General features: G+C 68.1%; 109 protein-coding genes and 1 tRNA gene (2 of these 110 cut by a window edge). 69 read left to right on the top strand and 41 right to left on the bottom strand.

What is annotated here, in order from left to right; translation table 11 throughout:
• The 17 genes from JC881_RS02895 to JC881_RS02975 form a co-directional block, all read left to right on the top strand.
• Nucleotides 1–4023, top strand: the 3' portion of a protein-coding gene (locus tag JC881_RS02895) for a non-ribosomal peptide synthetase (RefSeq protein ID WP_198784196.1). It extends 1038 nt beyond the left edge of the window; the window shows 4023 of its 5061 coding nt (coding positions 1039–5061); its start codon lies beyond the left edge, outside the window; the stop codon is at nucleotides 4021–4023.
• A 4-nt stretch (nucleotides 4024–4027) separates the two neighbouring features.
• Nucleotides 4028–4885, top strand: coding sequence for a serine aminopeptidase domain-containing protein (locus tag JC881_RS02900; RefSeq protein ID WP_198784197.1), 858 nt, complete (start codon nucleotides 4028–4030; stop codon nucleotides 4883–4885).
• A complete protein-coding gene (locus tag JC881_RS02905; protein WP_233101498.1) occupies nucleotides 4878–5876 on the top strand; it encodes an alpha/beta fold hydrolase in 999 nt (332 codons plus the stop codon). Before JC881_RS02900 ends, JC881_RS02905 begins: the two co-directional genes overlap by 8 nt.
• Nucleotides 5877–5938: 62 nt before the next feature.
• A complete protein-coding gene (locus tag JC881_RS02910) occupies nucleotides 5939–7150 on the top strand; it encodes a polysaccharide biosynthesis/export family protein (RefSeq protein ID WP_198784198.1) in 1212 nt (403 codons plus the stop codon).
• 59 nt (nucleotides 7151–7209) lie between these two features.
• Nucleotides 7210–9513 (top strand): polysaccharide biosynthesis tyrosine autokinase, encoded by a 2304-nt coding sequence (locus JC881_RS02915; protein WP_198784199.1) that lies wholly within the window; start codon nucleotides 7210–7212, stop codon nucleotides 9511–9513.
• Nucleotides 9510–10217, top strand: coding sequence for a sugar transferase (locus tag JC881_RS02920; RefSeq protein ID WP_198784200.1), 708 nt, complete (start codon nucleotides 9510–9512; stop codon nucleotides 10215–10217). Before JC881_RS02915 ends, JC881_RS02920 begins: the two co-directional genes overlap by 4 nt.
• 58 nt (nucleotides 10218–10275) lie before the next feature.
• Complete coding sequence (locus JC881_RS02925; RefSeq protein WP_198784201.1) at nucleotides 10276–11256, top strand: GDP-L-fucose synthase family protein; 981 nt, start codon at nucleotides 10276–10278, stop codon at nucleotides 11254–11256.
• A 31-nt stretch (nucleotides 11257–11287) separates the two neighbouring features.
• Complete coding sequence (locus tag JC881_RS02930) at nucleotides 11288–12628, top strand: hypothetical protein (RefSeq protein ID WP_198784202.1); 1341 nt, start codon at nucleotides 11288–11290, stop codon at nucleotides 12626–12628.
• A 20-nt stretch (nucleotides 12629–12648) separates the two neighbouring features.
• Entirely contained in the window at nucleotides 12649–13740 is a 1092-nt protein-coding gene (locus JC881_RS02935; protein ID WP_198784203.1) for a glycosyltransferase, read from the top strand.
• Nucleotides 13737–14696 (top strand): hypothetical protein, encoded by a 960-nt coding sequence (locus JC881_RS02940; protein WP_198784204.1) that lies wholly within the window; start codon nucleotides 13737–13739, stop codon nucleotides 14694–14696. Before JC881_RS02935 ends, JC881_RS02940 begins: the two co-directional genes overlap by 4 nt.
• 41 nt (nucleotides 14697–14737) lie before the next feature.
• On the top strand, nucleotides 14738–15694 hold the full coding sequence (locus JC881_RS02945) for a hypothetical protein (protein ID WP_198784205.1): 957 nt from the start codon (nucleotides 14738–14740) through the stop codon (nucleotides 15692–15694).
• Nucleotides 15691–16947 carry a polysaccharide biosynthesis protein gene (locus JC881_RS02950; protein ID WP_198784206.1) on the top strand — a complete coding sequence of 419 codons (1257 nt, stop codon included), beginning with the start codon at nucleotides 15691–15693 and terminating at the stop codon, nucleotides 16945–16947. The genes JC881_RS02945 and JC881_RS02950 overlap by 4 nt, the downstream gene beginning before the upstream one ends.
• A gap of 10 nt (nucleotides 16948–16957) precedes the next feature.
• The gene (locus JC881_RS02955; protein ID WP_198784207.1) at nucleotides 16958–18253 is read left to right on the top strand and encodes a glycosyltransferase WbuB; all 1296 of its coding nucleotides are present in this window, start codon (nucleotides 16958–16960) and stop codon (nucleotides 18251–18253) included.
• The gene (galE, locus tag JC881_RS02960; protein WP_198784208.1) at nucleotides 18250–19326 is read left to right on the top strand and encodes a UDP-glucose 4-epimerase GalE; all 1077 of its coding nucleotides are present in this window, start codon (nucleotides 18250–18252) and stop codon (nucleotides 19324–19326) included. The genes JC881_RS02955 and galE overlap by 4 nt, the downstream gene beginning before the upstream one ends.
• A 217-nt stretch (nucleotides 19327–19543) precedes the next feature.
• Complete coding sequence (locus JC881_RS02965) at nucleotides 19544–20317, top strand: response regulator (protein ID WP_198784209.1); 774 nt, start codon at nucleotides 19544–19546, stop codon at nucleotides 20315–20317.
• Between the two features lie 47 nt (nucleotides 20318–20364).
• Nucleotides 20365–21099 carry a sensor histidine kinase gene (locus JC881_RS02970; RefSeq protein ID WP_198784210.1) on the top strand — a complete coding sequence of 245 codons (735 nt, stop codon included), beginning with the start codon at nucleotides 20365–20367 and terminating at the stop codon, nucleotides 21097–21099.
• Between the two features lie 39 nt (nucleotides 21100–21138).
• The gene (locus JC881_RS02975) at nucleotides 21139–22650 is read left to right on the top strand and encodes a mannose-1-phosphate guanylyltransferase/mannose-6-phosphate isomerase (RefSeq protein ID WP_233101499.1); all 1512 of its coding nucleotides are present in this window, start codon (nucleotides 21139–21141) and stop codon (nucleotides 22648–22650) included.
• On the opposite strand, the gene JC881_RS02980 is transcribed toward JC881_RS02975, so the two are convergent.
• Genes JC881_RS02980 through JC881_RS03005 form a run of 6 tightly spaced genes read right to left on the bottom strand, consistent with a single transcriptional unit; the run spans nucleotide 22599 to nucleotide 30443 of the window.
• Nucleotides 22599–24971, bottom strand: coding sequence for a molybdopterin-dependent oxidoreductase (locus JC881_RS02980; protein ID WP_198784211.1), 2373 nt, complete (start codon nucleotides 24969–24971; stop codon nucleotides 22599–22601). The two genes, JC881_RS02975 and JC881_RS02980, sit on opposite strands and share 52 nt — an antisense overlap.
• A gap of 23 nt (nucleotides 24972–24994) precedes the next feature.
• A complete protein-coding gene (locus JC881_RS02985) occupies nucleotides 24995–25801 on the bottom strand; it encodes a CoxG family protein (RefSeq protein ID WP_198784212.1) in 807 nt (268 codons plus the stop codon).
• Nucleotides 25791–26267: a (2Fe-2S)-binding protein gene (locus JC881_RS02990; RefSeq protein WP_198784213.1), complete on the bottom strand. Its 477-nt coding sequence runs from the start codon at nucleotides 26265–26267 to the stop codon at nucleotides 25791–25793. Before JC881_RS02990 ends, JC881_RS02985 begins: the two co-directional genes overlap by 11 nt.
• Nucleotides 26264–27145 carry an FAD binding domain-containing protein gene (locus JC881_RS02995; protein ID WP_198784214.1) on the bottom strand — a complete coding sequence of 294 codons (882 nt, stop codon included), beginning with the start codon at nucleotides 27143–27145 and terminating at the stop codon, nucleotides 26264–26266. Before JC881_RS02995 ends, JC881_RS02990 begins: the two co-directional genes overlap by 4 nt.
• Nucleotides 27138–29435, bottom strand: a complete 2298-nt coding sequence (locus tag JC881_RS03000) for a xanthine dehydrogenase family protein molybdopterin-binding subunit (protein ID WP_198784215.1) — start codon at nucleotides 29433–29435, stop codon at nucleotides 27138–27140. The genes JC881_RS02995 and JC881_RS03000 overlap by 8 nt, the downstream gene beginning before the upstream one ends.
• A gap of 15 nt (nucleotides 29436–29450) precedes the next feature.
• A complete protein-coding gene (locus tag JC881_RS03005; protein ID WP_198784216.1) occupies nucleotides 29451–30443 on the bottom strand; it encodes a Bug family tripartite tricarboxylate transporter substrate binding protein in 993 nt (330 codons plus the stop codon).
• A gap of 256 nt (nucleotides 30444–30699) precedes the next feature.
• On the opposite strand from JC881_RS03005, the gene JC881_RS03010 reads away from it, so the two are divergent.
• Nucleotides 30700–31251, top strand: a complete 552-nt coding sequence (locus JC881_RS03010) for a MarR family winged helix-turn-helix transcriptional regulator (protein ID WP_198784217.1) — start codon at nucleotides 30700–30702, stop codon at nucleotides 31249–31251.
• A 263-nt stretch (nucleotides 31252–31514) separates the two neighbouring features.
• Complete coding sequence (locus JC881_RS03015; RefSeq protein ID WP_198784218.1) at nucleotides 31515–32855, top strand: purine-cytosine permease family protein; 1341 nt, start codon at nucleotides 31515–31517, stop codon at nucleotides 32853–32855.
• On the opposite strand, the gene thiD is transcribed toward JC881_RS03015, so the two are convergent.
• Nucleotides 32800–33678, bottom strand: a complete 879-nt coding sequence (gene thiD / locus JC881_RS03020; protein ID WP_198784219.1) for a bifunctional hydroxymethylpyrimidine kinase/phosphomethylpyrimidine kinase — start codon at nucleotides 33676–33678, stop codon at nucleotides 32800–32802. The two genes, JC881_RS03015 and thiD, sit on opposite strands and share 56 nt — an antisense overlap.
• Nucleotides 33679–33722: 44 nt before the next feature.
• On the opposite strand from thiD, the gene JC881_RS03025 reads away from it, so the two are divergent.
• From JC881_RS03025 to JC881_RS03050, 6 genes are all read left to right on the top strand, one after another.
• Entirely contained in the window at nucleotides 33723–34823 is a 1101-nt protein-coding gene (locus tag JC881_RS03025; protein ID WP_198784220.1) for an FAD-dependent oxidoreductase, read from the top strand.
• Nucleotides 34820–35023, top strand: coding sequence for a sulfur carrier protein ThiS (gene thiS, locus JC881_RS03030; protein ID WP_198784221.1), 204 nt, complete (start codon nucleotides 34820–34822; stop codon nucleotides 35021–35023). The genes JC881_RS03025 and thiS overlap by 4 nt, the downstream gene beginning before the upstream one ends.
• A 24-nt stretch (nucleotides 35024–35047) precedes the next feature.
• Nucleotides 35048–35869 (top strand): thiazole synthase, encoded by an 822-nt coding sequence (locus JC881_RS03035; protein ID WP_198784222.1) that lies wholly within the window; start codon nucleotides 35048–35050, stop codon nucleotides 35867–35869.
• Nucleotides 35870–35883: 14 nt separating this feature from the next.
• A complete protein-coding gene (thiE, locus tag JC881_RS03040; protein ID WP_198784223.1) occupies nucleotides 35884–36837 on the top strand; it encodes a thiamine phosphate synthase in 954 nt (317 codons plus the stop codon).
• Between the two features lie 8 nt (nucleotides 36838–36845).
• On the top strand, nucleotides 36846–39008 hold the full coding sequence (locus tag JC881_RS03045; protein WP_198784224.1) for a TonB-dependent siderophore receptor: 2163 nt from the start codon (nucleotides 36846–36848) through the stop codon (nucleotides 39006–39008).
• An 83-nt stretch (nucleotides 39009–39091) separates the two neighbouring features.
• A tRNA-Asn gene (locus tag JC881_RS03050) sits at nucleotides 39092–39167 on the top strand.
• A gap of 152 nt (nucleotides 39168–39319) precedes the next feature.
• On the opposite strand, the gene JC881_RS03055 is transcribed toward JC881_RS03050, so the two are convergent.
• A complete protein-coding gene (locus tag JC881_RS03055) occupies nucleotides 39320–39577 on the bottom strand; it encodes an ATP-dependent DNA ligase (protein WP_198784225.1) in 258 nt (85 codons plus the stop codon).
• A 94-nt stretch (nucleotides 39578–39671) separates the two neighbouring features.
• Here JC881_RS03055 and JC881_RS03060 point away from each other — a divergent pair, with 94 nt between their 5' ends.
• From JC881_RS03060 to JC881_RS03090, 7 genes are all read left to right on the top strand, one after another.
• Complete coding sequence (locus JC881_RS03060; RefSeq protein WP_233101500.1) at nucleotides 39672–40583, top strand: methyltransferase domain-containing protein; 912 nt, start codon at nucleotides 39672–39674, stop codon at nucleotides 40581–40583.
• A 249-nt stretch (nucleotides 40584–40832) separates the two neighbouring features.
• Nucleotides 40833–41705, top strand: coding sequence for a glycosyltransferase (locus tag JC881_RS03065; RefSeq protein WP_198784226.1), 873 nt, complete (start codon nucleotides 40833–40835; stop codon nucleotides 41703–41705).
• Between the two features lie 376 nt (nucleotides 41706–42081).
• Nucleotides 42082–42264: a hypothetical protein gene (locus JC881_RS32290; RefSeq protein ID WP_233101501.1), complete on the top strand. Its 183-nt coding sequence runs from the start codon at nucleotides 42082–42084 to the stop codon at nucleotides 42262–42264.
• The gene (locus tag JC881_RS03075) at nucleotides 42254–43096 is read left to right on the top strand and encodes a hypothetical protein (protein WP_198784228.1); all 843 of its coding nucleotides are present in this window, start codon (nucleotides 42254–42256) and stop codon (nucleotides 43094–43096) included. The genes JC881_RS32290 and JC881_RS03075 overlap by 11 nt, the downstream gene beginning before the upstream one ends.
• A 98-nt stretch (nucleotides 43097–43194) precedes the next feature.
• Nucleotides 43195–43767 (top strand): hypothetical protein, encoded by a 573-nt coding sequence (locus JC881_RS03080; RefSeq protein WP_233101502.1) that lies wholly within the window; start codon nucleotides 43195–43197, stop codon nucleotides 43765–43767.
• A gap of 289 nt (nucleotides 43768–44056) precedes the next feature.
• On the top strand, nucleotides 44057–44329 hold the full coding sequence (locus JC881_RS03085; RefSeq protein ID WP_198784229.1) for a hypothetical protein: 273 nt from the start codon (nucleotides 44057–44059) through the stop codon (nucleotides 44327–44329).
• A gap of 1 nt (nucleotide 44330) precedes the next feature.
• Nucleotides 44331–45452: a site-specific integrase gene (locus JC881_RS03090; RefSeq protein ID WP_233101503.1), complete on the top strand. Its 1122-nt coding sequence runs from the start codon at nucleotides 44331–44333 to the stop codon at nucleotides 45450–45452.
• Between the two features lie 18 nt (nucleotides 45453–45470).
• Here the strand turns inward: JC881_RS03090 and JC881_RS03095 are convergent, their stop codons facing one another.
• Nucleotides 45471–45947, bottom strand: coding sequence for a hypothetical protein (locus JC881_RS03095; RefSeq protein WP_198784230.1), 477 nt, complete (start codon nucleotides 45945–45947; stop codon nucleotides 45471–45473).
• A gap of 441 nt (nucleotides 45948–46388) precedes the next feature.
• On the opposite strand from JC881_RS03095, the gene JC881_RS03100 reads away from it, so the two are divergent.
• The 6 genes from JC881_RS03100 to JC881_RS03125 all read left to right on the top strand — a co-directional run bounded on the left by JC881_RS03100 (nucleotide 46389) and on the right by JC881_RS03125 (nucleotide 49617).
• A complete protein-coding gene (locus JC881_RS03100) occupies nucleotides 46389–46676 on the top strand; it encodes a hypothetical protein (protein ID WP_198784231.1) in 288 nt (95 codons plus the stop codon).
• Between the two features lie 65 nt (nucleotides 46677–46741).
• Nucleotides 46742–46996 (top strand): hypothetical protein, encoded by a 255-nt coding sequence (locus JC881_RS03105; RefSeq protein WP_198784232.1) that lies wholly within the window; start codon nucleotides 46742–46744, stop codon nucleotides 46994–46996.
• 117 nt (nucleotides 46997–47113) lie between these two features.
• Complete coding sequence (locus JC881_RS03110; RefSeq protein ID WP_198784233.1) at nucleotides 47114–47773, top strand: GAF domain-containing protein; 660 nt, start codon at nucleotides 47114–47116, stop codon at nucleotides 47771–47773.
• 141 nt (nucleotides 47774–47914) lie between these two features.
• The gene (locus JC881_RS03115; protein WP_198784234.1) at nucleotides 47915–48565 is read left to right on the top strand and encodes a murein hydrolase activator EnvC family protein; all 651 of its coding nucleotides are present in this window, start codon (nucleotides 47915–47917) and stop codon (nucleotides 48563–48565) included.
• An 87-nt stretch (nucleotides 48566–48652) separates the two neighbouring features.
• Entirely contained in the window at nucleotides 48653–48958 is a 306-nt protein-coding gene (locus tag JC881_RS03120) for a polysaccharide deacetylase (RefSeq protein WP_198784235.1), read from the top strand.
• Nucleotides 48959–49215: 257 nt separating this feature from the next.
• Nucleotides 49216–49617: a GreA/GreB family elongation factor gene (locus tag JC881_RS03125; protein WP_198784236.1), complete on the top strand. Its 402-nt coding sequence runs from the start codon at nucleotides 49216–49218 to the stop codon at nucleotides 49615–49617.
• A gap of 39 nt (nucleotides 49618–49656) precedes the next feature.
• Here the strand turns inward: JC881_RS03125 and JC881_RS03130 are convergent, their stop codons facing one another.
• Nucleotides 49657–49875 carry a hypothetical protein gene (locus JC881_RS03130; protein ID WP_093432143.1) on the bottom strand — a complete coding sequence of 73 codons (219 nt, stop codon included), beginning with the start codon at nucleotides 49873–49875 and terminating at the stop codon, nucleotides 49657–49659.
• A gap of 317 nt (nucleotides 49876–50192) precedes the next feature.
• Here JC881_RS03130 and JC881_RS03135 point away from each other — a divergent pair, with 317 nt between their 5' ends.
• On the top strand, nucleotides 50193–51080 hold the full coding sequence (locus JC881_RS03135) for a CsgG/HfaB family protein (protein WP_198784237.1): 888 nt from the start codon (nucleotides 50193–50195) through the stop codon (nucleotides 51078–51080).
• Nucleotides 51081–51175: 95 nt separating this feature from the next.
• Complete coding sequence (locus JC881_RS03140) at nucleotides 51176–52246, top strand: MBL fold metallo-hydrolase (protein ID WP_198784238.1); 1071 nt, start codon at nucleotides 51176–51178, stop codon at nucleotides 52244–52246.
• Between the two features lie 4 nt (nucleotides 52247–52250).
• On the opposite strand, the gene JC881_RS03145 is transcribed toward JC881_RS03140, so the two are convergent.
• Genes JC881_RS03145 through JC881_RS03170 form a run of 6 tightly spaced genes read right to left on the bottom strand, consistent with a single transcriptional unit; the run spans nucleotide 52251 to nucleotide 57720 of the window.
• Nucleotides 52251–53039 (bottom strand): SDR family oxidoreductase, encoded by a 789-nt coding sequence (locus tag JC881_RS03145; protein WP_198784239.1) that lies wholly within the window; start codon nucleotides 53037–53039, stop codon nucleotides 52251–52253.
• Nucleotides 53036–53629, bottom strand: a complete 594-nt coding sequence (locus JC881_RS03150) for a cysteine hydrolase family protein (protein ID WP_198784240.1) — start codon at nucleotides 53627–53629, stop codon at nucleotides 53036–53038. The genes JC881_RS03145 and JC881_RS03150 overlap by 4 nt, the downstream gene beginning before the upstream one ends.
• Nucleotides 53626–54123: an aromatic-ring-hydroxylating dioxygenase subunit beta gene (locus JC881_RS03155; protein WP_198784241.1), complete on the bottom strand. Its 498-nt coding sequence runs from the start codon at nucleotides 54121–54123 to the stop codon at nucleotides 53626–53628. The genes JC881_RS03150 and JC881_RS03155 overlap by 4 nt, the downstream gene beginning before the upstream one ends.
• A complete protein-coding gene (locus tag JC881_RS03160; RefSeq protein ID WP_198784242.1) occupies nucleotides 54120–55478 on the bottom strand; it encodes an aromatic ring-hydroxylating dioxygenase subunit alpha in 1359 nt (452 codons plus the stop codon). The genes JC881_RS03155 and JC881_RS03160 overlap by 4 nt, the downstream gene beginning before the upstream one ends.
• Nucleotides 55479–55501: 23 nt before the next feature.
• Complete coding sequence (locus tag JC881_RS03165; RefSeq protein ID WP_198784243.1) at nucleotides 55502–56464, bottom strand: PDR/VanB family oxidoreductase; 963 nt, start codon at nucleotides 56462–56464, stop codon at nucleotides 55502–55504.
• Nucleotides 56461–57720 carry a dienelactone hydrolase family protein gene (locus tag JC881_RS03170; RefSeq protein ID WP_198784244.1) on the bottom strand — a complete coding sequence of 420 codons (1260 nt, stop codon included), beginning with the start codon at nucleotides 57718–57720 and terminating at the stop codon, nucleotides 56461–56463. The genes JC881_RS03165 and JC881_RS03170 overlap by 4 nt, the downstream gene beginning before the upstream one ends.
• Before the next feature lie 187 nt (nucleotides 57721–57907).
• On the opposite strand from JC881_RS03170, the gene JC881_RS03175 reads away from it, so the two are divergent.
• A complete protein-coding gene (locus tag JC881_RS03175) occupies nucleotides 57908–59089 on the top strand; it encodes an ABC transporter substrate-binding protein (protein ID WP_198784245.1) in 1182 nt (393 codons plus the stop codon).
• Here the strand turns inward: JC881_RS03175 and JC881_RS03180 are convergent.
• Nucleotides 59086–60090: an AraC family transcriptional regulator gene (locus JC881_RS03180; RefSeq protein ID WP_198784246.1), complete on the bottom strand. Its 1005-nt coding sequence runs from the start codon at nucleotides 60088–60090 to the stop codon at nucleotides 59086–59088. The two genes, JC881_RS03175 and JC881_RS03180, sit on opposite strands and share 4 nt — an antisense overlap.
• A gap of 144 nt (nucleotides 60091–60234) precedes the next feature.
• A complete protein-coding gene (locus JC881_RS03185; RefSeq protein ID WP_198784247.1) occupies nucleotides 60235–61248 on the bottom strand; it encodes a zinc-dependent alcohol dehydrogenase family protein in 1014 nt (337 codons plus the stop codon).
• A gap of 114 nt (nucleotides 61249–61362) precedes the next feature.
• Here JC881_RS03185 and JC881_RS03190 point away from each other — a divergent pair, with 114 nt between their 5' ends.
• The 3 genes from JC881_RS03190 to JC881_RS03200 are packed head-to-tail and all read left to right on the top strand — an operon-like array spanning nucleotide 61363 to nucleotide 63682.
• Nucleotides 61363–62265: a LysR family transcriptional regulator gene (locus JC881_RS03190; RefSeq protein WP_198784248.1), complete on the top strand. Its 903-nt coding sequence runs from the start codon at nucleotides 61363–61365 to the stop codon at nucleotides 62263–62265.
• Nucleotides 62266–62296: 31 nt separating this feature from the next.
• A complete protein-coding gene (locus JC881_RS03195; RefSeq protein ID WP_233101504.1) occupies nucleotides 62297–62917 on the top strand; it encodes an alpha/beta fold hydrolase in 621 nt (206 codons plus the stop codon).
• A 9-nt stretch (nucleotides 62918–62926) separates the two neighbouring features.
• Nucleotides 62927–63682, top strand: a complete 756-nt coding sequence (locus tag JC881_RS03200) for a substrate-binding domain-containing protein (protein WP_198784249.1) — start codon at nucleotides 62927–62929, stop codon at nucleotides 63680–63682.
• Nucleotides 63683–63715: 33 nt separating this feature from the next.
• Here JC881_RS03200 and JC881_RS03205 read toward each other — a convergent pair whose 3' ends face one another.
• Both JC881_RS03205 and JC881_RS03210 read right to left on the bottom strand, forming a co-directional pair.
• Entirely contained in the window at nucleotides 63716–64063 is a 348-nt protein-coding gene (locus JC881_RS03205) for a GFA family protein (RefSeq protein WP_198784250.1), read from the bottom strand.
• A 74-nt stretch (nucleotides 64064–64137) separates the two neighbouring features.
• Nucleotides 64138–65415, bottom strand: a complete 1278-nt coding sequence (locus tag JC881_RS03210; protein ID WP_198784251.1) for a LysR family transcriptional regulator — start codon at nucleotides 65413–65415, stop codon at nucleotides 64138–64140.
• A 130-nt stretch (nucleotides 65416–65545) separates the two neighbouring features.
• Between JC881_RS03210 and JC881_RS03215 the strand changes: the two genes are divergently transcribed.
• From JC881_RS03215 to JC881_RS03235, 5 genes are read left to right on the top strand one after another with little or no spacing between them, the layout of a single operon-like run.
• Nucleotides 65546–66574 (top strand): amidohydrolase family protein, encoded by a 1029-nt coding sequence (locus JC881_RS03215; RefSeq protein ID WP_198784252.1) that lies wholly within the window; start codon nucleotides 65546–65548, stop codon nucleotides 66572–66574.
• Nucleotides 66575–66576: 2 nt separating this feature from the next.
• Nucleotides 66577–67272 carry a 4-carboxy-4-hydroxy-2-oxoadipate aldolase/oxaloacetate decarboxylase gene (gene ligK, locus JC881_RS03220; RefSeq protein WP_198784253.1) on the top strand — a complete coding sequence of 232 codons (696 nt, stop codon included), beginning with the start codon at nucleotides 66577–66579 and terminating at the stop codon, nucleotides 67270–67272.
• A 12-nt stretch (nucleotides 67273–67284) separates the two neighbouring features.
• Nucleotides 67285–68595, top strand: coding sequence for a gallate dioxygenase (locus JC881_RS03225; protein ID WP_198784254.1), 1311 nt, complete (start codon nucleotides 67285–67287; stop codon nucleotides 68593–68595).
• Complete coding sequence (locus tag JC881_RS03230; RefSeq protein ID WP_198784255.1) at nucleotides 68592–69575, top strand: Bug family tripartite tricarboxylate transporter substrate binding protein; 984 nt, start codon at nucleotides 68592–68594, stop codon at nucleotides 69573–69575. Before JC881_RS03225 ends, JC881_RS03230 begins: the two co-directional genes overlap by 4 nt.
• A gap of 4 nt (nucleotides 69576–69579) precedes the next feature.
• A complete protein-coding gene (locus tag JC881_RS03235) occupies nucleotides 69580–70278 on the top strand; it encodes a substrate-binding domain-containing protein (protein ID WP_198784256.1) in 699 nt (232 codons plus the stop codon).
• Here the strand turns inward: JC881_RS03235 and JC881_RS03240 are convergent.
• Nucleotides 70269–70673 (bottom strand): GFA family protein, encoded by a 405-nt coding sequence (locus JC881_RS03240; RefSeq protein WP_198784257.1) that lies wholly within the window; start codon nucleotides 70671–70673, stop codon nucleotides 70269–70271. The two genes, JC881_RS03235 and JC881_RS03240, sit on opposite strands and share 10 nt — an antisense overlap.
• 89 nt (nucleotides 70674–70762) lie before the next feature.
• Here JC881_RS03240 and JC881_RS03245 point away from each other — a divergent pair, with 89 nt between their 5' ends.
• On the top strand, nucleotides 70763–71791 hold the full coding sequence (locus JC881_RS03245) for a helix-turn-helix transcriptional regulator (protein WP_233101505.1): 1029 nt from the start codon (nucleotides 70763–70765) through the stop codon (nucleotides 71789–71791).
• Here the strand turns inward: JC881_RS03245 and JC881_RS03250 are convergent.
• The 5 genes from JC881_RS03250 to JC881_RS03270 form a co-directional block, all read right to left on the bottom strand.
• Entirely contained in the window at nucleotides 71730–72032 is a 303-nt protein-coding gene (locus tag JC881_RS03250) for a hypothetical protein (protein ID WP_198784258.1), read from the bottom strand. The genes JC881_RS03245 and JC881_RS03250 overlap by 62 nt on opposite strands.
• Before the next feature lie 124 nt (nucleotides 72033–72156).
• Nucleotides 72157–73638: a DegQ family serine endoprotease gene (locus JC881_RS03255; RefSeq protein ID WP_198784259.1), complete on the bottom strand. Its 1482-nt coding sequence runs from the start codon at nucleotides 73636–73638 to the stop codon at nucleotides 72157–72159.
• A 101-nt stretch (nucleotides 73639–73739) separates the two neighbouring features.
• The gene (locus JC881_RS03260; RefSeq protein ID WP_198784260.1) at nucleotides 73740–75068 is read right to left on the bottom strand and encodes an ATP-binding protein; all 1329 of its coding nucleotides are present in this window, start codon (nucleotides 75066–75068) and stop codon (nucleotides 73740–73742) included.
• The gene (locus tag JC881_RS03265) at nucleotides 75065–75724 is read right to left on the bottom strand and encodes a response regulator (protein WP_176657107.1); all 660 of its coding nucleotides are present in this window, start codon (nucleotides 75722–75724) and stop codon (nucleotides 75065–75067) included. Before JC881_RS03265 ends, JC881_RS03260 begins: the two co-directional genes overlap by 4 nt.
• A gap of 59 nt (nucleotides 75725–75783) precedes the next feature.
• Nucleotides 75784–76554, bottom strand: a complete 771-nt coding sequence (locus JC881_RS03270) for an IclR family transcriptional regulator domain-containing protein (RefSeq protein ID WP_198784261.1) — start codon at nucleotides 76552–76554, stop codon at nucleotides 75784–75786.
• Nucleotides 76555–76686: 132 nt separating this feature from the next.
• On the opposite strand from JC881_RS03270, the gene pobA reads away from it, so the two are divergent.
• Nucleotides 76687–77868, top strand: coding sequence for a 4-hydroxybenzoate 3-monooxygenase (pobA, locus tag JC881_RS03275; RefSeq protein ID WP_198784262.1), 1182 nt, complete (start codon nucleotides 76687–76689; stop codon nucleotides 77866–77868).
• Here the strand turns inward: pobA and JC881_RS03280 are convergent.
• Genes JC881_RS03280 through JC881_RS03295 form a run of 4 tightly spaced genes read right to left on the bottom strand, consistent with a single transcriptional unit; the run spans nucleotide 77865 to nucleotide 81910 of the window.
• Complete coding sequence (locus JC881_RS03280) at nucleotides 77865–78269, bottom strand: SRPBCC family protein (protein ID WP_198784263.1); 405 nt, start codon at nucleotides 78267–78269, stop codon at nucleotides 77865–77867. The genes pobA and JC881_RS03280 overlap by 4 nt on opposite strands.
• 16 nt (nucleotides 78270–78285) lie before the next feature.
• A complete protein-coding gene (locus JC881_RS03285) occupies nucleotides 78286–78645 on the bottom strand; it encodes a VOC family protein (protein WP_198784264.1) in 360 nt (119 codons plus the stop codon).
• The gene (locus JC881_RS03290) at nucleotides 78624–79535 is read right to left on the bottom strand and encodes a helix-turn-helix domain-containing protein (protein WP_198784265.1); all 912 of its coding nucleotides are present in this window, start codon (nucleotides 79533–79535) and stop codon (nucleotides 78624–78626) included. Before JC881_RS03290 ends, JC881_RS03285 begins: the two co-directional genes overlap by 22 nt.
• A gap of 44 nt (nucleotides 79536–79579) precedes the next feature.
• On the bottom strand, nucleotides 79580–81910 hold the full coding sequence (locus JC881_RS03295; RefSeq protein ID WP_198784266.1) for a xanthine dehydrogenase family protein molybdopterin-binding subunit: 2331 nt from the start codon (nucleotides 81908–81910) through the stop codon (nucleotides 79580–79582).
• Nucleotides 81911–82131: 221 nt separating this feature from the next.
• On the opposite strand from JC881_RS03295, the gene aat reads away from it, so the two are divergent.
• From aat to JC881_RS03310, 3 genes are read left to right on the top strand one after another with little or no spacing between them, the layout of a single operon-like run.
• Nucleotides 82132–82887, top strand: coding sequence for a leucyl/phenylalanyl-tRNA--protein transferase (gene aat / locus JC881_RS03300; protein ID WP_198784267.1), 756 nt, complete (start codon nucleotides 82132–82134; stop codon nucleotides 82885–82887).
• Nucleotides 82884–83633 (top strand): arginyltransferase, encoded by a 750-nt coding sequence (locus JC881_RS03305; RefSeq protein ID WP_198784268.1) that lies wholly within the window; start codon nucleotides 82884–82886, stop codon nucleotides 83631–83633. The genes aat and JC881_RS03305 overlap by 4 nt, the downstream gene beginning before the upstream one ends.
• Before the next feature lie 30 nt (nucleotides 83634–83663).
• Nucleotides 83664–84494 carry an IclR family transcriptional regulator gene (locus JC881_RS03310; RefSeq protein ID WP_198784269.1) on the top strand — a complete coding sequence of 277 codons (831 nt, stop codon included), beginning with the start codon at nucleotides 83664–83666 and terminating at the stop codon, nucleotides 84492–84494.
• 99 nt (nucleotides 84495–84593) lie between these two features.
• Here JC881_RS03310 and JC881_RS03315 read toward each other — a convergent pair whose 3' ends face one another.
• The 8 genes from JC881_RS03315 to JC881_RS03350 all read right to left on the bottom strand — a co-directional run bounded on the left by JC881_RS03315 (nucleotide 84594) and on the right by JC881_RS03350 (nucleotide 94256).
• A complete protein-coding gene (locus JC881_RS03315; RefSeq protein ID WP_198784270.1) occupies nucleotides 84594–85808 on the bottom strand; it encodes a serine hydrolase in 1215 nt (404 codons plus the stop codon).
• Between the two features lie 117 nt (nucleotides 85809–85925).
• Nucleotides 85926–87464: a 2-isopropylmalate synthase gene (locus JC881_RS03320; RefSeq protein WP_198784882.1), complete on the bottom strand. Its 1539-nt coding sequence runs from the start codon at nucleotides 87462–87464 to the stop codon at nucleotides 85926–85928.
• Nucleotides 87465–87586: 122 nt separating this feature from the next.
• Nucleotides 87587–89290: a 2-isopropylmalate synthase gene (leuA, locus tag JC881_RS03325; protein ID WP_198784271.1), complete on the bottom strand. Its 1704-nt coding sequence runs from the start codon at nucleotides 89288–89290 to the stop codon at nucleotides 87587–87589.
• Between the two features lie 185 nt (nucleotides 89291–89475).
• A complete protein-coding gene (pssA, locus tag JC881_RS03330) occupies nucleotides 89476–90300 on the bottom strand; it encodes a CDP-diacylglycerol--serine O-phosphatidyltransferase (protein ID WP_093432073.1) in 825 nt (274 codons plus the stop codon).
• Nucleotides 90301–90484: 184 nt separating this feature from the next.
• Nucleotides 90485–91501, bottom strand: coding sequence for a ketol-acid reductoisomerase (gene ilvC, locus JC881_RS03335; protein WP_093122648.1), 1017 nt, complete (start codon nucleotides 91499–91501; stop codon nucleotides 90485–90487).
• 54 nt (nucleotides 91502–91555) lie between these two features.
• Nucleotides 91556–91819, bottom strand: coding sequence for a DUF4282 domain-containing protein (locus tag JC881_RS03340; RefSeq protein WP_042579951.1), 264 nt, complete (start codon nucleotides 91817–91819; stop codon nucleotides 91556–91558).
• Between the two features lie 55 nt (nucleotides 91820–91874).
• Nucleotides 91875–92366 (bottom strand): acetolactate synthase small subunit, encoded by a 492-nt coding sequence (gene ilvN / locus JC881_RS03345; protein ID WP_013540983.1) that lies wholly within the window; start codon nucleotides 92364–92366, stop codon nucleotides 91875–91877.
• Nucleotides 92367–92471: 105 nt separating this feature from the next.
• Nucleotides 92472–94256: an acetolactate synthase 3 catalytic subunit gene (locus JC881_RS03350; RefSeq protein WP_013540982.1), complete on the bottom strand. Its 1785-nt coding sequence runs from the start codon at nucleotides 94254–94256 to the stop codon at nucleotides 92472–92474.
• Nucleotides 94257–94541: 285 nt separating this feature from the next.
• Between JC881_RS03350 and JC881_RS03355 the strand changes: the two genes are divergently transcribed.
• From JC881_RS03355 to JC881_RS03380, 6 genes are read left to right on the top strand one after another with little or no spacing between them, the layout of a single operon-like run.
• Nucleotides 94542–95108, top strand: coding sequence for an RNA polymerase sigma factor (locus JC881_RS03355; protein ID WP_042579950.1), 567 nt, complete (start codon nucleotides 94542–94544; stop codon nucleotides 95106–95108).
• Nucleotides 95105–95527, top strand: a complete 423-nt coding sequence (locus tag JC881_RS03360; RefSeq protein WP_198784272.1) for a DUF3619 family protein — start codon at nucleotides 95105–95107, stop codon at nucleotides 95525–95527. Before JC881_RS03355 ends, JC881_RS03360 begins: the two co-directional genes overlap by 4 nt.
• Nucleotides 95528–95583: 56 nt before the next feature.
• Nucleotides 95584–96390 (top strand): DUF3106 domain-containing protein, encoded by an 807-nt coding sequence (locus JC881_RS03365; RefSeq protein WP_233101506.1) that lies wholly within the window; start codon nucleotides 95584–95586, stop codon nucleotides 96388–96390.
• Between the two features lie 13 nt (nucleotides 96391–96403).
• On the top strand, nucleotides 96404–96973 hold the full coding sequence (locus tag JC881_RS03370) for an RDD family protein (RefSeq protein ID WP_198784274.1): 570 nt from the start codon (nucleotides 96404–96406) through the stop codon (nucleotides 96971–96973).
• On the top strand, nucleotides 96970–97377 hold the full coding sequence (locus JC881_RS03375; RefSeq protein ID WP_042576733.1) for a diacylglycerol kinase: 408 nt from the start codon (nucleotides 96970–96972) through the stop codon (nucleotides 97375–97377). The genes JC881_RS03370 and JC881_RS03375 overlap by 4 nt, the downstream gene beginning before the upstream one ends.
• A 31-nt stretch (nucleotides 97378–97408) precedes the next feature.
• Nucleotides 97409–97999 (top strand): TIGR00730 family Rossman fold protein, encoded by a 591-nt coding sequence (locus JC881_RS03380; protein WP_198784275.1) that lies wholly within the window; start codon nucleotides 97409–97411, stop codon nucleotides 97997–97999.
• Nucleotides 98000–98045: 46 nt separating this feature from the next.
• Here JC881_RS03380 and JC881_RS03385 read toward each other — a convergent pair whose 3' ends face one another.
• Together JC881_RS03385 and JC881_RS03390 are read right to left on the bottom strand one after the other, a co-directional pair.
• Nucleotides 98046–98384, bottom strand: a complete 339-nt coding sequence (locus JC881_RS03385; RefSeq protein ID WP_013540975.1) for a P-II family nitrogen regulator — start codon at nucleotides 98382–98384, stop codon at nucleotides 98046–98048.
• Complete coding sequence (locus JC881_RS03390) at nucleotides 98381–100078, bottom strand: NAD+ synthase (RefSeq protein WP_198784276.1); 1698 nt, start codon at nucleotides 100076–100078, stop codon at nucleotides 98381–98383. Before JC881_RS03390 ends, JC881_RS03385 begins: the two co-directional genes overlap by 4 nt.
• Nucleotides 100079–100097: 19 nt before the next feature.
• Between JC881_RS03390 and JC881_RS03395 the strand changes: the two genes are divergently transcribed.
• The 3 genes from JC881_RS03395 (at nucleotide 100098) to JC881_RS03405 (ending at nucleotide 103584) form a co-directional block, all read left to right on the top strand.
• Nucleotides 100098–101297 carry a GNAT family N-acetyltransferase gene (locus tag JC881_RS03395; protein WP_198784277.1) on the top strand — a complete coding sequence of 400 codons (1200 nt, stop codon included), beginning with the start codon at nucleotides 100098–100100 and terminating at the stop codon, nucleotides 101295–101297.
• 123 nt (nucleotides 101298–101420) lie between these two features.
• On the top strand, nucleotides 101421–102059 hold the full coding sequence (locus JC881_RS03400) for a lysozyme inhibitor LprI family protein (RefSeq protein WP_198784278.1): 639 nt from the start codon (nucleotides 101421–101423) through the stop codon (nucleotides 102057–102059).
• 277 nt (nucleotides 102060–102336) lie between these two features.
• The gene (locus JC881_RS03405) at nucleotides 102337–103584 is read left to right on the top strand and encodes a pyridoxal-phosphate-dependent aminotransferase family protein (RefSeq protein WP_198784279.1); all 1248 of its coding nucleotides are present in this window, start codon (nucleotides 102337–102339) and stop codon (nucleotides 103582–103584) included.
• Between the two features lie 69 nt (nucleotides 103585–103653).
• On the opposite strand, the gene ppa is transcribed toward JC881_RS03405, so the two are convergent.
• Nucleotides 103654–104181, bottom strand: a complete 528-nt coding sequence (ppa, locus tag JC881_RS03410) for an inorganic diphosphatase (protein ID WP_042576736.1) — start codon at nucleotides 104179–104181, stop codon at nucleotides 103654–103656.
• A gap of 257 nt (nucleotides 104182–104438) precedes the next feature.
• On the opposite strand from ppa, the gene JC881_RS03415 reads away from it, so the two are divergent.
• From JC881_RS03415 to JC881_RS03440, 6 genes are all read left to right on the top strand, one after another.
• Complete coding sequence (locus JC881_RS03415) at nucleotides 104439–106964, top strand: sodium-translocating pyrophosphatase (protein WP_198784280.1); 2526 nt, start codon at nucleotides 104439–104441, stop codon at nucleotides 106962–106964.
• A 2-nt stretch (nucleotides 106965–106966) separates the two neighbouring features.
• Complete coding sequence (locus JC881_RS03420) at nucleotides 106967–107335, top strand: nuclear transport factor 2 family protein (RefSeq protein WP_198784281.1); 369 nt, start codon at nucleotides 106967–106969, stop codon at nucleotides 107333–107335.
• 92 nt (nucleotides 107336–107427) lie between these two features.
• Nucleotides 107428–108834 carry a TolC family protein gene (locus tag JC881_RS03425; protein ID WP_233101507.1) on the top strand — a complete coding sequence of 469 codons (1407 nt, stop codon included), beginning with the start codon at nucleotides 107428–107430 and terminating at the stop codon, nucleotides 108832–108834.
• Nucleotides 108834–109838 carry an HlyD family secretion protein gene (locus JC881_RS03430; RefSeq protein ID WP_443083325.1) on the top strand — a complete coding sequence of 335 codons (1005 nt, stop codon included), beginning with the start codon at nucleotides 108834–108836 and terminating at the stop codon, nucleotides 109836–109838. The genes JC881_RS03425 and JC881_RS03430 overlap by 1 nt, the downstream gene beginning before the upstream one ends.
• Before the next feature lie 10 nt (nucleotides 109839–109848).
• On the top strand, nucleotides 109849–111033 hold the full coding sequence (locus tag JC881_RS03435; protein ID WP_198784284.1) for an ABC transporter permease: 1185 nt from the start codon (nucleotides 109849–109851) through the stop codon (nucleotides 111031–111033).
• A protein-coding gene (locus tag JC881_RS03440) for an ABC transporter permease (RefSeq protein ID WP_198784285.1) crosses the window boundary here: on the top strand, nucleotides 111033–112052 show its 5' portion. It continues 135 nt past the right edge of the window; only the first 1020 of its 1155 coding nucleotides appear in the window; the start codon lies at nucleotides 111033–111035; its stop codon lies beyond the right edge, outside the window. Before JC881_RS03435 ends, JC881_RS03440 begins: the two co-directional genes overlap by 1 nt.

Here is a 112052-nt window from a genome sequence, read left to right on the forward strand (position 1 = left end):
TCGCTCACCTACGGCGCGCTGCTGGGCAAGCTCGCGCTGCAGCGCGATGCGAGCCGCCTGCCGCTGGTGAGCGTGATGTTCAACGTCGACCCCGACGTGGCCGGCAGCGCGCAGACCTTCTCGGGCCTGCACGTGGAGCAGGACACCGTGGCGCGCCGCTGCGAGAACTTCGAGCTCTTCCTCAACCTGCGGCCGCTCGATGGCGGGCTGCAGATCGAGGCCCAGTACAACACCGACCTCTACGACGAGGAAAGCGTGCAGCGCTGGCTCGACATGTTCGAGTGCGTGCTGCGCTCGGCCGCGCGCAGCCCGGCCGACGCGATCGGCCGGCTGGAGGTGCTCTCGCCCGAGGCGGCGAACGCGCTCGCCGCGCTGCAGCCACCGCCCACGCCGCTGCAAGGCCTGCCGCTCGCGCACGCCGGCTTCATGGCACGCGCGCTGCTGCAGCCCACGCGCCCCGCGGTGCGCGACGGCGCGCGCACCTGCAGCTACGCCGAGCTCGATGCGCGCTCCAACCGCCTGGCCCATGCGCTGCGCGCACGCGGCATCGGCAGCGGCGAAACCGTGGGCCTGTGCCTGGAGCGGGGCCTGGACATGGTCGTGGCGCTGCTGGCGGTGCTCAAGTCCGGCGCGGCCTACGTGCCGCTGGACCCGGCCTTTCCGCAGGCGCGGCTGGACCACTACGCGGTGGACGCGAGCCTCACCCTCCTTGTCACCACCTCGGACATCGCGGCCGCGCCGCGCCGCTGGAATGCCGACGCGGCCGCGCGCATCTTCGAGATCGACCGCGACACCGCCTGGCTGCAGGAGCCGGCCAGTGCGCTGGAACCGGGCAGCGGCGACGCCGGCCCCGACGACGCCGCCTACGTGATCTACACCTCCGGCTCCACGGGCCTGCCCAAGGGCGTGCGCGTGCCGCACGGCGCGGTGGCCAACCTGCTCGCCTCGATGCAGAAGGCGCCGGGCATCGGCGCGAACGACCGGATCGCCGCGGTGACCACGCTGTCGTTCGACATCCACGTGGCCGAGATCCTGCTGCCGCTGGCGGCCGGCGCCGAAGTGGTGATGGTCCAGCGCGAGACGGCGATCGACGGCAACCGCCTGCGCGCGCTGCTGGAGTCCGAGGACATCACGGTGCTGCAGGCCACGCCCGGCATGTGGCAGTTGCTGCTGGATGCCCAATGGGCCGGCACCAAGGTCTTCCGCGGCTGGATCGGCGGCGAAGCCGTGCGCGCCCGGCTCGCGTTCGACCTGCTGGACCGCGCCGCCGAGATCTGGAACGTCTACGGCCCCACCGAGACCACCGTGTGGTCCACCGCATGGAACATGCAGCGCGAGACGATCGCCGCGCGCGGCATGTCCGTCGGCACGCCCATCGACAACACCGAGGTGTGGATCCTGGACGCCGAGATGCAGCCCTGCCCCATCGGCGTGCCCGGCGAGATCTGCATCGGCGGCGAAGGCCTCACGCTGGGCTACCACGAGCGGGCCGAGCTCACGGCCGAGCGCTTCGTCACGGCGCGCGTGCTGGGCCACAACCGCGCGGTGTACCGCACCGGCGACCGCGGCCGCTGGCGCAACGACGGCCTCATCGAGCACCTGGGGCGGCTGGACTTCCAGGTGAAGGTGCGCGGCTACCGCATCGAGCCCGGCGAGATCGAGGCGCGCTGCAACGAAGTGGCCGGCGTGTCGCGCAGCGTGGTGATGGCGCGCGAAGACCACCCGGGCGACGTGCGGCTGGTGGCCTACCTGGCGCTGGTGCCGGGCGCCGCGTTCGAGCTCGATGCGCTGATGCAGCACCTGCGCGAGCGCCTGCCGGCCTTCATGCTGCCGCAGCACGTGGTCACGCTCAAGAGCCTGCCCACGTTGCCCAACGGCAAGCTCGATCGCGTCTCGCTGCCCGCGCCGCAGGCCGTGCCGCGCGGCGAGGTGCGGCGCGGCGCGGCCCCGCGCAACGACGCCGAGCGCACCGTGCTCGCGGCCATGGAACAGGTGCTGAGCCTGCCCGGGCTGGACATGCACGACGACTTCTTCACGATGGGCGGCCATTCGCTGCTGGCCGCGCGGCTGGCCACGCTCCTGAGCCGCGAATTCCAGGTCACGCTGCCGCTGCGCACGCTGTTCGAGGCGCCCACGGCCGAGCGGCTGGCCGCGGCCATCGCGGTGCTGCAGGGCGCCGGCGGCGGCATGCAGAAGGCGCTGCCGTTCCGGCCCGATCGCGTGGCCGCGCCCATGACGCCTTCGCAGGAGCGCATCCGCTTCATGGAAGAGCTGCACCCGGGCCGCTCGGTCTACAACGTGCCCTCGGCGCAGCGGCTCGTGGGGCCGCTCGACGTGGCGCGCTTCGAGGCGGCGCTGGCCGAAATCATCCGCCGCCAGCCCGCGCTGCGCACCTCGGTGGGCACCGAGCCGACCTCGGGACAGCCCGTGCAATCGATATCGCGGCGTGTGGAATTTTCGCTGCCGCTCGTCGACCTGCGCGGCCTGCCCGCGGACCAGCGCGAGGCCGAGCTGGCCGAGCGCATGCAGGAGCTGGCCGACCAGCCGATCGACCTGCACCGCGCGCCGATGGCCCATGCGGCGCTGTTCCAGGTGGACGACGACGACCATGCCTTCGTGTTCGTGCCGCACCACCTCGTCTGGGACGGCTGGTGCTTCGACCTCTTCCAGCGCGAGCTCACCGCGATCTACGACGCCGCCGAGCGCGGCCGCCCGCATGCGCTGGCGCCGCTGGCCACCACGCACGGCGACTACGCCGAGTGGCTCACGCAGTGGATGCGCGAGCCCGAGTTCCGCCAGCAGCTGGACTTCTGGCGCCGCCGCTTCGAGAGCGCGCCCGTGCCGCGCGCCCCCCGCACCGACATGCCGCGGCGCGCGGGCAAGAGCGGCCAGGGCGGCACGCAGTGGATCCACATCGACCTGGCCACCACCGCGCGGCTGCGCGAGGTCGCGCGCAGCATGGAAGTGACGCTGAGCATGCTCACCTTCGGCCTCTACGCGCTCACCATGAGCCAGGTCATCGGCAGCGAATCGATCGTCATCGCCAACCCGGTGCGCGGCCGCCAGCAGCCCGAGACCGAGGACGTGATGGGCGTCTTCAACAACGTGCTGCCGGTGTCGCTGCAGATCGACACGGCGCAATCGCTGCCGGACTTCATGCGCTACGTGAAGCAGGAACTGCTCACGCTCATGAACTACCAGCAGGTGCCGTTCGAGCGCATGGTGGCCGACGGCGGCCTGGGCAGCCAGAACCGGGGCGCCGGGCCCTACCAGTCGATGTTCTCGTTCCAGGATGCGCGCGAACGCGCACGCACCCTGGGGAGCCTGCAGACCCGCCAGATGCACCTGATGCAGCGCGGCGCGACCGACGACATCGGCGTGTGGCTGATGGACAAGCCGCACGGCCTGGAAGGCGCGCTGATCTACAACGCCGACATCTACCTGCGCGAGACCGGCGCGCAGCTGCGCGACCGCTACCTGGAGCTGCTGCACCGCGCCGCCGACCGCCCCGCGGCCACGCTCGCCTACCTGGCCACCGACGAAGGCTCGGCGAGCGCGGCGTACCTGCGCAAGCTGGCGGCGGCCGAGCCCGAGAAGCCCAAGGAGGCGCTGGCCACCGCCGCGCCCGTCGCGCCGGGTGCAACCGAAGTGACGGCCGCGCGCATCCCCGTGCAAAGCCTGCTCACGCCCGAGCAGGCCCCGCTCGCGCAGATCTGGGCCGGCGTGCTGGGCATCGACGTCAACGAGATCCGCGCGAGCGACAACTTCTTCGACCTGGGCGGCGATTCGCTGATGGTGCTGCGCGCGGTGGAGCAGACCGCGCGGACGCTGGGGGTGCGCGTGGCCTCGCGGCGCTACCTGTTCGAGAACCTGGGCCAGATCGCCGCCTCCCCCTCGCCGCGCGCCGGCATGGCCGACACCGAGCCGGGCGAGCTGGCGCAGGTGCCGCTCGGCCAGGTCAAGAGCGCATCGCACGAGGGCCTCCTGGGCCGCGCGTTCGGCGGCTGGCTGCGCAAGGGCTGATGCCATGACCGCCATCGCCTTCGCCACCACCGCTGCGGAACGCACCGCGGCGCAGCCCATCATGTTCGGCCCGGCCTCGCGCCAGCTCTTCGGGCTGTTCCATCCGGCCGAGAACGACCGCGCCGAAGACAGCGCGGTGCTGGTCTGCCCGCCGTTCGGCCAGGAGGGCCTGCGCACCCACCGCTTCTTCAAGGTGCTGGCCGAGCGGTTCGCCCGCACCGGCACGCCGACGCTGCGCTTCGACCTGCACGGCACCGGCGACTCCCCCGGCGACGAGCGCCTGGGCGAGCTGGACGGCTGGCGGCGCGACCTGTGCGCGGCGCACGAGGAGCTGCGCCGGCGCGCGCCGGACAAGCGCATCGTCTGGGTCGGCGCGCGCCTGGGCGCCACGCTGGCCGTGCTGGCGGCGCGCAACGGGCGCTGCGACCCGGTGCGGCTGGTGCTGTGGGAACCGGTGATCGACGGCCGCCGCTATGCGCGGTTCCTGCGCGAACAGCACGTGGCCGCGATCGACGCGACCTTCTGCATCCCCGACCTGGCATGGCGCCGCGACCTGGCCCGCGAGCCCGCGGCGCTGCCCGACGAGGCGCTGGGCACGGCCCTGTCGCCCGCGCTGCGCGCGCAGCTGGATGCGCTCACGCCCGAATCGCTGCCGCTCACCGCGCTGCACGACACGCTGGTGCTCGTGCCGCCGGACGACGCGCACACGCCGCAGTGGGCGGCCGAGCAGCAGTCGCGCCACATGCCGGTGCGCCTGGCGTACTTCCAGCACCGGCTCGACTGGACCGCGGACCCCTACCCCAACAGCGCGATGGTCCCGGCCGATGCGCTCAGCCGTCTGCAGGGGGCGCTTCATGAATGACACGACACGCGCCCTGCAGGCGACGCAGGTCATCCAGATGCCGCAAGCCACCCGCATGGCGCAGCAGCCGGTGCGCTTCGGCGCGGACGACGCGCTGGTCGGCATGATCACCACGCCGGTCGGACAGGCGCCCGCCACCGTCGCCTGCCTCATGTTCAACATGGGCGCCAACCACCGCGTGGGGCCGCGCCGCATCAACGTGAAGCTGGCGCATGCGCTGGCCGCGCGCGGCGTCGCGAGCCTGCGGCTGGACCTGGGCGGCATCGGCGACAGCGACGCGCCGGCCACGGCCGCCGACCTGCCCGCGCGCGCCGTGCTCGACCTGAAGGCCGGCATGGACCTCCTCGAACAGACGCTGGGCATCCGCGAGTTCGTGATCATGGGCATGTGCTCGGGCGCGGAGCACGCCATGTCCACCGCCGCGGCCGATGCGCGCGTGGTCGGGCTCTCGCTGTTCGACGGCTACGCCTTTCCGCAGCGGCGCACGCGCTGGGAGCGCACGCTCCGGCGCGCGCTCGCGGCGCCCGCCCATCCCTCGTTCGCGGGCAAGACGCGGCGCTGGCTCAAGCGCCACGTGCTGCGCAGCGAAGCGGCCAAGCCGATGCCCGGCTTCTTCACGCAGGAGACCTCGCCCGAGGCCACGGCCGCCTGGTTCGGCCGGACCATGGCGCTGCTGGCCGAGCGCAACGTGGCCATGCAGCTTCTCTATTCGGGCTCGCTGCACGTGTGCGACCGCGACCGCGACCAGCTCGGCGCCTTTCGCCACGAGCCGTTCGCCGAGGCGCTGCAGTACGAATTCATGCGCGAGGTGGACCACACGGTCTGCACGGCCGAGGGGCAGCAGCTGTTCCTCGAAGCCGTGGGCGACTGGGTCGCCGAGCGCTGCCTGGGCACCGGCGCCGGCAGCGCGACCGGTGCCGGACGGCGCGGCGCCGGCCGCCCGGCCGCGAGCACCCCGCGCCCCATGCCCACCAAGTGGGCCGCGCCCTGACCACTGCCCACCGACCGATCACCGACCACCGACCACCGACCACGACAGCCAAGGAGAACCTCATGATCCGCATCGATCCAGCGAGCACGCCGCAGGGCGGCCGCGTTCCGTTCTTCACCGGGTGTGCCGACCGCGGCGCACACGCCTCGTTCGCGGCCGGCCGCGTCCGATGGCTGGCCATGGCGATGCTGCTGTCGCTGGGCCTTTGCGGCTGCGTGCCGGGCTTCGGCACGCCGGGCGTGCTGCGCAACGACGACGGCACCGTCGGCACCAACAAGGTCAAGACCATCACGCCCGAGCTGATCCGCGCGCAGAACGCGGGCAACACGGGCCTCGCGCCCGAGGTGAAGGCGCTGTTCGGCCGGGCCTCGGCCTACACCATCGGGCCGGGCGACGTGGTGGGCATCATCGTCTACGACCACCCCGAACTCTTGCCCAACGCGGGCGCGGTGATCGCCCAGCAGAGCGACCCGACGGGCGTGACCGTCGCGCCCGGCTTCATCGTCGATGCGTCGGGCGAGATCAGCTTTCCCTACATCGGCCGCACGAAGCTGCAGGGCCTCACCGAGAGCAGCGCGTCGGAGCTGATCGCCAAGCGCATCCGCGCCTTCATCAAGGCGCCGCAGGTGAGCGTGCGCATCCAGTCGTTCCGCAGCCAGCGCGCCTACGTGGAAGGCGAGGTGCGCACGCCGGGGCTGCAGATCTTCACCGACGTGCCGATGACGCTGGCCGAGGCGCTGAACCGCGCGGGCAGCATCACCGCCGCGGGCGACCGCTCGCAGGTGGTGCTCTCGCGCGGCGACACCTCGGTGGCCATCGACCTCCTGCAGCTCAAGCGCTTCGGCGCCGACCCCAACAACATCCCGCTGCGCAACGGCGACATCGTGTATGTCGGCGCGCGCGACGACAGCCGGGTCTACGTGATGGGCGAGATCCTGCGGCCCTCGGCGCTCCTCATGCGCAACGGGCGCCTGAGCCTGAACGAGGCGCTGGGCGATGCGGGCGGGCCCGACCTGTTCTCGTCCGACCCGGGGCAGATCTACGTGATCCGCAATGCGTCGCGGTCGGACGGCGGGCCTGACACCACCGAGATCTTCAACATGAACGCCAAGAACCCGGCAGCCCTCGCGCTGGCCGACCGCTTCGAGCTGAAGCCGCGCGACGTGGTCTACGTGGACCGCGTGCCGCTGGTCTCCTGGAACCGCGTGGCCAGCCTGATCCTGCCGGCCGCCCAGGTCCTGAACCTCGCGCGCGACACCGCGCGCAGCCGGTAGGCCGCGCCGCCGCCGCCCACCGCCCCCGCCCCCGCAATTACGGAACAAAGGTGACCCCCATGAACGCGCGCTGGTACCCCCCGCTTCCCGCCCCCCAGGGCGCGGAACCCGACATGCCCCGCTCGGGCCTGAAGGAATACATCGACATCCTGCTGGACCACCGCTGGCTCATCGCCGCGGTCACCGCCGTGGCGCTGGTGCTGGGCGCGAGCTACGCGCTCTTCGGGCCGCGGGTGTACGAGGCGAACGTGCTGATCCAGGTGGAAGACGCCGAGCGCTCGGGCAGCCCGGGCGATGCGGTGGTCAACGGCGTGAACGTGAAGACGCCGACATCGGGCGAGGCGGAGATCCTGAAGTCGCGCCTGGTGCTGGGCCAGGCGATCGAGAACACCAAGCTGTACATCAGCGCGCAGCCGCACTACCTGCCGATCGTCGGCGCGTTCATGGCGCGGCATTCGAAGGGGCTCTCCACACCAGGGTTCCTCGGCATGGGCGGCTACGTGTCGGGCACCGAGCGGATCGCGGTCGCGCAGATGGACGTGCCGCCGGGCTTCGAGGGCGAGCGCTTCATGCTGACCGCGGGCGAGGACGGCGCCTACACGCTCACCCATCCGGACCTGGCTGCGCCGCTGCAGGGCCGCATCGGCGCGCCGCTGGACGCCGCGGTGCCGGGCGGCACGCTCCACCTGCTGGTGGGCTCCATCGATGCGCGGCCCGGCGCCGCCTTCGAGCTCACGCGGCGCTCGATGCAGCTGGCCTTGCTCGATTTGCAGCGCGACCTGCGCGTGATCGAGAAAGGCAAGCAGTCCGGCGTGATGGACGTGAGCTGGCAGACCGGCGACCGCGCGCAGCTGCCCGAGCTGCTCAACGAGGTCTCGCGCCTCTACGTGCGCCAGAACATCGACCAGAAGACGGCGCAGGCCGAGCGCACGGTGAACTTCCTGGGCACCGAACTGCCGAAATTCAGGCAGCAGCTGGAGCAGTCCGAAGACGTCTACAACCAGTACCGCAACCAGAACGGCACGATCAGCCTGGACGACGAGGCGCGCAACGCGCTCACGCAGAACGTCGACCTGCAGGCCAAGCTCTTCGATGCGCGCCTGAAGCGCCTGGACCTCACCAGCCGCTTCACCCCGCAGCACCCGATGGTGGTGACGCTGGACGCGCAGATCGCCTCGCTGAAAAAGGAACTGGGCAACGTGGACGGGCGCATCCGCCGCATGCCGATGCTGCAGCAGAACTCGCTGCGCATGCAGCGCGACATCAAGGTCAACACCGACCTGTATGCGTCGCTCCTGAACAGCTCGCTGCAGGCGCGGCTGGCGCGCGAAGGCCGCATCGGCAACGTGCGCGTGCTCGACCCCGCCCTGCTGCCCGAGAAGCCGGTGCGGCCGAAAGCAGCCATCGTGATGGCGCTGGCGCTGGCCGCGGGCCTCTTCGTGGGCGCGGCCACCGCGATCCTGCGCAAGACGCTCAAGAGCACGGTGGCCAACCCCGACGAAATCGAGGCGCACACGGGCCTGGACGTGTACAGCACCATTGCGCTGAGCACGCACCAGGGCGCGCTCGACCGCGCCATTCGCCTCGGCCGCCCCGGCATGAAAGTGCTCGCGGCGCTGCATCCGGACGACCCGGCGCTCGAAGGCGTGCGGCGCCTTCGCACCACGCTCGGCTTCGCGATGCTCGGCGCGCCGAACAACCGCATCCTGCTGACCAGCGCCACGCCGGGCGCGGGCAAGAGCTTCGTCTCGGCGAACCTTGCGGCGGCGCTCGCGGCCTCGGGCAAGCGCGTGCTGCTGATCGATGCCGACATGCGCCGCGGCAGCCTGGCGGCCCAGTTCGGGCTGGAGCAGGACACGGGCCTGGCCGAGCTGATCGCGGGCAGCGCGACGCTCATGCGCACGATCCAGACGCACGTGCTGCCCAACCTGGACGTGATCGCCAGCGGCACGCTGCCGCAGGACCCGGCCACCGTGCTGACCAGCGACGCCTTCGCCAAGCTGCTGGAGACCCTCTCGGCGCGCTACGACACGGTGCTGATCGATGCGCCGCCCATCCTCCTGGCGACCGAATCCGTCGCGATGGCGCCGGCCATGGGCACGCTGCTGCTGGTGGCCCGCGCGGGCGAAAGCCAGCTGGGCGACCTGGTGGAAAGCGCCAAGCGGCTCGCGCACGTGGGCGCGTCGTTCCACGGCGTGGTGCTCAACGGGCTGGACATGCGCCAGCGCCACTACGGCAGCTACGGCTACGCATACGGCCTGTACCGCTTCCGTCCGCACAGCTATCCGGCGCTGGGCCACACCCCGAACGGGCCGACCGCGCCGCACGCCGCCCGCAACGAACCGGAGCGCGCCACATCATGAACACGCTTCGCCCGGGCACGCAGGGCCGCTCCCCGGCCAACCCCGGCAGCGGCACCACGGCGCCGGCACCGGCGCCGCTGGGCGGCTCGCCGGCCCTGCAGGCCGCCAAGCGCGTCATCGACATCCTCATGGCGGGCAGCTTCTTCGTCTTCTTCGGCTGGGCCTACGCGCTCATCTGGGCGGGCGTGCTGCTGACCTCGGGGAGCCCCGCCATCTACATGCAGCCGCGCTACGGCCGGGACGGCAAGGTCTTTCGCTTCCTCAAGTTCCGCACCATGGTGCCTGACGCCGAGGCGGTGCTGGCGCGGCACCTGCGCGACAACGAGGCGGCGTGGCACGAATGGCAGGTGTTCCAGAAGCTGGAGCACGACCCGCGCATCACCCGCTTCGGCGCGTTCCTGCGCAAGTACAGCATCGACGAGTTCCCGCAGTTCTGGAACGTGCTGCGCGGCGACATGAGCATGGTCGGACCGCGCCCCTGCATGTTCGCGCAGAAGGACCTGTACGGCCCCTACTGGAGCCACTACTGCGCGGTGCGCCCGGGCATCACGGGCCTCTGGCAGATCAGCGGGCGCAACGAGGTGAGCTACCGCCGCCGCGCGGCGATGGATGCCGAGTACGTGGCCACGCTGTCGGTGCTGCACGACATCCAGATCGTGCTCAAGACCTTTCGCGTCGTGATGGGCGCGCGAGGCTCGCGCTGAACCGCCAACACCCTTTTCTTCTTCCCGAATTCATCAACTCCTTCACCGAAAGAACGATATGCGTATCTATGTTGCAGGTCATCGCGGGATGGTGGGCCAGACGCTCACGAGGCGCCTTGTCGAACTCGGCCACGAGGTGGTGACGCGCACGCGCGCCGAGCTCGACCTGCTGGACCAGGCGGCGGTCGCTCGCTTCTTCGCGAGCGAGCCGATCGACCAGGTGTACGTGGCCGCGGCCAAGGTGGGCGGCATCCACGCCAACATGACCTACCCCGCGCAGTTCATCTACGAGAACCTGCTGATCGCTGCGAACATCACGCACCAGGCGTTCGTGGCCGACGTCAAGCGCCTCTTGTTCCTCGGCTCCAGCTGCATCTACCCGCGCCTGGCGGACCAGCCGATCCGCGAGGACGCGCTCCTCACCGGCAAGCTGGAGCCGACCAACGAGCCGTATGCGATCGCCAAGATCGCGGGCATCAAGCTGTGCGAGAGCTACAACCGGCAGTACGGCGCCACCCACGGCATCGACTACCGCAGCGTGATGCCGAGCAACCTGTACGGTCCCGGCGACAACTACCACCTGGAGAACAGCCACGTGGTGCCCGCGCTGATCCAGCGCTTTCACCTGGCAAAGATCAGCCGCGCGCCGAGCGTGCTGATCTGGGGCAGCGGCCGCGCGCGGCGCGAGTTCCTCTACGTGGACGACATGGTCGAGGGGTGCCTGGATGTGATGGCCCTGCCGCGCGCGGCCTACGACGAGCACACCGACCCGATGCGCGGGCACATCAACCTGGGCACCGGGGAAGACGTGTCGATCGCCGAACTGGTCGAGCAGATCCGCGAGACCGTGGGCTACGAGGGAAGCATCCGCTACGACCTCGCGCAGCCCGACGGCGCGCCGCGAAAGCTCCTGGACGTCTCGCGCGCGGCCACCTTCGGATGGCGCGCCACGGTGCCGCTGGCCGAGGGCCTGCAGCGCACCTACGCGGACTACCAGAAGGCCATCCGGCCGGTCGAAGCGACCGTCGAGCACGCCTGAAGCCAGCAACGCAACGAAACGGAAAGCTGCCATGAGAACCCTCGTCTTCTGGTTCGGCATCGCCTGCACCGTGTTGTGCGGGCTGGTCGACCCCGTCTGGGGCTACGCGGCCGTGTTCGTGCTCGCGGCGGTGCAGCTGTCGATGCTCGGCAACGCGGGCGACAGCGTGTTCCTGCTGATCCACTACACGGTGGTTCTCATCTATTTCTCGATCGCCCCGGCGATGCAGATCGCCACGGACTTCGACTTCTGGGAGACGGGCATCGTGGGCAGCGTCGCGCACACGCAGGCGCTGATGATGCTGCTGCTGTACATGGCCGGCGTGGAAGCCGCGCGCCTGGGCATGCCGGTGCGGCCGCCCGCGCGGGAGCTGCGTCCCTCCGAGCGCGGCGCGGGCGTGGCCCACCCCTTCCTGCTGCTCTTGAGCTGTTCGCTCGCGGCCTTCGCGGCGCTCTTCATCCGGCCGGACCTGAACTTCGTGGCGCGCGGCGTGATCGCCGACGACGAGAGCATGCCGATCGAGTTCGTCGTCTATTCCACGATCCCCAAGCTGGTGGTGCTCATGTGCTTCGTGGCGCTGGCGATCCACGCGGTGCGCCAGCGCACGCTGTGGGCATGGTTCGCCGCGGCCATGGCGTTCGCGCTGGCCGCGCTGGCCGCCAACCCGATCAACACAGCGCGCCAGATCATCCTCATCGGGCTGCTTCCGCTGCTGGTGCATGCCATTGCGCGCAGCCACCGCTGGACGCTGTCCATGCTGATCTTCGGGGCGATCGCGGGCGTGGGGCCGGTGCTGAACCTGATCTCGCGCGACGGCATGTGGGGTGCCAGCCTGAATACGTTTCCGTTCAGCCAGGACTTCGACGCGATGTTCGTCGTCGCGGGCCTGCTGGAGCGCGCGCCCTCGCCCGATGCCGGGTTCGGCCGCTACCTGCTGTCGGCGTTCTCGTTCTTCCTGCCGCGCGACCTGAAGATGTTCCCGGGCTTCGATCCGCTCACCTGGTCGGCCGTGGCGGCCAACTTCTCGCAGAGCAACCTGTCGCTGCCGCCGTTCGCCACCGCGTACTTCGACTTCGGGCTCCTGGGCCCGGCGATGCTGGGCTTCGTGATCTCGGCGGGCTTTCGGGTGGTCGACCGCATCGTCGACCCGCGCCGCGCGCTCACGGCCACGTACCTCTGCGCGCTGGTGCTGCTGGCCGCCTACGTGCCGTTCATGCGCGGCCCGATCCTGGGCTGGGGACCGTTCGCCGCGTCGGGGCTGATCGCGGCCGTGGTGGCGGGCAGCCTGAGCTCGTGGTTCCGGCGCACGGTGCGCAGGCCCGTGTCGCAGCCGGTGCACGAGCCCGCGCGCGCCGACATGCCCGCCGCGTGAAAGAGACGCAGAGACCCGCCATGGCCACCTATCTCTTCTACGACACCATCCGGCTGAACAAGTCGGCCGGCGGCGTGCTGAACGTGTCGGAGGTGCTGCTCCAGAGCATGCGCCGCTCGACCGACGACCAGGTCCAGCCGATCAGCGAGCGCCATCCGCGCATCTACGAAGCCGCGCGCCGGCTGGGCGTGAGCCGTTTCGTGCTCGACACGCTGCTCTACAACTTCCACCGCGTGCGCGCGTGGCTCTCGGGCGAGCGGGCGTTCTCGCTCTTTCCGAACTACTTCCTGCCGTTCTCGCCCTTCGGGCGCCACGCCGATTCGATCGTGGTGGTGCACGACCTGCAGTACAAGGCGTACCCGCAGTACTTCACGCCGACCAAGCGCCGCTGGCTCGACTGGAACCTCGCCCGCATTGCGCAGAGCGCCGCCGACGTGGTGTTCATCAGCCGCAGCAGCCAGGAAGATTTCGAGCGGCACTTCGGTCGCTGCGAGCGGCCGGCGGTGATCTTCAATCCGGTGGACGCGGGCGTGGCCGCTGGCACCGCGCCCGGCGCGGACGGCACGGCCACGCAGGGCGGGCGCTACCTGATCGCGTCCTACCACTACTACCCGCACAAGAACTTCGGCGGCATCCTGAAGCTGTTCGCGCGGATGCAGCGCGAGGGCCTGGTCGATTACCTGGACATCACCGGCAACGGCGCGGCCGAGGTGCAGCGAATGCTCGCGGCCGAAACGCCGGCGCTGCGCGCGAGCGTGCGGCACCGCGGGCTGGTGTCGCGCGACGAGCTGTTCCGGCTGTACCGCGGTGCGACGGCGTTCATCTCGCTGTCGACCTCGGAGGGCTTCAACCTCTCCGCGGCCGAGGCCGCCACGCTGGGCGTGCCGTTGCTGCTCTCGGACATTCCAGTGCACCGCGAGCTCTTCGCCGGCTACGCGCTCTTCATCGGCAGCGAGGCCTGCGACCTCAGCGAGATCGCGCGCTACCTGGCCCACCACCAGCGCACGCGGCCGGTGTGGACGCACTCGCGCGACTGCGCGCCGAGCGCGGTGGCGGCGAGCTATTTCACGCTCAAGCGCAGCCGCGCTTCGCTGGCGGGGGCCGTGCAATGACCGAGCGCCCCCCTTCCGCCGTGCCGTTTCGCAAGCTCGCCGCGCTGGTGTTCGCGCTGGTCGCGTGGCCGCTCGTCGCTGCAGCGGCGGTGCCGATCGCGCCGCCGCCGCCGGGCTTCGGCGTGATGGTCCATTACCTGCCCGACAAGCAATCCATCGGCGAGGTCACGCGCTTCGATGCGGAGGCCTTCGCGGCGTCGCTCGCGCAGATGCGCGCCACCTACCTCATCCTCACGCTCGGGCAGAACAACGGCCAGTTCATCGCGCCGAACGCGGCGCTGGAGGCGCTGTGCCCGCGCAGCGCGAAGAACCGCCCGCCGCGCGACCTGCCGATGGCGATCGGCCAGGCGCTGCAGCGCCACGACATCGCGCTCATCCTGTACCTGCCGTTCCGCGCGCCGCAAGCGGACCCGTACCTCATGGAGTGCCTCGGCGACGTCTCCGAGCAGTTGCCGCCGCCGCCGCGCTTCATCGCCGCCTGGTCGGCGGTGATCAAGGACTGGTCGGACCACTACGGCCCGCTCGCCAAGGGCTGGTGGTTCGACGGCACCTACAACACCACCGGCATGACGCCGGACGACTGGAACAAGTTGTGCGGCGCCGCCCGCAGCGGCGCATCGAACCGGTGGCTGGCCTTCAACGCCGGCGAGGGCGCGACGCGCTTCAGCCTCAAGAGCGCGCCGTGCCAGAACCTCATGGCCGGCGAGCTGCTGCAGCCCGCCGCGCACCTGGCCTCGCCGCCCTCGGAACTGCGGCTGCATGTGCTCACGCCGCTGGGCGCGTGGTGGGCGCGGCCGAGCGCGCCGCGCTTCTCGGCGGCGCAGTTGCGCGGCTGGATCGCCGACGCGAACGCCGCCGGCGGAATGCTCACGCTGGACATGCCGCTGGACAACGACTTCCGCTTTCTCCCCGCCCACGTGGCGCTGGTGCGCAGCGCCACCGCGCCGCAGCGCTGAACGGCCCACCTTTCACACACACCCGCACACGCCGCCCGACCATGACCAACGCCCTCGCCTTCATCGTGGTGGAAGACCGCCAGAACAAGACGCTGCTGCTGTGCCGCAAGGCCGCGGCGCGGGCCGGGGAACACCTGCTCGTGCTGGCCGGCACCGAGGCGGGCTACGCGTACCGGCGCTTCTGCGAGGTGTACGTGCACCTCTCGAGCAACACGCCGGCGTTCGAGAAGATCTGCTTTCGGCGCTACTTTCTCCTGGCCGACTACCTGGCGGCGCACCCCGAGTGCCGCGAGTTCGTGCTGATCGACAGCGACGTGCTGCTGTTCCCCGGCGCCGGCGCGCACATCGCGCAGCTGGTGGGCAACGCCGGCTTCTCGGGCTCCTTCATCCGCCCCGCCGCGGGCTGGAACCCCTGCCAGATCTCGCCGCACGTGAGCTACTGGACCGCGCAGGGCCTGCGCGATTTCGTCGCCTATGTGATCGAGACCTACAGCACGCCCGTGGGCCTGCAGCAGCTGCGCGACGTTGCCGACCGGTTCGCCGCGCGCGGCGTGCGCGGCGGCGTGTCCGACATGACGCTGCTGTACCTCTGGGCCGAGGCCTCGGGCAACGCCGCGCCGATCAACCGGGTGCAGGACGGCCAGGTGATCGACCACAACGTCAACGGCGGCACCAACCATCTCGCGCGCGAATTCCAGGTTCGCGGCGGCGCCAAGCGGCTGGAACTCATCGACGGGCAGCCGTGCCTGCGCACGCCCGCGGGCGATGCGGTGCGCGTGCTCGCGCTGCACTTCCAGGGCTCGGCCAAGAAGGCGATGACGCATGCCCTCGCCGGCCGCATGCGCACCGTCGCGGCGCTGACCTGGGCGCTGCAGCTGGCGCGCACGGCGAAGAACAACGCGCACCGCATCGCCTCGCGCGCGCGCCGCATGGCCGAGGCACTGCGCCCGGCGCATGCGCCGACGGCCAAGCACCCGGCGGATGGAAGCACCCCATGAAGCTGCCCGCCGCCCCCTCGTTCGCCCTGCCCGGCGCGCGCCTCGCGCAGCGCTTCGGCCTGGGCGCGCTCGCCTCGCGGCTGTATGTGTACCTGTCGGGCTTTCTTGCGATCTTTCTGATGGCGGCCGAGGTCGCGCCGGCGCGCTTCGGCGAGTACTCGATCTACCAGTCGGTGCTCGAAGTGGCGCTGGTGGTGGGCACGCTGGGCAGTTCGCTGCTGTTCTCGCGCAACGCCGCGATGGTGCCGCCCGCCGTGACGCGCGGCGACCTCGCGCGCACGCTGGCGATCGGGCTTCCGCTGGCCACGCTGCTGGCGGCCGCCATCGTGGGCGCGCAGCGCCTGCCGGTGATCGGCATGCCGCTGGCGCTGATCGTGGCGACGCTGGCGGTGTTCGCGTTCAACAGCCTGCGCCTCTCGTACAGCCGGGGCCTGGGGTTCGCGGGCCTGCTCAACCTGGAGTCGGGCCTGCGCTCGACGCTGCTGGTGATGGGCGTGGCGGCGCTGGCCGCGTTCGGCTTCGAGATCGGCGTCGTGCACCTGCTGGCCATCAACCTGTTCGCCTTCGTGCTGGTGTGCGCGGCCATCGGGCTGCCGTCCAACGGCCCGGCGCCGCCGGCCGGAAAGCCCGCGCTCGATCTGGCCTCGCAGGCGCATGCCACGGTGTATTCGCTGCTCACGTTCCTGCTGCGGAAATCCGACCTGCTGGTGGTGGCGCTCTTCATGCCGCTGAGCTACGTGGGCGCGTTCAAGCTGGCCTTTCTGCTCGCAGAGGCGCCCTCTCAGTTCGTGCAGGCCTTTCTTTTCACCAAGACGCCCGCGATGCTGAACGCCAATGCCGGCAACTTCACGGCCGCGAAGCTGCAGCTCGCGCGCCATGCGTTCCTTCTGGGCTGCGCGCTCTTCGCGGCGCTGGCGGGCCTGCTGGCGGTGGCGGCGCCGCTGCTGAAGGTGGGCGGCCAGGCGCTGGAAATCTTCGTGTGCATCGCGCCGTATTTCCTGCTGCGCACCTACACGGTCCACCACGAGATGCTGCTCTCGCTGAACGTGCCGATCGGCACGCTCGGGCGCTGGGCGCTGCTGGAGGTGGCGCTGCGGATGGCCTCCTACGGCGTGGTGATCGCGCTGTTCCCGGACCGGCCGCACTACGTGTTCTTCCTCGCCTTTTTCTCCGACTTGTTTTTGTACGAGCTGCGCATGCGCGCGCTGTTCGGCTTCTTTCCGCTGGTTCGCCTGCTGCGCCCGGTCCATTGAGAGGGTCCCCTTGAAAATCCTTCTGTATTCGATGAACTTCGCGCCCGAGCTCGCGGGCATCGGCAAGTACTCCGGCGAGATGGCCGAGTGGCTCGCCGCGCGGGGCCACGAGGTGCGCGTGATCGCGGCGCCGCCCTTCTTTCCGCAGTGGGCGGTGTTCGAAGGGCATTCGGCCTGGGCCTACCGCAAGAGCGAGGCCAAGGGCTTCACGGTCTGGCGCGCCCCCACCTGGGTGCCCGCGAAGCCGCGCACGCTGGCGCGGCTGGCGCACCTCGCCTCCTTCATGTTGTCCAGCATGCCGCTGCTGCTGGCGCAGGCACGCTGGAAGCCCGACCTCGTGTTCGTGGTGGAGCCGCCGCTTTTCTGCGCGCCGGCGGTGCTGCTGTTCTCCAAGGTGCTGGGCATCAAGTCGTGGCTGCACATCCAGGACTACGAAGTCGATGCCGCGTTCGGCCTGGGCTGGGTGCGCGGCGCGGGGGTGCGGCGCTTCGCGCTCGCGGCCGAGCGCTGGCTGATGGGCAAGTTCAGCCGCGTCTCGACCATCTCGGGCGCGATGCTGGAGAAGGCCCGCGGCAAGGGCGTCGGCGAAGCGCGGCTCGTGCTGTTTCCGAACTGGGTGGACGTGTCGGCGATCCGGCCCGCCACGCAGGCGCCGGCAGAGCCCACCGGCGCCGACGCCCCCGCGGGCTTCAGGGCCGAGCTGGGCATTCCGGCCGATGCCCTGGTGGTGCTCTATTCGGGCAGCCTGGGCAGCAAGCAGGGCATCGAGCTCCTGGCCGAGGCGGCGCGCCTCCTGGTCTACGCCCGCAACATCCACTTCGTGATCTGCGGCAACGGCCCGAGCCGCGAGTCGCTGATGTCGGCCTGCATGCGCCTTCGCAACGTGCACTTTCTGGACCTGCAGCCGGCCGCGCGCCTGAACGAACTGCTGGGCATGGCCGACATCCACGTGCTGCCGCAGCGCGCCGATGCCGAGGACCTCGTGATGCCTTCCAAGCTGGCCGGCATGCTCGCCAGCGGCAAGGCCGTGATCGTGACCGCCAACCCCGGCACCGAACTCGCCCGCGTGATGACCGACCGGGGCCTCGTGGTGCCGCCCGGCGACGCGGCGGTGCTGGCCGACGCCATCGAGCAACTGGCGCTCTCGCCGACGGTGCGCGAGGCGCTGGGCGCGGCGGGCCGGGCGTTCGCGCAGGCCGAGCTGGACCAGGACGCGATCCTCTCGCGCTTCGAACAAGAGCTGTTTCGCTGCGTCGCGGGCGCACAGACGGCACCCCGCACGCCCACCATCGAGTCCAAGGCATGACCCTTCCAAAGATCCTGGTGACGGGCGGCGCGGGCTTCATCGGAAGCCATGCCTGCGTGGCGTTGATCGCGGCCGGCTACCAGCCGGTGGTGCTGGACACACTGGTCAACAGCGACCCGCGCTCGCTGCTGCGCGTGGCGCGCATCACCGGGGTGGAGCCGGTGCTGGTGCGCGGCGACGTGCGCGACGCGGTGGCGCTGGACCGCGCGTTCGCCGAGCACGGCGTCGATGCGGTGCTGCACCTGGCCGGACTCAAGGCGGTGGGCCATTCGGTGAGCGATCCGATCGGCTACTACGACGTCAACGTGGCGGGCAGCCTCGCGCTGGTCCGCGCCATGGAGCGCGCGGGGGTGCGCACGCTGATCTTCTCCTCGTCGGCCACGGTCTACGGCGACCTGCAGCGCTCGCCGATCCGGGAGAGCGCGCCCTATGCGGCCGTCAATCCGTATGGGCGGACCAAGGTGATGGTCGAGCGCATGCTCGCGGACCTCGCGCGGGCCGACAAGCGCTGGGGCATCGCGTGCCTGCGCTTCTTCAACCCCATCGGCGCGCACGAGAGCGGCCTCCTGGGCGAGCACCCGCACGGGCCGCCCGACAACCTGCTGCCCTACGTCTCGCAGGTCGCCGTCGGCGAGCGCACGCACGTGGTGGTGCACGGCGACGACTACGAGACGCCCGACGGCACGGGCGTGCGCGACTACGTGCATGTGATGGACGTGGCCGAGGGCCATGTGGCGGCGCTGCGGCATGCCACGAGCCACCGGGGGCTCCTCACGGTCAACCTGGGCACGGGCCGCGGCGCCTCGGTGCTGGAGGTGATCTCGGCCTTCGAGCGGGCGTGCGGGCGGGCGATTCCGGTGCACATCGGCCCGCGCCGCGCCGGCGATGCCCCGGCCTACTGGGCCGACGTGCGGCATGCCCGCGACCGGCTCGGCTGGCGCGCCCGCCGGAGCCTGGACCAGATGTGCGCGGACTGCTGGCGCTGGCAGCTGGCCAACCCGCGCGGCTTCGACGAGCCCGAGCCGGAGCCTGCACCGCCCGCGCCGCCGGCCTCGGCCGTCACCGCCGAATGAAAACGCAGAGGCCAAACCGACACCGACAGCCCCGATTCAGTCCTACAGCCAAGGGAGTACGCCAAATGCCGAATGAACCAAAGCTCTATCTTTCAGAAACGTAAGACATTTGTTATCTTTTAGTTGCTACAAACGTTAACAGTTCCATACCAAGAACCGAGGGCATCCCATGCTTGACAACACGCTTCACTTTTCCGGAGAGCGACAGTCCGCCCCGATGGCCGAGCGTCGCGCGGTGCACACCGCCGGCGTCTGCATGCCCGCGGCGATGCCGTGGCCCGACTTCCTCACCGGCCAGGAGACCGCGCCGGTGCGGGTGCTGCTCATCGACGACGACGAGTTCGTGCGGCGCGTGATCGCCCAGGAGTTGCTCTCGGACCTGCGCATCCAGCTGGAGGGCCAGGCCGACAGCATTCGCGAGGGACGCAAGCTCCTGGCCACGCACGAGTTCGACGTGCTGATGGTCGACCTGCGCCTGAGCGACGGCATGGGCTTCGAGCTGATCGACGAGGCGCGCAACCACCACAGCAACGGCGAGATCATCGTGATCTCGGCGCTGGAGGACGACTCGCACGTGCTGCGCGCCTTCGAGTTGGGCGCCACGGGTTATCTGCTGAAGAACGCGTGGCTGCAGAGCTTTGCCGAAGCCGTGCTGCACGTGGTGAACGGCGGCGCGGCCATCACGCCGCGGCTCGCGCGGCGATTGCTGCACCGCATGAACCAGAACAATCATCATCACACTCATCAGGATGAACTGGTCAGCGAGGCCTCGCCGATGCTGCGCCCGCCCACGCGCGATGCAACGCTCACGCCGCGCGAGAGCGAGATCCTGCGCTTCGTGGCCTGCGGCTACGTCTCGGCCGAGATCGGCGCCCGGCTCGGCATCACCGGGCAGACGGTCAACGTGCACATCAAGAGCATCTACAAGAAGCTGCACGTGCATTCGCGTGCGCAGGCCGTGAACTTCGCGGTTCACACGGGCCTGATCTGAACGGCGGACCTTCCCGCCCGCCGACGCCCCCCGGGGAGAACCCTTTCATGCCATCCGAAGCTTCCGATCCCGGCCTCGCGGCGATGCTCGCCGAGCGCCAGCGGATCGCCGACGACCTGCACGACGGCGTGGCCACGCGCCTGGTGATGCTGCTGGCCAGCATTCCGGTGCACGACGACGGCCCGAACGCGGAGATCGCGCGCGGCCTGCAGGAATGCCTGCTCGAGCTGCAGATGACCGTGGACGGCCTGGGCGCCGAGCGCATGTCGCTCGGCGAGATGCTGGGCAACCTGCGCTACCGGTTCGAGCCGGCCTTCCGGCGCAGCGGCATCGAGTTCCTGTGGGACGTGTCGGACCTGGAGAGCCAATTGCTGGACGACGTGCGGGTCCACCGCGAGCTCTGCAAGATCGCGCAGGAGGCGCTGGCCAATGCGCTGCGCCACGCGGGCGCCAGCCACGTGCAGGTGCGCGTGCGGCTCGCGCGCAACCGCGGCAAGGAGCTGCTGACGCTGGAGGTGAGCGACGACGGCCGCGGGCTGCCCCGTTCGAACGACTCCAGCGACGGCCGCCATGACGATGCGGCCGGGGCGCCGCGCACGCCGGGCCGCGGTCTTCGCACCATGCGCTCGCGCGCCGAGGCCATCGGCGCGGGCATCGGCATCTCGAATCTGTCGCCGCGCGGCTTGCGGGTGGCCGTTGTCCTGCCGCTCGGGGGCCCTGCGAGCCGCGCGGTTCCCGCGGGCCGCGCTGCCGGGCCCGCGCTGGCGTCGGCCCGCCGGTAAGCGCGCTTTCCCATCCACTTCACACAAAGGCTGGTCTCCATGAACGCTCCCACCATTCATCCCGTGCTCCTGTGCGGCGGCAGCGGCACGCGGCTGTGGCCGTTGTCGCGCAAGGCGCTGCCCAAGCAGTTCGCACCGCTGATCGACAACAAGAGCCTGCTGCAGCTCACGCTGGAGCGCTTGTCGGGCCTGAACCGGACCATCACCTGCGTGGCCTCGGAAGACCACCGCTTCCTGGTGCGCGAGGCGATGGACAACGCGCGGGCGCAGGGCCGGCAGATCCTGGAGCCGATGCCGCGCAACACCGCTGCAGCGATGGCCGCGGCCGCCCTGCTGGCCGCGCCGGACGACCTCTTGCTGTTCGCGCCCGCCGACCACCACATTCCCGACGCCGCGCTGTTCGCGGCCACGGTGCGCAGCGGCGTCGAGGCGGCGCTGGCCGGGCGCATCGTCACCTTCGGCGTGGCGCCCAGCTTTCCGAGCACGGCCTACGGCTACATCGAGGCGGCCGGGCCCACGGGCCACGGCGCGAGCCACGCGGTGGCGCGCTTCGTGGAGAAGCCGACCGCGGCGGTGGCCGAATCGCTGATCCTGCAGGGCGGCTACTGCTGGAACGCGGGCATCTTTCTCGTGCAGGCGCGCGCGCTCGTCGCGGCGCTGCGCACGCACGCGCCCGACATCCTGGCGGCCTGCGAGCGCGCGACCGCGGCGCACTCGGTCGACGGCAGCTTCGTGCGGCTGGAGCGCGAGGCCTTCGAAGGCTGCCGCAGCGAGAGCATCGACTACGCGGTGCTCGAAAAGCACACCGAGGTGGCGGTCGTTCGCTTCGAGGGTGCCTGGAGCGACGTGGGCAGCTGGAACGCGGTGGCCCAGCTGCACCCGGCCGACGAGGCGGGCAACCGCCTGAGCGGCGGGATGGCCAGCGTCCTGCGCTCGCGCAACACCTTCGTGCATGCGCCGCACCGTCCGGTGGTGGCGCTGGGCACCGAGGACCTGATCATCGTGGACACGCCCGACGCCGTGCTGGTGGCCGGCGCGGACTGCGCCGAGCAGGTGGCCGAGGTGGTGCGCATGCTGGCCCGCGAGGGCCAGGCCGTGGCCACCGAGCACCGCCGCGTGGTGCGGCCCTGGGGCGCCTACGACAGCGTGGACACGGGCGAGCGCTTCCAGGTGAAGCACCTGACCGTCAAGCCCGGCGGCAAGCTCTCGCTGCAGATGCACCACCACCGCGCCGAGCACTGGATCGTCGTCAAGGGCACGGCCAAGGCCACGCGCGGCGGCGAGGTCTTGCTGGTGCGGGAGAACGAATCGATCTACCTGCCCTCGGGCACCATCCACCGGCTGGAGAACCCCGGCAAGACGATGCTGGAGGTGATCGAGGTGCAGACCGGCGGGTACCTGGGCGAAGACGACATCGTGCGCTTCGACGACACGTATGGGCGCTGCGCGGCGATCGAGGTGCGGGGCGCGGTCGAGCGGGCCGCCACGCCGTCGGCCAATCAGCCGGTGATGCCGCCGGTGGCCGAGGCCGGCGTCAGCGCGGCAGCCTGAGCGGGCGCCGGTTCGATCGCGGGGAGATCGAAGGCGCTGACCCTGGGCGGGTCCACGCACTTCTCGATCTGGACCAGCACCGTCTGCGCGACCGAGGACTGCGTGAGGCGCGAGGTGCCCTTGTCCATCGTCACCACGTTGGGGTTGCCATGTTTCTCGACGGAGCACGGTGCCGCGGGGTCCTCGGGGTCGAACCACGCACCGGTCGCCACCTGCAGCACGCCGGGCATCAGGTCGCACGAGATCACGGCCGATGCGAGGAAGGCGCCGCGGTCGTTGAAGACCTTCACCACATCGCCGGCAACGATGCCGCAGCGCTGCGCATCCGATGCGTGCAGGGCCAACGGCTCGCGGCCATCGACCTTCGTCGCGCGGCTGACGGCGCCCGCGTCCATCTGGCTGTGCAGCCGCCCCTTGGGCTGGTTCGACAGCAGGTGAAACGGAAAGCGCGCCGCGCTTTCGCCGCCGAGCCATTCGGCGGGCTCGAGCCACGCGGGGTGCGGCGGGCAGTCGTCGTAGCCGAAGGCCTCGATGCGGCGCGAGAAGAGCTCGATCTTTCCCGAGGGCGTGGCCAGCCTGTTCGCCACCGGATCGCCGCGAAAGGCCGAGAGAAAGAGCGGCGGCTCCGCGGCCATCGGGAATTCGTAGCTGCCCGCCTCCCAGAATTCGTCGAACGCCGGTGGCGAGAAACCCAGCGCGAAGGCGCGCTCCCGGGCCTGCACGTACATGTGGCGCAGCCACCCCATCTCGTCGCGCCCCTCGGTGTAGGCCTGCCTGAACCCCAGCCGCTCCGAAAGGTCCGCGAAGATGTCCATGTCGTTGCGCGCGCCGCCCACCGGATCGATGACCTGGCGCATCGCGATGTAGTGGCGCTGCAGGTCCGTCGCGAGGATGTCGTTGCGCTCCATGGTGGTCGTGGCCGGCAGCACGATGTCGGCGTACTTCGCGGGCGGGTTCCACCAGGGCTCGTGCACCACCACCATCTCGGGCTTGCGCCAGGCCTGCACGAAGCGGTTCAGGTGCGTGTTGTGGTGAAAGGGGTTGCCGCCCACGGAATAGATGAGCCGGATGTCCGGCATGCGGATCGTCGCGCCGTTGAATTCGAGTTCGCTGCCCGGGTTCAGCAGCATGTCGGCCACGCGCCCCACCGGCACGAAGCTGCGCACAGGGTTCTTGCCCAGCGAAAGCGTCGGGCGCGGAATGCCGTCGGGCCGGCTCGTCGTGATGCCGTTCACGGCGCCGAACCCGAGGCTGAAGCCGCCGCCGGGCAGCCCGATCTGCCCGAGCATCGAGGCGAGCGCCACGGTCGCCCACACCGGCTGCTCGCCGTGGTCGGCGCGCTGGATCGACCAGGTGGTGGTCACCAGCGTGCGGCAACGCGCCATCCGCAATGCGAGATCCTCGATGGTCCGCGCCGGCACGCCGGTGATGGCCGACGCCCAGGCGGCGCTCTTGGCCACGCCGTCGTCCTGCCCGAGCAGGTAGCGCTCGAAAGCGCCATAGCCTTCGCAGTGCGTCGCAAGAAAGCCGGCATCGTGCAGGCCATGCGCGACCAGCGAATGCGCCATGCCGAGCATCATCGCGACGTCGGTGTTGGGGCGGATCGGAATCCAGTCCGCCTCGAGGCCCTCGGTCATATCGCTGCGCGACGGGCTGATGTTGACGAAGCGCACGCGCGATGCGGCGGCGCGTTCGATCCAGCGGGCGTTGTCGTGCGTCACGGCGCCGCCGGCGTCGATCTGCATGTTCTTCGTGTGCGCGCCGCCGAACATCACCACGAGTTCGGAGTGCGCGACGATCGAGGGCCACGGCATCACCATCGCGGTGATGTCGTTGTCGCCGGTGACGTAGGGCATCACGCCCAGCGCGGCGCCGAAACTGTGGTTGCCGCGCTTGTCGACGTAGCCGCCGAAGAGGCCGAGAAAGCGCTTGAGCACGCTGGGCGAATGGTGCAGGCGTCCCGCGCTCGCCCAGCCGTAGGACCCGCCATAGATCGACTCGTTGCCGTGCTCCGACTTGATGCGCTGCATGCCGTCCACGATGAGGTCCAGCGCGGTGTCCCAGGACACGGGCACGAAGGCTTCCGAGCCCCGGCCCTGCGCCGATCGCTCCCGGTTTTTCAGGTACCCCGAGCGGACGTAGGGGCGGTCGATCCGCAGCGGGCTGCGCACCATGTCGGGCAGGCTGCGGATGAGCGCGGTGGGCGCCGGATCGTTGGCGAAAGGAACGGTCGGGCCGATCTCGCCGGACGCCGACACCTCGACCGAATACACGCCCCAGTGCGAGGCCGTCTGGATGGTTCTGTTCGCAGCGGTCGTCATGGGGCGCGCTCGTTCTGCATGCCTCATTCCTGGCGCACGAGGTAGTCGCGCAGCCACTGGCTGCAATGGCTCGCGCCCTCGACCGGCCAGAGCACCTTGACCACCGTGTCGCCGCGATGAATCTCGATGCAGATGTCCGTCGACTCGCGCTTGTGCGAACGGCCGAACCAGCGCGACCACCAGGTGTCGACCGGTGCCGCAGCTTCGTGCTGCACGACGACCGGTGGTGCGGGCCGCGGCGCGTCGATCGAAGTGTCGATCGGCCGGGCCACAGGCGGGCGAGCAACCGGCGGCGAGGCAGGCGTCGCCACCGGCGCCTTCGCTGCCGCCGGCGGCTTCGCAGGCGCTTGCGTCACCTTGACGCCGCTGGCCGCCGCGTCGCTCGTGCCCGTGATCCGCGCCACGAGCTTTTCGGTGAACTCGTCCCACATGCGGTCGGCCTTGGTCTTCATCGCGCTCAGCCCGAAGGTGCCCAGGCGGCCCAGCACATCCACCTTCACAAGGATGCGCAGTTCGGTCTGGCCGTCGGGCTGCTCGGCCAGGAAGATCTCGCTGGTCTGCTTGAGCGAACTGGCCACCGACGTGTCTTCACCCGTGCCTTCGGTTCGCAGGTAGTGCGGCGCGCGCTGCTCGACGATGGTGGTCCTGAGCTTGAACTTCGCGCTGATGAACGAGACCTTCACCTTGATCTCGGCGATGTACTCGACGTCGCTGATGACCTGGATGGACTGCATGCCGGGCACGCAGCCGCCCATCACCTGGGGATCGAGCAGGAGTTCCCACACGCGGCTCGCGGGGGCGGGAACGACAACGGTTTTTTCAATTTCCACGCATCTTCTCCGCGGCAACAAGAATGGATTCGACGATCTGGGTGTAGCCGGTGCAGCGGCAGAGGTTGCCGTTGAGCCCGTGGCGCACCTGGTCTTCGGAGGGCGACGGGTTCTGCGCCAGCATGGCGCAGGAGGTCATGAGGAAGCCGGGCGTGCAGTAGCCGCATTGCAGGCCGCCGCAAGCCATGAAGCTTTCCTGCAGGGGATGCAGCGCCTCGCCCGCCGAGAGGCCCTCGACCGTCGTGATGCTGCGGCCGTCCACCTGCACCGCGAGCATCAGGCAGGACTTGACGACCTCGCCGTCCAGATGGACCGAGCACGCGCCGCAGATGCCGGTTTCGCAGCCGCGCTTGGTGCCGGTCAGGTGCAGGTCGTCGCGCAGGAAATCGCTCAGGAGGCGCGGGGACGGCACCTGCACCGCGTGGACTTCACCGTTCACGGTGATTTGGATGTCATGTTGGCTCACGGCCTGGCTCCTTCTTCGTTGTCCAGCCCGAACACTTCGAGCAGGGTTCGCCGGGCGACCACGCGCACCATGTCGCGCCGGTACTCGGCCGCGCCGCGCAGGTCGGACACGGGCTCGATGTCGGCGGCCACGATGTCGGCGGCCTCGGCGATGCGCTCGGCCGTCGCCTCGCCCTCCGCGAGAAAGGCTTCCGCCCTTCTCAGCCGCAGCGGGATCGGCGTCGAGGCGCCGACCGCGATGCGAATGTCCTCCCATGCCGCGCCGCTGCGGCGCGCCGATGCGGCCACGCTCGCAAGGGGCCGGTGCTCGGCCGCGGTGCGCAGGAACCGCGAGTACACGCCCGCGGTGCCAGGCTGGGGCGGCGCGATCCGGATCTCCGACAGGATCTCGTCCGGCGCCAGCGCGGTCGTGTAGTAGTCGACGAGAAACGCCTCGATGCCCATCACCCGGTCGCCCTGCGTGCCGGTAACGACCACTTCGGCGTCCAGTGCCATGAGACAGCCCGGCGGATCGGTCGCGGGATCGGCGTAGCAGAGATTGCCGCCGATGGTTCCCTGGTTGCGCACCTGCGGGTTGGCCACGCGCGATGCCATGCTCGCGAGCATCGGGTAGTGCGCCTGCACGAGCGGCGAGCGCGCGACCTCGGCGTGCAGCGTGAGCGCGCCGATGCGCAGGCCCTGGGTCTCGTCGTACGCAATGCCCTTCAGGCTCCCCAGCGTGCCCAGCGAGACGAGGTGCGTGGGCGTCAGCATGCGCTGGCGCATCGCCAGCATCAGCGCGGTGCCGCCCGCGATGACGCGGCATTCGTCGCCCAGATCGGCCAGCATGTGGGTCGCCTCGGACACCGACACGGGCTGCAGGAAATCGAAATCACGCACCGGCGGCCTCCTTCTTCTCGCGCAGGGCGGCGAGTATTTTTTCGGGCGTGATCGGCAGGTCGACGATGCGCACGCCGATGGCGTCGTACACCGCGTTCGCGATCGCGGGCGCGCCCGGAAGAATCGCCGTCTCGCTCGCGCCCTTGGCGCCGTAGGGACCGTTCGGGTCGTTCGATTCGACGAAGCCGCCGCGCAGCATGGGCACGGCATCGGCCGTGGGCATCGTGTAGTCGGCGAAGTTGCCGTTCGCGATGCGGCCCGCCTCCAGGTGCAGTTGCTCGTACAGCGCCCAGCCGAAGGCCTGCACCGTCGCGCCGTTGGTCTGGCCGTGGATGGCCATGGGGTTGAGCGCCTTGCCGCAGTCGTCCGACACGAAGCTCTCGACGACGGTGACCTGCCCCGTCTCCGTGTCGACCTCCACCTCGACCGCCTGCGCCGCGAACGAATAGGCCGGCGCGATGTTGCCGTAGACCTTGTCGTCGTGCATCGTGGTCTTCGCGTCCCACGTCGCGCTCACCTGGATGGCCTCGCCGCCATGGCGCCACACATGCTGCCGCGCGAGATCGCCGATGGTGAGCCGGCGGTCGGCCGCCTCGCGCACGTGGACGGCGCCGTCGGTCATGTCGAGCGCGTCGGCCGGCACCTCGAGCAGCTCGGCGGCCAGCGCGAGGAGCTTCGCCTTCGCTTTGCGGGCCGCTTCGATGGCGGCGTTGCCCGCGACGATGGTCACGCGCGATGCGAGCGAGCCGATGGCGAAGGGCGCGACGTCGGTGTCGGGCGCCATCACGTGCACGTGCGAGAGCGGAATGGCCAGCTCGTGCGCGACGATCTGGCTGAGCATGGTCATCGCGCCCTGCCCCATGTCGCATTCGCCGCTGTGGACGACGACGCGGCCGTCTTCATTGATCTTCACGACCACGGTCGAGCCGTCCCAATTGCCGATGGTGCGGTTGCCGCTCACGTGCATGGCCGCGGCCATGCCTACGCCGCGGCGCTTGGCGCTGCCCGCCGCGGGGCCCTTCCTCGGCTCGCCCCAGCGCAGCGCGCGCGTCGCCTGGTCGATGCATTCGACCAGGCCGGTGCTCGCGACCTGCCAGCCGTGCACCGACACCTCGCCCGCGCCGATGGCGTTTTTCTTGTGGAGCTCGGCCGGGTCGAGCCCGAGCTGCCCGGCCATCGTGTGGATGTGGCTGTTCAGCGCGAACAGCATCTGCGTGCCGCCGAAGCCGCGGAAGGCGCCGTGCGGCGGCGTGTGGGTGTAGACCATGGTGGCGTGGGAGCGCACGTTCTTCAGGCGGTGCATGTTGTCGCTGCGCATGGCGCTCACGTGCATCACCTCGGAGGCCAGGCCCGCGTAGGCGCCGCAGTCCGCGACGATGCGCACGTCCTTCGCGACGATGAGGCCCTCGCGCGTCATGCCCAGCTTGAGCGTGATGCGCTCGGGCAGGCTCGTCGGGCACGCGAGAAAGTCTTCGAGCCGGTTGTTGACCAGCCGCACCGGCTTGCCGGTCTTCACCGCGAGCAGGCCGGCGACCAACTGGTTCGCGTCCTCCACGATCTTGCCGCCGAAGCCGCCGCCGGTCGTCGACTGGATCACGCGGACGGTGGATACGGGCCGCTCCAGTGCCGCGGCCAGACGCGCGCGGGCGAGGAACGCGGATTGCGTGGAGGTCCAAACGACCAGGCGCCCTTCCGCATCGAGCATGGCGACCGAGCCCATCGGCTCCAGGTAGCCCGGGTACTGCGCATGGGTCGTGTAGGTGGCTTCGTGAATCAGGTGAGCCTCCGCGAAACCTTCGTCGACGCTGCCGCGCTCGAAGCGGATCTCGTGCGCGATGTTGTCCTTGCGGCCGTCGTGAATGTTCGGAGCCTCCTCGTCGAGTGCCTCCTCGGGCAGCAGCACGGCGGGGAGTTCTTCATACTCGATGCGGATCAGGTCGAGCGCGTCCCGTGCGATCTCCTCGGAGGTCGCGGCCACGGCGGCGACCTCTTCGCCGCAGAAGCGCACCACGCCCTCCGCAAGAATGCGCCGCTCCTTGTGGCTCACGCCCCAGAGCGCGCGCGGGGCGTCGGCGCCGGTCAGCACCGCCTTGACGCCGGGCAGCGCCAGTGCCTCGGCGGTGTCCACCGAGACGATGCGCGCATGCGGGTAGGGGCTGCGCAGGACCTTGCCGTGCAGCATGCCCGCGACCTTGATGTCGCCCGCGTACTGCGCCTTGCCGAGCACTTTGGCGCGCGCCGTGACCTGCGGCGTGTCGCGCCCCAGGGTCGATTGCGTCGTCGTGGTCATGGGGATCATGGGGGCTCAGTCCGCCTGGATGTTCAGGTCCCTGATGACCTTGGCCAGGCGCTCGTAGTCGGAGGCGTTGACCCTGGCCATCGCGGCGGGCGGCCCGCCGACCGGCGCCGCGCCGAAGGTGCCCATCTTGGCGATCACGTCGGGCATCCTGAGCACCTCGTTGAGGTTGGCGTTCAGCAGGTTCACCACCGCGGCCGGCGTGTTGCGCGGCGCGAAGAAGCCGTTCCATGCGCCCGAGTCGATGTCCTTGTAGCCCAGCTCGGCGAGCGTGGGCACGTTCGGCAGCAGCGGGGAGCGCTTCGCGTCCGAGATGGCGAGCGCGACCAGCTTGCCCGTGGCGATGTACTGGGCCACCGGGCCGAGCGTCACGTAGGCCAGCGGAATGTGCCCCGCAACCACGTCGGTGACCGACGGCGCCACGCCGCGGTAGGGCACGTGCTGCACCTGGATGCCGGCCGACCGGTTGAGCCACTCGCCCGCGATGTGCATCGGCGAGCCGGCGCCCGGCGTGCCGTACGACAGCGGCTTGCCCGCCTTCGATTGCGCCACCAGGTCCGCCACGCTCCTGATGCCGGAGGCCGGGTTCGCGACCAGCAGCACCGCCTGGTTGGCCGAGTGGATCACGGGCGTGAAGCCGTTGACCACGTCGTACGAAGCCGCGGGCGCGAGCTTCATGACCAGCGGCGCGGTGGTGAACGGGTTGGGCGTGAACAGCAACGTGTAGCCGTCCGGCGCCGCGCGGCCCACGTAGGTGTTGCCGACCGTGCCGCCCGCGCCGGGCCGGTTGTCCACGATCACGGACTGGCCCAGGCGCGCCTGCAGCTTCTCGGCGAAGAGGCGCGCCATGGCGTCGGTGTCGCCGCCGGCCGGGTACGAGACGACGATGGTGATGGGCTTGGTCGGGTAGGCCGGCGCCGGGGCCTGGGCGTGCACCGCACTTCCCCAGAGTCCTCCCGCAAGAACACCCAGGGCAAGGAACAATTGACGGCTGACTTTCATCTTGGAGCTTTCATAGGGAGCGCGCGCCGGGACGATCGAGGCGGAACGGCACAACACCCGAGCCAACATCTGGACTACACTGACGTTTCATATATGGAACATCGAACCGTATTTGAAACGTTGACGCATCGTAAAATGAAGCTGTTGATCAATCAACCAAGTGAAACTTCGAATTGACATTCGAATTTTTTCTTTTAGGCAAGTAATAAATAAGTGTGATCGCGGGCGAAGGCCCGCCTCATCGACGAGACAACCCATGCAAGACGACGCCCTGACCGAGCGCTCCGCCCTCCCACCCGCAGTGCCCACCGACCCGTGGTCCGGGCTCGACGAATCGGGCGACAACCTCACCGTCGACAACTTCATCACCACCGTGATGAGCCAGACCGTGAACGCGCTGCGCCGAGTGACGACGCTGCCCTACGCCAGGCGCTTCGGGCTCACGGTGTCGGAGTGGCGCATCCTGTCGCTGATGGCGCATGCGCGCTCGTTGCCGTTCGCGGAGCTGGTCGTGCAATCGACCTCCGACAAGGCGCTCGTGAGCCGCACGCTGCGCCTGCTCGAGCAGCGCGGCCTGGTGGCGCTGGAGGCCGAAGGCCCCGCGCCGAGGAAACGGCTCACCTGCAACATCACGCCCGCCGGCGAGGCGCTGCATGCACAGGTCATCCCGGTCGCGCGCAAGGCGCAGGCATCGATGATCCAGCTCATGACGCCGGAGGAGCGCCGCGTGATGTACGTCGCCCTCAAGCGCATTCATCGCCAGTGCCTGGAAGTCGACGCCTCCGCCGGCGAGGACGAAGAAAGCTAGGGCAATCCCCGCCGCCGGCGGGCTTGGAAGCCGCCGCGGCAGGCTCGTACAATGACCGCCGCTTCGCGCTCAGGCGCGCAGCACACGCTAGGGGTGTCGAACCGGAATCCGTTCCGGGGCTGACTGAGAGAGTCCCTTTGAACCTGACTGAGGTAATCCTCGCGCAGGGAAGCTGGTCCGGCGGCCTGTCACGTTGTCTCGCGTGGCGGCAGCGCTGCCGGAGCCTCGCCCACCTGCCAAACCTTTTGCACTGGAGCAAACGGATGGCACATGACGACGACAACAACAATTCAATTTCCTCCGGCAACGAGGCGCTGACGCCCCTGCCCGCGTCCCGCCGCGTCTTCGGCTGGACCGACCACGCCTCGCTGTGGTTCAGCCTGGGCGTCGGGCTGCTGGTGATGCAGATCGGCGCGTACCTCGTGCCGGCCGTGGGCACGCGCGATGCGGCGCTGGCCATCGCGCTCGGCTCGGTCATCGGCGCGGGCCTCCTCGCGTGGACCGCGCGCCTGGGCTGCGAAACCGGCCTCGCGAGCGCGGGCCTCATGCACGCGACCTACGGCAGCGCCTTCGCGCGACTGCCAGTGCTGCTCAACATCGTGCAGCTGGTGGGCTGGACCACCTTCGAGCTCGTGATCATGCGAGAGGGCACGCAGGCGATCGGCCAGGTCGCCTTCGGCGCATCGCTCGGTGGCTTCTGGGGCGGCGTGCTGACCACGCTCGTCTGGGGCGCGGTGCTGCTGGCACTGCTCGCGGGCTCGATGGTCAAGCTGGTGCGGCGCTTCGTGAGCCGCTTCGGGCTGCCGCTGGTGGTGATCTCGCTGCTCTGGCTGACCTGGCAGTTCGCGACGCGGCTGCACGCCAAGGGCCTGGACGTTTTCTGGGCACGACCCGGCGACGACAGCATGGGCATGTTCGGCGCGCTCGATCTGGTGATCGCGATGCCGGTGTCGTGGCTGCCGCTGGTGGCCGATTACGCACGCCACGGCAAGCGCAGCGCGGGCGGATTGGGCAGCGCCTTCAGCGGCACCTGGATCGGCTACGCGCTCGCCAACGTCTGGTGCTACGCGCTCGGCGTGATGGTGGTGAGCGTGGCCGAGCCGGGCACGGGCCTGGTCACCGCGCTGCTGCTGGCGCAGGGCGGGCTGGTGGCGCTGGGGCTGATCCTCATCGACGAGCTGGACAACGCATACGGCGATGTCTATTCGGGCTCGGTCTCCACGCACAGCCTCTTGCCGCGCTGGAGCGTCAAGCGCTGGGGCCTGCTGCTCGCGGCCCTGTGCATCGCGCTCGCGCTGGTGCTGCCGATGCACACGCTGGAGCCGTTCCTGCTGCTGTTGAGCTCGGTGTTCGTGCCGCTCTACGGCGTGATCCTCGGGCGGCTCGGCGGCGGTCAGGCGGCAGTGCAGACCGGCACGCGCCAGATCGACTGGGCCGCGGCGCTGATCTGGATCGCGGGCATCGCGGCGTACCACGCGCTCGCCAAATGGGCGCCGCAGTTCGGCTCCGCGCTGCCGACGCTGGCCGCGACTTTCGTGCTCGCGTGGATCAGCCGGCCTTCGCCTGCAACCGGTGCGTCGGCACTGGCGCAAAACCGTGGTTGAGCGGACCGTGGCCCGCGCCGATCTTCACGTCCGCACCGGCCGCCATCGCGCCGAGGATGTAGGCGCGCGCGCGCTCGACGGCCTCGGGCAACTGCAAGCCCAGCGCCAGATGCGCGGCGATGGCGGACGACAGCGTGCAGCCCGTGCCATGCAGGTTGCGGCTCGCGATGCGCTGCGAAGCCAGGCGCTTGCGCGTGCCGTTCGCCTGCAGCAGCACATCGACCACTTCGTTGCCCGGCAGGTGGCCGCCCTTGAGCAGCACGGCCTTCGCGCCGAGCGCCAGCAGTTCGTCGGCCGCGCCGTCGAGCGCGTCGATGCCCTCGATGGCATGGCCGATCAGCAAGGCCGCTTCATCCAGATTGGGCGTGACCACCACGGCGCGCGGGAACAGTTCGCGCACCAGCACCTGCACGGTCTCGGAGGCGATCAGGCGATCGCCACTGGTGGCGACCATCACCGGGTCGAGCACCACGTTCGGCAGCTTGTAGTGGTCGATGGCCCAGGCCACGACCTCGACCACCTCGGGCGCATGCAGCATGCCGAGCTTGACCGCATCGACGCCGATGTCCTCCACCACCGCCTGGATCTGGGCCTTGAGAAAAGCCGGCGGCACGCCGTGGATGCCCGAGACGCCGAGCGTGTTCTGCGCGGTGAGCGCGGTGATGGCCGTCATGCCGTAGCAGCCGAGGGCCGCGAAGGTCTTGAGGTCGGCCTGGATGCCGGCACCGCCGCCGCTGTCGGAGCCTGCGATGGAGAGCACGCGTGCATAGCGCATGGGCTGATGCAGGGACGCTTGCGGCGCGGGGGAAGGTGCTTGGGTCATGCCGAAAATTATCGGCGACGCACGCAGGATGCTGGAGCAACAGCATGAGTGTTCCGTTTCAATCGGCCGCCATCCTCGGCGCGGGCCTCATGGGCCGCTTGATGGCGCTCACGCTCGCACAGGCCGGCTGCAAGGTCGCGCTGTACGAAGCCGGCAGCCCCGAAGCCGAAGGCGCCGCGGCCCGCGTTGCGGCGGCGATGCTCGCGCCGCTGGCCGAATCGGCGGTGGCGCCCGTGTCGGTCGTGCGCATGGGGCACTACGCGCTGTCGCGCTGGCCCGAACTGCTCGCGCCGCTGGCGCAACCCGTGTTCTTCCAACGCGAAGGCACGCTGGTGCTGTGGCACCGGCAGGACGCCACCGAAGCCGCGCGGCTCGAACGCGTGCTCGCCCACACCGGCGCGCAGGTGCCTGAACTGGCGCCGATGCAGACGCTCGACGGTGCAGGCATCGCCGCGCTGGAGCCGTCGCTCGGCCAGCGCTTCGCCAAGGGGCTGTTCCTTCCGGGCGAAGGCCAGCTCGACAACCGCGCGCTGCTCGCTTCGCTGCTCGCGACGCTGCAGGCCAGCGCGAACGTCACGCTGCACTGGCAATCGCCGCACGTGCCCGAAGACTTCACACCCGGCACATCCGGCCAGCCCGACTGGGTGATCGACTGCCGCGGCCTCGGCGCCCGTCCGCAATGGAACGCGCTGCGCGGCGTGCGCGGCGAGGTGATCCGCGTGCATGCGCCCGAGGTCGCGCTCAAGCGGCCCACGCGGCTGGTGCATCCACGCTATCCGCTCTACATCGCGCCCAAGCCCGGCCACCTGTTCGTGATCGGCGCGACCGAGATCGAGTCGGACGACATGTCGCCCGCCAGCGTGCGCTCCACGCTCGAGCTGCTGAGCGCGGCCTACGCGGTGCACAGCGGTTTCGCCGAGGCGCGCATCGTGGAGATCGCCACCCAGTGCCGCCCCACGCTGCCCGACAACCTGCCCGCCATCCGCCGGCCGCAGCCGCGCGTGCTGCAGATCAACGGCCTCTACCGGCACGGTTTCATGATCGCGCCGGCGCTGCTCGACGCGGCGATGGAGCTGCTCACGCAGGGGCACTCCGCACTCGCGCAGGGCTTCGGCATGGGCACCTCCGCATCCGACAACGCATGACGATGAACATCCTGATCAACGACAAGCCCTACACGCTGCCCGACGGCGCCGCGCTCACCGACGCGCTGGCCGCGCTGGAGGCCGTGCCGCCCTTCGCGGTCGCGGTGAACCGCGAATTCGTGCCGCGCTCGGCCTATGCCGCGCGCACGCTGCAGCCCGACGACCGCATCGAAGTGATCCGCCCCGTGACGGGCGGTTGAAAAAAGAGATTGGAGACCACACCCATGACCACCCCGAACGACCCGCTGGTTCTCTACGGAGAAACCTTCCAGAGCCGCCTGCTGCTGGGCACCGCGCGCTACCCCTCGCCCGACCTGCTCGAAGCCGCCGTCAAGCGCGCCAAGCCCGCGATGCTCACCGCGTCGCTGCGCCGCCAGACCGCGAACCAAGGCCCCCAGGGCTCGGCCGGCAACGACACGAGCAACGGTTTCTGGGCGCTGCTGCGCCAGCTGGCGGTGCCCGTGCTGCCCAACACGGCCGGCTGCCACAGCGTGCAGGAGGTGATCGCCACCGCGCAGATGGCGCGCGAGCTGTTCGACACGCCATGGATCAAGCTGGAGCTCATCGGCGACGACTACACGCTGCAGCCCGACACGCTGAACCTCGTCGATGCCGCCTCGCAACTGATCCGCGACGGCTTCAAGGTGCTGCCCTACTGCACCGAGGACCTCGTGGTGTGCCAGCGGCTGGTCGACGTGGGCTGCCAGGCCGTGATGCCGTGGGCCGCGCCCATCGGCAGCGGGCGCGGGCCGGTCAATCCGTATGCGCTGCAGGTGCTGCGCGAGCGGCTCAAGGTGCCGATGCTGGTCGATGCGGGCCTGGGCCTTCCCTCGCACGCCTGTCAGGTGATGGAGTGGGGCTACGACGGCGTGCTGCTCAACACCGCGGTCGCGCTCGCGCAGGAGCCGGTCGCGATGGCCGGCGCCTTTGCCGATGCGGTGCAGGCCGGCCGCACCGCGTACCGCGCCGGCGCGATGGCCGCGCAAGACTCCGCGCAGCCCAGCACGCCGGTGCTCGGCACGCCTTTCTGGCACCACACCGCATGAACCCCACGAGCCCCATGAGCCCAATGACCGACGCCCGTTCCATCGCCCACGCCATCGTCGCGGCGCACGGGTTGCGCTTCGGCGCCATCACCGCATCGACCGTGGGCGCCACCAATTTCTCTTCGGATGAAGCGGTTTATCGCGGCGCCAAACAGGCCTGCACGGCGCTCGGCTTCATCGAGATCGATGCCGAATGCCTCGCGCTCGCCTGGCACGCGCAGACCGAGCGCATCGGCCATTTCGACGCCGACCGATGGCCCGACGCGCCCGCCGATTTCGGCATGCGTTCGTTCCCGCCCGCCTCGCGCGACGACGCCTTCCTGCCCTGCCCCGAACGGCTCGGCCTCTACGCCGTGCTGCCCGATGCGGCATGGGTCGGCCGCATGGCGCGCGCGGGCGTGCCGACGGTGCAACTGCGCTTCAAGTCCGACGATGCCGCGACCGTCGAGCGCGAAGTGCAGGCCGCCGTCGAGGCCGTGCAGGGCACGGGCGCCCTGCTCTTCGTCAACGACCACTGGCAGGTCGCCATTGCCGCGGGCGCCTACGGCATCCACCTCGGCCAGGAAGACCTCGACGCCTTGTCGCCCCATGAACTGCAGCAGCTGCGCGCCTCGGGCGTGCGGCTCGGCGTCAGCACGCACGGCTACGCCGAGATGGTGCGCGCCGATGCGGTGAGCCCCAGCTACATCGCGATGGGCGCGGTCTACCCGACCACGCTCAAGAGGATGGCGACCGCGCCGCAGGGCGTGGCACGGCTCGCGGCCTATGCGCGCCTCCTGCGCGGCTATCCGCAAGTGGGCATCGGCGGCATCGACGCGGTGCGGCTGCCCGAGGTGCTCGCCACCGGCGTGGGCTCCGTCGCGGTGGTGCGCGCGCTGGTGACGGCCACCGACCCCGAGGCCACGGCCGCGCAATGGATGGCGGCCATGAGCGCCGCGACCGCCGCGAACGGTATGACCGGCAACTGAATACATCGATGACTCCCCAACGCTTTCCCTCTTTCCCGGTCCTGAAGCCCTCGCCCGTTTCGCATGCCATCGCCGTCGTGCTTCTTGCAGTCGCCTGCAGCGCGCATGCGCAGCAGGCCGCGCTGCCCGCGGTCGTCGTCAACCAGGGACCGGCCGCGCCGCAGGCCGACGTCAGCGGCTTCGGCGACGTGCCGCTGCGCGAACTGCCGCTCTCGGCCACGGTGATCGACAGCAAGCAGCTGAGTGCCAGCGGCGCGCGCCGGCTCGCCGACCTCACGCAGTTCGATTCGTCGGTCACCGACGCCTACAACTCCGCCGGCTACTGGGACTACCTCACGGTGCGCGGCTTCGTGCTGGACAACCGCTTCAACTACCGGCGCGAGGGCCTGCCGATCAGCGCCGAGACCTCGATCCCGCTCGACAACAAGGAGCGCGTGGAGATCCTGCGCGGCACCAGCGGCATCCAGGCCGGCACGAGTGCGCCGGGCGGGCTCGTCAACTACGTCGTGAAGCGCCCCACCGAGCAGGACCTGCGCACGGTGCGCATCGAGACCACCAGCCGCGGCAGCGTGCTCGGCGCGCTCGACCTGGGCGGGCGCTTCGGCGAAGACCGCCAGTTCGGCTACCGGCTCAACGTGGCGAGCGAAAACCTCAAGCCGCTCACGCACAACCTGGACGGCAACCGCAACATGTTCTCGCTGGCGGCCGACTGGCGCATCACGCGCGACTCGGTGCTGGAGTTCGAGATCGAGCAAAGCCGCAAGACGCAGCCGAGCCAGAACGGCTACAGCCTCCTGGGGAGCGTGCTGCCCGCGCCGGTCGATCCGCGCATCAACCTGAACAACCAGCCGTGGTCGCAGCCCTCGGTGTTCAAGGCGCTGACCGGCACGGTGCGCTTCAGCCAGGCGCTGAACGCCGACTGGCGCTGGAGCGCGCAGATCGGCCAGCAGCGCCTGAAAAGCGACGACCGCCTGGCCTACGCCTTCGGCTGCGGCGCCGAGGGCAACTACGACCGCTACTGCTCGGACGGCACCTTCGACGTCTACGACTTTCGCAGCGAGAACGAGCGCCGCACGCAGACCGCGGGCAGCATCAACTTGAAGGGCAACGTGATGACCGGCAGCGTGCGCCACGAGCTGGGCTTCGGCCTCCTGCAAAGCCGCGTGCGCAACCGCTTTGAGAACCAGGCCTACAACTATGCGGGCACCGGCAACATCTGGGCCACGGCCATGGTGCCGCCGAGCCCCGACGCCACCACGCCGCAGACCAATCGCGACGAGCGCTCGACCGAGCTCTCGGTGCAGGACGCGATCCGCTGGAACGACCGCTTCACCACCTGGCTCGGCGCGCGCCACACGCGCATGGACCGCAGCAGCATCGGCAACGACGGCTCGAACCCGACGGGCTACAAGCAGGGCGTGACCACGCCGTGGATCGCTGCGAGCTACGCCATCCAGCCAGGCCTCCTCGCGTATGCGAGCTGGGGCAAGGGCGTCGAATCGCAGGTCGTGCCGAACCGGAGCGACCAGTACAGCAACGCCGGCCAGGCACTGCCCGCGCTGAAGTCGCGCCAGTGGGAGCTGGGCATCAAGGGCGGCAACGACGCGTTCAACTGGCAGCTCGCGTGGTTCGACATCCAGCGCCCGATGACCAACCTCGACGCGTGCAACCGCCTGGGCATCGCGCCGTGCGAAGCGAAGTACGACGGTCGCGCCGTGCACCGTGGCCTGGAAGCCGGCGCGCAGTGGTCCGAAGGCCCCTGGCGCATCGGCGGCAGCATGACGCTGATGGACGCCAAGCGCCGCGGCAGCACCGTCGAGCCCGCGAGCAACGGACAGTGGCCGACCAACGTGCCCAAGCAGGTGCTGCGCGCGCAGGCGGCGTACCGCGTGCCGTCGGTGCCGGGCCTGGAAGTGGCGGGACAGCTCTCGCACGAAGGCCGGCGCAACGTGCTCGCCGACGGCTCGGTCACGCTGCCCTCGTGGACGCGCGTCGACGCGGTGCTGCGCTACGACACGAAACTGCGCGGCGTGAACACGAGCTGGACGCTGGCCATCGACAACCTGTTCGATCGCCGCTACTGGAAGGAATCGCCCTACCAGTTCGGGCATATCTACCTCTTCCCCGGCGCGCCGCGCACGCTGCGTCTGGGCCTGAGCGTCGCGCTGTGAAAACACGCGAGCGAAAGTTTTTTGTGCAAAAGTTCGGGAGGCCTGAGAAGGCCAAAAAAACCACGCTATAATCTGAGGCTTGTTCCTCGATAGCTCAGTTGGTAGAGCGCCGGACTGTTAATCCGTAGGTCCCTGGTTCGAGCCCAGGTCGAGGAGCCACAATAAGCCGCAAGGCAACTGGAAACCCCGCTATCTTTTAGGTAGCGGGGTTTTTTCATTGTTAGGCGCTTATTTGGCAATCGCCAAATATCCAGTATTCGGGCTCGCGCATCAGCGCTTGAATCGCTCGGGGGGAATCGCTCCCTTCCGCTTCACCTCACCCAGTCGCTCGATCGCACACCTGGCTGGTAGATGCTCGTCGCCCTCTTTGCCACCAGGCCTTCGAGCTTCAGCGGAATGACGGCCTCTTCGAAGATGCGCAAAGGCTGATCCTCGAAGTGGCGCACGACCAGGATGCCAGGCTTGGCCGGCTTGAACAGCTTCGCGAGCGCCGCCTTGCGTTGGATCAGGGGCTGCTGCGTCACGTCTGCGCCGCGGTTCACCAGCAAGTCGAAGACGCAGAAGACCACGTCGGGCCCGCCCGCATATCTGAGCCGGCGCCGGGCGCCAAATCCGGGACCAGTTACGATTCGTGGCTCGCTCGAACCCCCTGATCGCCCGCTGATGCTCAAGAACACCGCCAAGAAAATGCTGCGTCCGCTCTGGTCGCGTGTACGTCATCGCATCGAACATGTCGTTCACTCCCAGACGGTACCGATCACGCAACGCTCAGCCGAATTGGCTGATCGCATCGCCCTGATTGAAGCCCGCCTAGCCTCAACTGACGAACGCTCCATGTTGACACCTGCACATTCCGTCCTTTCCGAGCAGCATGGTCGAGTGGACTCATCGACGACTTGCAGCGTCTGTGGCGGCCGCGAATTCGCTAGCAGAAAGATCCTCTGGCAAGGTTTGATTGATGAATGGCAACTTTCGCCAGAAGAGGCGGACTACGTTGATCGTCAACAGGGGGAGCAATGTGTCGCTTGTGGGTCAAACCTCCGATCCATCGCGCTGGCGGATGCGATCTGCTCAAGCCTTGGCCTAGGCGTTACTTTGCGCGAAGCCGCTCAGCTGCCAAAGACCGGATCGCTGCGAATACTTGAGCTGAATGAAGCTGGCACTCTCACCTCAACGCTTCAGCAATTTCCAGGCTACGTGTTCGGCAAGTATCCGGAGGTCGACATGCACGCGATGCCTTTTCCCGACAACAGTTTCGATCTCGTGATTCACTCGGACACATTGGAGCACGTTCCCAACCCGGTTCACGGACTCGAAGAATGCAGGCGAATCCTCAAGCCTGGCGGTGCACTCTGTTTTACTGTTCCCGTCATTGTTGGGCGAATGACTCGTGATCGATCTGGTCTGCAAAGGAGTTTTCATGGCGATCCATCCACGGCAACTGCCGATCTTGTTGTGCAGACCGAGTTCGGGGCGGATGCTTGGGCTTTCGTCATGCAAGCAGGATTTCGGAAGGTCACTACTCACGCAGTGGCTTACCCCGCCGCTACAGCATTTTCTGCATTCAAGGCTTAGATGGCATGCACCCTTCGGGGCGTCCCGCATTGCATAGTGGCTCGATGTCAAGGGTTAGCAGCGCTTCGACGCTGAGGTTAGCAACCGGCTCGTCTGTCATTCGGCCTACAAAGAACTACCTCGACCCGAGATGCAAACCGCCGGCGCTGCATGGCCGCCGCAGGGCGACCTCTTCTAGACCGGCGTTTACCCGGTTGCGCGCCGAGCTCGGCCGCGTGCAAGAATTGAAGCCCAGACCACGAGGAGCCCATGGGCGAGAGACAGAAAATCAGCGGCGTTGTCATTTCATACAACCGCGCAGACGTAATTGAAACGACATTGCGATCACTATGGTTTGTCGATGAGTTGATCGTCGTAGACAAGTCGTCGATAGACGGGACCGCTCAGCTTGCCGCGAAGATTGCTGACCGCGTCATCGTTGAGCCATGGCGCCCACTCGGGGAAGACTCCAGGCAATCTGCCGTGGATGCATGCACGCACGACTGGATCGTGTGCATGGACGACGACGAGTGCTTCAGCGCTGAGGCCGGCCGATACATCCAAAGCGAGCTGGAAGCACCAAGCGCCTGCGTCTACATCTTCCCTCTGCGCCATTACATCCTCGGCACGCATGACGAGGATGCTTACTACTGGCCCGATCGCAAGCCGAGGATGTTTCGCCGCGACGCCGTGAGTTTCAGAAGCACTGTGCATAACGAGTGGAACTACCGCGTCGAGGACTGCGCCTTCCCCTCGGCAGAAAACGGGATATGCATCCACCATCTCACGCACAAGGACACGGCGACTTGGATCGATAAAACGAACAAGTACACCTCGCAGGGCGACCGCCACCGCATGTTCGAGGACGACACAGATCTGATCGCCTTCGCCCATCGGCAAATCGACCACCACTTCGCCCAGGCAAAGACGAAAGACGCTACTGGCTACGTCGCCGCCGTATCCGTGCTGCGCAGCCTGTACGACATCGTTGACCGGGTGAAGGGCTGGGAAGAAGGCCGCGGCCTCGATGGGGCGCAAGCGTTCCGTGAGCTTGGCGCGCGCCTGGAAGCGGGATATCCAGTCCGCGCACCAGTCGCGACAGACGGCCCGAAGCGACGGCGGTGGTGGGGCTGGACCGGCTGACGCCCCATAAACGACAAAATCCCGCCCCGGCCGAAGCCAGAGCGGGAAATCTCAAACAGTTGCAGGCCTAGGGCGGCGCCAGTAGCGCGCGGTCATTGTTCACGGTGCCGAGCAGAAGCTGCACTTCGTTGTCTCGCCCTTCAACAACGAGTCGGCCTCGTTCAAGAAGCTCTCGACTTCGAGCGGCCATGGCCGCGAGGGCTGCGGATCGATCCGCGACACGCTGGCAGGCAGCGAGGTCGGCTGAGGCCTGCTCGCGATCAAGGGCGGCGTAGTCTGCGTATTGCTTGCGCACCCGGCCAAGCTCAGCAGTAACAGCGCGGCCGCGGGCAGCCAGGACGCCGAGGCGGTTTTCGTATCTATTGACGTTCTCCTGTTGCGTTTGGCATGGCTCGCGACCAGCGCCACCACGCGCTGCAGGTCGACCAGTGCGGCCAGCGCACGGGCGGTGTACCGCGTGCAGATGGAGCAGCAGTGCGCCGTCTCGGGCTGCCAGAAGGTGCTGTTCATGGTCACGAAGTGGAGCGGCGACGAACTGGTCGAGCGCCGTGAAGCCTGATATCTGCCCGACCTGCAGCTGCGCGCAGATCGTCGCAGGCTGGGCCCAGTTCGCGCAGGACCTCGCCGCCTACGTGCCGTCCGACACGCCCACCATCGAGAAGGTCGTGGCCGAGCCGGTGGAAGCCCTGCCCGCCCCCTTCGTGCAGGTCACCGGCCAGCTCGCGCTGCAGGACAACTTCAAGGTGTTCGAGGAGCGCCTGCGCGAGTTCCTCGCGACCAAGCTCATCCGCGAGCCGAAGACCGACGAAGACTTCGTCAACCTCGACGCGCAGATCAAGGCGATGAAGGAGGAGCGGCAGGCGCTGAAGGCCGCGAAGGCGCAGATGCTCGCGCAGGTCCAGCCGGCAGCCAGCACTGCGCGCCGCCGACCTACCGCCCTGCCGAGACGCAGCGCGGATCCATCCGCTGCCAGAAGTGCGGCGGCCTTCTCACCCACGTGGCCAGCGCGGTCGACGGCCGGACCTCCGGCCGCTGTTCGAGCGCGGGCTGCATCAAATGGACGGACTGAACGTGATCGACTCGCGCGCCCCTGCCGCCTCTCCGACCGAATGGCAAAACGGTCCCCACCGCTATCACCGAAGAGATGCACGTGGCCGCCGTGCGCACCGCCGCGCGCTGCACAGGGAACGACGACTTCCCGCCGCGGGTGTACCGAGCCATGCTCGCGGCCGCGCCGGCGCACGCAGACTCGCTGCGTGAGGCACTCGGCAAGATTGCCGCCCTCGAAAGTCGGGACCCGAACGCAGGGCGGATCGCGCGCGCCGCGCTCCAGGGCATCCGCTTCAGTGCCGGGCACCCCGCCGCTCAAGCAGGAGCACTGCAGGCGGTGAGCGACGAGCGTGCCGCGTTTGAGGCTGAAATCCGCAAGGACGCCGGAGACCTGAGCACGTTTGGCAGCGGGAGCAACTTTCACTATTGCAACAGCGCAGTGAACAACGCTTGGTGCGGCTGGAAAGCTCGTGCCGCCCTCGCAGCCACGCAGCCCACTGCAGTACCCGCAGCGGTTGTTGAGCCCATCGGCGACGGCCAGGGAGAGGCGATGCTGCTCAAGGCCTTGCCGGTGGGCACGCTGCTCTACGCCGGCGCCGATGGGGCGGGTGCGTTCCAGGCGCGCGTGCAGCCATGGCTCCTAGCGTGCTTCGGCGCGACCATCGCCGGCGACCGCGAGGAACGTAACCACCGCTTCCTGGAAGAGGCCGTCGAGCTGGTGCAGGCCTGCGGCTGCACGCGCAGCGAAGCGCACCAGCTCCTGGACTACGTCTTCGACCGCCCAGTCGGCGAGGTCGCCCAGGAGGTGGGCGGCGTCATGGTCACGCTGGCCGCGCTGTGCTTGGCGCAAGGCCACGACATGCACCCGGCAGGCGAGGTCGAGCTGGCGCGCATCTGGACGAAGGTCGAGCAGATCGGCACGAAGCAGGCGACGAAGCCGAAGCACTCACCGCTGCCAGCCACGGAACTCGACAGCCCATCACGCGACGCCAACAGGAACCACACGCAATGAGCGGCAGCGTCCCAGTCGACCTCAGCCGTTTATCGCGTGGCGCTGCAACGCGCCGTTGTCGAGACTATTTTTTGGTCTGCTTTTTGAAGCATTCAGGAGGGGCGTTCGGCTCCTTGCACTCGGGTGGCGCTGCTACAGCTGCGCTCAGAACGACCGAAGCGAACGCGAAAAGAATTGCTGAACGAAATGTTTTCATAGCGCCTTCTCCTCAAAAGTTGCCGAATGCTGGCACAGCTAGGTCAGCGCGTCGACAGGAAAAGCGCTATGCCAGCCAGCTGGGAGTTGAGCCATGAGTAGCATGTTCCTCATTGACGAGGAGATTGACGGCATCTGCGACGGCTTGGGCGCTAACTCACATGCAGCAAAGCGCAAGCGCCTGCCCGGAATGGGCCTGATCGTGAACCGCAAGCCGAACGGCCGGCCACTGGTGGTGCGCTCGCACGCCGAGGCGGTGCTGAGCGGCCGCGCCGCGCTGGCGCAAGAGGCCGCCTTGTCGGCGGCGCGCCCCGCTGCTGGCGACTGTGCTGCCGTCATTGCCCTTTTTGGCCGGAAGGCGGCCTAAGATGCCCCCCACCATGGGCCGCCGCCGAAAAATCGACACTGGGCTGGAGCCCCGCGTCTACCTCAACCACGGGGCCTACTACTACGTCCACCCGGGCGGCAAGTGGGAGCGCCTGGGCACCGACAAGGACGACGCGAACCGCAAGGCCCGGATCCACAACGACCCGGACAGCCTCTACGGCACGATGGTCTACTGGCTGGACCAGTTCCTGCTGCACTGCGACCAGCGAGTCCTGAAGAAGACGATGGCCGCGCGCACGCGCGACGACTACCGCGACGCCATCGAGGCGCCCACCGCCACCCGGAAGCGCGGCGCGCTGCGCGTGTTCTTCGCGCCGCCGCGCACGCCCGCGGACATCACGCCGGCGATGGTGCAGGACTTCTTGACGACCATGCATGAGCTTGGCCGCCCGACGCCGGCGAACCGGGAGCGCGCGTGCCTGTCGGCGTGCTTCGGCTGGCTGCTGCGCACGGGCAAGGTGCCGGGCCTGCAATACAACCCCTGCCTGCGCGCCAGCGGCGTCCAGAAGAACAAGGAGGTGCGCCGGGCGCGCTACGTCAAGCACGACGAGTTCCGGGAGGTCTACGCGGTTGCCGCGGCCAGCGAGCGCCTGATGATGGAGCTGACCTACCGCACGCTGCAGCGGCCCGAGAGCGACATCGTGCTGTGGACCTCAGCGAACCTGATCACCGAGGGCGGCGTGCGGAAGCTGCACCACATCCAGAACAAGACGAAGGTCGAACTGAAGATCGAGCTGCCGGCCGGCGTGACGATCCTGCTCGACAAGGCGCTCGGCACCGAGAGCAACGTGGTGCGGCTGATGCAGCCGCTGGTGCACCGCCTGGACGGCGACGCCTACACCTACGACGGGATCTGCTCGAATCTGAAGAAATCCATCGAGGTCGCCAACGTGCGCCGGAAGGCCCGCGGCATCGCGCCCATGCCCTCCTTCGGGTTCCGGGACCTCAAGGGCAAGGGCGCGACGGACATGTGGCTCGCCGGCGTGCCCATCGAGCAGATCCAGCTGCTCTGCGGCCACAAGAACAAGGCGACGACCGAGGTCTACATCAAACAGCGCTGGAGGGAGACCGCACAGCCGAACATGGTGGAGTTGGCCTCGTAGTGCTTTCCCGACACCAGCTCAGGCCCGTTCCAACCTATGGATGCTCATCACCAGACGAAGATGAACCTTCAATTTCGGGCTTCGTGTCTGAACTGCGATGGACTTCAAGGCGTCCAGATGGATGCCGCGCGTCCACAGGCTGACCGCCGAAATATTGCTCGCCTCCAACCTGAAGGGGTGAGACAGAACATCCGGTCGATTCTCTTGAGCGGCTCGTTTGTCGACGAGTTCGATAAGGGCGATCTCGGCCTGTTGGCGCGCCTCGCCTTCCATATATACCTCGTCAATTGCAGGCAACTCGGATGGGTATCCGGCAAGCGGAAACTCGACTAGACCGCTGGTCCGAGCGTAGGACGGGCGGCTTGTGAGCACATGGAATTCGGCCTCCCACAAGGCGTTCGACTCCTGCCAGGCTGAAACGATCACGTAGGACTCCCCTAGCAGCCCATTCGGCAACCCGCGCACGGCGAACATCGATGGATGTTGTTGGTTCATTTCTTCTCCAAAGCCCGAAAGCGTGCCCGCTTTGGATCGAAGTAGCTACCCGAAGATGCCCTACGCCAGTTCGATCAAAGGAGGCACCTTCAGGTGCCAAATATCCAGTGTTTTGCCCCCCTGTTTTGCACGTTTAATAGGCAGTTTGAGGGGGTTGATCCGCTGAAATTGTTTGGCGGCGCCAGGGCGGCTTTGCAGCATTCATGCGCCCCAGCGCCCCGAACTGTCATCCGACTGTTAATCCGTAGGTCCCTGGTTCGAGCCCAGGTCGAGGAGCCACAATAAGCCGCAAGGCAACTGAAAAGCCCGCTACATAACGTAGCGGGCTTTTTTCATTGTGGGCGCTTGTCGCCGCCTCGCACACGCTCATGTGCAGGTACATGCCGCATCGAGTTCGCGCATTCACATGCCGTTCAGGTCCGCGCTGCACATTCCGGCGCCATGACCCTCAAGAACGGGAAGCGCGCCGCCGTCACCGGCATGCTTCAAGTGGCGCCGAAAGGCCCCGGCCCCGAGAACCAGTTCATCCAGTTGCGCCCGACATTGCACGGACGCGAAACGGATGTGTTGAAGGCAGTCGCCACGCTGCCCGCGGAAATCCGCACGCCCCAGGCGACGGCGACCGAACTCGTCCGCAGGGGCATCGGCATTCCTTATTCGACGCTTTGCTCGATCCTTCGGCGGCTGGAGCAAAAGGGCGCGCTGCGCCTGGGGCGCGTCAAGTCTTGAGCCCTTCGTTCGGGCTGCAAGGCAGCCGCTAGACTCGCCCTTCGTCCATCGAATCGAGGTCTTGAATGAAAAGCACGAGTCAATACGAATTCAGCCTGCCCCTTTGCAACGAAGAGCAGCAGCGCCAGGTGCAGAAGGCGCTCATGTTTCCCGGCGCGATCACCACAGCCACCGTCAACCGCACCATCGGCGCGGCCGGCGTGATCGTGCAGGCCAGCTTCACGCCAGCGCAGTCCCTCGGGCTCATGCATGCGGAGATCATTTCGCGCATCGCACCGCTGGGCCTCGTGCCGATGCGGGTCCCCTCCGTTGCGGCCTGATCGGGAAGCCAGACGCACCCTTGGCGGTTCCTGAATGCCTCGCTGCCCGAACGGCAGCGGGGCATCTTTCATTGGGGAGCCCTTGCCGCATAGACTCGGTATGCAACGAAAGCTCACATGCCCGCCATCTCCCGCATCCAGAAAGAACAGGCCCTGCGCGCCGCCGGCATCGCGCTCAGGCCCTACCCCACGCTGGCGACTGTCGCGCCTGCGGGAGACCAGCGCGCAGCCGACCTCGCGCTGCTCGACGCAGGCACGGCCTGGGAGCGCGAACTCGAACGGCTGTACCTGCAACTGCTCATGACCCAGGCCCAGGCCGCCTCGGGTGACGCGGGCGAGGTGTTCGTGGAACTGTCCCGGCGCGAAGGCCTGGCGGCCGGGCTGGAACAACTGAACCAACGCGTGCCGCACCGGTACACCGCGGTGTACCGGCTCGAGGGCGAGTTGCTGCGCAACATCGAGCTCGTGGACAAGGCCCACGAAGTCAGGCCCGAATTCCTGGCCGAAGTCCCTTTGGGCACCAGCTTCTGCCAGTACGTGCTGCGGGATGGCATGTTCCTCACCAGCAACTCGGCGCAGGACGACCGCCTGGACGGCCATCCCTACCAGGGCGTGATGGTCGCCTACCACGGCGCTCCGATCATGGACAGCACCGGCGCGCTGTTCGGGTCGCTCTGTCACTTCGATGTGCAGGAGCAGCCGCTGAGCGACCTCGAGTTCGAGCACCTCAAGGCGATCGCGCAGGTCATCCGGCCGCTGCTGGACGACGCGCCGTAGGCCGGTCGAGGAAGAACTCCTAGCCGCGCTTTCCGAATCGCGGCCCGCGGCACCACTTCGCATCGGCAATCGAGGCACAACCGCACGACCCGCAGACCGTGCGTCACCGGATGGTCGACGGATTCCCCTACAGTCCTGACCATGCATTTCAAGCCGCAAGTTGTCCCCGGATTCCCCGCCCCCTCTCCTTCCCGACCGCTCATCCCTCCTCGGATGGCATTGGCCTTTGCTTCGGGCGCACTGAGCGTCCTGCTCATCGGTTGCGCCACCAAGCCCGCCCCGGCCCCCGCGCCGAAGAAAGCGGCAAGTGCCAAGCCGGCGTCCTCGGCCCGCAACGACGCCCGTCCCGCGCCCGAGCGCCGCGCGCGGAGCAGTGAACCCGCACCGTCGACACCGGTCTCCCCGTCCGCGCCCGTGGCCAAGGCGGAGCGCAATTTCCTTCGCCCGTCGAACGGCACCGTCATCCAGCGATTCGACGGCCGCAACAGCAAGGGCGTCGACTTCGCGGGATCGGAGGGCGACCCCGTCATTGCCGCGCGCGACGGCAAGGTCGTCTATGCGGCCGTGGGCCCGCGCGGCTACGGCCAGCTCGTGATGATCAAGCACGACGCGACCTTTGTGACTGCCTACGCGCACAACAGCAAGCTGCTGGTCAAGGAGGGGCAGTCCGTCAAGAAGGGCCAGGTGATCGCCCACATGGGCCGCACCGAAGCCGATCGCGTCAAGCTGCACTTCGAGCTGCGCCGCAACGGCAATGCGGTCGATCCCAATGCGTATTTCTCGGCTGACTAGCGCCTGATTTTCCGCGGCTTGCCGGCCGCTTCATCGTTCCGTGCAAATCAGTTGAATCCAGCGCGGCGCCTCGTGCGTAGCTCCTGCATGGCAACAACGAACACCGAACTGAAGATGCCTCCGCGGCTGGGTTTCGAGGATATTTGCGCGCAATTCAATGTGCCGGCAAAAAAGGGGGCACGCGTCGTCTACCAGGGCCAGCCGGGAACGGTCACCACGGCCCGGGGCCTCATGGTGCGCGTGCGGCTCGACGGCATGACGTGGTCGCGCCCCTACATGCCCGACGAGCTCGAGTGGATCGACGAGGTTGACGAAGGCGACGAGGCATCGAAGGCGAACGACGACGACGCGCGCAACGATGACCGGTGCACGTCTTATCGGCAAGACGCGTGAGGCCTTTGCTTGACGGACGTCCTCCCCTCCCTACACTCGAGCGGATGGTCCCCTCGCCCGCGTTCCGCCCACACCCTGCATGCGCAGCCCTGCCTTCGGCAGCCGGCGCGCGTCGCACGGATGTCGTTGCGGCGATCTCGGCGGTGTTCCGACACACCTGCGCACTTTCCTGAGCCCGGTGGTCCGCTACTTTCCTTGATGCGCAAACCATAGACCGCCGGGCACCGCTCCCGCGCGTTCATTGGAGTGCTTCATTCATGCTTGCAACGATTCACGGAGAGCGCACGCTCACCGAACTGGACTTCGTCCGCCTTCAGAAACTGACGGGCGGTCACCCTCCCCCGGCGCTCGCCGATCTCCTGGACATGGCGGACGTTCTTCCGTCGCGCGAGGTGCCCGCGGACATCGTCACGATGTACGCGCAGGTCGAAATCGAAGACCTGCCCACGCGCGAGCGGCAGAAGCTGGTCGTCTGCTACCCGGACGATGCGGCGCCGAACGACGGCTTCATCTCGGTGCTGTCGCCCGTGGGCATCGGGCTGCTCGGCCTGAAGGCCGGTGCAACGGCGCGCTGGCGCACGCCGGGCGGCGAAGAGAGCGCCGCGCGCGTGCTCACGGTGCTCTTCCAGCCCGAGGCCAGCGGCGACTACACGACCTGACGGACCTGACGGATCTGATGGTCGATGTCAGGGTCGAGCTCAGTGCTGGACGACGGGGGTGCGGCCCTTCGCGCTGTCGATGGTCGCGCTGACGGAGCTGGTGTTGACGGCCAGGGCCACCAGGATGGAGCCGACGAAGGAGGGGTCCGAAGCGCCGCTGAAATTCGAGGCGCCGGCGATGGCCAGGGCCTGCGCGACTTGTTGACGGGTCAGTTCCGCTGCTGCTTCGCCAACGACATTCTTCTTGGTGGTTGCCATCTGAAAACTCCTCGTGTTGAAGGCCCGACTGTAACTGCGCCGCAGCGGGCGCCGGGCCATCTCCCTGCGCCTTCCGGGGAGCCTTGGGGCCGCCTGTCCGCGGGTGCGCGCCGGGTCATAATCCCGCCCGCTTCGCCGCGCGCGGGACCATGACTTTCGGCACTGGCCTGCCGATGCGCCAGGTCGTATCGTCGCGCGGTCGCTGGCGGCGCGACGAATCGGGGAGGTCATACAGGCCACGCGGTCCCACTTCGGTACCCGATGAGTGGCGCTTCCCGGCGGGAGCGCTTCTTCATTCCTTACCTGTTGATCCGGACATGGCTTCTTCCAAACTTTCTTTCGCAAGCGCCAGCGTGCTTGCCGGCGCGCTGGTTCTCTCCGGCTGCGCAACCACCGACATGCAGATGGGCAGCCAGTCGGCCAAGACCGTGGCCACCGGCAGCGCCGCCGGCTCGGCCACCGCCGGCGAAAGCGGCGCGCTCGAGCGCTGCGACTCGCCGCTGGGTACCGTCTCCCTCATCGAGAACGTCAACGCCGGTTGGTACACCGTGCTCACCGGCGAATACAAGCTGCCGCCCACGGCCAACCTGCTGCGCCTCCTGGTGCAGCAATCGAACTGCTTCGTGGTGGTCGAGCGCGGCGCGGCCGGCATGAACGCCATGACGCGCGAGCGTGCGCTCATGCAGTCGGGCGAAATGCGCGGCGGCAGCAACTTCGGCCGCGGCCAGATGGTGGCTTCCGACTACGGCCTGTCGCCCGAAATCGTGTTCAGCAACAACGACGCCGGCGGCTTGGGCGGTGCGCTGGGCGGCCTGGTGGGCGGCGGCCGTGGCCGCGCCATCGCGAGCATCGGCGCGAGCCTGCAGACCAAGGAAGCCAGCGCGCTCCTGACCCTCATCGACAACCGCTCGGGCGTGCAGGTCGCGGCCGCCGAAGGCAGCGCCTCCAAGACCGATTTCGCGGGCTTCGCGGGCCTGGGCGGCCACTCGGGCGCGGGCGGCATCGGCGGCTACACGCGCACGCCGCAGGGCAAGGTGATTGCCGCGGCCTTCATGGACGCCTTCAACCAGATGGTCCGTTCGCTGCGCAACTACAAGGCGCAGACCGTGCGCGGCCAAGGGCTCGGCGGTGGCGGCCGGCTGGGCGTGGATGGCGGCGCGGCACCGTCGCAGACCTCGGCACCAGCCGCCCGTCGGCGCAAGTAGGCACAAGTAGGCGAGCAAGCCCATCGCCTTTGCAGGCCGGACCCCGGCCTGAATTTCGCCCGGGTTCACAATTCACCCCTCTGGAGGTGAACACGATGGATGGTTTGGAAGAGACGGCGGAAGCGGCAAAAGGCAAGCTCGTCTACCCCTTTGCGGAGCTCCCGCCACGCGGCAAGTCGATCGAGGTCGCCGCGGGCGTGCACTGGATCCGCATGCCGCTGCCCTACTCGCTCGACCACATCAACCTGTGGGCGCTGGACGACGGCGCCGGCTGGGCCGTGGTGGACACGGGCGTGCGCACCGAGGAAACGGCGGCCGTCTGGCGCGAGCTCTTCGCCAATTCGCCCGACACGCGCGGCCTTACCCGCGTCTTCGTCACGCACATGCACCCCGACCACGTGGGCATGGCCGGCTGGCTCACGCGCAAGTTCGGCGTGCGGTTGTGGATGACGCGCTCCGAATACCTCATGTGCCGCGTGATGGTGTCCGACACCGGCCGCGAGGCGCCCGACGACGCCATCGCCTTCTACCGCCGCGCCGGCTGGAGCGATGCGGCCATCGAGACCTACCGCACGCGGTTCGGCAATTTCGGCAAGCACATCCATCCGCTGCCCGACAGCTTCCGGCGGCTTCGCGACGGCGAGGTGCTGCGCATCGGCGCGCACGACTGGCGCATCGTCACGGGCAACGGCCATTCGCCCGAGCACGCGTGCCTGTACTGCCCCGACCTCAAGGTGCTGATCTCGGGCGACCAGATCCTGCCGCGCATCTCGTCCAACGTCTCGGTCTCGCCGATCGAGCCCGATGCCGATCCCATGGCCGACTGGCTTGCGTCGCTCGCCAAGCTCCGGCGCGAGGTGCCCGACGACGTGCTCGTGCTGCCCTCGCACAACGAATGTTTCCGCGGCCTGCATGCGCGCATCGACCGGCTCCAGCAGGGGCAGGAGCGCGCGCTCGACCGGTTGCGCAACACCTTGAAGACACCGAAGCGCGCGGTCGATGTGTTCGCGAGCCTGTTCGCGCGCAGCATCGCCGAGTCCGACGTGCAACTGCTGGGCATGGCAACGGGCGAGAGCCTCGCGTGCCTGAACTACCTGCTGCACCGCGGCGAGGTCGCCTGCGACATCGCCGAAGACGGCATTGGCTGGTACCGCCTCGCGAGCTGATGCGCTAGGCGCCGAACCAGTCGCGCGCCGAGCGCCCCTGGTCCGGGCCCAGCATCGAGAAGCCGCCATCGACCGGAATGTCCGCGCCGGTCACGAAGCGCGCGGCGTCCGAGCACAGGAACAGCACCACCTGCGCCACGTCGTCGCCGTCGCCCGCGCGGCCCAGCGGATGCAGCGGCGCCGCCATGCGGTCCGCGTGCGCGCGGTCGCCGCCCGCCATGCGCGAAAGCGCGTCCGACCAGGTCCATCCGGGCGACACCGAGTTCACGCGCACACGCCGGTGCGCGAGGCTCGCGGCCTGGTTGCGCGTGAGCTGCAGGATGGCCGCCTTCGCCGCCGGATAGAGCGCCCGCCCCGCCGTACCGAACTTGCCGCCGACGCTCCCCATGTTCACCACCGACCCGCCCTGCGCCGCCAGCGCATCGGCGGTCTTGCTCACCAGCAGCGCGCCGGAAACCAGGTTGACGTCGAGCGCCTGCAGCCATTCGCCGCGCGAAGACGCCATGCCGTTGTCGCCGTACACCACCGCGTTGTTGATGAGAAAGTCGATGCGCCCCTCGCTGGCCAGCGCATCGGCCACCAGCGCATCGAGCGCCGCGTCCGAGGCGATGTCGCAGACGACGAAGCGGCAGCGCGGCCCCAGCTCGGCCGCCAGCGCCTCGCCGCGCGTGGCATCGATGTCCACCGCCAGCACCTGCGCGCCGGCCTGCACGAAGGCACGGACGATGGCCGCGCCGAGCATCGCAGCCGCGCCGGTGACGATGGCGACTTTTCCTTCGAAATTCCAGTTCATGGCAGGGCCTTCATCTGTGCAACCGCTTCGTCCACGTGCACCACGTCCGCGAGCATCGCCAATGTCTCCAGGCTCGCCGCGTGCAGGTGCGCCTGCGCAGTGTTGCAGGCATCGGCGACGACCGCCACCTCGTAGCCCAGGTCGCTCGCGTGGCGCGCGCCGTGCTCGACCACGTGGTTGGTCGCGATGCCCGCCACGTAGAGCCGCGATGCGCCGGTGCGGCGAACAACGTCTTCGAGTCCGCTGGCCCAGAACGGGTTGTTGCGCTTGTGGGTGACGATGGCCTCGCCCGGCAGCGGCGCGAGCTCCTCGTAGAACTCCGCGCCCCACTCGCCATCGAGCACCGCCCCGGTTTCGGCCACGCGCCGGAACAGCGCGCAGTTGCCGAGGCAATCGGTGTATCCCGGCGCGAAGGCGATGCGCACGAAGATCACCGGCACGCCGTTCGCCCGCGCGCCGGCGATCAGGCGCGCGGCCGAGGCGATCAGCAGCGGGCGCGCCGGGTCGTCGGCCGCCACGCCCACCCGCACCTTGCCATCGGCGTGCAGCACGTCGTTCTGGTAGTGCATGGCCAGCAGCGCGGCCTTCACATGAACACCTGCAGGGCTTCGTGCGGCGCGTCGCAATTGACGAGCTCGACGCGCTTCATGTGGATGCGGAATCCGTCGCCCTCGCGCCGCAGCGTGTGCAGCACGCTGCCGCCGAAGGTGCGCTGCTCGGTCTTGCGCCATTCGAGGAGCAAGAAGGTCGAGCGCACCACGCAGCTTTCTCCACCTCCCTGCTCGTCGCGCGATTCGAGCCCGATGTTGCCCACCACATGCACCGTGCGCGTAGGCGGCTGCTGCGAATAGGCGCGCGCCTGCTCGAGCCGGCGCGCCCGCATCGAGCGCAGCAGCGCGTCTTCGCAGAAGAGCGAGGCATGGTTGATGTGGTCCGTCTGCCCGTGCACCAGCGGCACCCAGTAGAGCCCGTCGGGCGTGAAGAGCCGCTGCCATTCGTCCCAGCGGTGTTCGTCCAGGAGGCGCGCCTCGTGGTGCAGGAACTGCGTGATCGCCTGCTGCTCGTGCCAGTCGTTGAAGTTCATTCGGCGCTCCCGGCCTGCTCACCGATGTCCATGTACGAGGCCCACGCCGCGAACATGTTGCGGGACGGCATCTCGCTGTTGCCGTTGGAGGCCCGTCCGCCCGGCAGCGGCTGGTCGCGCCCGGCCGCGCGGTGCATGCTGACCCAGTCGCCGCCGTCGGAGGCCAGCCCCTCCTGCACGCGGTTGTAGGCCTCCAGGTCGTCGGGCATCACGTTCGACGAGGGCGAGTTGACGATGTTGGTGTACTTCAAGGTGCGCTGGAAAGTCGCCTCCGGTGCGCCCTTCAGGCGAAAGCTGAAGATCTCCACCAGCGTGCGATCGACCGACAGCGGCCGGATCACGCGGATCTGCTGGAACGAGGTGTGCGGCGAACAGCTCGGGTAGACGATGGTGTTGTGCCGGTTCACCCGCAGGATTTCGTCGGCGCGCTGCGCACCCTGGCTGGCTTCGAGCGCGGCCACATAGGCCAGGCTCACCGGGTCGGTGGGCGGCACGAAGATGCCCTCCATGAAGCCGTGGCCGTTGTCGTAGCCCTTGAGCTCCAGGTTCTCCCAGAACTCCAGCGGCTCGCCGTTGCCGTCGACGATCACCACCTCGAAGGGCTTGGGCGTGCCCGAGGGCATGGCCTCGAATTCTTCCTTGGCCGCGCGCCACGACGACTCGTGCGTGGCCACCGCATGGATCGTGTCGTGCAGGTTCTCGAAGAAGATCTTCCAGTTGTTGCGCTGGATCACGCGCTGCACGCCGCCGGCCACTTCCACCTCGCCATCGGGGGCGCGGTCGCAGAAGTTGTCGAGCGACGTGGCCACGCCGCCGAGGAAGTCGGCCAGTTCGGGCCCCTCTTCGGACAGGCTCGCGAACACGAAGCCGCGGTGGCTCGCCACGCGCGCCACCTTGCGCACCGCGTGCGACCCGCTCTTGAGGTCGAGCGCCGTGTCCTCGTAGCCGCTGCGCAGCGGCACCGACAAGAGGCTGCCGTCGCACTTGAAGGTCCAGCCGTGGTACAGGCACCGCAGGAACTTGCCGGCGCTGCCGCTGCCATCGGGAACGATCTTGGCGCCCTTGTGCGGGCAGCGGTTGTACAGCACGTTCACCGCGCCGTCGGTGTGGCGCACCATCACCACGGACTCGCGGCCCAGGCGCGTGGTGAAGTAGTCGCCGACGTTGGGCACCTGGCTCTCGTGGCCCACGTACAGCCAGGCCTGGCCGAAAACGCGGTCCATCTCCAGCTCGAAGATGGCGGGGTCGGTGTAGACGCGCTTGTGCACGCGGTCGGGCTGCACGAGCGACTGGATGTCGATGGGAGCCTTGGCGGCTATGGGGATGATGGGGATGATGGGGATCACGGAATTCATCGGATGGGTCTCCTGAAGCGTCGTCAGATGTCGAGCACCAGGTGCGGCGTCTTGGCGCGCGACACGCAGGTGCACAGGGTCTTGCCGCCCGCCTTCTCGCGCGGGCTCAGGTTGTGGTCGCGGTGGTCGGGCACGCCCTCCACCACGTCGACGACGCACACACCGCAATCGCCCTGGCGGCAGTCGTACATCGGGTCGAGCCCGGCGGCGATCAGCACGTCGAGCAGGCTCTGGCCGGGCGCCACCGCGAGCGTCTTTCCCGAGCGCAGCGTGCGCACTTCGAAGGCCGTGTCGCCGGCCTCTGCGAGCGCGCCGGCGAAGAGCTCGAAGTGCACGTGGTTCTCGGGCCAGCCCTGTGCGCGGGCGGTGTCGACCACCGCCTGCACCATGCCGCGCGGGCCGCAAACATGCAAGTGGCGGCCGCTCTGCGGCGCCGCAAGCAGCGCGCGCAGGTCGAGGCCGCGCGCGGGGTCGCCGCCGTCGTGCACCACCGTGCCGCCGAGCGCGCGCACGTCGGCGAGGTAGGCGGTCGCCTCCTCGCTGCGCGTCGCATAGAAGAAGTCGAAGGCCTGCCCCTCGGCGGCCAGCGCGCGCGCCATGCACAGCAGCGGCGTGATGCCGATGCCGCCCGCCACCAGCAGCGGCGGCAGCGCCCCCTCGTGCAAGGCGAAGTCGTTGCGCGGCGGGTGCGCGGCCAGCACCGCGCCGGGCACGAGGCCGTGCATCCAGGCCGAGCCGCCCGAGCCCTCGGGCTCGTGCAGCACCGCGATCTCGTAGCTGCTGGAGCCGTCGTGCGGGCGCACCAGCGAATACGCGCGCTGCCCGCTCGACTGCGCGACCTGCACGCTCACGCTCAGGTGCGCGCCCGGTGCGAACGGCGGCAGCTCGCCGCCATTCGCCGGCCGCAGCACGAAGGCCTTGATGGCCGGCGTGAGCGGCGTGACCGAAGCCACCACCAGCGCCAGTATGTCAGCGCCCTGCGTCATCCGAGCGGCAGCGCGGGGTCGGCGATCGTGAGGCCGCTGGACTTCGACCAGCGCGGCATCAGCGTGTTCGACGGCAGCGTTTCGTCCACCAGCTTGCGCGCGGTCTCCACGCCCGCCACAGGCAGGCCCTTGGCATCGAGCAGGCCGATCTGCACCAGCACGCTGGCCTGGTCCCAGTAGATGTGCTCGTGGTAGAGCTTGTCGCCGCGGAACTTGACGATGGCCACGAGCGGAATCTCCACCGGCTTGCCGGTCGGCGCGATGCCCGGCAGCATCCAGTCGACTTCCACCGTGTGGGTGAAAGAGAAGAGCATCTCGTCCACGATCTGCGTCGCGCCCACGGTGCGCGAAATCGGTGTGAGCCGCGTGTCCGGCGGCGTCGTCGGAATGAAGTGGTGCTTGTAGAAGCGAGAGAGCTCCCTGGCGCCCACGCCGCCGGTCATCGTCGGGATGTGGTTGACGTAGGGCTCGCTCACCATCGTGCCCATGGTCGCGACGACATCGCGCGTGCCGAACTCGTACTCGCAGTGCTTGTCCCAGAGCGCCGACAGGTCGTAGACCGGCCCGATGGCTTCCTTGAACAGCGCCATGGAGCGCTGGTGCGCCATGAGCGTGGAAGGCTTGTCGAAATGGTCGCCGCCGGTGCGCGCGAACGCGTGGTCCACGCCGGGGTAGACGTACATCTGGGCGCCCGGCTTGCCGGCAAAGGCCTCGAGCACCTGGGCGCGGGCCTCGGGTGGGCAGAACTGGTCGAGCTCGGCGAAGTGCAGCGCGATCGGGCATTCGATCTTCGGCACGAGGTCGAGCGCGGCCTCGATGCCCACGCCGTAGTAGCCCACCGCGGCATCCACGCCCGAATGCGCAGCCGCCAGATACGCCAGCTTGCCGCCGAGGCAATAGCCCAGCGCGCCGACCTTGCCGGTGCAGGCCGGGTGCGCGCGCAGCGCCTTCACGCTCGCGGTGACGTCGGCGATGCCGGCGTCGATGTCGAACTTCTGGAAGAAGCCGAATGCGCGTTGCCAGTCCTCCGGCGAATAGCCCAGGTCGACGTCGGGCTCCATGCGCCAGAAGAGATCGGGTGCGAGCACCACGTAGCCCTCTTCGGCATAGAGGTCGGCCACCTCGCGCACGTAGTCGTTGATGCCGAAGATCTCCTGGCACAGCACGATGCCGGGGCCGCTGCCCGAAGCCGGCAGTGCGAGGTAACCGCGAAAGCTGCGGCCGTCGCCGGCCGGGATGTCGATGTACTGACTCATCGTGGATGTCTCCAAAGTGGTGGGGCTTTTCGGAATTCTGGGCAGCGCCCTTGGCGATGTCTGTCCACTTCCTGCAAACAACGTCGCTGCAAGAAACGGATAGCCCGCCGCGGCGGCGGCACGCAGACTGCGACGCGCATTGCATTCACCCCCCACGTCAACCGAATCCCTCCAGAGGAGATCTCTCATGTCGCAGACAAGCATCCGAACGGCCTTGTTGGCCCTCGCCGCCGTCACTGGCGCATCGCTGTCACAGGCCCAGCCCGTCAAGGTCGGCCTCGCGATGGACCTCTCGGGCCCCTTCGCCGTCGGCGGCGCAGAGTCCAAGGCCGGCTTCGCGGTGGCGATCAAGCAGCTCAACGGCAAGCTGGGCGGCGTGCCGGTCGAGTTCGTCGAGGCCGACACCGCCGGCAACCCCGACCTGGCCCGTCAGGTGGTCGAGCGCATGCTGCTGCGCGACAAGATCGACCTCTTCACCGGCCCCGTGGGCTCGTCGGTCGCGCTCGCGGTCGGTCCGCCGCTCTTCGCCGCCAAGGTGCCCTACCTGTCGAGCAACACCGGCCCGAGCGACTACTCGGGCGCCAAGTGCAACCCCTACTTCTTCGGCGCGTCGTACCCCAACGATGCGTACCACGAAGCCGCGGGCAAGTTCGCCTCCGACAAGGGCTTCAAAAAAGTCGCGCTCATCGCCCCCAGCTACCCCGGCGGCAAGGACGCGGTCAACGGCTTCAAGCGCAACTTCAAGGGTGGCGTGGGCGACGAGCTCTACACCAAGCTCGGCCAGCTGGACTACTCGGCCGAGCTCGCGCAGATCCGCGCGAGCAAGCCCGACGCGCTCTACTTCTTCCTGCCCGGCGCGATGGGCGTGAGCTTCATCAAGCAGTTCGTCGGCGCGGGCCTCTCGAAGGACGTGGCGCTGATCTCGACCGCCTTCTCCGCCGACGAGGACATGATCCCCGCCGTGGGCGAGCCGATGCTCGGGCTTTTCAACACCGCGCACTGGTCCTACGACCTGGACAACCCCGCCAACCAGCGCTTCGTGGCCGAGTTCCGCCAGCAGAACAACGGGCGCAATCCGTCCTTCTATGCCGGCCAGGCCTACGACGTGCTCATGGCGATGGATGCGGCCGTGCGCGATGCCGGCGGCAAGGTGGCTGACAAGCCCGCGCTGCTCAAGGCGATCAAGGCGGCGAAGTACAAGTCGGTGCGCGGCGATTTCAGCTACGGCGCCAACAACTTCCCGATCCAGAACTACTACCTGCGCGTGATCGGCAAGGACGCGAGCGGCCGCATCACCAACAAGGTGATCGGCACCGTGCTGCAGAACTACCAGGACAGCTCGGCCGCCAAGTGCGCGATGAAGTCCTAATGTCTTGAAGTGTCGCGCGGGAGCTGGCCGAAGCGCTCCCGGTAACAGGCGGCAAAGCGGCTCAGGTGCGAGAAGCCGCAGTCCAGCGCGATCTGCGTCACGCTCGCGCCGTCGTGCCGCGCGAGCTGCGCATGCGCGGCATCGAGCCGCATGTTGCGCAGCACCTCCATCGGCGAGAGCTCGCGATGACGCCGGAACAGGAGTGCCAGCGTGCGCCGCGTCACGCCCGCGGCCTGTGCCACTTCTTCGAGCGACAGGGCCGTGTCGAGCCGGCTGCGCATGAATTCTTCGGCGCGCCGCAACTGCCCGAGGCTGGCTGCCTCCGAGCCGAGGCGCAGCGCATCGTGCTGCCGCCGCACCGAGTTGGGCCTGTGGCACAGCAGGTAGAGCATGAGGTTGTCTTCGCAGTGGGCCAGCCAGCGCGGGTCGTACGGGGTGCCGCCGTCGCCCGCCGCAGGCAGCAGCGACGCGAGGTTGGCCACCATGCGGCACCACTGCGTGCCGGCGGCGTCGTCCAGCCGCAGCGGCATGTCGAAATCGATCTCGCCCACCTCCTCCGCATGGCGCACGGCGAAGGCGCGGCGCGCCACGTCCTGCAGGCGGCCCAGTTCGATCTTGAGCATCAGCTGCTCGCAGTCGGCATGCCAGCGCAGCCGCACCGGCTTGTGCGCGGACACCACCGCGCCCTGGCCCGGATGGATCTGCAGCGTCTGGCCGCCCGTGCGGATTTCGGCATGGCCGTGCAGCGGCATCTGCACCAGCACGAAGTTGCCGAGCGCGTCGGGCTCGATATCGACATCGCAGCCGTAGCGCAGGATGCACAGCGACAGTGCGCTCATCTCGGCGCGGCAGAACACCGCATCGACCTTGCCGCGCCCCCAGACGCTGCGATGGTCCTTCAGCTCATGGGCGACCAGCGCGTGGGTTTCGTCCGCCTCGCGCGAGCGGAACACCTCGCGTCGGTACAAGGGAGAAAGCTGCTGGCTCGACCATGCGTCCACGGGCACTCCTGGGGTCAGGGGGTTGGAAACCATTGTTTGCCACTGGGGGCGTGCCCGCAATCTACCGCCGGGTCGCGCTTGCCGCCATGGGGCTTGCCCCGACGTGCAAGAAGCTTGCCCGGCATCGCTCCACGAATGTGCCGCTCAGACCGTGAGCACGACCTTGCCGATGTGCCCCGCACGCTCCAGGTATTCGTGCGCCTGCACCACGTCGCCGAATGCGAACTCGCGATCGATGCGCACCTGCAGCGTGCCGTCCGCGAGGCCCGCGTCGATGAAGGCCAGCGCGCGGCCGAGCGCGGCCTCGTCGCGCGGCAATCCCATCGTGGCCGCGCCGGTGTGCTCGAGCACCTTGTAGACGTGGAAGCGCCAGCTCTTTCTGAACTGCGCGATCACCGGGTACCTGAATTCGGCCCCGCCCGAGAGGCCGTACAGCACATACAAGCCGCGGTGCGCGACCACGTCGCCGAGCCGCTCGACCTGCGCACCGCCCACGCCGTCGTACACCAGGTCGACGCCGCGGCCCTCGGTGAGCTGCAGCACGCGCTCGCCCACGTCTTCATCGTGCGTCACGACCACGTGCGTTGCACCGGCTTCACGCAGCGCCTCGCGCTTGGCAGCGGTGCGCGTGACCGCGATGGCGACGATGCCCGCCGCGTGCGCCATCTGCAGCGCCGCGATGCCGGTGCCCGATGAAGCGCCGGTGACGAGCATCACCTGCCCTCGCTGCAACTGCGCCATCTCGAACATCGGGAAGTAGCCCGTGAGGTAGGCCATGTACGCCCCCGACGCCTGCGCGGCCGAAAGGTTGCCGGGGTACCGCACCACGTGCGTCGCCGGCAGGAGGATGTGCTCGCCATAGGTGGGATAGCGTCCCTGGCCGGCGCCCGGCAGCACCGCGACCTTGTCTCCCGCCTTCAGCCCTTCGACGCCCTCGCCCACCGCTTCGACGACGCCCGCGGCCTCGTTGCCCAGCCCGGCTGGCAGCGTCGCGTCCTCGATGTAGAGGTTCTCGCGCCACAGCGCATCGGCCCGGTTCAGGCCGATGGCCTCGACCGCGACGCGCACCTCGCCGACGCCGGGCGCTGGCGTCTCGACCTCCTCGATCTTCAGCACCTCGGCACCGCCGAACGCGTGAAAGCGAACCATCTTGCCCATGAAAAATCTCCTTCTTGAATGATCGATGGCTTAAATTTAGAAGCCTGAGGACCATCGAGGAAATCGATTCGCGGGATATTCGCTATGCGCGCAATCGATAACGCCAGGACGCAGATGAAACCCATCGAACTCAACCGCATCGACCTGAACCTGCTCACGGTGCTGGCCGCGCTCATGCGGGAGCGCCACGTCAGCCGCGCCGCGGAGCGGTTGAACCTGGGTCAGCCCGCGGTGAGCCATGCACTGTCGCGGCTGCGCGAACTCACCGGCGATCCGCTGCTGGTGCGGCAGGGCCGCGTGATGGAGCCGACCGAGCGCGCCCTCGCCTTGATGCAGGGCCTGGGCCCCGCGCTCGCGCAGATCGAGGCCACGTTCCGCGCGCAGGCCGACTTCGAGCCCGAGCGCGCCGCACCGGTGTTCCGCATCGGCCTGACCGACGACTTGCAGATCGCGATGCTGCCGCGCCTGCTGCGCGCGCTCAGCGCCGAAGTGCCCGGCGCCAAGCTGGTGACGCTCACGGTCTGCTACCGCAACGCCATGCGCTACCTGGAGCAAGGGCGCGTGAGCGCGGTGATGTCGTTCCTGAAGGACCTGCCCGCCGATGCGAAGGTCCGCAAGGTCCGCACCGCGCGCTTCGCCATGCTGCGCGCGGACGGCGTGCCCGGAAAACTCTCGCTCGACGACTATTGCCGGCGCCGCCACGTGCTCGTGACCTATGCGGGCGACCTGTGCGGCACCGTCGATGAAACGCTGGACGAACTCGGGCGGCAGCGAGACGTGGCGTTCTCGGTGCCGCAGTTCGGGAGCCTCCCCGCGGTGCTTGCCGGCACCGACCTGCTGGCCACGGTGCCGGAGCACGTGGCGCTGGCGCTGTCGGCGCAAGGCGGCCTGCGCTACGAGGCCTTGCCGTTCGAGAGCCCGGACTACCAGATCAGGATGGCCTGGCGCGCGGTGACCGACAAGGACTCGGCGGAGGCGTGGTTGCGCAAGGCCATGCTGCGCGCCTTCAACGATTAGGATGGCAACCCGCTTTCACGGAGGGCACCGCATGCCAAATGCCGAAACGAACTTCGAGCTGACCGCCAACGACGGCTACGCGGTGGAAGGCCTGCCGCTCATCCTCATCGGCCACAGCATGGTCTCGTTCGCCACGCAGTACTACCTGACGCGGCACAGCGAGTTGCTGTCCGGCGCGGTGCTCTCGGGCACCGCGGCGCTCGACCTGCTGGGTGCCGCGTTGCAAAGCGGCTTTCGCCTGGAAGACATGAACGCCGCGCTGCCCGATGTGCGCACCCCGTTCGACTGGCTCAGCCGCGACCCGGCGCAGGTCGATGCGTACATCGCCGATCCGCTGTGCGGGTTCACGGTCTCGGCCGAGGGCCTGGGCTCCATGTTCGCGGACCTCGCGGAACTCACGCCCGCGGCGATGCAATCGCGCATCCGGCCCGAACTGCCGCTCTATCTCTTCATCGGCGACCAGGACCCGGTCAGCAACAAGGCCGAATGGTTCTACCCCTTGGTGCAGCGCTACCGCGAGGCGGGCCTGCGCGATGTGTCGTGCCACGTGTTCGGCGGGGCGCGCCACGAGACGCTGAACGAGACCAACCGCGATGAGGTCGTGGCGGTGTTGCTCGCCTGGATTGCGCGCGTTGTGTCATCCACTCGTTGAGCCAAGAAAATGCGCAACCTGAAAACGATCATCGCCCTCGCGCTCCTGGCCCTGTGCGGCAGCGCGTCGGCAGCGGACCTCAAGGTGCTGACGGCCGGCGCGTTCAAGCCGGTGGTCGCGGCATTGGCGCCGGCCTTCGCGCAGCGCACGGGCCATCGGCTGGTCATCGACAACGACACGGCCGGCGCGCTGCAGCGCCGCATCGGCGATGGCGAGGCTTTCGACGTGGTGGTGCTGACGCCGGCTGCGCTCGACCAGTTGGCCAAGGCCGGCAAGGTGGACGCCGGCACTTCGGCGCGGCTCGCGCGCGTCGGCATCGGCGTCGCGGTCAGGCAGGGTGCGCCCGCGCCCGACATCGGCAGCGTGGCCGCACTCCGGCAGACGTTGCTGGCCGCGCGCGCCGTGGCCTACATCGATCCGGCAGCGGGCGGCTCCAGCGGCGTGTACCTGTCGCAGCTGTTCACCACGATGGGCATCGCGCCGCAGATCGAGGCCAAGGCGGTGCTGGTGCCCGGCGGGCTGGTGGCGCAGCGCGTGGTCGATGGCAAGGCGGACATCGCCATCCACCAGATCAGCGAGATCCTCGCCGTGCCGGGCGCCGCGCTGGTGGGCCCGATCCCGGCCGAGATCCAGAACTACACGGTGTATGCCGGGGCCGTGGCAGTCGCCGCGCGCGATCCGGCGGCCGCGAAAGCTTTTCTCGCGCTGCTCGGCAGTGCCGAGGCTCGCGAGGTTCTCACGAAGAAGGGCATGGAAGGGCCCTGACGCCGAGGCCGCCGAAGCGAGCCTTCGTGCGCCTCACCGCGACCGCCCATCGAAGTGCGTGACCGGCACGGCCGCGAGGTCGATGCCCTCGATGCAGCGCACGTTGATGGCCGCCATCGGCTCGCCCTTCGGACCGGTCGCCTCGCTGTAGGGCTGGATGCCGCAGTTCGGGCAGAAGCGGTGCCTGATCGCGTGCTTGTTGAAGAGGTAGGTGTTCGCGTTCTCCTCGGGCGTGAGCAGGCGCATCGCGTCGCGCGGCACGAACCACAGGAGCGAGCCCCTGCGCTGGCACATGGAGCAGTTGCAGGCCATGGCCGAGGCGATCTCGCCTTCGGCTTCGAACTTCACGCGGCCGCAGTGGCAGCTTCCTTCGTACTTCATGGTGTGTGTCTCCGGCATGTGGGGCGACAAGGATGGCAGCCGGCCGCGGCCATGGCAAGCGTCACCTGTGCGGCTCAGCGCACCGTCACGCGGAAATCGGGCGACTGCGCCACCACCGCCGCGATCTCCGCCATCAACGCCCTCGCCCCCGGCGATGGGAAGGCGCCCTGCCGCTGCGTGAGCCCGATCTCGCGCCGCGTCTCGTCCAGCGGAAAGTCCAGCACCACGAGGCTGCCGTCGCGGATCTCGTAGCGCAGCTGGTGCGGCGAGATCGCGGTCAGCATGTCGCTCTCCAGCAGCAGGCCGCGCAGCACGGCGAGGTCGCCGGTTTCCACCGCGGGAATCGGCGGCGCCTCGCGCGCGGACGAGAAGAACCGCTCGAGCAGTTCGCGCGACGGCGTGTTGTGCCGCGAGAGCGCCCAGGTCGCCTGGCGCAGCGCATCGAAGTCGATGCGCTTCGCATGCACCAGCGGATGGCCCGCACGCGCGATCACCGCGATGCGGTCCTCGAACAGCGCCTCCTGCTGCAGCTCCTTGGCTTCGGCGGGGCTGCGCAGCGCGCCGAGGATGAAGTCGATGTCGCCGCTGCGAAGCGACGCGGCCAGCGCGTCGTACGGGCTCTCGACCGTGGCGACGTGCAGCCCCGGATGCCGCGCGAGCAGCGCGGCGATCGCGAGCGGCAGCACCTGCGTGCGCCCGAGCGGGAGCGCGCCGACGGTCACGCTCCCCTGCAGCGTGCCTTCGCTCGCGGCGATGTCCGGCCCGATGTGGCGCAGCTCCGCGAGCACGCGCTTGAAGTGAAAGGCCACGATCTCGCCGGCCGGTGTCGGCGCGAGGCCGCGCGCCTTGCGTTCGAGCAGCGCGGCGCCGAGCCCTGCCTCCAGGTCCTTCAGCGCGCTGCTGATGGCCGGCTGCGTGATGCCGAATTCGCGCGCGACGGCGGGCATGTTGCGCTTCTCCACCAGGCTCGCGATGACCGCGAGCCGCCGGCCGTTGAGGATCGACGCGAAGAGCGAGGGCACGTCGGCGGTCGCGCCGATGCCGCCGCGCGCGACGAGCTGCAGGCGCGCATCCTCCAACTCGCGCTCGATGCGAAGCGCGCGCACCCGCACCAGCTCGCCATAGGAATTGAGCGCCATGCCCCGCGCGCGGCGATCGAACAGCGGCCGGCCCAGCACGCCTTCGAGCGCCGAGATGGAGCGCGTGACGCCCGAGGCGACGCGGTACAGGCGCTCGTCCGCGGCCCGGGCGATGCTGCCGGCGGCGGCCACGGCCGAGAACGCGCGCAGGTGCCGCAGGTTGATGGCGAGCGCGCTTCCGATCACTTTGTCTTGCTGGTTCGCCGGGGTCATTTCAATCCTCGGGGTAAACCCTATCGATAAGAAAGTCTGATGGTAGGGCAACCCGAACTCACGCCAAGCGAAGGCGCGCGCGACCACACTCGAAGGCATCCGAGCCAACCACCGATTGGGTGAGAAAAAAATGATCATCGACTGCCACGGCCACTACACCACGGCGCCCAAGGCGCTGGAGAACTGGCGCAACCAGCAGGTCGCGGGCCTCAAAGACCCCGCGCTCAAACCCCGCGTTGCCGATCTGAAGATCAGCGACGACGAACTGCGCGAATCGATCGAGGGCAACCAGCTGCGCCTCATGAAGGAGCGCGGCAGCGACTTGACGATCTTCAGCCCGCGCGCGAGCTTCATGGCGCACCACATCGGCGATTTCGAGACCTCGTCGACCTGGGCCGCGATCTGCAACGAGCTGTGCTTCCGCGTGAGCGAGCTCTTTCCCGATCACTTCATCGGCGCGGCGATGCTGCCGCAATCGCCCGGCGTGGACCCGCGCAGCTGCATCCCCGAGCTGGAGCGCTGCGTGCGCGAATACGGCTTCGTGGGGATCAACCTCAACCCCGATCCCTCGGGCGGGCACTGGACTTCGCCGCCGCTGTCGGACCGCCACTGGTACCCGCTCTACGAGAAGATGGTCGAGCACGACATCCCGGCGATGGTGCATGTCAGCACGAGCTGCAACGCGTGCTTCCACACCACCGGCGCGCACTACCTGAACGCGGACACCACCGCGTTCATGCAGTGCCTCACCTCCGACCTCTTCACCGACTTTCCGACGCTGCGCTTCGTGATCCCGCACGGCGGCGGCGCGGTGCCCTACCACTGGGGACGCTTTCGCGGGCTCGCGCAGGAGATGAAGAAGCCGCTGCTCAAGGACCACCTGCTCAACAACATCTTCTTCGACACCTGCGTCTACCACCAGCCGGGCATCGACCTGCTCACGCGCGTGATTCCCGTGGACAACATCCTCTTCGCGAGCGAGATGATCGGCGCGGTGCGCGGCATCGATCCGGAGACCGGCTTCTTCTACGACGACACGCGCCGCTACATCGACGCGACGCCGATGCTCGATGCCGCAACGCGCCACAAGGTGTTCGAAGGCAACGCACGCCGCGTCTATCCGCGCCTCGACCGCGCACTCATTGCCAAAGGCCTCTGACCATGTCCAGCACCCTCCAGCAACTCGGCGTCGTCCATCGCAACATCGTGCGCGCCGATCCGGCCGCCGTCGAAAAGCTCTCGCGCTTCGGCGTCTCGACCGTGCATGAGGCCCTGGGCCGGCTCGGGCTGATGCAGCCGCGCATCCGCCCCATCCACCCCGATGCGCGCTTCTGCGGCACGGCCGTCACGGTGCTGCTGCAGCCGGGCGACAACTGGATGCTGCATGTCGCGGCCGAACAGATCCAGCCGGGCGACGTCGTGGTGGCCGCCTGCACCAGCGACAGCACCGACGGCTTCTTCGGCGACCTGTTGGCCACCTCGTTCAAGGCGCGCGGCTGCAAGGGCCTGGTGATCGACGGCGGCGTGCGCGACGTGCGCGACCTCAACGCGATGAACTTCCCCGTGTTCAGCCGCGCGATCCATTCCAAGGGCACCATCAAGGCGACGCTCGGCTCGGTCAACGTGCCGGTGGTGTGCGCGGGCGCGCTGGTGAACCCGGGCGACGTGGTGGTTGCCGACATCGACGGCGTGGTGGTCGTGCCGGCCGCACGCGCGCAGCAGGTGGCCGATGCGGCCGAGGCGCGCGAAGCCAACGAGACCGCCAAGCGCGAGCGTTTCGCCGCGGGCGAGCTGGGTCTGGACATGTACGCGATGCGCGAGCCGCTGGCGAAGGCGGGCCTGCGCTACATCGACTGAGGAAGAACGGCCATGGCTCGCATCATCGGCGCCGTCGCATGCTCGCACACGCCCACCATCGGCTTCGCCTTCGACAAGAAGAAGCAGCAGGACCCGGTGTGGGCGCCGATCTTCGAGGCCTTCGCGCCCGTGCAGCGCTGGCTCGCAGAGCGCAAGCCCGACGTGCTCTTCTTCATCTACAACGACCACGTCAGCTCGTTCTTCTTCGACCACTATTCGGCCTTCTCGCTCGGCGTGGGCGAGCGGCATGCGGTGGCCGACGAAGGCGGCGGCGCGCGCGACCTGCCCGCGCTCGCGGGCCATCCGGCGCTCGCGCAGCACATCGGGCGCTCGCTGGTGGCGGACGAGTTCGACATGTCCTTCTTCCAGGACCGCGCGCTCGACCACGGCGTGTTCTCGCCGATGTCGCTGCTGTGCCCGCACGAGCCCGAATGGCCCGTGCCGGTGATCCCACTGCAGGTCGGCGTGCTGCAGTCGCCGGTGCCCTCGGCGCGGCGCTGCTACCGGCTCGGGCAGGCGCTGCGCCGCGCGATCGAGAGCTATCCCGAGGACCTGAAGGTGGCCATCGTCGCCACCGGAGGCCTGTCGCACCAGGTGCACGGCGAGCGCGCGGGCTTCAACAACACCGCATGGGACGCGCAGTTTCTCGACCTCATCGAGAACGACCCGGTGCGCCTCACCGAGATGACGCAGGCCGAGCTTGCGGCGCTCGGCGGCATGGAAGGCGCGGAAGTGATCATGTGGCTCGTGATGCGCGGCGCGCTCTCCGCCAACATCCGCAAGACGCACCAGAGCTACTACCTGCCGTCGATGACGGGCATCGCGACCGCCGTCTACGAGAACCTCGCGAGCCCGCCGGTCGCCGGCGAAGTGCTGCGGCACCAGCGCCATATCGACGAGCAGCTGGCCGGCATCGGGGCGCTCGAAGGCACGCACCCGTTCACGTTGGAGACCAGCGTGCGCGCGTACCGCCTCAACAAGTTCCTGCACGGCATGACGCGGCCCGCGCATCGCGCCGACTTCCTCGCCGATGAAGAAGCGGCCTTCGACGCCGCAGCGCTGACGCCGGAGGAGCGCACGCTGGTGCGCGCGCGCGACTGGCGCGGGCTCATCCACTACGGCGCGATCTTCTTCATGCTGGAGAAGCTGGGCGCGGTGGTCGGCGTGTCGAACCTGCACATCTATGCCGCCATGCGCGGCCAGACGCTGGAAGCTTTCCAGCAGACACGCAACGCGCCCGGCGCGCTGTATTCGGTGGCCGGCAAGGATGCCGCGCCGCAGACCTGGGACGCACCGCCGTCTCCTTCTCCCGTGAAACCATGAAGACCTTTTCCCTCCGCCGTCATTTCCTCACCTTCGCCGGAGCGCTCGCGCTCGGCGCTTCGTTTCACGCGAGCGCGGCCGACGCCTATCCCTCCAAGCCCTTGAAGATCCTCGTCGGCTACAGCGCCGGCGGCGCGGTCGATGCCATCGCGCGGTCGGTCGGCCAGCGCATGGCGGCCGTGCTCGGCCAGCCCGTGGTCGTGGAGAACAAGCCCGGCGCCGGCACCAACATCGCGATCAAGTCGCTGACCACGAGCGCGCCCGACGGCTACACGCTGCTGCTCGCGGCCAACGCGCTCGCGGTGAACCCGTCGATGTACCAGCCCGCGCCCTACGACCTGGACCGCGACTTCACGCCCATCTCGATGGTCGGCCGCGTGCCCGTGGTGTTCGCGGTGCGCGAAGGCTCGCCGATCAAGACGCTGCCCGAGTTCGTGGCCGCCGCCAAGGCCAAGCCCGGCGGCGTGACCGTCGCGACGCCGGGCAACGGCGCGACGCCGCACCTGGCGATGGAACTGTTCCAGCACACCGCCGGCCTCAAGCTGAGCCACGTGCCCTACAAGGGCGGCGCGCAGGCGATCACCGACGTGCTCGGCGGGCATGTCGACGTGGTGGCGGTCAACGCGCTCGAAGTGCTGCCGCTCGTGAAGGGCGGCAAGCTGAAGGTGCTGGCGGTGATGAGCACCGAGCGCTCGGCCGTGCTGCCGGGCGTGCCGACGGTGGCGGAGTCGGGCTATCCCGGGTTCGAGGCCAGCGTCTGGTATGGCTTCGTGGCGCCGGCGGGCCTCCCCGCGCCGGTGCTGGCCAAGCTGCACGATGCGGTGCAGAAGGCGATCGATTCGAAGGAAGTGCGCGAGCAACTCGCGGCGGCCGGTGGCGTGCCGCTGCCGGGGCCGACGGCGCAGTTCGAGAAGCTGCTCAAGAGCGACGCGGCGCGCTACGGCAAGCTGATTCGCGACGCCAACATCAAGCCGGATTGATCCCATGACGACGCCCCTTCGCGGAATCTGCTCGATGGCGACGCGCGGGTTGCTGGACGAACTCGCGGCCGCGTATGCGCAGCGCACCGGTGTGCCGGTTTCGTTCCTCGCAGTGGGCGGTGTCGATGCCGCGCGGCGCGTGTCCGACGGCGAGCATTTCGACGTGGTGGCGCTGGCCTCGGATGCGATCGACAAGCTCATTGCCGCAGGCCATCTCGATGCGGCGGGCAAGGTGAACATCGTTCTTTCGGAGGTCGGCGTCGCGGTGCATGCGAATGCCCAGCCGGTCGACATCGCGACGGAAGATGCGGTGCGCCACGCCGTGCAAGCGGCAACCCGCATCGCTTATTCGACCGGCCCGAGCGGCGTTGCGCTGATCGCGCTGTTCGAGCGCTGGGGCATCGCCGATGAAATCCGCGGGCGACTGGTGCAGGCGCCACCGGGCGTGCCCGTCGGCTCGCTGGTCGCGCGCGGCGAAGCTGCGCTGGGGTTCCAGCAGATGAGCGAACTGATCGGCCTCGAAGGCATCCGCCTGCTCGGTCCGCTGCCACAAGAAATCCAGATCGTCACGACCTTCTCGGCCGCACCGGTCATCGGCACCACGCAGCCGACCGCTACACGTGCCTTGCTCGACTTCATGGCCTCTTTAGACAGCGCAGAAGCCAAGCGCCGCCACGGCATGGCGCCCGCCCCTCAGAGGTAGCGCACCTCGGCCGGCACTTCGAACCAGTTGTTGTTGCGCCCGTCCATGTGGCGCACGGGGGCGGTCGAGAGTTCTTCCAGCGTCGCGTCGTCCAGGCACGTCACGTTCACGCTGACGTAGGCGCCGCCGATCTGCGGCACGTCGCCGCGTCCGAACGACTTGATGCCGCAGGTCTTGCAGAACAGGTGCTCGGCGCTGCGCGAGGCGAATTGGTAGCTCGTGAGGTCTTGCTCGCCCGAAAGCAGCGTGAAGTCTTCGGGCTTGACGATGGCGCCCCAGCCGCGGGACTTCATGCAGATCGAGCAGTTGCATTTGCCGGTGCCCGCGGCGAGGTCGATCAGGGCCTGGAAGCGAACCTTGCCGCAGTGGCAGCTGCCGTTGTATGTCTTCTTCATGGATAGTTCCTGGAGTGGCTAAGAGGAAACCCAAGGCTACGACCCATTGCGGACAGATTCTGTCCTCGATCCGGGGCATCATGCGGCCCATGCTGTCCGCCTCCGCACGCCTCATCCGGCTCCTTTCCCTGTTCCAGGCCCAACGTTCCTGGACTGGCGCAGGGCTCGCCGAACGCCTCGAAATCACCGAGCGCACGCTGCGCCGCGACGTCGATCGCCTGCGCACCCTCGGCTACACGGTCGACTCGACCTCGGGCGTGGCCGGCGGCTACCGGCTCGGCGCGGGCACCGCCCTGCCCCCGCTGCTGCTCGAAGACGAAGAGGCCATCGCGGTGGCGCTGGGCCTGGGCAATCCGAGCGACGGCAAGGGCGACATCGAGAACGCTTCGATGCGCGCCCTCGCCAAGCTCGAGCAGTTGATGCCGCCGCGGCTGCGCAAGCGCCTCGACCGCGTGCGCGCATCGGTGGTGCCGCTCGCGCGCGGCAAGTCGGAAGTGCGGCTGAAGGCGGTCACGCTGTTCGCCGAAGCCTGCACCGACCGGGCCACGTTGCGCTTCGACTACCGCGACCACCACGCGAAGGCGACCGCGCGCACGGTGGAACCGCACCGCGTGGTGCAGACGGGCCAGCGCTGGTACCTGCTGGCCTGGGACACGGCGCGCGAGGACTGGCGCACCTTTCGCCTCGACCGCATCGTGACGCCCGCGCCGACGGGCGCGCGCTTCACGCCGCGCCGGCTGCCGCACGGCGATGTCGCGGCGTACATGGAACAGGCGCTGCGGATTTCGCCCTACCTGCACCACGCGCGCATCGTGGTGCATGCATCGGTCAAGGCGCTCGAAGCCCATCTGGGTTGGGTGGGCGGCGTGCCGGAGGCGATCGACGAAGGCACGACGCGGATCGCGACGGCGGCCAACTCGCTCGATGCGCTGGCCGTGTGGCTCGGTTGCCTCGGGCATGACTTCGAGGTCGAGTCGCCCGCGGAATTGGTGGACCACATCACGCGCGTGGCCGCGCGGCTCGGCAAGGCAGCGCGAACGCGGCCCGCAGCGAAGGTCAACGCAACGCGAACGCCAACGCGACCGCGCCCAGCGCCAGCAACCCGAGACCGACGATGAACACCGTCTCGCCCCAGGCCTCCAGCCGCGCACCCGAGCGGCGCGAACGCATGGAGATGAAAGACAACAGCGCGCTGGCCAGGAAGACCAGCGCGGCCAGGGCGAGCAGCCGGTCGATCAGAAGCCGCGCGCCATCGTGCGGCCCGAGGTGGCCGATCGACATGACGGTCATGCACACGCCGATCATCGTGGCCGACGTGGGCAGGATGTGCGCGGAGAGGCCGCTGGCGGGGGAGGTCATGCAGGAGCTGTCCGTGTCGGGCTTCTTGGGGGACACCGAGGAACCGGCTTTGCCGGGCCTCTGGTGTCGCCCCCGGTAGGGGGTTGGCGAAGCGACACGAAGTGCGCGCAGCCTGGGGGCGAGCCTATCCAATGCGGACGGGCACGAAGATCTTGTCTTCGCCGCGCTGGATCAAGAGCGCCACCGACTTGTTGGTCGCCTTCGCCACCACCTCGCGCACCTGCTCCAGACTCTGCGCGGGCGTGCCGTTGATGGCCAGCAGCACGTCGCCGGCCTGCACGCCGGCCTGCGCCGAGGGGCCCGCCGCGTCTTCGATCAGGAGGCCGGTGTCGATGCCGGCCTCGCGCTTCTCCTGCGGTTGCAGGGGGCGCAGCGCCAGCCCCAGCTTGCCCTGGCCCGCGCCGGTGTCGGCCTTGGCGACCTGGGCCGGCTTGTCGCTGGCATCGCCGAGCTTGGCCTGCAGTTCCTGGCGTTCGCCCTGGCGCCACACCTCGAGCGTGACCTTCTTGCCCGGCGCCTGCTGGCCGATCACCGCGGGCAGGTCGCCCGAGGAGACGATGGCCTGGCCGTCGACCTTGCGGATCACGTCGCCTGCCTTCAGGCCTGCCTTGTCGCCGGGGCCGCCCTTCTCGATGTTCGAGACCAGCGCGCCTTCGGGCTTGTCGAGCTTGAACGAATCGGCGAAGGCCTGGTTCACCTCCTGCACCGCCACGCCCAGGCGCGCATGCGAGGCCTTGCCGGTCGCGACGATCTGGTCCTTCACCTGCACGGCCACATCGATCGGGATCGCGAAGGACACGCCCTGGTAGCCACCGCTGCGGCTGTAGATCTGCGAGTTGATGCCCACCACCTCGCCGCGCGTGTTGAGCAGCGGGCCGCCGGAGTTGCCGGGGTTCACCGCCACGTCGGTCTGGATGAAGGGCACGTAGCTGTCGTCGGGCAGCGACCGGCCCTTGGCGCTCACGACGCCGGCCGTCACGGTGTTCTCGAAGCCGAAGGGCGAGCCGATGGCCAGCACCCATTCGCCGACCTTCAGGTCCTTGGTGTTTCCGAGGGCCAGCACGGGCAGGTTCTTCGCATCGATCTTGAGCACGGCGATGTCGGTCTTGGCATCGGCGCCGAGCACCTTGGCGCGGTATTCGCGTCGGTCGGTCAGCTTGACGGTGACTTCCTTGGCGTCCTTCACGACGTGGGCGTTGGTGATGATGATGCCGCTGGGGTCGACGATGAAGCCGGAGCCCTGCGCGCGCACGGGCACGTCGCGCTGTTGCTGCTTCTGACCGCGCGGGCCCATCTGGCCCTGGAAGCGGCGGAAGAACTGGAACATCGGATCGTCGGGATCGATGCCCTGGATCTCGGCCGCGGCTTCGTCGTCCGACGCCTTCATGGTGCCGGTCACGCTGATGTTGACCACGGCGGGGCCGTCGCGCGAGGTGATGGTGGAGAAGTCGGGGAGCGTGACCATCGCGGGGGCTGCGGCGATGGGGGTGGCGTTGGTCGGAGCGCTCACGGCGCTGGTGTAGGCGCCGGCACCGACGGCGCCGATCACACCGGCGCTTGCCAGGGCGATCGCCAGGGCGCGGGGGGAAGTCAGGCGGGTGTTCATGGAGCGGTTCCTTTCAATTGCGTATGACGCAAAACACGATGAAAGGAATGTCGTTGCGCTGACTTAAGCGCGGCTTAAACCGCGCAAGCCGCCCGAACGGCTCAGGCCGCCGCAGGAAAACGGACCACGGCCCGCAGGCCGCCCAACGTCGGGGACGGGGCCAGCGCGACCGTGGCGCCGTGCAGTTCCGCAATCGACTTGACGATCGCCAGCCCCAGGCCGCTGCCCGGCGCCTGCGGTTCGCCCGAGCGGTAGAAGCGGTCGAGCACGCGCTCGCGCTCCACCTCGGGCAGGCCCGGGCCGCTGTCGTCCACGCTGAGCTCGACCGCATCGCCGAGCTTGGCGATGCCGATGTCCACGCGCCCTTCCTCGGGCGTGTACTTGACGGCGTTGTCCAGCAGGTTGCGCAGCAGCATGCGCAGCGCCTCGGGCTGGCCTTCGACCACCGCCGCATCGGCATGCGCGACGCCGATGTCGATGCGCCGCGCCTGCGCGGCAGCGACAGCATCCGAGATCGCAAGACGCGCCACCTCGGCCAGATCGACCGGCTCCGGCTTCGCGCCCGCCGCCATGCTGGCCTCGTGCCGGGCCAGCGCGAGCATCTGCTCGACCAGCCGCGTCGAGCGGTCGATGCCGGCGACCAGCCGGCTCACCGCGAGCTCGCGCGCCGCATCGTCGGGCGCGCGCTGCAGGCCCTGCACCTGCAGCTTCAATGCCGCGAGCGGCGAGCGCAGTTCGTGCGCGGCATCGGCGACGAAGTGCTTCTGCGCATCGAAGGCATGGCGCACGCGGCCGAAGAGGAGGTTGAGCTCCTGCACCAGCGGGCGCACCTCTTCGGGCAGGCCCTCCTCGCTCACCGGCGACAGATCGTCGGCCTGCCGCGAGGCCACCTGCTTTCTCACGCGGGCCACCGGCGCGAGCGATCGGCTCACGACCCACCACACGACCAGCATCAGGAGCGGCGCCATCAGCGCCACCGGCGCGATGGTGCGCAGCGCCAGCGTGCCGGCCATGCTGCGCCGCGCCGCCATGTCCTGCGCCACCTGGATCACGAGGCCGCGCGTCTGCATCGAGAACACGCGGTAGGTGGTGCCGCGCGCGCGCACGTCGGCGAAGCCCAGCACCGCGAGTTGCGGCAGTGCCGCCTGGTCGGCCGATTCGAAGACGCGCACGCCGTCGGCGGTCCACACCTGCACCACGAAATCGAAGTTCTGCTCGCCGCCGCCGATGCCGCCGACCGCCGCGCTCGGTGGCAGGCCCGAGCGCAGCGACATCGCCATCTGCTGCATGTGGTAGTCGAAGATGTCGTCGGCCTCGTGCAGCACCGTGCGGTAGGCCACCAGCGCCTGCGCACCCGCGGCCAGCACGATGGCCGCGAGCAGGAACCACAGGAGGCGCGCGCGCAGCGATCCGGTGAGGCTGCGCGTCATACCTTCGGCACCATGTAGCCGACGCCTCTGACGTTGCGGATGAATTCGGCGCCGAGCTTTTTCCGCAGGCCGTGCACGTAGACCTCGACCGCGTTGCTGCTGATCTCGTCCTTCCAGCTGTAGAGCTTTTCCTCGAGCTGCGCGCGCGAGAGCACCATGCCCGGGCGCGCCAGGAGCGGCTCGAGCACCGCCCATTCGCGCGCCGACAGCACCACCGGCTGGCCCGCCACCGTGACCTCGCGCGTGGCGGGGTTGATGCTCACGCCCATGTGCTCGTACACCGGTTCGGCGCGCCCGGCAGCGCGGCGCAGCAGGGCGCGGATGCGGGCCAGCAGCTCATCGAGGTCGTAGGGCTTGAGCACGTAGTCGTCGGCGCCGGCATCGAGCCCTTCGATGCGCTGCTGCACCGAATCGCGCGCGGTGGCGATCAGCACCGGCATGCGCTGCTTGCGGGCGCGCAGGCTGCGCAGCACCTCCAGGCCGTCGCGGCGCGGCACGCCCAGATCGAGCAGCACCAGGTCGTATTGCTGGGTGCGAAGGGCCGACTCGGCGGCCTCGCCGTCTTTCACCCAGTCCACCGCGTATTGCTCGGCGCGCAGCAGGTCGAGCACGGCCTCGCCGATCATCACGTCGTCTTCGAGAAGCAGGAGTCGCATGGTTGTGTCCCGTTGTCCGGTCTGTGGGATTCGAGGCAGCGGCCGTGGCGAAGTTCAGTTCAGAGCAGCGAGCGGACTTCGCGCGCGGCCTCGAACAGCAGCGGCAGCATCTCGCGCTGCAAGGCCTCTTCCTGGTAGCGCGTGCCCGACAGCACCACGTTGAGCGCGGCCACCGTGTGGCCCTGCATGTCGCGCAGCGGCACCGCGAGCGCCTGCACGCCGAGCTCGTGCTCTTCGCTGGCAAAACAATAGTCGTCCTTGCGCGTGCGGGCGATCAGCTGGCGCAGGCCCCGCGCCTGCGTGACGGTGTGCGGCGTCAGCCGCGCCAGGTGCCGGCCCTTGAGCCACTGCGTGAGCTGGGTGGAGGCCATGGCCGCGAGCAGCACGCGCCCGGTGGAGGTCGCATGCGCCGGCAGCCGCGCGCCCAGGTGCAGGCCGTAGGCCAGCACCCGCGTGGGCGTGCCGTAGCTGCCGCTGCGCGCGACGATGACCACCTCCTCGCCATCGAGCACCACGGCGGAGAACGATTCGCCGGTCTGCGCCGCGAGGCGGTTGAGCGTGGGCTGCAGCGCGCGCGGCAGGCGCGACGAGGCGAGGTAGCTCCCAGAGAAGCGCAGCACCTTGGGCGCCATCCAGAAATAGCTGCCGTCGGTCTCCAGGTACCCGAGGTGGGCCAGCGTGAGCAGGTGGCGCCGGGCGGCGGCGCGCGTGAGGCCGGCGCGCTCGGCGGCCAGCGTGGCATTGAGGCGCTGGCGCTCGGTGTCGAAGCTTTCGAGCACCGCCATTCCCTTGGCGATGCCCTCGATGAAATCGGCCTTGGCGATGGTCATTCGGGGTATGGATGGAAGTGTTGCGCGATCATCGCGCACGCGTTCGCATGATCGCACAGAGCCTCGGAATGCCGTGAACCAGGCGGCCGGCGGCGCCCTACGCTCGGCGAAACACCTCTCGGAGACACGAACATGCGCACCCAGGTCGCGATCATCGGCGCGGGCCCCGCCGGCCTTCTGCTCGGGCAACTGCTTTTCAAGGCGGGCATCGACAACGTCATCGTCGAGCGCCAGAGCGGCGACTACGTGCTCGGCCGCATCCGCGCCGGCGTGCTCGAACAGGTGACGATGGACCTGCTGGCACGCGCCGGCGTCGACGCGCGCGCCCGCAGCGAAGGGCTGCCGCACGAAGGCATCGAGTTGCTCTTCAAGGGCGCGCGGCACCGCATCGACATGCACGGCCTCACCGGCGGCAAGCAGGTCACGGTGTACGGCCAAACCGAAGTGACGCGCGACCTCATGCAAGCGCGCACCGCCGAAGGCCTCTCGACCATCTACAGCGCCGCGAACGTGAGCCTGCACGACTTCGACTCGGCCCAACCGCGCGTGCGCTACGAGAAGGACGGCCAGACGCACGAGATCGAATGCGACTTCATCGCCGGCTGCGACGGCTACCACGGCGTGAGCCGCGCGAGCGTGCCGGCCGATGCGATCCAGACCTACGAGAAGGTCTACCCCTTCGGCTGGCTCGGCGTGCTGGCCGACGTGCCGCCGGTGTCGCACGAACTCATCTATGCGAACACCGAACGCGGCTTCGCGCTGTGCAGCATGCGCAGCGCCACGCGCTCGCGCTACTACGTGCAGGTGCCGACCGAGGAGCGCGTGGAGAACTGGAGCGACGAGGCCTTCTGGAACGAGCTGCGCGCGCGCCTGGACCCCGAGGCCCGCGAGCGGCTGGTGACCGGCCCGTCGCTGGAGAAAAGCATCGCGCCGCTGCGCAGTTTCGTGGCCGAGCCGATGCGCTTCGGCGCGCTCTTTCTCGCGGGCGATGCGGCGCACATCGTGCCGCCGACCGGCGCGAAGGGGCTGAACCTCGCGACGGCCGATGTGGGCTATCTCTCGCGTGCGTTCGAGATCTTCTACGGCGAGAAGTCGGCCTCGGCGCTCGATCGCTATTCGGACCTGTGCCTGCGCCGCGTGTGGAAGGCCGAGCGCTTCTCGTGGTGGTTCACCTCGCTGATGCACCGCTTTCCCGAGACCGGCGCCTTCGGCCAGAAGATCCAGGAGGCCGAGCTCGACTACCTCGTGCATTCGCACGCGGCCTCTACCGCGCTGGCGGAGAACTACGTGGGGCTGCCGCTCGAAGACTTCTAGGCGCCCTGCCGCTCCAGCGTGGCCTTCATCGCCTCGCCGCCCTTCTCCATCATCGGCCCGACGTAGGCCGCGAATTCGTCGGGCAGCACGTCGGTGATCCAGACGAAGCGGGAGCGCCCTTCGCCGTCGGCGAAGACCTGCGCGGAGGCATGGTGGTGGCTCGCCTTGCCATCGGTGATGGTGTAGGCCAGGCGCCGGTTCGCCTCGTCGATGCCCATCAGCAGTTCGCGCGCGACGAGTCCGTTGGCAAAGCTCACGATGCGGGCGCCCTGCCCGTCCAGCTTGCAGTCCGTGAGGAAGCCGGGCGCAAGGCGCGTGTGCACGGCGCCGAAGTCGCGCAGCGCCTCCCACACCTGCGCCGCATCGGCCTCGACGGTGAATTCCTTGTAGATGGTTGCCATGGTGTGTCTCCGTGCCTCAGGGGCAGACCGCCTCGACGTTGTTGCCGTCGGGGTCGATCAGGAAGGCCGCGTAGTAGGTCGGGCTGTAGTCGGCGCGCGGACCGGCGCCGCCGTTGTCGGTGCCGCCGGCCTCCAGGCCCGCCTTGTGGAAGGCCGCGACGGCCTTGTGATCGGGTGCGCGGAACGCGAGGTGCGTGCCCGGTCCGTTGGCGTCCTTGGCTGCGTAGAGCCAGAGGGCCGGCGCGTCGGCCGGGCCGATGCCGGCATAGCTGTCGTCGTGGGGGCCCGGCACATGGCCGAGCGGTGCGAGTGCGGCTTCGTAGAAGCGCTGGCTCGCGGCGAGGTCTTTGACTTTCAGTCCGATGTGGTCGTACATGGCGATGGCTTCCTGCTTGATGAATGAACCAGGCGTTCATCATTGAGCAGGGCCGCCATGCGATCTTGGAGAATCTTGCGATCGCCCTTGGCGGCCTGGCGAAAGCCGCGCGGCGACACGCCGGCCGCACGGTGGAAGGTGCGAACGAAGTTGCTCAGGTCGGCAAAGCCCACATCGAGGGCCACGTCGGTCACGGGCCGGTCGTCGTCCGCCAGCAGGCGTGCCGCGTGGCGCAGGCGCGAACGGACCAGGTACTGGTGGGGCGTCACGCCGAGCACCTGCGAGAACAGGCGCAGGAAATGGAAGGAACTGAGGCCCGCTTCGGCGGCCGCGCCTTCGAGGCCGATGTCGTCGTGGGAGTTGGCGTCGATCCACATCGCCGCATCGACCGCGCGGCGCCTGTCGCGCGGCGCGGCGGACTGCGGCGACGGCTTGCCGCGGCCGCCCACCACTTCGACGAAGCGGCTCGCGAACCACATGCCCAGTTCGTCGAGGCCGACGTCGCTCTCGCCCTCGGCCGCGACCTGCGCGAGTTCGCCGAGCACCATGAGTTCGGGCAAGGGCGGAAGCCCCGCGGTGCGCCAGGTCTGCCTGTCGCCGCCGACCAGGTCGACGAAGCCGGGCGAGAGATGGAACGCCAGGCACTCGTCGCCGCAGAGGTGGTGGTCGTGGGTGCAGACGTATTCGTCGCCGGGGCAGCCCACGAGCACCGAGCCGGCGACCAGTTCATACGCATGGCCGCGCGTGCGGTAGCCGAAGCTGCCCTTGCGCACGTACGAGACCGAGTAGCCCTCGTGCATCTCGGTGAACGAGGGCGCGCCCGGACCCGCGTCGCAGCGGTAGCTGGACACGCGGATCGGGTCGGTCTGCAGTTCGGTGGTGATGAGCATGGTGCTGTGCCCTTCGAACACCCTGTCGTTGTCGTGGAAGGCGCTCAGTCCACAGTGTGCATGGCCGCCCATACCCGCGACGGGCTCAGCGGCATGTGCAGGCGCGGCGCGGTCGCCGCGAGCCCGTTGCGCGCGAAGGCATCGGCCACCGCGTTCACGATGGCCGGCGTGGCGCCGATGGTGCCCAGCTCGCCCACGCCCTTCACGCCCAGCGGGTTGTTGGTGCAGGGCGTGGATTCGTCCATCTCCATGTGGAACATGGTGTCCACGATGTCGGCGCGCGGGGCGGCGTAGTCCATGAGGCTGCCGGTCACGGGCTGGCCGGTTTCGTGGTCGTACACCACCTGCTCGTACAACGCCTGGCCGATGCCCTGCACGGCGCCGCCTTCGAGCTGGCCGCGCACGATCATCGGGTTGATCACGCGACCCACGTCGTTGACCGAGCTGTAGGCCACCACGCTGATTTCGCCCGTGGGCGGATCGAGCTCGATCTCGCAGATGTGGCAGCCGTTGGGCCAGGTCGGGCCGGCCACGGTGCTGGTGGAGTCCACGAAGATTTCGCGATCGGGCTGCTTGCCTGCGAGCGTGAAGAGGTCGAGTTCGAGGTCGGTGCCGGCCACCGAGAAGCTGCCGCGGCTGTAGATGATGTCGTCGATGGCCGCCTCGAACTCCTGCGCCGCGAGCTCGCGCGCCTTGTCGATGGTGCGCTCCGCGCCGATGCGCACGGCCGAGCCGCCGGTGAAGAGCGAGCGGGAACCGGCGCTGCCGAAGCCGTCGCCGCGGTCGGTGTCGCCCAGCACGACGCGCACCTTCTCGATGGGCACGCCGAAGGCATCGACCGCCAGTTGCGCAAGCGAGGTGGCGATGCCCTGCCCCATGGCGTTGACGGCGGAAAACACCTCGATCACGCCATCGGCCTGCACGGACACCGTGACGCGTTCTTCGAACACGTTGCCGCCGGTCCATTCGAGGAAGGTGGCGATTCCGAGGCCCCGGTGCTTGCCGTTCTTCGCGGACTCGGCGGCGCGGGCCTCGAAGCCCTGCCAGTCGGCCAGCGTGAGCGCCTGGTCCATCACCGACTCGAAATTGCCGGTGTCGTAGACCTGTGCCATCGGGTTCTTGTAGGGCATCTGGTCGGGCTGGATGAAGTTCATCCGGCGCAGGATGATGCGGTCGATGCCGGTCTGGCGCGCGGCCTCGTCCATCAGGCGTTCGATGGTGAAGATGGCCTCGGGCCGGCCCGCGCCGCGGTAGGCGCCGGTCGGTGCGGTGTTGGTGAGCACCGCCTTGAAATGGAAGTCGATGGTCTGGATGTCGTAGACGCTGGTCTGCACCCAGGGGCCGATGAGCAGCTGGATCGCGACGCCCGTGCCGGTGGCATAGGCGCCCACGTTGGCGAGCGTCTTGATGCGCAGCGCGAGGATCTTGCCTTCGGCATCGAGCGCAAGTTCGGCCCGCGCCTCGATGTCGCGGCCGTGCGCGCTGGAGAGGAATTCCTCGCTGCGGTCGGCCACCCACTTCACGGGGCGCTGGACCTGCAGCGCGGCGAAGGCGACCGCGATGTCCTCGGGATAGGCGCCAGTCTTCATGCCGAAGCCGCCGCCCACGTCGCCCACCACCACGCGCACCTTTTCTTTCGCAAGGCCGATGGCGGCGCACACGGAATCGCGCACGCCCGAGGGCATCTGCGTGCTCATGCGGATCGTGAGGCGATCGGTCTTGGCGTCGTGCGCGGCGAGCACCGAGCGCGGCTCGATGGTGAGCGCGACCACGCGCTGGTTGATGACGTCGAGGGCCACCACATGGGCGGCCTTGGCGAAGGCGGCGGTCGCGGCCTCGCTGCTGCCGTGGCGCATTTCGGCGGCGATGTTGCCGGAGGCTTCCTCGCACACCTGCGGCGCGCCTTCGGCGGTGGCGCCGGCGAGGTCGACCACCATGGGCAGGTCTTCGTAGTCGACCATCACGGCCTCGGCGGCGTCGCGCGCCTGCTGGACCGTCTCGGCGATCACGGCGGCCACCGCCTCGCCCACGAAGCGCGTGCGTTCGCTCGCCATGGCGTAGCGCGGCGGGCTGGCGCTGTCGCCGCCGTCGGCACGCTTGAACCCGGCGGCGCCCGGCATCGGCTTGACCCCCGCGGCCGCCATTTCGGCGCCGGTGACGACGCGCAGCACGCCCGGCATGGCGGCGGCGGTGCTGGTGTCGATGGAAACGATGCGTGCGTGCGGGTAGGGAGAGCGAAGGAAAACGAGATGCGCCTGCTCGGGGAGCGTCACGTCGTCCGTGTAGCGGCCTGCGCCTGCCAGCAGGCTTTCGTCCTCGAGGCGGCGCACCGCCTGGCCGCTGCCAAAGCGGGTGGGGTTGGGTTCAGTGGTCAACGTGGTCCTCTTGTGCTGATCCCCGGCGGGCAACGCTGGCCTGCTGGATCCGCTTATGGGGGGCAAATGGAAGCAGCACTATATGGGCTTCGGGGGTTCTTGTCCGCTTCGGCGAAAGGCTTGTGGCGCTTGGGCCGCAATCGTTTGCGAGACTTGCGGGCGGCGGCGCATTTTCCCCCAACCCGCAAGGGGTGCCGGCGAAGCCGTGTATACCTACGCCCATGCGACAACTGCCCTGGCTCGAACCCGGAGATACCCTGCCCGACCCGTCATCGGCATGGGGCGTGGCCGACCCCGTTCCCGGCCTTCTGGCGGCGGGGGGCGCACTGGATGTCGATACGCTGGTGCAGGCCTACAGCCACTGCGTCTTCCCGTGGTTCAGCGACGACCAGCCGATCCTGTGGTGGAGCCCCGATCCGCGCATGGTGCTGCAGGTGGCCGATTTCAGGCTGCACCGGTCGCTTCGCAAGACGCTGGTGCGATTTGCGGAAACGCCCGGCTGCGAAGTGCGCATCGACCATGATTTCGCGGCGGTCATCAAGGCCTGCTCGCTTTCGCCGCGCGTGGGCCAGTCGGGCACATGGATCGTGCCGGACATGGTGGAGGCCTACACGCAATTGCACGCTGCGGGCCATGCGCACAGCGTGGAAACCTGGATCGACGGCCAGCTCGCGGGCGGCCTCTACTGCGTGGCGCTGGGCCGCGCGGTGTTCGGCGAGTCGATGTTCACCCGCCGCCCGGACGCCTCGAAGATCGCGCTGGCCGCGCTGGTGAGCCTGTGCCGGCGCGCCGGCGTGCAGATGATCGACTGCCAGCAGAACACCGCCCACCTCGCCAGCCTGGGCGCCCACGAGATGCCGCGCAAGCGCTTCGTCGCCCACGTGGCCAAGGTCCGGGAACAGGAGGGGCCACGGTGGCAATTCGAGCCCGTATACTGGGCTGAACTCCTTTCCGCGCGACCTCTTTCACCGACGTGACGCACCTCAAGGATCTCCCGCTTCACACGCTGCAGTTCTATGCGACGGCGCCCTATCCCTGCAGCTATCTGCCGGATCGCCAGGCCCGGTCGCAGGTGGCCACGCCCAGCCACCTGATCCACAACGATGCCTACTCCGACCTCGTGCTCAGCGGCTTCCGGCGCAGCGGCATGTTCACCTACCGGCCCTACTGCGACGGCTGCCGCGCCTGCATTCCGCTGCGCGTGCTGGCCAACAGCTTCCAGCCCACGCGCAGCCAGCGCCGCGCCGCCAAACAGCATGCCGACCTGCAGGCGCGCGTGCTCAAGCTGTGCTTCGTGCCCGAGCACTACCAGCTCTACCTGCGCTACCAGAACGGCCGCCACGCGGGCGGCGGCATGGACCACGACAGCATCGACCAGTACACCCAGTTCCTGCTGCAGAGCCGGGTCAATTCGCGGCTGGTCGAATTCCGCGAGACGCTGGCCGACGGCAGCGCGGGCGCGCTCAAGATGGTGTCGATCCTGGACGTGCTGAACGACGGCATCTCGGCCGTCTACACGTTCTACGAGCCCGACACGAGCGCCGGCTATGGCACCTACAGCGTGCTCTGGCAGATCGAGCAGGCGCGCAAGCTCGGCCTGCCGCACGTCTACCTCGGCTACTGGATCGAGCGCAGTCCCAAGATGCACTACAAGGCGCGCTTTTCGCCGCACGAAGTGCTGGTCGATGGACATTGGCAGCCATCGGGCGATTTCACAAGGTAAAATGGCGCCCGGTCATCACCGCACAGCGCCATGAGAAAAAACCAATCCGACGTTCCTGCCGTTCCCGTGATCCAGGTGATCGAGCGCATGTTTTCGCTCATCGATGTCCTGGCGTCCCGAGAGGAGGCCATCTCGCTGAAGGAAATCAGCGAGAAGACCGGGCTCCACCCTTCGACCACGCACCGCATCCTGAACGACCTGGCCGTCGGCCGGTTCGTCGACCGGCCCGAGGCCGGCAGCTACCGGCTGGGCATGCGCCTCCTGGAACTGGGCAACCTGGTGAAGGGCCGGCTCAACGTGCGCGACGCCGCGCTGGGCCCGATGCGCGAGCTGCACAAGCTCACGCAGCAGCCGGTGAACCTCAGCATGCGGCAGGGCGACGAGATCGTCTACATCGAGCGCTCGTACAGCGAACGCTCGGGCATGCAGGTGGTGCGCGCCATCGGCGGACGCGCAGCGCTGCACCTCACGTCCACCGGCAAGCTTTTCCTCGCGGCCGATGACCCGGCGCGGGTGCGCAGCTACGCCACCCGCACCGGCCTGGCAGGCCACACCCGCAACAGCATCACGCAGCTGCCTGCGCTGGAGCGCGAGCTGTCGAAGGCGCGCCAGTACGGTATCGCGCGCGACAACGAAGAACTCGAACTGGGCGTGCGCTGCATGGCCGCCGGCATCTACGACGACCAGGGCAAGCTGGTGGCCGGGTTGTCGATCTCGGCACCGGCCGATCGGCTGGACGAAGGCTGGCTGCCCAAGCTGCAGGCGACGGCCAATGAAATCTCGGGCGCGCTGGGCTTCAAGGACGGCGTGGCCGTGACGACACCCTCCCCGGCAGGCAACGCGCCCTCAGCAGGCGCCTGAGCCTCTTTGCGAGGGCTCTGAACGACAAAGCGGGCCCATGAGGCCCGCTTTCTTTTGTCGGTTGTCGGTTGTCGGCCGCTACTGCGGCGCTGCTGTTGCTCAGCCCGCGACCTGGTAGCTCACGTTGCGCGAAGCGGCTGGCGAGCCCGGCATGGCATGGGTCGCTTCGACCCAGCGGCGAACGCGCTCGGCATCGGCGATGCGGCTGAACTTGCCGGCCGAATCCAGGAACACCATGATCAGCTTGCGGCCGGCGACCTTGGCCTGCATCACGAGGCACTGGCCGGCTTCGTTGATGAAGCCCGTCTTCTGCACACCGATTTCCCAGTCAGGACTCTTCACGAGGCGGTTGGTGGTGTTGAACTGCAGCACGCGGTTGCCGACTTCGACCTGGTATTCAGGCGAGGTGGACAGCGAGCGCACGGTGGCATCGGAATAGGCGGCGTTGACCAGCAGCGCGAGGTCTTGCGCACTCGACTGGTTGCGGCTCGACAGGCCCGTGGGCTCCACGTAGCGCGTGTCCTTCATGCCGAGCATCTTGGCCTTGGCATTCATGATGCTCACGAAGGTCGTGAGGCCGCCCGGGTAGGTGCGGCCCAGCGCGTGCGCCGCGCGGTTTTCGCTCGACATCAGCGCCAGGTGCAGCAGTTCGCCGCGCGAGAGCGTCGTGCCGATGGTCAGGCGCGAGCGGCTGCCCTTTTCGGTGTCGACGTCGTCCTGGGTGATGGTGATCAGCTCGTCGTTCGGCAGATGGGCTTCGCTGATGAGCAAGCCGGTCATCAGCTTGGTGAGCGAGGCGATCGGCAGCACGGCATGGTCGTTCTTGCTGAACAGCACTTCGTGCGTGTCCTGGTCGATCACGAGGGCGACGCTGGACTTCAGGTCGAGCGCGTCGTCGGTGCCGTGCAGGCCGGCCATCTGGCCGAAGGACTGGCGCGGAGGCGCCTCGACGCGCACCACCGAGCGGCGCTGGACGGCCACCACGGTCTTGCCGTTCTTCTTGCGGATGGTGGCCACCACGTTGCGGCCGCCGCGAACGATCTTTTCGGCTTTTTCGCCTCGCTCGGCACGGCCGCCGCGCTGGACGACGGTGGCGACGCGCGGCCCCTTGGCGGAGGCGCTGCGCTTGACTTCGACCGGCACAGGGCCCTTCGCCTTCTTGGCGACAGAGGTCTTGGCGGCGGCGGGCTTTTCTTTCTTCGCAGCCTGGGCGCCAGGCAGCAAAAACGCCGTGGCGCAGAGCGCGACGGCGATGAATTTGAATGCGGGTAGGAACCGCTGGCTGGAAACTCGGCGGAGACGGGCTTCGGGCATTAATAAATCTCCAGCGGCGACAAACGAGGACCGCAGTGTATCGAATTCAAAAAAGACACGCAATATCAGTTACTTGCATCCTCTTCTTCATTCGAATACCAAGGAACGCCTGAAAACCTAACCTTGCGCTGCAACTCTCTCAGCTTGGCTCTGTAACTTATTGAGAGCACTCAAATAAGCTTTTGCCGAAGCGACCACGATGTCCGGGTCTGCACCCACACCGTTGACCACCCGCCCTGCGTTTTGTAACCGAACTGTAACTTCACCTTGGCTCTCTGTCGAGCCGCTGATCGCATTCACCGAGTAAAGAACCATCTCGGCGCCGCTCTTGACGTGCGACTCGATGGCTTTCAGCGAAGCATCAACCGGGCCATTGCCGTCGGATTCTCCGGTCACTTCCTTACCCTGGACGGTGAAGACGACTTTCGCCTGGGGGCGCTCGCCGGTTTCGCTGTGCTGGGAGAGAGAGACAAATGCAAACTGTTCGTCAACGTTCGAGAGCTCCTCCGCGCTGACGAGCGCGAGGATGTCCTCGTCGAAAATTTCGGACTTGCGGTCGGCCAGCTCCTTGAAGCGCAGGAAGGCGGCGTTGATGTCGGCCTCGCTGCCCATCGTCACGCCCAGTTCCAGGAGCCGCTGCTTGAACGCGTTGCGGCCGCTGAGCTTGCCCAGCACGATCTTGTTGGCGGCCCAGCCCACGTCCTCGGCCCGCATGATCTCGTAGGTGTCGCGCGCCTTGAGCACGCCGTCCTGGTGGATGCCCGAGGCGTGCGCGAAGGCGTTGGCGCCCACCACGGCCTTGTTGGGCTGCACCACGAAACCGGTGGTCTGGCTCACCATGCGGCTCGCGGCCACGATGTGCTGGGTATCGATGTTCAGGTCGAGCCCGAAGTAGTCGCGGCGGGTCTTCACGGCCATCACCACTTCCTCGAGCGAGCAATTGCCCGCGCGTTCGCCCAGACCGTTGATCGTGCATTCGACCTGGCGTGCGCCGCCGATCTTCACGCCGGCCAGCGAATTGGCCACGGCCATGCCCAGGTCGTTGTGGCAGTGCACCGACCAGATCGCTTTGTCGCTGTTGGGAACGCGCTCGCGCAGCATCTTGATGAAGTTGCCGTAGAGCTCTGGGATGGCGTAGCCGACGGTGTCGGGCACATTGATGGTGGTGGCGCCTTCGGCGATCACGGTTTCGAGCACGCGGCACAGGAAGTCCGGGTCGCTGCGGTAGCCGTCCTCGGGGCTGAACTCCACGTCGCTCACGAGGTTGCGCGCAAAACGCACGGAGAGCTTCGCCTGCTCGTACACATCGTCGGGCGACATGCGCAGCTTCTTTTCCATGTGCAGCGGCGACGTCGCGATGAAGGTGTGGATGCGGCCGCGCGCGGCGCCCTTGAGGGCTTCCGCGGCACGCGAGATGTCGCGGTCGTTGGCGCGCGAGAGGCCGCACACCGTCGAATCCTTGATCGCATTGGCGATCGCCTTGACCGCCTCGAAGTCGCCGTTCGAACTGGCCGGGAAACCCGCCTCGATGACATCGACCTTCAGCCGCTCGAGCTGCTTGGCGATGCGCATTTTCTCGTCGCGCGTCATGGAGGCGCCGGGCGATTGCTCGCCGTCGCGCAAGGTGGTGTCGAAAATAATGAGTTGGTCAGCCATCGTGAATCTCCTTGTTTTATTCAGCCATCGATCAGGCCGACGCCGGGCCGCTCCCAAGGCGGCCAGCGGCCCCCTCGGGGGGCAGCGACGACACGCAGTGCGGGAGCGTGGGGGTCATGCCTTCAGGCGACTTCAACCGCCGATTGTGCGCTGTGCGCGCCCCGGCTTCGCGCCCGCTGCACGCCCGAGACGATGGCCTTGAGCGACGCCGTGATCACGTTCGCGTCGATGCCCACGCCGAACAGCGTCTGGCTCTCGTCCACGCGCAGTTCGAGATAGGCCACCGACTTCGCATCGGCGCCGGCGCCGATCGCGTGCTGGTGGTAGTCCATCACGCGGACGGTGTGGCCAGTGGCCTTGCTCAGTGCTTGCGTGAAGGCGTCGATCGGGCCGTTGCCACGGCCTTCGATGGCGCGGGTTTCACCGTCCCACGGCAGGTCGCCGCGCAGCACGACAGAGGCGCTGGCGCCCTCGCCTTCTTCCTCGATCACGCGGTGCTGCAGCGACTGCGCGGTCTCGATGCCGTACTCGGTCACGAAGATCTGCCAGAGGTCGGCCGCGGTGAGTTCCTTGCCGGCGATGTCCATCACGCGCTGCACGCTCTGCATGAATTCCATCTGCAGGCGGCGCGGCATTTCGAGGCCGTATTCGCTCTCGAGCAGGTAGGCCATGCCGCCCTTGCCCGATTGGCTGTTCACGCGGATCACGGCTTCGTAGCTGCGGCCCACGTCCTTCGGATCGATGGGGAGGTAGGGCATGTCCCAGATGTCACCTTCCTTGCGCGCGGCAAAGGCCTTCTTGATCGCGTCCTGGTGCGAGCCGGAAAACGAGGTGTAGACGAGGTCGCCGACATAGGGATGGCGCGGATGCACGGCAATCTGGTTGCAGTGCTCGACCGTCGCGCGGATCTCGTCGATGTTCGAGAAATCCAGCTCGGGCGAAACGCCCTGGGTGTAGAGGTTGAGCGCGACGTTCACGAGGTCGAGATTGCCGGTGCGCTCGCCGTTGCCGAAGAGGCAGCCTTCGATGCGCTCGGCACCGGCCATCAACGCCAACTCTCCGGCGGCGGTGCCGGTGCCGCGGTCGTTATGGGGATGCACGCACAGCACGATGGCATCGCGACGCGCGAGGTTGCGGTGCATCCACTCGATCATGTCCGCGAAGATGTTCGGCGTGGAGTGCTCCACCGTCGTGGGCAGGTTGACGATGCACTTGTGCGCGGGCGTCGGCGCCCAGACTTCGGTGACCGCGTCGACCACGCGCTTGGAGAACACCACGTCGGTGCCCGAGAACATCTCGGGCGAGTACTGGAAGGTCCACTTCGTGGCCGGCTGCTTGGCGGCGAAGTCGTTGAACATGCGTGCGTGGCTGCTGGCGAGTTCGACGATCTGGTCTTCGTCCATGCCGAGCACCACGCGGCGCATCACCGGGGCGACGGCGTTGTAGAGATGGACGATGGCGCGCGGGGCGCCTTGCAGCGATTCGAAGGTGCGGGCGATGAGATGGTCGCGCGCCTGCGTCAGCACCTGGATCGTCACGTCGTCGGGAATGCGGTCTTCCTCTATGAGCTTGCGCACGAAGTCGAATTCGACCTGCGACGCGGAGGGAAAGCCGACTTCGATTTCCTTGAAGCCGATCGCCACGAGGGTCTCGAACATGCGCATCTTGCGGGCGATGTCCATCGGCTCGACCAGGGCCTGGTTGCCATCGCGCAGATCGGTCGACAGCCAGATCGGGGCCTGGGTCAGCACGGCATCGGGCCAGGTGCGGTCCTTGAGGCCGATCGGTGCGAATGCGCGGTATTTGGCTTGAGGTTGCTTGAGCATGTCGATTTCTCTGTGATGGTTGGTAATCAACCAGCAACCCCAAAAACAAACGGCCCGTTGCTGGTGCGAACGGGCCGTGGTGAGGGATTTGCGCGTGCGCTACCGTCTCCGCCCGTGAGGGAGGGCTAGTAGGGCCAGCAGCGAAATCTTGGTCATGAGGGTTGCGAATGTAGCACAAGCGACATTCAGTTATGCAAGCCCCGCTCGTCCGGCTCTTCGGTCGAGGTGCTGATCACGCTCACCGGCTGGCCCTTGGCCCTGCGCCATGCGTAGACCACGTAGCCGCTCAAACCGTAGGCCACGAAGAGACCGAACAGCACGGTCGGCGGATGGATGTTGATGACCGCGATGCCGAGCGCGATGAGCACGATCACGACGAAGGGCACGCTCTTTTTCATCTGCACGTCCTTGAAGCTGTAGAACGGCGCGTTCGTCACCATCGAGAGACCCGCATAGAGCGTGAATGCGAAGGTGACCCAGGTGATCTGCGTCCACGAGAGATACAGCACCTCGCCGCCGCGCTTGCCCCATTCGTTCACCAGCCAGATGAAGCCCGCCACGAGCGCCGCCGCCGCAGGCGACGGCAGCCCCTGGAACCAGCGCTTGTCGACCACGCCGGTGTTCACGTTGAAGCGCGCGAGCCGCAGGGCCGCGCAGGCGCAGTACACGAAGGCCGCGATCCAGCCCCAGCGGCCGAGGCCCTTGAGGGACCATTCGTAGGCGATGAGCGCCGGCGCCGCGCCGAACGACACCATGTCGGACAGCGAATCCATCTGCTCGCCGAACGCGCTCTGCGTGTTGGTCATGCGTGCGACGCGCCCGTCCAGGCTGTCGAGGATCATCGCGGCGAACACGCCGAGCGCCGCGAGGTCGAAACGCGCGTTCATGGCCATCACGACCGAGTAGAAGCCGCCGAACAACGCCGCCAGCGTGAACAGGTTCGGCAGGATGTAGATGCCCTTGCGACGCTTGCGCGGCTGCACATCGTCGGGGAGCGTGTCGTCATGCATTGAAATTGCCTCCGTCCCTCATGGGCACTGCGCGAGCAGCTATCCATTCGATAGCATTTTGATCTGTGAGTCGCATGGTTCGCAGTGTAGTTCAGGGGCGCTTCTCGCCCCGACAAACAAAAGGGCCACCGCAACGGGTGGCCCTTGGGAAAAGAGTGCCGGAGCACCCTTTCTGGCTCGCAGATCAGTTGCGAGTTTGATCGACCAGCTTGTTCTTCTTGATCCAGGGCATCATCGCGCGCAGCTTTTCGCCGACGACTTCGATCTGATGCTCCGAATTCAGGCGACGGCGGCTGATCAGCGCGGGCTGGCCGGCAGCGGCTTCGAGCACGAAGCTCTTGGCGTATTCGCCGGTCTGGATGTCCTTGAGCACTTGCTTCATGACCTTCTTGGTCTCGTCGGTCACGATGCGCGGGCCCGTGACGTACTCGCCGTACTCGGCGTTGTTCGAGATCGAGTAGTTCATGTTGGCGATGCCGCCTTCATAGATCAGGTCGACGATCAGCTTGAGCTCGTGCAGGCATTCGAAGTACGCCATTTCGGGCGCGTAGCCGGCTTCCACCAGCGTTTCGAAACCAGCCTTGATGAGCTCGACCGTGCCGCCGCACAGAACCGCTTGTTCGCCGAACAGGTCGGTCTCGGTTTCTTCGCGGAAGTTGGTCTCGATGATGCCGGCCTTGCCGCCGCCGTTGGCGGTGGCATAGCTCAGCGCGAGGTCACGCGCCTTGCCGGTCTTGTCCTGGTGCACGGCCACGAGGTGGGGCACGCCGCCGCCTTGCGTGTAGGTGCTGCGCACGGTGTGGCCCGGGGCCTTGGGGGCGACCATCCACACATCCAGGTCGGCGCGCGGCTGCACGAAACCGTAGTGCACGTTGAAGCCGTGCGCGAAGACGAGCGAGGCGCCTTCCTTGATGTGCGGGGCCACGTCGTTCTTGTAGACGTTGGCGATCTGCTCGTCGGGCAGCAGGATCATGACCACGTCGGCCGATTTGACGGCATCGGCGACTTCGGCGACCTGCAGGCCGGCCTTGCCGACCTTGTCCCACGAAGCGCCGCCCTTGCGCAGGCCGACCACGACCTTGACGCCGCTGTCGTTCAGGTTCTGCGCGTGCGCATGACCTTGCGACCCGTAACCGATGATTGCGACCGTCTTGCCCTTGATGAGGCTGAGGTCGGCGTCCTTGTCGTAGTAAACCTTCATGATGCGTCTTTCCTATTTAATCTCGAGCACCCCCTCAAGCGGGGGTGCGTTCACTCACAGTTGGCCGGAGGGATTCCGGTCCTTCATTTGCTGGTTGATGGACACGAGGTTGTCGTGAATGCGGAACAGCAGGATCAGCAATTCGCTATAGACGCGAACCATGATCGCGCCGAAAACAAGAATACCGATGGCAGCCAGGATGCGGCCCTGGAACAACGAGATGACCGTTGCCGCCAGCACGCCCAGCAGTCCGAGGAAGTACAGAATCCGAATGATGATCGGGGTCACCATCTTCTCGAAACCCAGCAAGTCTTGCATTACCTTCTCCTCATGTGTTGATTTAAAACATTGAAACTGAGGGGATCTTCACCCCCTACACGCGCAGGATGCGCTCGCCGCGCCCGATGCCGCTGGCACCGGTGCGGACAGTCTCGAGGATAGCGCTACGGTCGATCGCTTCCAAAAAAGCGTCGTTCTTGCCGTGATCGCCGGTGAGTTCGATGGTGTAGCTCTTGTCGGTGACGTCGATGATGCGGCCGCGGAAGATCTCGGCCATGCGCATCATTTCTTCGCGCTCCTTGCCCACCGCGCGCACCTTCACCATCATGAGCTCGCGCTCGGTGTAGGCGCCTTCGGTCAGGTCGACGACCTTCACGACCTCGATCAGGCGGTTCAGGTGCTTGGTGATCTGCTCGATCACGTCGTCCGAACCGGTGGTCACGATGGTCATGCGCGAGAGGCTCGCGTCCTCGGTCGGCGCGACGGTCAGCGATTCGATGTTGTAGCCACGGGCCGAGAACAGGCCCACCACGCGGGAAAGAGCACCCGGCTCGTTTTCCAGCAGCACTGCAATGATGTGTTTCATGTTTGCGTGACTCCTCTTTTCGCCGCCCTCCCCCGCGCACGGTAATGCGCGGGCTCGGCGGGCAATAGATTCGTCAGTAAAAGAGTTAAGCGAATGCGCCGCAGATCAGAGATCTTCGGAGCCCAACAGCATCTCGGTGATGCCCATGCCGGCCTTCACCATCGGGAACACGTTCTCGGTGGGGTCGGTGCGGAAGTCCATGAACACCGTGCGGTCCTTGAGCTTGCGCGCCTCACGCAGCGCGGGCTCCACGTCTTGTGGACGCTCGATCAGCATGCCGACGTGGCCATAGGCCTCGGCGAGCTTCACGAAGTTGGGCAGCGCGTCCATGTAGCTGTGGCTGTAGCGGCCGGAGTATTCGATCTCCTGCCACTGGCGCACCATGCCCAGGTAACGGTTGTTGAGCGAGCAGATCTTGATCGGCGTGTTGTATTGCAGGCAGGTGGACAGTTCCTGGATGCACATCTGCACCGAGCCTTCGCCGGTGATGGTGAACACTTCCGAATCGGGCTTGGCGAGCTTGATGCCCATGGCGTAGGGAATGCCCACGCCCATGGTGCCCAGGCCGCCCGAATTGATCCAGCGGCGCGGCTCGTCGAAGCGGTAGTACTGCGCGGCCCACATCTGGTGCTGGCCCACGTCCGACGTGATGTACGCGTCGGCGTCCTTGGTCATGTTCCAGAGGGTCTCGACCACGTACTGGGGCTTGATCACGTCCTTGTTGCCGCGGTCGTACTTGAGGCAATCGCGCGAGCGCCAGGCCTCGATGGTCTTCCACCAGTCGGCCAACGCGCCGGCATCGGGCTTAGTGGTGCTCTCGCGGATCATCGAGATCAGCTCGGTGAGCACGTCCTTCACGTCGCCGACGATCGGGATGTCGACCTTCACGCGCTTGGAGATGCTCGACGGGTCGATGTCGACGTGGATGATCTTGCGTTCGTTCGTGGCGAAGTGCTTGGGGTTGCCGATCACGCGGTCGTCGAAGCGCGCGCCCACGGCCAGCAGCACATCGCAGTTCTGCATCGCGTTGTTGGCTTCGATGGTGCCGTGCATGCCCAGCATGCCCAGGAACTTGCGGTCGCTCGCCGGGTAGGCGCCCAGGCCCATCAGCGTGTTGGTGACCGGGTAGCCGAGCATGTCGACCAGCGTGCGCAGTTCGTTGCAGGCGTTGCCCAAGAGCACGCCGCCGCCGGTGTAGATGTAGGGACGCTTGGCCGCCAGCAGGAGTTGCAGCGCCTTGCGGATCTGGCCGCCGTGGCCCTTGCGCACCGGGTTGTACGAGCGCATCTCGACCTTGTCGGGATAGCCGGCGTAGGGCGTTTTCTTGAAGGAAACGTCCTTGGGCACGTCCACCACCACGGGGCCGGGACGGCCGCTGCGCGCGATGTGGAAGGCCTTCTTCATCGTCATGGCCAGATCCTTGGGATCCTTGACGAGGAAGTTGTGCTTGACGATGGGGCGGGTGATGCCGACCGTGTCGCATTCCTGGAAGGCGTCGAGGCCGATGGCAGCGGTGGGTACCTGGCCGGAGATGATCACCATCGGAATGGAGTCCATGTACGCCGTGGCGATGCCGGTGACCGCATTGGTCAGGCCGGGGCCCGAGGTGACAAGTGCCACGCCCACTTCGCCGGTGGCGCGCGCATAGCCGTCGGCTGCGTGCACGGCGGCCTGCTCGTGGCGCACCAGAACGTGCTGGATGGTGTCCTGCTTGTAGAACGCGTCGTAGATGTACAGAACCGCGCCGCCGGGGTAGCCCCAGATGTACTGGACGCCTTCGGCCTGCAGTGCCTTGACCAGCACTTCAGCGCCCATGAGTTCTTGCGTGGGGTTGCCGGCGCCAGAGGACGCGGCTGCTGCGGAGATGATCTCCGCCTTCGAGATTTCCATGATCAACCTTTGTGTTTTTTCGGGAACGAAAAACCTTGGGTGCCCCTTGCCAACCCTTGTGAGGTCGCGCCAGGACTTGAGGCCATGGCCATGAGCGGACTGATGTTCCGCCGGACCTTGACCCGTTTGCCTTTTGACTTGCAGCGCGGATTATGACATTACCGGCCGTTCAGATTCGCTTCAGGTCGTCTGTAAAGGCGCCGGGGCATAATCCGCGGCGGAAAACCATAAGCGTTCGCTAGACATCCCTTCCCACGTGGCGCGCCCTTGCGCGCCCCCTCTCGCTTGGCCACTGAACAAGAACTCTCCGATTTCCTGAAAAGCGTCGAACGGCGCGCTTTCAAGCGCTCGGTCTATCACGTGCGGGACGAAGAAGCTGCGCTCGACATCGTGCAGGACAGCATGATGAAGCTGGCGCAGCACTATGGCGACAAGCCGGCCAACGAGTTGCCGATGCTGTTCCAGCGCATCCTGTCGAACTGCACGCTCGACTGGTTCCGCCGCCAGAAGACACGCCGCGCGCTGTTCTCGAATCTCAGCGACTTCGAATCGGTCGACGACGACGGCGATTTCGACCTTCTGGAGAACTTCGTCTCGCCAACCGACTCCAGAGAGACGGAAAGCGCCGAAGACACCACCCGCCGCGCCCAGGTCTTCCACGAGATCGAGGAGCAGATCGCCGCATTGCCGGGCCGTCAACGCGAGGCTTTCCTGATGCGTTACTGGGAGGAAATGGACGTCGCAGAGACGGCCGCCGCAATGGGCTGCTCCGAGGGCAGCGTCAAAACCCATTGTTCGCGAGCCGTTCACGCTCTGAGCAAGGCGCTCAAGGCCAAGGGAATATCGCTATGAACACTAAGGTTCCAACCTCTTCTATCGCCGCCGAAGACCAGTTCGGTCAGCGTCTGGCTGCCCGGCTGTCTGCCGGCCACCAGGAGCTATCGCACGATATCGGCGAGCGGCTGCGCGTTGCGCGCGCCCAGGCCGTGGCCGCGCGCAAGCAGGCTCCGCAATTGCGGACCGCGCCCGAGGTGGTGCAGTCCGGCAGCACGCTCACGCTGGGCGGTGGCTGGTGGACCCGCATCGGGTCCGTGGTGCCGCTGATCGCCCTCGTGGCCGGCCTCGTCACCATCAGCGTGATGCAGGACGACGACCGCGCCAGCGAGCTGGCCGAAGTCGACTCCGCCCTCCTCACCGGCGACCTGCCCCCCGCCGCCTACACCGACCCGGGCTTCGCCCAATTCCTGAAGGCCGACGGCGCCTCCGACTGACCCTTACCGACCGAATGCGACGCCCGTCCAACCCCAGCGCGAACACCCCCCGTCCCTTGCGCCCGCTCACGGCGGGCGCATTCGTTTGGGCGGGCGCGCTTGCCGTCGCAGCCTTCGGCCTGACGCTTGCCTGCGCCCAGCCGCCCTCCGAGGCCAACAAGTCCGGGCAGACGGGCGTCGCGAATTCCGCGCCAGCCGGTACCGCCAAGGCCGTTCCCGCGACCAAGCCGCTCTGGCACGAACTCACCGCCGAACAGCAGCAGGCCCTCAAGCCCCTGGTCCCCCACTGGACCACGATGAACACCGGGCAAAAGCGCAAATGGCTGGCACTGTCACGAAACTTCGCGAACATGTCGGCAGATGACCAAGTCACCTTGCACAGCCGCATGATCGAGTGGGCCGCCTTGAGCAACCAGCAGCGTGCCCAGGCGCGCCTGAATTTCGCCGAGGTCAAACGCGTGCCGGCCGACGAGCGCAAGGCCAAGTGGGAGCAATACCAGGCCCTGAGCGAGGAAGAAAAGCGCAAGCTCGCCGAGCGCGCGCCGGCCAAGCCCCGCGGTGCGGCCATTCCGGTGCGCCCCGTCTCGTCGCAGAAGCTCGTGCCGGTACCGGCCGTCACGCCGCCCGGCCAGCACACGCCCAGGATCGTGCTGGCGCCGTCGCCGGCAGCGCCCTCTGCAACTGCCGCCGTCCTGGTGACGACGCCGCTGGAGCGGGCGCCTGCCGCGGCCGGCATCACCCCTGCTGTGGCGCCCGCGCCCGTCAGCGTCACATCGCCGCCCGTTCCCGCCGAGGCCCAGGTCCCGCCGCCGACGCCCACGCCGGCACCCCCGGCGACCGAGCAGCTTCCCTCCGCCCCCTGACACCAAGGCTTCGATGGTTTCCAGTTCTCCCGAGGCTTCGGGGCCCGATCAGCCCGCCTCGCCTGCTTCCCCGGCAACCAGCAGCGCCTCTCCCTCGACAGTGCCCGGCCTCTGGCCCCGGATGGCCTGCTGGCTGTACGAAGGCATGCTGCTGTTCGCGGTCGTGTTCGTCTCGGGATGGCTGTTCAGCACGCTGGGCCAGATGCGCGACGCCATGGATTCGCGCCGGCACCTGTTCCAGGCCTTTCTGTTCGTGGTGTTCGGCGTGTACTTCGTCTGGTTCTGGACCAAGGGCCAGACGCTCGCGATGAAGACCTGGAACATCCGCATCGTCGACGTCCACGGCCAGCCCGTCAGCCAGCGCCGCGCGTTGGCCCGCTACCTCCTGAGCTGGATCTGGTTCCTGCCGCCGCTCGCCGCCATCGCGCCCTTCAAGCTGTCGGGCGGCGAATCGACCGTCCTGATCTTCGGCTGGGTCGCCATCTGGGCGCTCCTTGCACGTTTTCACCCCGATCGCCAGTTCTGGCATGACGCCTGGGCCGGTACGCGGCTCATCACCTCCAAGCCCATGAGCCGCCGATGAGTGCCCTGCCCGAGCTTCCCGACCCCGCCGTCAATCCGCAGAAGGCCCGCAAGGGTTTCGAGCGCGTCTTTCATGCCACGCTGATCTCGCTGCACGGCCTGCGCGCCGGCTGGAGCGAACCCGCCTTCCGGCAGGAAGCGATCCTCTCGATCGTGATGATCCCGGCCGCCTTCTGGCTCGGGCGCAGTTGGGTCGAAGTGGCGCTGCTGGCCGGCAGCGCGATCCTGGTGATGATCGTGGAGCTGCTCAACACGGCCGTGGAGGCCGCCATCGACCGCATCGGCCCCGAATGGCACGACCTCTCCAAGCGCGCCAAGGACATGGGCAGCGCCGCGGTGCTGCTCTCGCTCACGCTGTGCGGGGGCATCTGGGCGGCGGCTTTGTGGGCGCGCTTCGTGTCATGAGCGGGCCGGCATCCCGAGGCATGATGGCGGGATGAATCCTGAATTTTCGATCTGTGTGTATTGCGGCTCGCGCCCCGGCGAGCGCCCCGAGTTTTCCGAGGCCGCCACGGCTGCCGGCCAGTGGATCGGCCAGCACGGCGGCCAGCTGGTCTACGGGGGCGGCCGCACCGGCCTGATGGGCACGGTGGCCGAAGCCACGCGCCTGGCCGGCGGCCGCGTCGTCGGCATCATTCCCAAGGCCCTGGTCGACAAGGAACTGGCCAACCCGCTGTGCGATGAACTGCACGTGGTGGACACCATGCACGAGCGCAAGGCCATGATGGGCGAGCGCGCCGATGCCTTCATCGCCCTGCCAGGCGGCATCGGCACCTTCGAGGAGCTGTTCGAGATCTGGACCTGGCGCCAGCTCGGCTACCACGACAAGCCGACCGGCATCCTCAACACCGCCGGCTACTACGACAAGCTGCTCGACTTTCTTGCGCACAGCGTGCGCGAGGGCTTCATGGGCGACTGGCAGATGCAACTGATCCGCACCGGCACCGACGCCACCGAGTTGCTCACCACGCTGCGCGCCGAAGTGCCGCTCCATCCGCGCGAAGACCGGTTGTCGGAAAACCTCTGACGCCCGTCTCGAAAGAAAAAGCCCCGGTCAACGGGGCTTTTTTGCTTCAGACGGCGTTTTCGTTTTCTTCGCCGGTCCGGATGCGCACGATGCGTTCGACGGCGGTGACGAAGATCTTGCCGTCGCCGATCTTTCCGGTGCGCGCCGAATTGACGATGGCCTCGATGCAGCGCTCCACGTCGCCCTCGTTGACGACCACTTCGACCTTCATCTTGGGCAGGAAGTCGACCACGTATTCGGCGCCGCGGTAGAGCTCGGTGTGGCCCTTCTGGCGGCCGAAGCCCTTGACCTCGGTCACGGTCAGGCCGGTGACGCCCACTTCGGCCAAGGCCTCGCGCACGTCCTCGAGCTTGAAGGGTTTGACGATGGCGGTGATCTGCTTCATGGTTTTCGTGCTCCGGCGGTTTCGTTGAATTTGCTGGTGATAGGGTAACGCCAATCCTTGCCGAAGCTGCGGTGGGTCACCCGGATTCCTACCGGCGCCTGGCGCCGCTTGTATTCATTGATCTTGATGAGCCGCGCAACCCGCTCGACCACCGCGCGGTCGTAGCCCGCGGCAATGATCTCGTCGATGCCCTGGTCGTCCTGCATGTAGCGTGCCAGGATGCCGTCCAGGATGTCGTAGGGCGGCAGGCTGTCTTGATCGGTCTGGTCGGGCCGAAGCTCCGCGCTCGGGGGCCGCGTGATGATCCGCTCCGGAATCGGCGCAGCGCCTGTGCCGTACGGGTCGTGCGCGTTGCGCCAGCGCGCCAACGCGAACACCGTCGTCTTGAGCAGGTCCTTGATGACAGCGAAACCGCCCGCCATGTCGCCGTAGAGCGTGCAGTAGCCAGTGGCCATTTCGCTCTTGTTGCCGGTGGTGAGCACGATCGCGCCGAACTTGTTCGACAGGGCCATCAGCAGCGTGCCGCGGATGCGCGCCTGGATGTTTTCCTCGGCCGTGTCCTCGGCGAGGCCCTTGAACTCCGCGGCCAGGGCGCCCTTGAAAGATTCGAAGGTGTGCGCGATCGAAATCTCGTCGTAGCGCACGCCCAGGCGCATCGCCATCTCTCGCGCATCGATCCAGCTGATGTCGGCCGTGTAAGGCGAAGGCATCATCACCGCACGCACCTTGTCCTTGCCGAGTGCATCGACCGCAATGGCGAGCACCAATGCGGAGTCGATACCGCCCGAGAGCCCCAGGATGGCGCCCGGAAAACCGTTCTTGCCGATGTAGTCGCGCACGCCGAGAACCAGGGCATCCCACAACTGCGCTTCGGCATCGCGCGGCCCGGCCACAGCACCGGGCTCGATCGCGAAGCCGATGCCGCCTTGCGGTGCACGCTCCAGCTGCGCGAAGACCAATTTCTCCTGAAAGCTCTCGGCCTGCATGGCGAGCGTGCCGTCGGCCTGCAGCGCGAAGGAGGCACCGTCGAAAACCACTTCGTCCTGCCCACCAACCAGGTGCGCGTAGACCAGAGGCAGCCCCACGGCACGCGCACGATCGGCCATGCGCGCGACGCGCTCGCCTTCCTTGCCCACGTGATAGGGCGATGCGTTGATCACCGCCAGCACCTCGGCGCCGGCCTCGCGGGCCAGCTCGGCCGGCTGGTCGAACCACGCGTCTTCGCAGATCAGCAGCCCGACGGACACCCCGCCCGCCTCGAACACGCAGGTGCCCTGCCCCGGTGTGAAATAGCGGCGCTCGTCGAACACCTGGTAGTTCGGCAGCTCGCGCTTGGCATAGGTCTGAAGGATGCGGCCTTCCTTGATGACGCTGGCCGCGTTGTGGCGCAACTGCACTGCCACGGAGCGGCTGCGAAGGCTCCCGCCGGTCGGATGCCCCACCACTACGACCATGTCTTTGAGGTCGGCCAGCGCGGCGGCGATGCCTTTCACGGCATCATCACAGGCTTCGGTGAAGGCGGGACGGAGGAACAGGTCCTCCGCTGCGTAGCCGGCAATCGAGAGTTCGGGCGTCAGCAGCAGGCGCGCGCCTTGCGCATGGGCGTCGCGTGCGGCATCGACGATCTTTCTTGCGTTGCCGGCGAGGTCGCCCACCACAAAATTGAGTTGCGCGATGGCGAGCTTGAGCGTCATACAGAAGGAAGAAAAAGGCTTGAACGATTATGTCATTCGGGTTCTGGCGTCACCGTCGGACGTGAGCCCGAAAGCCTGGAACGCGCTGCTCGCCGCGCAGGCCGAGCCCTCGCCTTTCATGCGCCACGAATACCTCGCGGCGCTGCACGAAAGCGGCAGCGCATCCCCCGCGAACGGATGGACGGCGCAGTTCGTCACCCTCTGGCGCGGCAAAGCGCTCCAGGCCGCCTGCCCGGTCTACATCAAGGACCATTCGTACGGCGAGTACGTCTTCGACTGGGCCTGGGCCAACGCCTACGAACAGCACGGGCTCGCCTACTACCCCAAGGCCGTGGTCGCCGTTCCGTTCACGCCGGTGCCGGGCACGCGCCTCCTGGCGCGCGATGCGCAGAGTCGCACGCTGTTGGTGCAGGCGCTGGTCGCCTGGTGCAAGCAGGAAGAGCTCTCTTCATTGCACCTGCTCTTCGGCGCCGACGAGGACATCGCCGCCTGCACCGAAGCCGGGCTGATGCTGCGCAACACGGTGCAGTTCCATTGGACGAACGTGGCGCCCACGCCCGCCGAGGGCGAGCTCTCCAACCCGGGGCAGCCCGGCTACACCGACTTCGACGCCTTCCTCGCCAGCCTCGCCCACGACAAGCGCAAGAAGATCCGCCAGGAGCGCCGCAAGGTCGCCGACGCGGGCGTGAGCTTTCGCTGGTCGCGCGGCAAGGACATCTCCAAGGCCGACTGGGATTTCTTCTACCGCTGCTACGAGCGCACCTACCGCGAGCACGGCAACCCGCCCTACCTTGCGCGCGATTTCTTCCAGCGCATGGCCGACACCCTGCCCGAGGCCTGGCTGCTGTTCGTCGCCGAGCGCGACGGCAAGCCCATGGCCACGAGCCTGATCGCGCTCTCCACGCAGCCGGACGAACCGCTCGTCGCCTACGGCCGCTACTGGGGCGCGCTGGAGCGCGTCGACTGCCTGCACTTCGAGGCCTGCTACTACCAGCCCCTTGCCTGGTGCATCGAACACGGCGCAAGGCGCTTCGAAGGCGGCGCGCAGGGCGAGCACAAGATGGCGCGCGCGCTGATGCCGGTGAAGACCACCAGCGCCCACTGGCTGGCACACCCGGCGTTCTCCGATGCGGTCGAGCGCTTTCTCGAGCGCGAGGGCGCCGGCATCGAGAACTATATGGACCACCTGGGCGAGCGCAGCCCGTTCAAGGCCGGCTGAGGGCGCTTCTCTCTAACCAAGGGCCTAGCGCCCTTGACCGTTTGGCACATCGACGGTGCGCGGCGGCTCTCCTAGCATCCGGGCCAGAACAGCCCCGCTCCCGCGCTCCCGAGGAGAAACCGCATGCGCCCATCGATCCGCCTTGCCCTTGCGGCGCTCTGCTTCATGAGCGCCGGCCACGCCTTCGCCGCGAGCTTCGACTGCGCCAAGGCCGGCAACGCCACCGAGAAAGCCATCTGCGCCGACCCGGGCCTGTCGCGGCAGGACGAGGCCCTGGCCGCGCTCTACCAGCGCCAGCTCGAAATGCCCGACACGGGCCAGTGGCCGACGATCCTGCGGCGCGACCAGCGCGACTGGATCGCGGTGCGCAACCGCGAGTGCAAGGGCAACGTCGATTGCCTGAACCAGGACTACCAGCGCCGCATCGCCTACCTCAGCCATCCGCTGCTGCAGTGGATGGGCCGCTACGTGCAGGGCAAATGCCCGCACGAGGGCCGTTTCCTCGATGTCACGCCCGGTGACGCCGGGCAGCTCGATGTGGAGATCTACATCTGCCCCAACCCGCGCGGCAACATGCTGCTGCAAGGCAGGAGCGTGCTCGAAGCCGGGCAGCGCCTGAGGGTGGCGGAAAGCGGGCATTGCACCCGCACCTTCCAGTTCGCCGTCGACCGCATCACGGTCGCCGACGGGCCCGAATGCGCGCCCTCGCTGAAAGGCATTTACGTGCGCGACCCGCGCCGTTCGCCTTTTGTGCTGGAGTGAATTATTTCTTTCGGGTACAGCTTGACTGGCTCAAATCGGCAACTCGCAATTTCGCCGGGATGCCAGCAAAAAATAAAAACGCATCCAATTCTTTTGAAAGATTGGTTTTTATTAAAGGCCGGGCAATTAAAAATCCAAAACAATTCACAAGGCGGACGGTGATTTTTCAGTCAAACGCCAAATAACCAGGCAATTGCGGTTAAAAGATTCATCCTCTCCGAATCGACGAATGATTCGACGGTTCCCCACCTTTTGCAACCCGCAGTCCCGCCTGTCCATGTCCTACCTGCCCCCGCCAAATATCTCAACTCTCGAAAGCATCCTGCCTGACGAGCCCTTGCTCATGATGGGCGCCGGCCCCGTGCCAATCCCCTATCGGGTAGCGTTCGCAAACTCGATCGTCATCAACCACCTGGGCGAGACGATGAGCAAAGTCATCGGCCAGGTCAAAGACATGGGGCGGTATGTCTTCCAGACGTCTTCGTCCCATGTGCTCGGCGTCGCGGGCCCCGGCTCTGCGGCCATGGAAATGGCGATCACCAATCTGGTCACGCCCAGCTCGAAAGTCCTCAGTGTCGTCAACGGATATTTCAGCCAGCGCATGGCGGAAATGGCCCGCCGCGTGGGCGGCGTGGTCGACATTCTGGAGATCGAACCAAACCGCGGCGCCAGTGCAATGGGGGTGGAAGATCGTCTCAGGGCGCACAAGTACGACGTCATGACCATCGTCCAGGGCGAGACCTCGAACACCGTCTGGAACGGGGAGCTTCAGGCGATCGCCGCGGTGGCGAAGGCGCATGGCTGCCTCGTCGTCGTCGATGCCGTGTGCACGCTCAGCACGATGCCGCTGAGCATGGACGAGTGGCACATCGACGCAGTCATCACTGGGGGGCAGAAGGGCTTGTCTTCCATACCCGGCGTGTCGCTGCTCGCCTTCTCGCAAGCGGCCTGGGAGCGGATCGAGCGGCGCGAAAGCGAAATGCCGCATTGGTGCCTCGATGCGCGGCTCGCGGACAAATTCTGGAACCAGAACTCGTACCACTACACAGCCCCGGTCTCAGGCATTCTGGCCATCCACGAAGCCCTTCGACTGGTCTGCGAAGAGACCCTGTCCGTGCGCTTTCGTCGGCATCAGCTTTGCTCCGAAGCGCTTCAGGCGGGGATAGAAGCCATGGGCTTGACGTTGCTCGTCGGCAAGCCGTCCAGGCTGAATTCGGTCATCGGAATCAACGTGCCGCACGACGTGTCGGCCGATCGAACGAGGGCCCATATGTCGAGGGCGCACAAGGTCGAAATCTCAGGGTCGTTCGGCCTGAACATCCTGCGCATCGGGCAGATGGGAGAGCAGTGCCGGGAGCACAACCTCTTCAGGACATTGCATGCGCTCGGGTTGAGCCTGGCCGCGAACGGTGCCTCTTCGCTCAATGTTCCGCTGGGCATGGCCACATTGGAGCGGGTGCTTTCGGAGGCTGGCAACGGCGCGCAGGGCGCTCCACACGAAGGTCAACCAGCCGCAGCTGGTTGACGGGGTTCGGCGAGGGCCGGCCAGAGGGCACGGAAGGGCGAGCGCCCCTGCCCTCGCGCGAATCGTTTCTTACTTCTTGTACGCCGCGATCCCGTCGACGACTTCCTTCTTCGCTGCGTCGATGCCTTCCCAGCCCAGCACCTTGACCCACTTGCCCGCTTCCAGGTCCTTGTAGTGCTCGAAGAAGTGGCTGATGGCCTTCAGGCGCATCGGGTTCACGTCGTCGACCGACTTCCAGTGGCTGTAGATCGGCAGCACCTTATCGGTGGGCACGGCCAGCACCTTGCCGTCGACGCCGGCTTCGTCTTCCATCATCAGGATGCCCAGGGGGCGGCAGGGCACGACCACGCCCGGCAAGAGCGGGTACGGGGCGATCACCAGCACGTCGACCGGGTCGCCGTCGCCCGAGAGGGTCTGCGGCACGTAGCCGTAGTTGGCGGGGTAGTACATGGCCGTCGTCATGAAGCGGTCCACGAAGATCGCGCCCGATTCCTTGTCGACTTCGTACTTGATCGGGTCGGCATTCATCGGGATTTCGATCACGACGTTGAAGGCATCGGGGACGTTCTTGCCGGGGGAGACTTTGTCGAAGGACATGACGTTTTTCGAGTAGTTGAAAAGTATTGGGGAGACGGGGACAAACCCTGAGTTTACTTTCCGTGTCACCGCGCGGTCGCACACGCCCGCGTTTTTGCCTGTAAATTGCAACCGTTGGCCAATCGGCTCCTCACCTTCTCGGTGCAGCGAGCTTCGAGGAAGCAACGCGACGGAAAACCTGGGTCCCGTACGCGTTGCGCGCAGGATCCATGCTGTCCGTCTCCACAAGTCATATCGAACGAATGGAGAAGCAAAGCATGATCGGCAACACCCCCCTGATACTCGCCATCGTCTGCGGCCTCGTGGCCGTCGGCTACGGTTTCTGGGCCCGAAGTTGGATTCTCGCCAAGGACCCGGGCAACGCCCGGATGCAGGAAATCGCCGCCGCCATCCAGGCCGGCGCCTCGGCTTACCTCGCCAAGCAGTACACCACCATCGCGGTGGTCGGCGTCATCCTGGCGGTGCTCATCGCCCTCTTCCTCGACCTCACCACGGCCGTCGGCTTCGTGGTCGGCGCGGTGCTCTCGGGCGCATGCGGCTTCATCGGCATGAACGTGTCGGTGCGCGCCAACGTGCGCACGGCGCAAGCCGCCACCAAGGGCATCGGCCCGGCGCTGGACGTGGCGTTCCGCGGCGGCGCCATCACCGGCATGCTGGTGGTCGGTCTCGGCCTGCTGGGCGTGACCGGCTTCTACTGGTTCCTGGCCGGCAGCGCGCCCAAGTCGGACCACACCCTGGCGGCCATCCTCAATCCGCTGATCGGCTTTGCCTTCGGCTCCTCGCTGATCTCGATCTTCGCGCGGCTGGGCGGCGGCATCTTCACCAAGGGCGCCGACGTCGGCGCCGACCTGGTGGGCAAGGTCGAAGCCGGCATTCCGGAGGACGATCCGCGCAACCCCGCGGTGATCGCCGACAACGTGGGCGACAACGTGGGCGACTGCGCCGGCATGGCGGCCGACCTCTTCGAGACCTACGCGGTGACGCTGATCGCCACCATGGTGCTCGGCGCGCTGATGGTCACCACGGCGCCCGGCAACGCGGTGCTGTACCCGCTCGCGCTGGGCGGCGTGTCGATCATCGCGTCGATCATCGGCTGCTTCTTCGTGAAGGCGTCGCCGGGCATGGTCAACGTGATGCCGGCGCTCTACAAGGGGCTGGCGGTCGCGGGCATCCTGTCGCTGATCGCGTTCTGGTTCGTCACGGCGTGGATCATTCCGGACAACGCCATCGCCGCGAGCGGCAGCCAGCTGAAGCTCTTCGGCGCCTGCTTCGTGGGCCTGGCGCTCACCGCGGCGCTGGTGTGGGTCACCGAGTACTACACGGGCACGCAGTACAAGCCGGTGCAGCACATCGCGCAGGCCTCGACCACGGGCCACGGCACGAACATCATCGCGGGCCTGGGCGTCTCGATGCGCTCCACGGCCTGGCCGGTGATCTTCGTGTGCATCGCGATCCTGGCCTCGTATTCGCTGGCCGGCCTGTTCGGCATCGCTGTGGCCGCTACGTCGATGCTGAGCATGGCGGGCATCGTGGTGGCTCTCGACGCCTACGGCCCCATCACCGACAACGCCGGCGGCATCGCCGAGATGAGCGATCTGCCCGACAGCGTGCGCGCCGTGACCGACCCGCTCGACGCGGTCGGTAACACCACCAAGGCCGTGACCAAGGGCTACGCGATCGGCTCGGCCGGCCTGGCCTCGCTGGTGCTCTTTGCCGACTACACGCACAAGCTGGAGAGCTTCGGGCTGAACATCAGCTTCAACCTGAGCGACCCGATGGTGATCGTGGGCCTCTTCATCGGCGGGCTGATTCCCTACCTCTTCGGCGCAATGGCCATGGAAGCCGTGGGCCGCGCGGCCGGTGCGGTGGTGGAAGAAGTGCGCCGCCAGTTCCGCGAGATCCCCGGGATCATGGAAGGCACCGGCAAGCCCGAGTACGGCAAGGCCGTGGGCATGCTGACCGGCGCGGCCATCAAGGAAATGATGATCCCGTCGCTGCTGCCGGTGGTGGTGCCGATCGTCGTGGGCCTCGTGCTCGGACCGAAGGCGCTGGGGGGCCTCTTGATGGGCACGATCGTCACGGGCCTGTTCGTCGCCATCTCGATGTGCACGGGCGGCGGCGCGTGGGACAACGCCAAGAAGTACATCGAGGACGGCCACCACGGCGGCAAGGGCTCCGAGGCGCACAAGGCGGCCGTCACCGGCGACACCGTGGGCGACCCCTACAAGGACACCGCCGGCCCCGCCGTGAACCCGCTGATCAAGATCATCAACATCGTGGCGCTGCTCATCGTGCCGCTGGTGGTGAAGTTCCATGCGGGGGATGCGGCGGCGATGGCGCCTGCCAAGGTCGAGACGCCGGCCGCCGCGACCGCACCTGCGCCGGCGCCCTCGGCCATGGCACCGGCCACACCGGCGGCCGCCGTCGCCTCGGGCGCGGTGTCCGCAGTCGAAGCCGCCGCGGTGAAGGTCGAGAACGGCGTCGTGAAGTTCTACTTCGCAAGCGCCAGCTCCGAAGTCGCGCCCAACGCCAAGGAGGCGCTGGCCGATGTCATCAAGGCCGTGCAGAGCGGCAGCACCGTGCTGGTGAGCGGCTACCACGATGCGAGCGGCGACCCGGCCAAGAACGCCGAACTGGCCAAGCAGCGCGCCATGGCCGTGAGCGATGCGCTCAAGGCCGCTGGCGCGCCCGAGGACAAGATCGAGCTGGCCAAGCCCGAGCAGTCGCAGGCCGATGGGCCGGCGTCGGAAGCGCGCCGCGTCGAAGTGAAAGTGAAGTCCTGAAGATGCCCACACCCGCACGGCTCGAAGCCTTCATCGCCGCCGTGGAAGGCGGCGCGCATGCGCAGGCCATCGAGGACTACTACACCGAAGACGCCACCATGCGCGAGAACCAGGCCGAGCCCCGGCGCGGGCGCAGCACGCTGGTCGCGCAGGAGAGCGCCGTGCTCGATCGCACCGAGTCGGTGGTGTCCACGTGCGTGCGGCCCGTGCTGGTGAACGGCGACCACGTGGCGATCCACTGGGTCTTCGCGTTCACCTTCAAGGACGGCGCCACCATGCGCATGGAAGAGATCGCGTGGCAGCGCTGGGACGGCGAGCGCATCGCCGAGGAGCAGTTCTTCTACGACCCGGCGCAGAGAAAGCCGGGCTGAAGAATGCGCTGATCTTTTTTACCGCCGGCCGGGCATTGGAGTCATTTCAAGGGAGACCTCCTCAACCGATGAAAAGCCTTCGCCGACCTCTCTTGCATTCCTTGCATGCCCTGCTGTTGCTGCCGGCCATGGCGGCAACCAGCGCACTCGCGCAAGCCCGCCCGGACGCGATGCCCCTGAGCTTCGACGCGGCGCGCGCCCGCATGATCGAGCGATCCGACAAGCTGGCTGCCGCGCGCTCGGCGGTCGAATCGAAAGAGCTGCAGAGCGAAGGCTTGAAGCGCCTGGGCGGCCCGGTGGTGAGCGTCTCGGGGCTGGCCTATGCGTACAACGCCAACCTGAACCTGGACCTCGATCCGCTCAACCAGAAGCTCGGGCAGATCGGCCAGTCGCTGCCGCCGTCGATCCAGAGCTTCATCTCGCGCGTGCCGATTCCGCAACTGCCCAACAGCTACACGCTCAACCGGCACGACACGGGCACCAATACCTCGATCTCGGCGGTCTGGCCGATCTACCTGGGCGGAGCGACCGATGCGGTGCGCGGCTTCGTCTCGGCCCAGGCGCGCGAGGCGCAGGCCGATGCCGAGCAGGCCGGCCACGAAGTCGACACGCTGCTGGTGCAGCGCTACTTCGGCGCCCAGCTCGCGCAGCGCGCGGCCACGCTGCGCGCGCAGGCCGAACGCACCATCGCCCAGCACGACGCGGCCGCGCAGAAGATGCTCGCGGCCGGCGTGATCTCGCGCGTCGAGCGGCTGCAGGCCAGTGCGGCGTATGAAGAAGCCCGGCGCAACGCGCGCAAGGCCGAGGACGACGCGGCGCTGGCAGCTGTCGCACTCGCCCGCACGGTGCGCGCCGACGGCGCCGTGACGCCGCAGACGCCGCTCTTTTTGATCAGTGCGCCCATCGAGCCGCTCAATTACTTCATCGATTCGGCGCTCACGCGGCATCCGGGCCTCGGCAAGGTCGCGGCCAAGAAGTCGCAGGCCGAGCAGTTGCACGAAGGCGAAGCGGCGCTGCGCCGCCCGCAGGTCATCGCCTTCGGCACGCGGCAACTCAAGAGCGGCAATGCCGACTGGGTGGCGGGCCTGGGCGTGCGCTGGACGCTGTACGACTCGGTCGATCGTGACGCGCTCTCGGCCTCTTCGCAAAAGCAGGTCGAACAGGCCGAGCACACCGATGCGCAGGCGCGCAGCGACATCTCGCTCCTGGTCGAGCGCAACTGGCGCGCGCTGGAAAACGCGCGCCGCCAGTACCTCGAGATGAAGGCTTCGGTCGCACTCTCGGAAGAAGTGGTGAGGCTGCGCGTGGCGGGCCTGCGCGAAGGCACGAGCACCACGCTGGACCTGATCGACGCGGAGACCAACCGCGCCAAGGTGCTGACCGAGCGCGCGCAGGCGGCCAACGAGTACGTTCAGGCGCTCGCGCAGTTGCTCGAGAGCGCGGGCCTCTCCGAGAAGTTTTCCGACTACATCGCGCGTGCCGACGTGAGGGTGAATTGATGATGAGTGCCAAGACCCGAAAACTGATCGCCATCGCCGCGGCGCTGCTCGTGCTGGCGTTGCTCGTCTGGGGCTTCTGGCGCGCCTCGCAGCCCGCGGCCGAAGTCTTCCAGGGGCAGATGGAGGCGCGCGAGACCGACGTGGCCGGCAAGGTCACCGCGCGCATCGCCGAAGTGGCGGTGAAGGAAGGCGATCGCATCCAGGCCGGCGCGCTGCTGGTGCGCATGGACAGCCCCGAGGTGCGTGCCAAGCTCGCGCAGGCCACCGCCGCCGAACAGGCAGCGCAGGCCGTCGCCGACAAGGCGCAGAACGGCGCGCGCCCGCAGGAGGTGGAGATGGCGCGCATGCAATGGCAGCGCGCAGAAACCGCCGCACAGCTCGCGCAGACCTCGTTCCGCCGCGTCGATGGCCTTGCGCGCGACGGCCTGGTCGCCGACCAGAAGCGCGACGAGGCCGAAGCCAACTGGAAGGCCTCGCGCGACGCGGCCATCGCGGCGAAGGCGCAGTTCGACATGGCCCGCATCGGCGCCCGCCCCGAGGACCAGGCCGCGGCCAGCGCGCAGGCGCGCCAGGTCGCAGGCGTGGTGGCCGAGGCGGAAGCCGCCAAGGCCGAGACCGAGCTGCGCAGCCCCGTGGGCGGCGAAGTGGCCAAGGTGCTCGCCAAGGTCGGCGAGCTGTCGCCGCAGGGCGTGGCGGTGGTCACGGTGGTCGACCTGAACGACCAGTGGGTGGTGCTGAACGTGCGCGAAGACCGGCTCGCGCGCTTCGCGGTCGGCAGCGAGTTCGATGCCCGCCTGCCGGCGCTGGTGAACGACAAGAACAAGTCCGACGCACATCGCGCGGCCCGCTTCAAGGTCTACTACAGCGCCGCCCTGCCCGACTTCGCGACGTGGCGCGCGACGCGCGGGGGCAATGGCTTCGACGTGCGCACCTTCGAAGTCCGCGCGCGGCCGCTCAAGCCGATCGACGGCGCGCGGCCGGGCATGAGCGTGCTGGTCGATTGACGGTCCGGCGATGAGCCTGCGCGGCTTCTCCGCAGCCAGCGCCCGGCGCGAATTCGCGTTGCTGCGCACCCGCCCGTGGGACCTGGCGATGGTCTCGTGGGTGCCGCTGCTCGCGGTGTTCCTGATCTGGTGGATCTTCTCGGCGGGGCTGCCCGAGCGCCTGCCGATCGGCGTGCTCGACCAGGACCGCACGGCGCTCTCACGGCAGGTGGTGCGCTTTCTCGACGCCACGCCCGGCTTGCGTGTGACGCAGTACTACGCGGACGAAGGCGCCATGGCACGCGCGCTCACCAGCGGCGCGGTCGATGCAGCGGTGCAGTTGCCGCGGGACCTCAACCGCGACGTCAAGCGCGGGCGCGTCGGCCAGGTCGTGCTGCTGCACAACGCGCAGCTCGGCACGCACTCCAGCCTGATCCAGCGCGACGTGCGCACCGCCGTGGCCACCGTCTCGGGCGGTGTCGAGCTCGCGGTGCGCAACAAGCGCGGCGAGTCGATGACGTCGGCGCGTGTGAGCATGGAGCCGGTCAAGGCGAGCATGGTGGCGCTGTTCAACACCTCGACGGACTACGAGCAGTTCCTGGGCGCCGCGCTCATTCCGGCGCTGCTGCACATCCTCGCGATGACGGCGGGCGCGTGGGCCGTGGGGCGCGAGCTGCGCGACCGCACCCTCGCCGAATGGCTCGGTGCCGCACCGCGCTGGCACGAGGCGCTGGCCGCGCTCGCGGGCAAGCTCGCGCTGCCGCTCGCGAGCCTGTCGGCGGTCGGCATCGCGGCGATGCTGTGGATCACGGCCGGCCGGGGCTGGCACCCGGTCGGGTCGGTGGGCTGGACGCTGTTCGCGCTGGTGGTGTTCATGGCGCTGTCGATCGCACTGGGCGGCTTCGTCTCGGCACTCACGCGTTCTTTGCGCACCGCGCTCTCGGCGACGGGTTTCATCACGGCGCCGGCGTTCGCATTCGGCGGCGTGGGCTTTCCGCTGGTCGCGATGCCGCTCCTTGCCCAGATGTGGGCGAGCCTCTTGCCCTACACGCACTACATCCGCGTGCAGATGGAGCAGCTGCAGATGGGCGCGCCGCTGGCCTATTCGGCCGGCACGCCGCTGTGGATGGTGCTGGGCACGGCCGTGCTGCTGGCCGCGTCGGCCGCGGCGCTGGTGCGCGCCGCCGCCGCACCCGATACATGGGGAGGCCGCTGATGGACCTCGACCCCGCGCGCACCCGCTTCGCCGCCGCCTGGCGCGACACTGCGCTCGCGGTGCTGCGCGACAAGGGCGTGCTATTGATCATGCTGCTCGCGCCCATCATCTACGGCTTCTTCTACCCGTGGCCCTATGGCACGCAGGCCGTGACGCGCGTGCCAGTGGCGGTGGTGGACGAGGACCACAGCGGGCTGTCGCGGCAGATCGCGCGCTTCGCGATGGCCAATCCGCGGCTGGACGTGCGCCTGGTCACCTCCGACGTGCACGAGGCGCGGCAGGCGCTCTGGCGCGGCGAGATCGAGGGCTACGCACTGCTGCCGTCGGACCTCAAGCGCAACGTGATCCGCGGGCTCTCGGCGGTGGTGACGATCGAGGGCAACGGTGCCTATGCGCTGCTGAACAAGGCGGTGCTGTATGGCTTCTCGGAGGCAGTGGGCACGGTGTCGGCCGGCGTCGAGATCCGCAAGCTGCAGGCCGGCGGGCAAAGCGCGGTGCAGGCGGCGCGCAGCCGCAGTCCGCTCGACACGCAGCTCGTCGCGCTGTTCAATCCGACCGAGGGCTACGGCAGCTACGTGGTGCCGGCGGTGGCGCTGCTGATCCTGCAGCAGACGCTGCTGATGGGCGCGGCGATGCTGGCCGGCACCTGGGCCGAGGCCGGGCGATTGCGCGCGGGCATGGGGGCGTGGTTCGGGCGGCTCGCGGCGCTGTCGGCCTTCGGCTTTTTGAGCGGCCTTTTCTACTTCGGCTGGGTGTTCTTCCTGCAGGACTATCCGCGGGGCGGCAACCCGTTCGGCGCGCTGGTGCTGCTGCTGTTCTACGTGCCGGCGATCTGCGCGGTCGGGCTGCTGCTGGGGTGCTGGTTCCGCGATCGCGAACGGGCGTTGCAGGTGCTGCTCTTCACTGCATTGCCGATGGCGTTTCTCTCGGGCTTCTCGTGGCCCGTGGAGGCCCTGCCGGGGCCGCTGCAGGTTCTGCGATGGGTGTTTCCGAGCACGGCGGGGATCCAGGCGTCGCTC

The sequence above is a fragment of the Variovorax sp. IB41 genome (assembly GCF_016405905.1).
Classification (GTDB): Bacteria; Pseudomonadota; Gammaproteobacteria; order Burkholderiales; family Burkholderiaceae_C; genus Variovorax.

Coding starts and splice junctions, on each gene's coding strand:
- JC881_RS02900 (WP_198784197.1), top strand. CDS start 4,028: ATGACCGCCATCGCCTTCGCCACCACCGCTGCGGAACGCACCGCGGCG.
- JC881_RS02905 (WP_233101498.1), top strand. CDS start 4,878: ATGAATGACACGACACGCGCCCTGCAGGCGACGCAGGTCATCCAGATG.
- JC881_RS02910 (WP_198784198.1), top strand. CDS start 5,939: ATGATCCGCATCGATCCAGCGAGCACGCCGCAGGGCGGCCGCGTTCCG.
- JC881_RS02915 (WP_198784199.1), top strand. CDS start 7,210: ATGAACGCGCGCTGGTACCCCCCGCTTCCCGCCCCCCAGGGCGCGGAA.
- JC881_RS02920 (WP_198784200.1), top strand. CDS start 9,510: ATGAACACGCTTCGCCCGGGCACGCAGGGCCGCTCCCCGGCCAACCCC.
- JC881_RS02925 (WP_198784201.1), top strand. CDS start 10,276: ATGCGTATCTATGTTGCAGGTCATCGCGGGATGGTGGGCCAGACGCTC.
- JC881_RS02930 (WP_198784202.1), top strand. CDS start 11,288: ATGAGAACCCTCGTCTTCTGGTTCGGCATCGCCTGCACCGTGTTGTGC.
- JC881_RS02935 (WP_198784203.1), top strand. CDS start 12,649: ATGGCCACCTATCTCTTCTACGACACCATCCGGCTGAACAAGTCGGCC.
- JC881_RS02940 (WP_198784204.1), top strand. CDS start 13,737: ATGACCGAGCGCCCCCCTTCCGCCGTGCCGTTTCGCAAGCTCGCCGCG.
- JC881_RS02945 (WP_198784205.1), top strand. CDS start 14,738: ATGACCAACGCCCTCGCCTTCATCGTGGTGGAAGACCGCCAGAACAAG.
- JC881_RS02950 (WP_198784206.1), top strand. CDS start 15,691: ATGAAGCTGCCCGCCGCCCCCTCGTTCGCCCTGCCCGGCGCGCGCCTC.
- galE (WP_198784208.1), top strand. CDS start 18,250: ATGACCCTTCCAAAGATCCTGGTGACGGGCGGCGCGGGCTTCATCGGA.
- JC881_RS02965 (WP_198784209.1), top strand. CDS start 19,544: ATGGCCGAGCGTCGCGCGGTGCACACCGCCGGCGTCTGCATGCCCGCG.
- JC881_RS02970 (WP_198784210.1), top strand. CDS start 20,365: ATGCCATCCGAAGCTTCCGATCCCGGCCTCGCGGCGATGCTCGCCGAG.
- JC881_RS02975 (WP_233101499.1), top strand. CDS start 21,139: ATGAACGCTCCCACCATTCATCCCGTGCTCCTGTGCGGCGGCAGCGGC.
- JC881_RS02980 (WP_198784211.1), bottom strand. CDS start 24,971: ATGACGACCGCTGCGAACAGAACCATCCAGACGGCCTCGCACTGGGGC.
- JC881_RS03000 (WP_198784215.1), bottom strand. CDS start 29,435: ATGACCACGACGACGCAATCGACCCTGGGGCGCGACACGCCGCAGGTC.
- JC881_RS03005 (WP_198784216.1), bottom strand. CDS start 30,443: ATGAAAGTCAGCCGTCAATTGTTCCTTGCCCTGGGTGTTCTTGCGGGA.
- JC881_RS03010 (WP_198784217.1), top strand. CDS start 30,700: ATGCAAGACGACGCCCTGACCGAGCGCTCCGCCCTCCCACCCGCAGTG.
- JC881_RS03015 (WP_198784218.1), top strand. CDS start 31,515: ATGGCACATGACGACGACAACAACAATTCAATTTCCTCCGGCAACGAG.
- thiD (WP_198784219.1), bottom strand. CDS start 33,678: ATGACCCAAGCACCTTCCCCCGCGCCGCAAGCGTCCCTGCATCAGCCC.
- JC881_RS03025 (WP_198784220.1), top strand. CDS start 33,723: ATGAGTGTTCCGTTTCAATCGGCCGCCATCCTCGGCGCGGGCCTCATG.
- thiS (WP_198784221.1), top strand. CDS start 34,820: ATGACGATGAACATCCTGATCAACGACAAGCCCTACACGCTGCCCGAC.
- JC881_RS03035 (WP_198784222.1), top strand. CDS start 35,048: ATGACCACCCCGAACGACCCGCTGGTTCTCTACGGAGAAACCTTCCAG.
- thiE (WP_198784223.1), top strand. CDS start 35,884: ATGAGCCCAATGACCGACGCCCGTTCCATCGCCCACGCCATCGTCGCG.
- JC881_RS03045 (WP_198784224.1), top strand. CDS start 36,846: ATGACTCCCCAACGCTTTCCCTCTTTCCCGGTCCTGAAGCCCTCGCCC.
- JC881_RS03060 (WP_233101500.1), top strand. CDS start 39,672: ATGCTCAAGAACACCGCCAAGAAAATGCTGCGTCCGCTCTGGTCGCGT.
- JC881_RS03065 (WP_198784226.1), top strand. CDS start 40,833: ATGGGCGAGAGACAGAAAATCAGCGGCGTTGTCATTTCATACAACCGC.
- JC881_RS03085 (WP_198784229.1), top strand. CDS start 44,057: ATGAGTAGCATGTTCCTCATTGACGAGGAGATTGACGGCATCTGCGAC.
- JC881_RS03090 (WP_233101503.1), top strand. CDS start 44,331: ATGCCCCCCACCATGGGCCGCCGCCGAAAAATCGACACTGGGCTGGAG.
- JC881_RS03095 (WP_198784230.1), bottom strand. CDS start 45,947: ATGAACCAACAACATCCATCGATGTTCGCCGTGCGCGGGTTGCCGAAT.
- JC881_RS03100 (WP_198784231.1), top strand. CDS start 46,389: ATGACCCTCAAGAACGGGAAGCGCGCCGCCGTCACCGGCATGCTTCAA.
- JC881_RS03105 (WP_198784232.1), top strand. CDS start 46,742: ATGAAAAGCACGAGTCAATACGAATTCAGCCTGCCCCTTTGCAACGAA.
- JC881_RS03110 (WP_198784233.1), top strand. CDS start 47,114: ATGCCCGCCATCTCCCGCATCCAGAAAGAACAGGCCCTGCGCGCCGCC.
- JC881_RS03115 (WP_198784234.1), top strand. CDS start 47,915: ATGCATTTCAAGCCGCAAGTTGTCCCCGGATTCCCCGCCCCCTCTCCT.
- JC881_RS03120 (WP_198784235.1), top strand. CDS start 48,653: ATGGCAACAACGAACACCGAACTGAAGATGCCTCCGCGGCTGGGTTTC.
- JC881_RS03125 (WP_198784236.1), top strand. CDS start 49,216: ATGCTTGCAACGATTCACGGAGAGCGCACGCTCACCGAACTGGACTTC.
- JC881_RS03130 (WP_093432143.1), bottom strand. CDS start 49,875: ATGGCAACCACCAAGAAGAATGTCGTTGGCGAAGCAGCAGCGGAACTG.
- JC881_RS03135 (WP_198784237.1), top strand. CDS start 50,193: ATGGCTTCTTCCAAACTTTCTTTCGCAAGCGCCAGCGTGCTTGCCGGC.
- JC881_RS03140 (WP_198784238.1), top strand. CDS start 51,176: ATGGATGGTTTGGAAGAGACGGCGGAAGCGGCAAAAGGCAAGCTCGTC.
- JC881_RS03145 (WP_198784239.1), bottom strand. CDS start 53,039: ATGAACTGGAATTTCGAAGGAAAAGTCGCCATCGTCACCGGCGCGGCT.
- JC881_RS03155 (WP_198784241.1), bottom strand. CDS start 54,123: ATGAACTTCAACGACTGGCACGAGCAGCAGGCGATCACGCAGTTCCTG.
- JC881_RS03160 (WP_198784242.1), bottom strand. CDS start 55,478: ATGAATTCCGTGATCCCCATCATCCCCATCATCCCCATAGCCGCCAAG.
- JC881_RS03165 (WP_198784243.1), bottom strand. CDS start 56,464: ATGACGCAGGGCGCTGACATACTGGCGCTGGTGGTGGCTTCGGTCACG.
- JC881_RS03170 (WP_198784244.1), bottom strand. CDS start 57,720: ATGAGTCAGTACATCGACATCCCGGCCGGCGACGGCCGCAGCTTTCGC.
- JC881_RS03175 (WP_198784245.1), top strand. CDS start 57,908: ATGTCGCAGACAAGCATCCGAACGGCCTTGTTGGCCCTCGCCGCCGTC.
- JC881_RS03185 (WP_198784247.1), bottom strand. CDS start 61,248: ATGGGCAAGATGGTTCGCTTTCACGCGTTCGGCGGTGCCGAGGTGCTG.
- JC881_RS03190 (WP_198784248.1), top strand. CDS start 61,363: ATGAAACCCATCGAACTCAACCGCATCGACCTGAACCTGCTCACGGTG.
- JC881_RS03195 (WP_233101504.1), top strand. CDS start 62,297: ATGCCAAATGCCGAAACGAACTTCGAGCTGACCGCCAACGACGGCTAC.
- JC881_RS03200 (WP_198784249.1), top strand. CDS start 62,927: ATGCGCAACCTGAAAACGATCATCGCCCTCGCGCTCCTGGCCCTGTGC.
- JC881_RS03205 (WP_198784250.1), bottom strand. CDS start 64,063: ATGAAGTACGAAGGAAGCTGCCACTGCGGCCGCGTGAAGTTCGAAGCC.
- JC881_RS03210 (WP_198784251.1), bottom strand. CDS start 65,415: ATGACCCCGGCGAACCAGCAAGACAAAGTGATCGGAAGCGCGCTCGCC.
- JC881_RS03215 (WP_198784252.1), top strand. CDS start 65,546: ATGATCATCGACTGCCACGGCCACTACACCACGGCGCCCAAGGCGCTG.
- ligK (WP_198784253.1), top strand. CDS start 66,577: ATGTCCAGCACCCTCCAGCAACTCGGCGTCGTCCATCGCAACATCGTG.
- JC881_RS03225 (WP_198784254.1), top strand. CDS start 67,285: ATGGCTCGCATCATCGGCGCCGTCGCATGCTCGCACACGCCCACCATC.
- JC881_RS03230 (WP_198784255.1), top strand. CDS start 68,592: ATGAAGACCTTTTCCCTCCGCCGTCATTTCCTCACCTTCGCCGGAGCG.
- JC881_RS03235 (WP_198784256.1), top strand. CDS start 69,580: ATGACGACGCCCCTTCGCGGAATCTGCTCGATGGCGACGCGCGGGTTG.
- JC881_RS03240 (WP_198784257.1), bottom strand. CDS start 70,673: ATGAAGAAGACATACAACGGCAGCTGCCACTGCGGCAAGGTTCGCTTC.
- JC881_RS03245 (WP_233101505.1), top strand. CDS start 70,763: ATGCTGTCCGCCTCCGCACGCCTCATCCGGCTCCTTTCCCTGTTCCAG.
- JC881_RS03250 (WP_198784258.1), bottom strand. CDS start 72,032: ATGACCTCCCCCGCCAGCGGCCTCTCCGCGCACATCCTGCCCACGTCG.
- JC881_RS03255 (WP_198784259.1), bottom strand. CDS start 73,638: ATGAACACCCGCCTGACTTCCCCCCGCGCCCTGGCGATCGCCCTGGCA.
- JC881_RS03260 (WP_198784260.1), bottom strand. CDS start 75,068: ATGACGCGCAGCCTCACCGGATCGCTGCGCGCGCGCCTCCTGTGGTTC.
- JC881_RS03265 (WP_176657107.1), bottom strand. CDS start 75,724: ATGCGACTCCTGCTTCTCGAAGACGACGTGATGATCGGCGAGGCCGTG.
- JC881_RS03270 (WP_198784261.1), bottom strand. CDS start 76,554: ATGACCATCGCCAAGGCCGATTTCATCGAGGGCATCGCCAAGGGAATG.
- pobA (WP_198784262.1), top strand. CDS start 76,687: ATGCGCACCCAGGTCGCGATCATCGGCGCGGGCCCCGCCGGCCTTCTG.
- JC881_RS03280 (WP_198784263.1), bottom strand. CDS start 78,269: ATGGCAACCATCTACAAGGAATTCACCGTCGAGGCCGATGCGGCGCAG.
- JC881_RS03285 (WP_198784264.1), bottom strand. CDS start 78,645: ATGTACGACCACATCGGACTGAAAGTCAAAGACCTCGCCGCGAGCCAG.
- JC881_RS03290 (WP_198784265.1), bottom strand. CDS start 79,535: ATGCTCATCACCACCGAACTGCAGACCGACCCGATCCGCGTGTCCAGC.
- aat (WP_198784267.1), top strand. CDS start 82,132: ATGCGACAACTGCCCTGGCTCGAACCCGGAGATACCCTGCCCGACCCG.
- JC881_RS03310 (WP_198784269.1), top strand. CDS start 83,664: ATGAGAAAAAACCAATCCGACGTTCCTGCCGTTCCCGTGATCCAGGTG.
- JC881_RS03315 (WP_198784270.1), bottom strand. CDS start 85,808: ATGCCCGAAGCCCGTCTCCGCCGAGTTTCCAGCCAGCGGTTCCTACCC.
- JC881_RS03320 (WP_198784882.1), bottom strand. CDS start 87,464: ATGGCTGACCAACTCATTATTTTCGACACCACCTTGCGCGACGGCGAG.
- leuA (WP_198784271.1), bottom strand. CDS start 89,290: ATGCTCAAGCAACCTCAAGCCAAATACCGCGCATTCGCACCGATCGGC.
- pssA (WP_093432073.1), bottom strand. CDS start 90,300: ATGCATGACGACACGCTCCCCGACGATGTGCAGCCGCGCAAGCGTCGC.
- ilvC (WP_093122648.1), bottom strand. CDS start 91,501: ATGAAGGTTTACTACGACAAGGACGCCGACCTCAGCCTCATCAAGGGC.
- JC881_RS03340 (WP_042579951.1), bottom strand. CDS start 91,819: ATGCAAGACTTGCTGGGTTTCGAGAAGATGGTGACCCCGATCATCATT.
- ilvN (WP_013540983.1), bottom strand. CDS start 92,366: ATGAAACACATCATTGCAGTGCTGCTGGAAAACGAGCCGGGTGCTCTT.
- JC881_RS03350 (WP_013540982.1), bottom strand. CDS start 94,256: ATGGAAATCTCGAAGGCGGAGATCATCTCCGCAGCAGCCGCGTCCTCT.
- JC881_RS03360 (WP_198784272.1), top strand. CDS start 95,105: ATGAACACTAAGGTTCCAACCTCTTCTATCGCCGCCGAAGACCAGTTC.
- JC881_RS03370 (WP_198784274.1), top strand. CDS start 96,404: ATGGTTTCCAGTTCTCCCGAGGCTTCGGGGCCCGATCAGCCCGCCTCG.
- JC881_RS03375 (WP_042576733.1), top strand. CDS start 96,970: ATGAGTGCCCTGCCCGAGCTTCCCGACCCCGCCGTCAATCCGCAGAAG.
- JC881_RS03380 (WP_198784275.1), top strand. CDS start 97,409: ATGAATCCTGAATTTTCGATCTGTGTGTATTGCGGCTCGCGCCCCGGC.
- JC881_RS03385 (WP_013540975.1), bottom strand. CDS start 98,384: ATGAAGCAGATCACCGCCATCGTCAAACCCTTCAAGCTCGAGGACGTG.
- JC881_RS03390 (WP_198784276.1), bottom strand. CDS start 100,078: ATGACGCTCAAGCTCGCCATCGCGCAACTCAATTTTGTGGTGGGCGAC.
- JC881_RS03400 (WP_198784278.1), top strand. CDS start 101,421: ATGCGCCCATCGATCCGCCTTGCCCTTGCGGCGCTCTGCTTCATGAGC.
- JC881_RS03405 (WP_198784279.1), top strand. CDS start 102,337: ATGTCCTACCTGCCCCCGCCAAATATCTCAACTCTCGAAAGCATCCTG.
- ppa (WP_042576736.1), bottom strand. CDS start 104,181: ATGTCCTTCGACAAAGTCTCCCCCGGCAAGAACGTCCCCGATGCCTTC.
- JC881_RS03415 (WP_198784280.1), top strand. CDS start 104,439: ATGATCGGCAACACCCCCCTGATACTCGCCATCGTCTGCGGCCTCGTG.
- JC881_RS03420 (WP_198784281.1), top strand. CDS start 106,967: ATGCCCACACCCGCACGGCTCGAAGCCTTCATCGCCGCCGTGGAAGGC.
- JC881_RS03430 (WP_443083325.1), top strand. CDS start 108,834: ATGATGAGTGCCAAGACCCGAAAACTGATCGCCATCGCCGCGGCGCTG.
- JC881_RS03435 (WP_198784284.1), top strand. CDS start 109,849: ATGAGCCTGCGCGGCTTCTCCGCAGCCAGCGCCCGGCGCGAATTCGCG.